This window comes from Chitinophaga sp. CCNWYY40, from assembly GCF_037483205.1.
GTDB classification, from domain to species: domain Bacteria; phylum Bacteroidota; class Bacteroidia; order Chitinophagales; family Chitinophagaceae; genus Chitinophaga; species Chitinophaga ginsengisegetis.
In genome coordinates, this window is sequence record NZ_JBBHLF010000001.1 from 1,153,429 (window position 1) to 1,268,771 (window position 115,343).

A 115,343-nucleotide genomic window follows, 5' to 3' on the forward strand; every position below is an offset into this window, starting at 1 on the left:
GTTCCCATACAGTCCCTATACACTCCCCATACTGTTCCCATACACTCACCATACACTCACAATACACTCCCCATACACTCCCCATACACTATGGCCGGTTCCGACCGGTACGGATTACGACATAATCCGGCAAAAAGCGGCAAAAACGGCATGTTTATTTTTATGCACTTCCACCGATGCGTAATTTCGAATGGATAATTTGTCCGGGTAGTTACAAAGTAGCCGCTATCCTGTTAACGGTTTCTTTCAATGCTGTTAAAGAAGTGGTACTGGTCACCTTATTTACTTTCATCCTGATAATTTTATCTTTCTTTCTTACCATGATCAGCTGGAAGTTGTTGCTGTCGCTTTGAAAGAAGCCTTCGTCGCCGGTATTGTTGAGCAGCTGGATGTTGCCGTTGCGGCGGTTATCATCGAGGATGCCGGTATAAGTTTTTTGCGCGGCAGCTACAGACCTGTACTGTTCGTAGTTGTAGTATACATGACCGGTTTCCCCGGAAACAGGGTCCGATTCCACAGCCGTAAAAGCACAGCGGTACTTCAGGGCGTCGCGCTCTTGTTTTTCCGACTTCAGGGTGAGCAGTGCGCTCTGGCCCAGTATTTTTGCGGCATCTGTGGGAGTGAGGTAGAAGTAGGGAACGGTATCTGCGGCAAAGCCTGATGAAATCAGGGGAAGCAGCAGGAACAGAAAGAGCAGTGTTTTCATAACGGTATCAGTTAAGTGGGAATTTACACGGTTGCTACTTTTCTTGTATCACAATGTCTTATTCAGACAAGTGCTGAGGCGTCTTATTATTCGTTAATGAAGTTACAACTTCCTGTTTGATAAGACTAAAAAGATTCACCAATAACGGACATTTTTCCAGTTTAAGAAGATGTAGGTTACTGGTCTTTTTAAACTGGAAAAATGAGCGACCCGGATCAACGTGGTGCAGTATGGAAATTTTTGACGCCTTCTTTTTTTATGGGACGCCTGGGTGTTGATTTCTTCTTTCTTCCCCACCAGATGAGGAAGCCGGTAACGGGCAAAGAAGCGGCTATCAGGGCGGCAAAGAACATCAGGATCCGCCCGGGGAGCCCGGCGATGCTGCCCACATGGATGTCGTAGTTCATGCGCACGGCTTTTTCTGCCACGGTTGCGTCTTTGTACTTACCAAGATAAGGAGGGGTGATTTCCCGGCCGGTATGCTGATCGAAATAGAGGTAGTCTGCGTTATAAAACTGGTGGCGGCTGGGATAGGCCCTGGCAATGATAACTGCAGAATCGTTGGCGGGCATGGAAATACTGTAGCCTGCGGCCTGCGGGTAACGGGCCATGAAGGTGGCAAACACCTGGTTGATGGCGGTGCTGTCTTTCACCGGCGCATGATTATCGGACTTCGCGGGTACTGCGCCCGGTCTTTTTTGGCCACCGCTGAATACCCAGAACTCTGCCTGCGCCATCCAGGTGAAGCTCCATACCAATCCCGTTAATGCGGCGAAAACAACGATCCAGCTGGCGTAAAAACCCAGCACATTATGGAGGTCATAGTTCAGCCGTTTTGGCGAAGCATCCAGCTTGATGCGGAAGCTGACTTTCCGGCGTCCTTTGTTGCGCGGCCACCACAGCACAATGCCTGTTACGAGCATCAGAAAGAAAACCAGTGTACTGTATCCGACTATCGCACCGCCGATGTCGTGAGGCAGCCACAGGTACATGTGGCCGTTCAGGATAAAATGAAAGAATTCATCGTCGCGGTTGAGCACCTTCTGCACCTGGGCCGTATAGGGGTTTACGTATACGTTGTAGTAGTGATACGGTTTCTTTTGGAAGAACTGGACTACGGCGGCTTTGTCTTTCCCCTGGTACAGGATGCGGAACGCCTTTTCTCCGCCCATACTGGCTTCTCCCGCTGCGCGGATGGCGGTTACTGACTGGAACGGGCGGTTCTGCGGGGTTACATGGTGATAGGGCGCTGTGTATGCAGACAATTCCGGTTCCCAGGAGTAGATGGCGCCGGTAATGGAAATGATGAATACAATGATCCCGGAAATGAGTCCCAGCCAAAGATGCAGCCAACCGAATATTTTTTTGATGCGCATGTGTTAAAATATAAAATGAAAGCACAGCGAACCGTGCTTTCATGGATGTATGAATGGTTGGAAGTCCTATAATTTGATCACGAGGTTTACCGCGTAATTGCGTGGCGGTTGCGGCTCGCCCCACGGGCCCCAATACATGGTATTTGAAACGTTATCCAGCTTTATGCCGATGCGGTAACCGGGCCGGTCGTAGAACACGGTGCTGTTTACCAGCGCATAGGCAGGGAAGAATAATGTATTGGCGTCATCAAAAGGAGTTTCGCTGTTGTAAAACACGCCGCCGCCGATGCCCAGGCCCTGTAGTTTCCCTTTCACCAGCCGGTAGCTGATCCAGGTGTTGGCCATGTGTTTACCGCCGGAGCGCGCAGGCCGTTTGCCCACGTTGGCACTGGCTTTGGTGATCTCGCTTTCATTGAAGCCGTAACCGGCTGTAATGTTGAGGCCAGGGAATGGGTTGGCGATCACTTCGGCTTCAAAGCCCTTGCTTTTCTGCGTTCCATCCTGAATAGAGAAGGCCGGGTCTTCAGGATTTGAGCGCAGCTTATCGGTTACGCTGATGTCGTAAGCGCTGAGGGTAACGTTTAATTTGCTCTGCAACAGCTCTGCTTTCATGCCGCCTTCCCATTGATTGGCCTGCTCCGGTTTGAAGAGGTTGCCTTGTTTATCCGTTTGGGCGCTGTAAGTAAAGCCGTTCTGGTAGTTGGCGAAAACAGACAGCTGGTCTTTGATCAATTGGTATACCGCACCGAACTTGGGAGAGAAAGATGATTTGCTGTAACGGCCGGTTACATTGCCGTTCAGCAGGTTGGTGGTACCCTGGTTATCCACCTTATCCCAGCGAAGACTTAGCATAAGCAGCAGGCGATCCGTAAAATTGATCACATCTGAAGCGTATACGCCGTAGCGGTCAAGATGACTTTTGTAGAAGTTATTCGCCTGGGCAGTGGGAGTAGGGAACAGCGGATAAATTTTTTCCATCATCAGGAAACTGGTGGGTGCAGCAGCGCTCACGGTATCGAGGATGAAGCGGGAAGTATAGGTTGGCTGGGTGATATCGGCCAGGTAATCCAGTCCTACCAGTACGCGGTGTTTGATTGAACCGGTATGGAAAGTACCATTTAGGTTCTGCTGGAGCTGGATGGTATTGTAGTTGTGGCTATACTTCTGAAGCTGACGGGTAATGCTGTCTGTGCCGGGCCGCCAGGTGCCGGTGAACTGGTATTGTTCGCGGGCATTCACGCCGCCGGTGGAGAATACGGTGGTAGTGTTCCAGTTGTTGTTGATTTTATAATTCATTTGTGCGAACACGTTATAACCGGGGAAAGTAGATATAAGGTCGTTCGTGTAATAGGTGCGTTTGTAGTACTTGCCCATCGCTTCCTTGTAATCAGTAACGCCGGCAGCGGGATTGAGGTAAGCGATCGATGGGGTTCCGCGGTTGCGGAATGTTTCAAGGTCTACCAGGAAGCTTAACCGGTCATTGGCCTGGTAAGAGAAGGCGGCCGACAGGAAATAATTTCTTTTGAAGCCTGCTTCCTGGAAGCTTTCCTGGGCATGCCTGCCGAAGTTCACCCGCAGCAGGGCTGTTTTTTCCTTGTTCAGCGGCGCATTCAGGTCGACAGTGATGCGATTCAGGTTATAACTTCCCGCGGTCAGGCTAACGTCTGTTTTAAAGGTGTCGAAAGGTTTCTTGGTCACGCGGTTCACCAGTCCGCCGTATGATACCGCGCCGGTGCCAAACAGAGTGCCGGAAGGGCCTTTAATCACTTCAATCCTTTCCAGGTTGGATACGTCTACCGTTACCAGCTGGTTGGCCGTCATGCCATTGCGTATGAAGTTCTGCGTACGGAAACCACGGATAATAGTGGAGGTACGGCCGTTGCCCACTGTTTCAGTGGAATTCACACCCGCAACGTTTTTGATGGCATCTTTATAATCCACGATCACCTGCTCCTGCATTAGTTCGGATCCTACGATGCTGTATACCTGCGGATTTTCCAGGTTCTTCAATGGCATGCGCGCTACGTAATCCGTTTCTTTCTTCGCAAATTTATTACGCCCGCTTGCCACGATTACTTCCTGCAGGTTTTGCCTGGAAGTACTGAGCTGGAAATCCACTTCCGCCGTTTGTCCTGCTGTTACGGTCACCGGCCGGCTGATCACATCACGACCGGTTATAAAGGCTTCCACAACATATGTTCCGGGAGTAATATTGCGGAGTGTATACGTTCCGCTTTCGTTGCTGGTAGTTTGTTTACGGGAATCTTTCAGACGAAGGCCCACACCGGGAACCGGTGTGCCGTCTTCCACCGTAACGCGGCCTTTGATGGCGCCGTGCGCCGGATTCTGCGCCTTAACAGCCGTGTTCAACAAGGCTGAGAACAGGCATGCCATTGCCAATGCAATAACTCTCATGGTCAGTTTTTAATATTTAGGAGATAGGGGAAATGCTACAATAGACGAACATCGTGTTGCAAAGGTAGCAGGCAGGGGCGGGGCACAGGAATCGAATCGGGAATTTGGTTTATGCAATCGGGAAAAATAACGGTAACAGGGGTACGGACTAAATAAAGATCCCTATAAAGAAGACCGTTTACTTCTTTATAAGGATCTTTTACTTTTACTCCAATCCTTCAAATATCTTTCCTGCGGCTACACTCAACGCATCTTGTGCAGTGCGGTCCGCTTCGTTCGTTAATATCACAATGCCGGTATTCTTTTCAGGATATACCACGCAGTAACTGGAAAATCCAAATGTACCACCGCTTTGCCAGATCCTTCTTATACCGTTGCCGGTTTTGTTCATCTGCCAGCTTAAACCCATGGCATAGCTGTTGATGTCGCCCCAGGCGGGTTGATGTGTTAATTTCACTACCGGGTTACTTTCATCGGTGTGTAAACGGATGTATTGCAGCATGTCGGCTACAGAAGAATAAATACCACCGGCAGCCAGCAACATCGGCGGATTGTAGGGCATGATACGGCCCTGCTGATTATAGCCTTTTGCGGCATCATCCGGAAGCGACGCCGTAGTGTATTTCATGTGCTGCGGGCGGGTAATATATTTTCTCACCAGTTCTGCGTACGACATTCCGTATATGCGTTCCAGTATGAATCCAAGTAGCTGCGCGCCTGCGTTGGAATATTTGAAATGATAACCGGGAACGGTATCCAGTTGTACCTGGTGAAGATCATTAAGAAATGCCCCCATAGAATAATCGTGCTGCAAACTATCGATGACACCCGGAATGGAATCATCGGGGCGCTGGAAAAGATCACGATGGTCGGGCAGCATGAAGGGCAGGCCGGAAACGTGTGCGATCAGGTGTTTCAGCTGGATTGCACGTCCTTTGTATTGCAGGTTGGGATAGTCTCCGTTCAGGTAAAAACGGATGTCATCATCCAGTTTCACTTTTTTAGCTGTTACCGCTTTTGCCAGTAAATAGCCGGTAAATGTTTTGGAAACAGAACCAATTTCATACGGTGTGTTAGGAGCGGGGAGTGTTGTTTTACTGTAACGGTAGATATAGGTTTGTCCGCCGGTATATACTCCTACTTCCGCACTCACGCGGGCATTGTTCTGCATAAACACGGAGAGCGCAGATTGTACCAGGCTGTCCACTTTTGTTTTATGAAGATTATCAGTTGTTACCTGCGCCTGCGTAAGAAGTGTTGATAAGCATAAAAGGAATGCCGGGATAAATTGTTTCATGGTTGTTTTTTGAAAACATCTTATCCTAAGAGAGTGCCATTTGGCACAGCATTCACTGTTATCTTCTTATGTATTTAAAAATAAAAATACTTGTATCAAAAATGAACACCCGGTGTACGCAGGCGTACTACACTATGGTTGCAGCGGACCTTTACTTACTTCTTCGCCTGCTTTGTATACTGCTGCTATTTTCCGCGTGTTCTTAATATCCTGTGCGGGGTTGGCATCCAGGATAATCAGGTCTGCGGTTTTACCTTTTTCGATGGTGCCATAGTGGCGATCTTTTTTCAGGGCAGCAGCAGCATTTTTAGTGGCAATGGTGATAGCCTGTAAGGGAGTGAGTCCGGCCTGTACGAGCAGCTCCATTTCAAGGTGTTCGGAGAATCCCTGTGTACGTACCGGTTGTGCGCCGGAGTCGGTGCCCAGCGCTACAATGATGCCGGCATCTGCTATTCTCTTTACATTTTTCATCGCTGTTTCAAACGCATGCAGGTTCCGTTGGTAGGAGGGGGAGTTCTTCAACTTATCCTGGTAGGCGGGCGAAGTAATCATTTCATACACGCCGGGTTCCAGCGATGCTTTGAAGAAAGGATCATTGATCCACTCCGGCTTACGGGCATAGATATACGCATATTCATCCAGTGAAAGGGTGGGGATGTAAATGATGCCTTTTGCTTTCATCTGTTGTAGTAGCGCTGCGTCAATTTCCTGGTCGCGGATGCTGTGTGCAATGATGTCCAGTCCGCTGGCAACGAGATTCTTCGCATCTGCGAGGTAGTAAAGATGTGACGCCACCGGGATATGATGTGTATGTGCACGGGTAATAAGCGCCTTGTAAATAGCAGGGTCCATTTTGGGAGTTGATCCGCCAAAATCATCTACCCACATTTTTATTACCGTTGGCTTTACCAGCGATACGCTATCCAGTTGTGCAGTAGCCTGTGTCACCGTAGCAGGATGATACACATACTTCATCGGCGGACCACCCTGCGCTGCCGCAAATCCATAACCGGCGGAAAACAGCCGGGCGCCCGGTAATAAACCATTTACAGAAGAGTCGCGTAATCCGGAAGTGAAAAGCATCGGCTGATCAGATCCCATCACCAGTATGTTAGTGATGCCATAGTCCGCGTACTTTTTCAGTTGTGATAATATGTTTTCGCGTGTGTATGGATTGCTGTTGTTATCGTTTCCTTTCATCATGCCAATATGCACGTGGCTGCTGGTGATAGCGGGCATAACGGTTTTGCCTTTGCCATCAATCACCGTAGCGCCGCCGGCTGGTAAATCCCTGCCGGTTGCGGCAATTTTGCCATCTTTGATGAGAATATCTGTATGCTCCGCAGGGGCGCCACCGTTGCCATCGATGAGGGTTACGTCCTTTAACAGGATGGCTTTAACAGGAGGTGTTGGCTGGAAGGCAGCCAGCGGGAAGAGGGCGAGGAGGAGTAACAGGTAGTTTTTCATAGCATTAATGTATATTAAAGACATGATAAAGATACTTATAAAAACAGGAGGGTTTTTTATAGTTACCTTGTTATTTGCATCCTGCTTTTCTAAGGATTGGCGATTACGAAAACAAAAAGAAACATGGAACAGGCGGGTGAAGGAGTACCACGAAAAAGACAGCCTGAACAAGCTGGCGCAAAGCAGGGATTCTGTTATTATGCATAATTAGTGACCAAGTTACCCCACTATCCTCATCATAAAATCAACCGCATCTTCCGAATGCAACGCTGCCGTCGACTCCATCGTTATTCTCGCTGTTTCACCAGCTCTTGCGCGCATTTGTTTCTCATACGCAGCAATAGCAGAATGAACATCCGGGAAATTTTCCCCGGTAAGGCAGCGGCCTAATTCAAGGGCATCCAGCATCGCCATATTCACGCCTTCGCCGGCGTAAGGAGGCATCAGGTGGGCGGCGTCGCCGAGCATAGTAAGATTGGGCAGTGCGTTCCATGTTTGATCAAAGGGCATGCAGTATTGCGGGCGTGGTATGAAACTGGCGTTGGCATTTTCAAACAGTTCCAGCCAGATATTATCCCAACCGGTAAAGGTTGCTTTAAACCAGGCTAATACCTGTGTTTTATCTGAGAAGTTGATGTTACTGGTTTTATACCAGTTTTCATCAGTATTTACGCCGGTATAAAACGCCAGGCTGCCGTCTCCTTTGGAACTTACGATTAATGATTGCGCATCACCGAGTGCAAATACTTTCCCTCCTTTCACGAGTGCGTTTATGTTTGGGCACATCGTTGATGCATCATACACCGCGCCTTCCACAACGGTAACGCCTGCATAAAAAGGCTGGATGGGCGTGATATACGGACGGATCTTTGAATTGGCGCCATCTGCTGCAATCACGATGTCTGCAATGGCAGTGCTACCGTTTTTAAAGGTGAGTTGCCAACCGTGCTGGTGTGGCAACATAGATACAAACTGGCTGTCCCATACAACGGTGTCGGGCTCCAGTGAATCCAGCAGTATTTCTTTGAGGGGGCCGCGGTCTATTTCCGGGCGCGACCTGTCTTCTCCGCCGTTTTCATGGTCATCGAGAATAATGGCCGCGTGTTTATCAACGATGCGCAGCCGGTCGGCGCCGGGGCGGTAGCTGGCCCTGAATGCGTCCATCAGTCCGGCTTCTTCCAGTGCTTTTAATCCTGATTCTTCGTGAAGGTCCAGTGTGGCGCCCTGTACGCGTGCTTCCCGGTTAACGTCCCTTTCGTATACTGTTACGGCTGCGTTGTTCATCTGCAGGATCCTGGCCAGTGTTAATCCACCGGGGCCTCCGCCTACGATGGCTATTTTTTTGTGTTGAATGATGCTCATGTTGATGTTTGTTTTATTTCAGCATTCCTTTGATTACTGCTTCGCAGCAGTCGAGTATCACTTTCTCTGTGATGATTTGTTTAGGTCTTTCTGTATAATCAAAATATTCATTGACCAGTTCCAGCAGGGGAGCGAATAATAAGGCCCGGTATATATCCTGGTGGAAGTTGCGGACTACGCCTTGTTTTACCTGTTGTTTAAAGAACTGGTGGATGGGTTTAAAATATTGTCCCTGTTCAATGTTTGCCTGTTGATATGCTTTGTTGAGCAGGGGAGAAGTTTTCCCGTTCTGAAGCAATGCAAAATGCGTCCTGTTACGGGTGAGGTAGCGGAAGCTGTTTTGCCACAGCTTTTTAACGCCTGTGGCAAAGTCCATGCTGGCGTGAAAGTTTTCCAGCACGGCTGTTTCATAGGGGCCCAGTACTTCTTCAATAAATAATTTTATCAGGAGATCTTCTTTGTCTTTGTACTTTATATAAATCGTTCTGGGCGATATGTTGGCTGCCTTCGCCAGCTTCTGCATGGTGAGGTTTTCCAGTCCCTCTTCGGCAATGATCTGCAATGCAATGGTGCGGATGGCTTCCTCTTTCTCCAGGTTTTTAGGTCTCATATGGTGATCTGTTACTGCAAAGTAAGTAAATGTTTGTTTATTTATGAAATATTTCTTCCGGGAGACAATAAAAAAAGCTGCCCCGGAACATCCCTGTTCCGGAACAGCCTCATCTTTCAGGTGCCACTATTAATTTTTTATTTCGCCGGGAATTACTTCCACTGTCTGTTTCCTGCCGCCCCGGAGTATGTCTACCGGGATCTTTCTGCCGATTTGTTTATCGGATAATAAAAGATGCAGGTCATCTACGGAAGTAACCGGTTTGCCATCAAAGGCAATAATGATATCGCCGATATGCAGTTCGCTGTTATAGAAGTTGCCATCCGGAACGGTTTCAAACACGTATACACCCGTGTGAGTATTGAGTTTGTTGGCGCCAATCATCCTGCTGCTGAGGTTTACCGGTTGTGCAGCGATGCCCAGCTGCGCCCGCCGGATCTTTCCGTGCAGGATCAGCTGACCGGCAATCTGTGCGGCCAGGTTGGAGGAAATGGCAAAGCAAAGTCCCTGTGCAGATGCGATAACGGCGGTATTCACGCCAATTACCTGTCCCATAGAGTTGACCAGCGGGCCGCCGCTGTTGCCCGGATTAAGCGCAGCATCGGTCTGGATCACGTTGTCGATCAGCCGCCCATTGCTGGCCCGGAGCGTACGTCCTAATGCGCTCACCACGCCTGCGGTAACGGTGTACTGCAATCCCATCGGGTTACCAATGGCAATCGCAATTTGTCCTACCTGCAGCATGGAGGAGTCTGCCAGCGGCATCGCTTTCAACCCCGTTTCGTCGATCTTCAATACGGCAATATCCGTGGAGGGGTCGGCCCCCTTGATCTCTGCGTTTACCCGCCTGCCGTCTACAAACGACACTTTAATACTGTCGGCGTTTTCCACTACGTGGTTATTGGTAATGATAAAACCATCAGAAGAAATAATGAAGCCGGAACCGGTGCCTCCCTGCGCACGCCTTTCCCGCGTTCGCTGGTCGCTTACCTTCTTCTTTACTTCTATATGTACCACCGATTCGGCTACAGTACCCACTACGCCGGTAACGGTTTGAGAATAGGCATCTAATAAACTCCTATCGTTCGACGCCTGATGCGTAAGAAATGAAATTGAGTTATCCATAATAACCCAGCGGCTCAAATTTATTTCCAGATTATTGCAGATGCCGTTTTGGCATCTGATGGGCCGGCTTTATGCCATCTTTACTTTTTGAGCACTTGAAAATTATAGTTATTGAGCTATTTTGACGGGGAATGTTTTTCGTCTAATAAGGAACTATGCCGGCAATTGATTTACAGGCACTGTGGGATGCGGTTTATAGGGCAGACGATCAGCAAAGACAACCTGGCCGTATTACCATCTGCCCTGGATACAAAAAACTATGTCTGGGAAGGCTACCACCGTCAAGACCTGGCTCGCTTTGGTAAACCAGGAATATAAATTATAAAAAAAGCAGGACCGGCTATTATAGCCGGTCCTGCTGGTTTTTACGGACGGGGTATTTCTGTTTTTACCTCACGTCCATGCTTGCACCACGGATCATTATTCCCATTATTCCACTGGCGTATAGCCATGCGGGTGAGTAGCACATTGGCCGCGATGAATAATACAATCACCAGTATAGAAGCTACTTTAGTGATAGTGCGAAGGGCCGGCTTTTTCGAAAAGCCGCCAAAAACATAACCGATAATAAATACCATGCTGGCAGCAAACAGCACACGCAGCAGGATAATAATCCCAAGTCCCATAATCATTCTTTTTAAAGGTTATTTAATTTTCGCCAGTAACTGCTGGTCGTCAGCCCGGCCCCAGTGCGGGTACACATCTGTTCCGGGAGTTCCCAGCTTTTGCAGGCTTTCTGTAGCCAGTTTCTTTGCCTGTTCCTTATCGCCACCCCACATTCTGGGAGTGTAGTATTTTACCCACGCCGATACATACAATGCCCGCGGATTGCCGGGTTCGAGCGCCAGCGCTTTTTGCAGCATCTGTCCGGACAGTACGCCGTATTTGCGGCCATACGTCATTGGATTGATGAATACTTTGGTGCGGTATACCATGCTCAGCACGGTGTATACTTCTGCCAGCTCCTTCTTTTGGGTAGTACTGTCGAGCAGTGAGAGCGCCTGCTTTGCCAGCGCTTCCCCACGGTCGGCAAAAGGCTCTATCTTTTCACCGTCATCCTGCAGGAGGAATCCGATCTTAGCATTACACAATGCTGCATAGTAAGGAGGCAGCCATGCAGGTTGATCGCTGATACCGGAAAATGTTTTCTCCAGCACCTGGTAGTCTTTTACGGTTTGTGCCTGATCCAGTTTGTTCACGGCCTGTTGTAATGCGCCGGATTGCGCCATCCCACTGTAATAGCCTACTGCCACGAGAAGTACACAGATAAATAACTTTTTCATGTTGATGTGTGTTTAGTGTTTTATAAATTATTATTAAGAAAGTCGTCGGTACGGTCTATACCAAAACTCATAAATACGCCGATGAAATAACCGCGTGTAGCCGGCAGCGTTACAGGCTCCCTCAATAGTCCGTTTGCGCTGTATTGATACCCGAACACCTGTTTGGTGCCAAAGAGGTTATTAACCCCCATCGCAAAGCCGGAGAAATCTTTCCACTTCCGGTTTTTAAAGAAGGAGCAGAGGTAAGCTATATGCAGGTTAGCGATGTTATACGCCTTAGTAGTACCCTGATCGGTAATGCCGTGTGTATTGATATGGTAGTAGGGGCGTCCTGCTGCCAGCGCCCAGGAAACATTCACATTGGTGCTGATCTCCCGGAAAAACTTTTTAACAGCCACGGTAGTAGTATGCGGCGCTGTAAAGGATGGCCGGAGGGCGTAAGGATAATCAAGATAATTGCGTTTGGTATCCAGGTAGGTATACGTTATCCAATAGTCGAGGTCCTTGACACTTTTTTTATCCCGCCAGAAAAGTTCCAGTCCCTGCGCATAGCCGTTCCCGTTATTACTCAGCGTGGGCGTTGTTTTTACCAGGTGGTGGTATTTTTTATAATACAGCTCTGCCCGGAAGAAGCGGTTATTAGCTTTTTTAGTATAGTTCAGCACATAATGGGTAGCGCTGGAAAAGTTGAGATCACGGTACCGGTACAGAAAATCGTTGGCCGGTTCCTGGTAAAAGATGCCATAGGCCAGGTTAAACTGGCTGGCATCGGGCAGGCGGTAAGCAATGCTGAGCCTGGGCGCCACCACCAGCTTACGCAATACAGAAGCGTATTCCATGCGTACACCGGCTTTGGCAGCGAGGTTGGGGGCGAGGTAAATATCGCCTTCCGCAAAAGCGGCCGACAGGTGATCCGTTAATGCAAGGGCGCTGTCGTTAGACATGCCTTTATCACGGGTATAGAAATGTTCGCCGCCAAAACGCAGTGCCTGTCCTTTGGAGAAGAAGCGGGTGAATACAACCCTGGCCTGTGCAAAATCGGTGCGGATCGTTCTGTTGCCTGTTTTATAAGGGAGAGATGAAACGGCGGTATTGCCTTTCGCATCCGTGAGACTGTTGGCCGTTGCTTCCCGGTTATAGCTGTACACCGCGCCGAGGTCCATTTTCCAGTTGTTGTTCAGGTAGCTGCGGAAGCTGAGGTTATTGTAACTGTTCCAGCCGCGCACCTGGTAACCGGCGTTAAGAGTGGCGCTGTCGATGTCTGGTTTACGCATGCCTACATCGCTGTAGCTCCAGTTGCTGTACAGTTTGAGCATACCTGTTTTGCCGGTACGTATCCTGAAGTTAAAGTTGCCGTCTGCATAAGCGGGCCCGGCGAAGTAGTCAGGTACCTGTGGCACTACGCTGTTGTACAACGATTGATTGCTGTAGTTCAGATTCACGCCATAACTGCTTTTATTATTCTGCGCCAGGTGCTGGAAACCTGCGCCCAGGTTGGCGGGGAACACGCTGAAGCTGGCGGAGGTTTTTTCCGGCAGGTCGGTGCTTTCCATGATAAGCGCGCTGCTCATAGCGGAGCCATATAAAGCAGAGTATCCGCCTGAGCTGAACAGGATGCCTTTGAACAGGAAGGGGTTGATCCGCGCATATTGCGGTACACCGGGAACAGCGGGGTAGTTGGGTGTTTTCAGCAGGGTGCCGTCGATGAACTGCCGGGTTTCATCGCCGGTACCGCCGCGTACAAAAAGCCCGGATTGTTCCCCGATCTGTTGCGCGCCTGGCAGGGAGCGCAGCGCCTGTGAGATATCGGCATTACTGCCTGCTACTGTTACGGCATCAATTGGTGTAAGCGAGGCGCCTTTGGCACGGTCGCTGGCTTCAAAGCTGCCGGCGCTTACCACTACTTCCTGCAGGGGGCGTTTGCTTTTTATAGTGGTGTCCTGTTTGCTTTGCGCAATGGCGGCAAAAGGAAGCAGTGCGATAAAAAATAACCCTGTTTTCATGACGGTTAGTATTATAACCGCAAAGCTACCGGGAAGTATTACTGGTATTTTGAAGAGTAGACGGGAGGGGGAAGTGTTGCGACAAAACGGGAACGGTTCAGGATTGCAGCATCCTGTTTACATTCTCTTTATAGAATTCACTCACGGGTATTTCGATGTTGCCGATGCATACCAGGTCGCGTTTAACGGTCGTAATTTTCTTCACCGCCACGAGGTAGGATTTATGTGTGCGGATAAACGCGCCGGCAGGAAGTTTCTCTTCCATGGCTTTCATGGTCATGCGGGTGAGGATAGGTTTAGCGGTACCGGAGAGGTGTATCTTGATATAATCTTTCAGTGCTTCTATATAGGCAATGTCTGCCGTGAGGATCTTTACCTGTGTGTATTCCACATTTACAAAGAAAGAATGTTCTTCTGCCGGCGCCGGTTTTTTCAGGCGGAACAACTCACTGGCACGGTTACACGCTTTCAGGAAACGTTCAAAGGAAAAAGGTTTAAGCAGGTAATCCACTACCTGCAGGTTAAATCCTTCCAGCGCGTATTCTTCATAGGCAGTAACAAGAATCACCATCGGCGGCTGTTGCAGCGATTGCAGTAGCTGCAGGCCATTCAACCGGGGCATTTGTATATCCAGGAAAATAAGATCAATGGGTTCCTGCTGTAATACCTCCAGCGCTTCCATGGCGTTGCGGCAGGTTTTTACCAGTTGCAGGAAAGGCACCTGCCGGATATTATCTTCCAGCAGCTCCCTTACCAGTTGTTCATCATCTACGGCTATACAACGTATCATGTGAGCTTCAGTGTTAAGGTGATATGAAACAGCGGCGGTTCATCCCTGATCTGCAGCTGATGCCGTTCCGGGTAAAGCAGTTGCAGTCTTGTTTTTACATTTGCCAAACCAATGCCTGAGTTCTCGTCCTTGCTGGCGTTGGGATCATTATCGTACTCATTCAGCACTTCAAAGATAAGTACATCGCCTTTCATCACCAGCTGTATATCAATAGCAGGATGCGGCGTATAGCCGGTACCGTGTTTGAAAGCGTTTTCTACAAATGGAATCAGCAGCATGGGTTCTATAGTATAGTTGCCGGCAGCCTCACTGGTAGACATCTTCACGTTAATGGCCACTTCGCTGCCGAAGCGCAGCTTTTGCAGGGCAATGTAACTGTTGAGATACAGTATCTCCTGGGAAAGCAGCACCTTTTTCCCGGTATCGTACAGCATGTAACGCATCAGGTCGGATAGCATGAGGAGCGCGGGTTCCAGCTGATCGGATTTTTTCCGGGCCAGCGATACCAGGTTGGTAAGTACATTAAACAGGAAATGCGGACTTACCTGCGAACGCAGGAACTTCAGCTCTGAGCTGAGCTGCTCCGCCTGTTGTTCTTTCTGCCGCCTTTCCGCGCGCAGCATATCTGTTACGCGGCAATATACCAGGCTGATAATATAGATACCCACCGACGGGCCAAACACAAATTTATAAGCCGCCAGATCCCGGACCACATCCGGGAACCAGTGTAGCATGATGGCATATTTTAACGGGAAAGATAAAAATACCAGGAGGAATACCGCCGGAAAATAAAGCCACCAGTATCGCCTGTTCCACAGCCTGGGATATAGCACCAGGGCATGAATATAAAAGATAGCCATATGGATAACGCCGGAAATAGTAAAGAACAAACCCGGCAAACTGCCTATCCGGTAGCCGTTGGCTGCGCTGGAAACGATATAGGGCAGCAACAGTATCACACTCCATATAACAATATGCAGCGTGATAGTAATTTTTTTCAGAGAGATATTTTTTTTCATCTGCTGTCCGGATAAAGCTACTGATTTTTATAAAGCTACCCGCATTAACGGCCCTCATAAAGATAGAATAGACGTCCCCGGTAAATGTGCCGGCAACATCCGTAAACAGCGCGACAGGGAAGTATTTATTATATTCAGAGAAAATACCATTATTATGGGTGAACGCAATGATTAATTTTGAGGACGATTAAGATTTAAATTTCTGTTATGATAAAACGCGGTATCGGGATGCTCATTTTGCTGATGAGCGCCTCCCTGGTTTTTGCCCAGCAATATGAAGCCAACTGGAACTCGCTCAACAAACGCGGTATCCCTGCCTGGTTCAGCAACGCCAAGTTCGGCATCTTTATTCACTGGGGTGTATATGCAGTGCCTTCTTATGCAGTAGTTGGCCCCGGTGGTTATTCCGAATGGTACTGGCACAACCTGAGAGGCACCAAAGAAGGCTCCCATCAGCAGGTACAGGCTTTTCATGATAAGAATTACGGGAAAGATACGCCGTATGAAAATTTTGAAAGCCAGTTTACCGCCTCACTGTATAACCCGCAGCAGTGGGCAGAAGTGTTTCGCCGTTCCGGCGCTAAGTATGTAGTGCTTACTTCCAAGCACCATGAAGGCTACTGCCTGTGGGATAATAAGCAGGCTAATGAATCCTGGGGCCATTCCTGGAACGCTGTTACGGGAACGCCTAAACGCGATCTGCTCGGTGATCTTACAGACGCCGTGCGTAAGGAAGGCCTGAAGATGGGCTACTACTATTCCCTGTACGAATGGTTTAATCCGCTTTGGTTAAAAGATAAGCAACGGTATGTAAAGGAAGTGATGACGCCGCAGTTCAAAGACCTGGTGACCCGTTACAAACCTTCCATTATATTTTCAGATGGGGAATGGGAGCTGACAGATACCGCCTGGCAAAGCCCTTCGTTACTGGCCTGGCTGTTTAATGAGTCGCCGGTAAAAAATGAAGTAGTGGTAGATGACCGCTGGGGCAGCAATACCCGTGGTAAAAACAATGGCGCCACCTATCTTACTTCTGAATATGGCAGCGGGATGCAACCCGGTGTTATCTGGGAGGAAAGCCAGGGCATCGGGCAATCGTACGGCTATAACCGTATGGAAACCGCCGACGACTACAAGAAAAGCGCTGACCTGGTGCTGATGCTGGTAGACATTGTATCCAGGGGCGGTAACCTCCTCCTGGACATAGGCCCCACAGCAGACGGTCGTATTCCTGTGATCATGCAGCAGAAGCTGCTGGACATCGGCAAATGGCTGGAGGTAAACGGCGAAGCGATCTACGACTCCAAACCCTGGACAGTAAGCCAGCAGTGGAGCGCCGGCAAACGCCCGGAAACAAAGGAAGCCAGCTTTATGTCGGGTTACAATATTTCCCAGCTGGTGAAAAAATCTGATCAGCATGCCAACGTGGAACTATTCTTCACCCAAAAGCCGGGCGCAGTGTATTGCTTTGTGCCTTCCTACCGTCAGCAGGTATGGATCCGTAACTATACGCCGGCCAAGGGCGTTGTAGCCAGCGTACTGGGCAGCAATAAAGCCATCAGGTGGCAGCAGAAGGGGAAGGATTGCCTGGTAGACCTCTCATCCCTGCACCCCGGGGATGTGCCGGAAGGCTTGCTGGTAGTGAAAATGAAAGGATAATATCTATTACATACCCAGTGCAAAGAGAAGGCAACCTGCCTTCTCTTTGCTATTTTTACCGTTGCCGTAGTTTTCTTAAAAAAGAATTTTAAAAAGTATATTTTTAAAGGTACAGAAATCATTTTCTTTCCGATGCGCTTGAATTTCACCTATGGGTTGATAGTTTCCACGTTATTACTATCCTGCACCTCAAAGAATACTGCTCACCGCACGTGGCAGGTGTATGGCGGCAGCAAGGAAAACATTCACTACAGCGCCTTAACGGAACTGGATACCGGTAATGTTTCACAATTGAAAGTAGCCTGGGAGTACCGCACCGGCGACACCGCAGAACGGACACAGATCCAGGTAAATCCAATAGTGGTGGGCGAAAGACTGTATGGCGTTTCGCCGCAGTTGAAATTGTTCGCCGTACATGCGGCTACCGGTAAGCCTTACTGGACATTTGATCCCGTAAAACCCGGTGAAAAGGCGGCTTTCCAGTTTAACCCCTGCAGGGGCATTACCTATTATGAAAACAAGGGCAAAGAACAACGCATTTTTTATACCGCCGGTGGCCGGCTGTATTGTATAGATGCCCTGAATGGCACGCCTGTAAATGCTTTCGGCGATAGCGGGTACGTGGACCTTCACCGCGATATGGGGCGCAATATGGATCAACTGGATATCACTTCCACCACACCGGGTGTTATTTATAAAGACCTGCTGATTGTAGGAACCCGCGTAGGAGAAGCCGCCGGAGCGGCTCCTGGCTATATCCGCGCTTACGACGTGCATAACGGCCGGCTGAAATGGATTTTTCATACCATCCCGCAGCCGGGTGAAGAAGGCTACGATTCCTGGAACGACAAAGATGCCTGGCAACATACCGGGGGCGCTAACTCCTGGGCAGGTTTCAGTCTTGATGAAGAAAAAGGCATCGTATATGCGCCGGTGGGATCCGCCACCGATGACTTCTACGGAGGCAAAAGACCCGGCAATAACCTGTTCGCCAATTGCGTACTGGCGCTGGATGCCGCCACCGGTAAAAGGATCTGGCATTTCCAGACCGTGCATCATGACTTGTGGGACAGGGACCTGCCCACCGCACCAATGCTGGTAACAGTGAAAAAGGACGGCAAACAGGTGGAAGCAGTGGTACAGGTCACCAAAACAGGATTCATTTTCCTGCTGGACCGCCGTACGGGCCAGCCTTTATACCCGGTAACGGAAACCCCTGTGCCGGCAGACACGGCATTGCCCGGGGAATGGGTGTCGCCCACACAGCCGGTGCCCACTTTTTTTAAACCATTTGTGCGGCAATCGTTGCTGGAGAAAGACCTGAACACACTGATACCGGATTCGTCCTACGCAGATATCAGGGCGCGGCTGGCGTCCTATAAAACCGGCCGGCTTTTCATGCAGGCATCCAAACAGGGCACGGTGATCTTTCCCGGCTTCGATGGAGGCGCTGAATGGGGCGGACCCGCAGCAGATCCGGAAACGGGTGTGATGTATGTAAACGCCAGCGAAATGCCCTGGGTGCTCACGATGGTGGAAACAAAAAACCAGCATGCTCCGGTTACGGAAACACAACTCCAGGCAGGGAAGCGGTTGTATACCGCCAATTGTATGTCGTGCCACGGACCGGAGCGAAAGGGGGGCGGTAATTTCCCATCTCTCTTAAATATCCATACAAAATATACGGAAACAACGTTAACACAACTGGTAAATACCGGCAGGAGAATGATGCCGGCCTTCAAACAACTGGACAGTACCGAACAGCAGGCGCTGGCCGTTTTTTTACTGGATGTAAAGTCGAAACAACAGCAACCGTTTACCGCGTCGCGGAAGAACGTGGATGCATATACGAATTTACCTTACCGCACTACCGGTTATAATAAATTTTTAACGAAAGAAGGATACCCGGCCGTAATGCCGCCCTGGGGCACGCTGAGCGCCATTGACCTTAACACGGGAAAAGTGCTGTGGAAAGACACCCTGGGCGATTATCCCGAACTGAAAGCGAAAGGTATTCACAGTGGTACGGAAAACTACGGAGGACCCGTGGTAACCGCCGGCGGCTTGCTGTTTATTGCAGCTACTGCCGATAGTAAGTTCCGGGCGTTTAATAAAAGAACAGGACAGCTGCTGTGGGAAGTTGATTTGCCCGCCTGTGGCTTTGCCACACCGGCAGTATATGAAGTGGAAGGAAAACAATTTGTGGTGATCGCCTGCGGTGGTGGTAAACTGGGAAAGAAGCCGGGAGATACATACCTGGCATTTGCCCTTTAATAGTAATCATTCAACAACCAAAATATCTTTTATTATGAGCATTTCAAGAAGAAATTTCCTGTTGAAAGGGAGCCTGGCTATCGCCGGCACCGCACTGTTGTCAAAGGATCTGCTGGCTGCCACTGTACGCAAGCCGGTGCTGGGCATACAGCTGTATTCTATCCGTGATGATATGAAAAAAGATCCGTCGGGTACGCTCAAACAGCTCGCCGCCATGGGCTACAAAAATGTAGAACATGCCGGATACAGCAAGCGGAAATTTTATGGTTACTCCGCCAAAGAATTTAAAAAACTCCTGGACGATCTCGGGTTGCTGATGCCAAGCGGACATACCGTAATGGGTAAACAACATTGGGACGCCGCAAAGAATGACTTCACCGACGAATGGAAATATACGGTGGAAGATGCTGCCATCGTAGGACAGCACTATGTGATCAGCCCATGGCTGGATGAAAGCCTGCGTAAAAACTACGACGACTTCAAAGCTTACATGGATGTATTCGATAAAAGCGGCGCCTTATGTAAAAAATCAGGGATGAAGTTCGGCTATCATAACCATGATTTTGAATTCAGCCAGCAACTGAACGGACAAAAGATCTTTGACCTCATCCTGCAGAACACGGATCCTTCCCTGGTAGCGCAGCAGCTGGATATTGGCAATATGTATCACGCCGGCGGTATTGCACTGGATATTATAAAGCAATACCCTGGCCGTTTTGAGCTGATGCATGTAAAAGATGAAATTAAAACAGACAAAGGTGAAATGGGCGGTAAATACGAAAGCACCGTATTGGGCAAAGGTATTATACCAGTGAAAGAAGTAATTGATCTTGGTAAAAAATCAGGTGGTACCAAACACTTTATTATTGAGCAGGAGTCCTACCAGGGACAGGCGCCGTTGGATGCCGTGCGCGATGACCTGGCAGTAATGAAAAAATGGGGCTATTAATTTATAGAAACAACGATTGTGTTATGAAGATGAAAATGATGCCCGCTATTGCGGCGCTGCTGTTATCCGCAGGTATGTGCTTTGCGCAAACACCCCGTGCTTTTAAAACATGGACACCAGCCACTACCGACAGCGTGTATGCGCTGGAAGGGCAGGGATGGAAAACAGGATTAAAAAACTATTACGACCGCCTGCCCGCTATATCAGAAAAAGAAGTACGGCCGCCGGTATGGAACTTGTCTAACAACAGCGCAGGGCTCAGTCTCCGCTTCAGAACAGACGCCGATGAAATAGTGATTAAGTATACCGTTTCCGGCCCTGCTGCTATGCCACACATGGCTGCCACGGGTGTAAGCGGGGTAGACCTCTACGCCAAAAGCATCGACGGACAATGGATGTGGTGCGCCGGGAAATATGACTTCCGTGATACCATCGTATACCGGTTTACACGCCTGAAAAAATACGATCAGCATGTAAAGAATATCGATTACACGCTTTATCTGCCGTTGTATAATTCCGTAAAGTGGTTGTCTGTTGATGTGCCGGCAGAAAGCATGTTGAAACCGCTGCCGGTGCGTAAATCTGCGCCCATTGTGGTATACGGCACCTCTATTGCCCAGGGCGCCTGTGCATCGCGGCCGGGTATGGCCTGGACTAATCTCCTTTCCCGGCAGCTGGAAACGCCCGTGATCAATCTCGCGTTCTCCGGCAACGGCCGCCTCGAGAAGGAAGTACTGGACCGGGTGGCTGAACTGGATGCCCGTCTCTTTGTACTGGATTGCCTGCCTAATCTTACCGGCGCCCAATACGCCGGCGCGGAACTGAAAAAACGTATCACCAACGCCGTTACATTTTTGCAGCAGCAACGCCCCGGCACGCCTATCCTGCTCACGGAACACGACGGGTACACCGACGGTGAAATGGACTCCACCCGCAAAGCCGCGTATACGCAGGTAAACATCACCCTGCGCGAAGTAAGGGACTCCCTGCTGAAAGCCGGCGTGAAAAATATCAGCCTGCTCACAAAGGATGAAATAGGCCAGGACATTGAAAGCATGGTAGATGGCACTCATCCCAACGACATTGGCATGATGCACTACGCTAACGCCTATGCGAAAAAGATCCGTGAAATTTTTCATCAGGAAAGTGGTAACACTGTTACCACTACGCCCATTACACAACGCCGCGATGCCGCTACCTACGACTGGGAAACCAGGCATGAGGAAGTATTGGCCTGGAACAAAGCACACCAGTCAAAAGTGGTGTTCATGGGCAACTCCATTACGCATTTCTGGGGAGGCAATCCCGTAGCGAAAGTGCGTACGGGAACCAGTTCGTGGGACAAATACTTTGAGCCCAAACAGGCCGTGAATATGGGCTTCGGCTGGGACCGGGTTGAGAACGTGTTATGGCGTGTACAACACGGCGAACTGGATGGTATTACGCCGGGCTATATTGTATTAATGATTGGTACCAACAACCTGCAGGCAAATACCGATGAGGAAATTGCGGATGGTATAAAGTACCTGTTGCAGCAAATACAGGCCAGGCAGGGTGCTGCTAAAATTATACTGATGGGCATTCTGCCCCGCCGAAATATGGAAAGCAGGGTAGTACGCATCAACCAGCTGATCGCAAAACGCGCTGCCGGTAAAAATATCCGGTATGTGGATGGAGGAAAACTGTTCCTGAAACCAGACGGAAAAATTGAAGAGCAATTGTTTACCGATGGGCTGCATCCCAATGAAACAGGGTATGAGAAATTAGGCGCCCTGATTAATGACCACCTGAAAATGTAACGCGGATTTTGTCGTTCCCGCTGATTACGCTGATTATACTGATTAGGAGGATTTTATTTTTTCTTTGGGAGATGAGATATTTAAAGATGGGGTGAACAGGAGATAGATAGTACATGCTTTACACATGCTTAGGAGATACATTAGACATGCCTTTGACATGGAGAGGAGGTGGTGTTGATGTGGAGGTGACGTGGACTTGATCGGTAATGCGTTGTTTATCAATGTGCTATGAGGGGTTTTGAGATACCCGTTAGAGGGGGTCTATCACAGAAAGAGACTGGATATCAATTCTTTATGCACATTGTAAAGATAAACGCTTTTCAGCTGAAATTCCAAAAGAAATCAGTAAAATCAGCGTAATCAGCGGGAAAGACAACCTCCGCGGCGATCACCCTGCGGCGCTTTCGCTTTTTCCTTCGAGCCAGTTTTTGAATTCAGAAACCCTTTCACGGCTAATAATAACATCAGTATCAACATCGGGTGCTAATTGAAGAATTAATCTGCTATTGTAATAAGTGGTGATCTTTTTAATGGCATCTATCTGGATAATGAACTGCCGGTTGATGCGGAAAAACTGGTGCTTGTCCAGCAGTTGTTCAATCTGATCGAGAGAATAATCCAGTGGTACCCGCTGATTGGTAATGGTGGTGGCCCAGGTGGTACCCCTCGCAAATTGCAGCCAGGCAATGTCTTTCGCTTTTACATAGATCAGCTGGTTGTTGATCCTGCCGATAAAGCGGGCACTGTCGCGGCGCAGAAACTCTTCCGCGATCCTGCTGATATCTATGGTGTAATTATTGGCCGGCCTGAACTGTTCGTATTTGTTTAAGGCATTCTTTAAATCGTCGGCGTCGATAGGTTTTAGCAAATAATCAATACTGTTTACCTTAAACGCCTGTAGTGCAAAGCCATCATACGCCGTGGTAAAAATGATGGGCGTACGTACTTTTGTTTTGCTGAATATTTCAAAACAGTTGCCGTCAGATAACTGGATATCCATCAGCATCAGATCCACCGGCTGCTGCTGTTCCAGCCACCGGATTCCTTCTTCCACGGAAGTAATAACCGCAACTACCTGTATCGCTGCATTACACTTATGCAGTAACTGAATGAGCCGCTCGGCATTATGCATCTCATCTTCAAAAATAACTATTCTCATGATCCACTGATGATGGGTAATTTTACAATAAACATTTCTGCTGTTTCGCTGATTTCAATATTGCTGTTGCTGATCAGCGCATATCTTTTCTGAATATTTTCAAGTCCTATACCGGAAGAAATTTCCGGGTGAACTTTGGGTCTTCTGTGATTGGATACTACCAGGAAATTGCCATCGCTTTTAATAGTGATCAGCAACGGGTCCTGTGCGGAAAACCGGTTATGTTTGATGGCGTTTTCAATGAGCATCTGCAGGGTTACCGGTGGAATCATCCCTTTGGTTTTTACCTTTTCCGGAATATCGGCGCTGAACTGTATGCTTTGCTGGTGGCGGATATGGATCAGGAAAAGATAAGCATCGAGGAAATCCAGTTCCGTTTGTACGGGTACCAGGTTCTCAAACTTTTTATCAAGAATGTACCGGTATGTTTTGGCCAGCTGCGTAATATAATCGGCGGAAAGGTCCGGGCTTTTATACACCAGGTTGGTCAGTACACTAAGCGAATTAAAAAAGAAGTGCGGATCTATCTGGTTGCGTAACGCATCATATCTTGCCTGGATATTTTCCCGCATCAGTCTTTCTGTTTGCAGCTGGTATTCTTTCCAGCCGGAATAGTAAAAGATGATCCCGTTAAATGTTAAGATCAGCAGGTAAAACATAAACGTGCCGAAGTTCAGGTCGTAGCTGAAGCGGATGAAGCTTTCCCATGCTTCATAGCGGTTAAACAACAGGATGTCGCTCAACGAATAGAAGAGGCCAAACAGGTACGCTACCAGCACACCATATATCAGCAGAACGGTGCAAAGGAACACCAGTTTACCGGATGTGTGTTTGTTCATTGTTTTCCTTTCCACCGTGCGGGCCAGCCAGGCGGCGCCTTCCCAGGCAATAAGACCAAACACCACATAGAACAGGCTGAACATCTGTCCCCTGAAATCCATCATCTGCAAACCTGTTACGAAAGTATGGTCAAAGGATTTGAAGATGATACTGAAGGTATACAGTATCAGTATCCTGGAAAGGTACAGGAACAGTTTGCTGGAGAATAATTTTTCATTTTCCTGGAAGTTCATCTGATGGCTTGTGTATTACTAAATGTAGTTATTTTCCTTAAACCACGTAAATGCGCCTGTAACAGCGGCTTCTACGGGGGTATAGCTGAGCTGCAGTTCCCGTTCCGATTTTTTGCCGGAGTAATAGTTATCGAGGCATAGCATGTAAGCAGTGGTATAATTTAATTTTCCGGAGATGCCCGGCAGGGAACCTATGATACCGGCGGCTTTCAGGATAAATCCCGGGATAGGGACGAGCAGCTGCCGTTTGCCGGAGATCTTTTTCAGCAACCGGAAGAACTCTGCATAGCTGAGGTTCTGACCGGCCAGCAGGTAGCAGTCGCCTGTTTTACCTTTTTCAATGGCATTGATGATACCCCGGCATACGTCTTTGATATGCACAAAGTTTTTACCGCCGGGCGGATAAAAAAGTAACCGGTGTTTCAGTCCGTACAGGATCAGTTTACCGGAGCTGGGTTTCACATCATGCGGCCCTATCATAAAGGTGGGGTTTACCACGATGCCCGGCAGCTGCCTGCTGGCCACCTGTTCCAGCACATATTGTTGTGCAAGGTATTTAGTATTGATATAACCGGAGTTGGCATTGAACAGGGTAAAGCCGTTTAGTTCGTTACCCGGACTGTTTTTATCACCTGGCCCGATGGTATTGGCAGTGCTTACGTAAATAAATTTTTGCACCTTGTGTTCGAGGCAGGCCGCGGTAATATACTTAGTGGCGGTGAAGTTGGTATGTTCATATTCGGCAAATGAAATGCCCCACTGTGCGGTAATACAGGCTGCATGGATCACGATGTCGCAGCCCTTCACAGCTTCATGTACATCATCGTTGTTATTGATGCTCCCATAAAAGATTTCACAGGGGATGTCCTCAATGCCTTTCACATCGGCCGAAGGCCGGATTATAATTTTTATATCAAACCCCATGCGGTATAACTCCCGTGTTAAATTAGAACCGAGAAAGCCATTGGCGCCGGTGATCAGTACTTTTTTCATGAATTTTTTTTAGACAGATAAGCTATATGGGATTTCTTTTTTTACTTCCCTGGATACGATCCTCATCCGGAATGATAGTGGGAGCAACTGCATCAGCACATGATTGATCTTATTCATCAACCCGGGTATGATCACCGGATGCCCGGCCATCGTGCCTTTCAGCGCAATGTGCGCAATATCGGGGGTAGACAGCAGCCCCATTTTTCCTTTGAGTCCCTGGCTGATGATGCGCCGGGAGGTATGGGAGTTGGTCATAATAGGACCTGGGTATATAACGCTTACGGATAAACCGGTACCGGCCAGTTCTTCTTTTAATCCCAGGAAGAAAGACGAGATAAATGCTTTGGATGCAGGGTACACCGTTTTATAGGCAATAGGCGTGAAAGCAGCCATGCTGGCTATATTCATGATATAACTCTGCGGGTGTTTCAGCAGGTGCGGGATCAGCAGGTGGGTAAGTAGTACGGTGCCTCTTACATTGAGCATAATAATATCGTCTATCCGTTCCAGTGAGGTGTGGGTGATGGAAGATGTACCGCCGATGCCGGCATTGTTGATCAGGAAATTGATATCATGGTCGCGGGTAATGATCTGCAGTTGCTGTTTCAGTACGTCGCTGTCGGACAAATCAAATTCAAACACTTTTACGTGGATGTGATATTCCAGTTCCAGGCTCTCCGCTACAGATTGGAGGCGGCTTCCCGGCAGGGCAATGAGGATAATATTCATGCCTTTCCTGGCGCATTGAATAGCGAATTCTTTGCCCAAACCGGAGCTGGCGCCGGTGATGAGCGTATATTTATTGTCTGGCATACGTTTTATTTTCAAGCAGGCTTTTGAATTTTGTCATGGTCCTGAACAGGTTATCATGAATAATAGGATCGGATACCCAGCGGGGAATTTTCTTACTACGGTCGGTGGTGACCATATAAGTGATCTGCAGCTGCCCGTTCCCCAAGGGCGCCATGATCCATTTTCCCCGCGTGCCGGTGATCCGTGTTGTTTTATTGTATAAAGGGAAGCGGTGATCGGTGATGCTTTCAAACGCCACTTCCGCCGCATCGCCGGTCATTTCCTGGTAGCGGTATAGCAGGCAGCAGTCCTGGTCGTCTACCGGCCAGGGGATATCATACTTAATATAAGTGATCCAGTGATGAGGATCGGGAGCTGTGGCTATCCGGTAATCGCTGGCATTGGTATTCCACTCGCGGCCGCGCGCCTGGTCTTTGAAAAGCCCGATCACCGCCGGTATAGCGCATTTCACCTGGAAGATGGTTTTGATCTCCCTTACATTTTCACCACCGGCGCCGGGAATCCATCTTTCATACAACGCGATGGCGTTATCCTGTTTCACCAGTTTGAATTCGCTGGTATCAACGAATAATGACCGGACGAACATCATACTGCTGATCACTAAAACGGAGAGGTGTTGCATACATCATCATTTATTGCAAATATGCCACTGGTATACCGGCCGGCCATTGATTAAGTGTTGAACTGTAGGATTAAGCCGTTGACCTGTAACTAAACCGGGGATATAATAATGGAGAAATATTTATATATTATTTTATAGAGAAGTACTGGCGATATTTTATTATTTTGTTCGCCGGTGCACCGTTTGCTCCTGAAAATCAGCTTTGAACATGAAAAAATGCCTGCTGGCCATCGCCATTGTATTTACTGCTATTCCCGTTGCCGCACAACAAATATGCCCGGTGATCCCGCTGCCCGTAAAAGCAGGGAAGGCGCGCGGCTCTTTTGACATCAGCGCACAATCCACTATCAGCTGGGAAGACACGTCCATGGTTCCGCTGGCTACCTGGCTGCAGCAGGAACTGCTTCGCCGTTATCATATTAATGTTCCGCTGCAACGGAAATCCGGCAGCACCGTTATCTTACTGGAAAAAAAATCCGCTACTAACATAGATGCCTATACGCTTATCATGAATAAGCAAACCACTACCATTTCAGGGGGCGCACGGGAAGGCGTGTTTAACGGTATCATCAGCCTGTTGCAGCTCGCTGCGGTGGCGCCGGTATCCGGAAAAGCTTTGCAGGTACCCTGCTGGAATATCACCGATGCGCCGCTATATGCGTGGCGCGGCGTAATGCTGGATGAATCGCGGTATTTTTTTGGTAAAGAGAAAGTGAAGTCTGTCCTCGACTGGATGGCTTTTTATAAACTGAACCGTTTTCACTGGCATTTAACAGACATGCCCGGATGGCGGCTGGAGATCAAAAAATATCCTTTGCTCACCACCGTTGGCGGCATCGGCAATATCAGTGATCCAAAAGCACCTGCAGCCTATTATACCCAGAACGATATCCGCGAAATAGTTGCCTATGCAAAAGCACGGTGCATCGACATTATTCCTGAAATAGATATGCCGGGTCATGCCGGGGCCGCCAACAGGGCCTACCCTGCATTCGACGGCGGCGGTACCGCAAAATATCCGCAGTTCACCTTTAACCCCGGCAGGGAAGGAACTTACTCCTACCTGGCGGATATACTAACGGAAACGGCTCAACTGTTTCCCGCGCAGCTCATTCACCTCGGCGGCGACGAAGTAACCTTTGGCAACGCCGGCTGGGACCAGGATACCGGCATCATCCGGTTAAAAGAAGCCCACGGCCTGAAAGACCGCAAACAGGTAGAGGACTATTTTATTCAACGGATGGCCGACACCGTTTTGAAGCTGCATAATAAAGTAATGGCCTGGGATGAAATTGCCACGGCCTCCCTGCCTGCCGACAGCACCATTGTATGCTGGTGGCGTCACGAAAAACCGGAGAACCTGGCGATGGCATTTCAGAAAGGATATTCCGTAGTGCTATGCCCGCGGCTACCGTTTTATTTTGATTTTGTCCAGGACAGCAGCCATAAAATCGGGCGCAGGTGGAAAGATGGTGAATTCAATCCTTTACAATCTGTATACGATTTCTCCGCTGCCGCTGTTCCTGCCACACGGGGGCATGAATCCCTGATATTAGGTGTACAGGCGTGCCTGTGGTCAGAAACCATTCATAGCAACAACCGGCTGGATTTCCTGCTTTTCCCCCGCATAGCTGCGCTGGCGGAAACCGCCTGGACCCAATCCCCGGCAAAGGACTTTAACGGCTTTAAAACCCGTTTAAAAGCGCAGCTGCCCCTATATGCAAAGGAGCATCTCTATTACTTCGATATTTTCCAGCCGGCCAAACACCAGGAGTCGGGCAAAGCGGCTGCCGGCTATATAGATTGATGTGTCGGTTTTGTTCTATTTCCGGAAATGGGGGGGAAGTAATATTGCAATGGGATTAAAAATACCCGGTTAACGTAATGAAGACTTTTATACTGGCGCTTGCCACTATCACCACCGCCCTGGTAGCGGGTTTATTTTATGCGTTTGCTGTTTCTGTGAATATAGCATTTGCGCAGTTGCCGGATGCCGCCTATATAACAGCTAACCAGGCGATCAATGTGGCCATTGTGAACCCTGCCTTTATAGTAAGTTTTTTAGGCGCGCCGGTATTGCTGCCACTGGCTACCTGGCTCAATGCCCGGCCCGCCTTTACCCGCCGCAGCGGGTACCTCCTGGCAGCTACGCTGATATTTGTGATTGGCTCTTTCGGGGTAACGGTGCTCGCCAATATTCCCCTCAACGATAAGCTGGCGGCCTTTCATACTGAAGGGGCTTCGGCGGCGCAACTGCATGATATGCGCGTAGCATTTGCCACGCCGTGGAATAACTGGCATCTTGTACGCACACTGGCAGGGATTGCCGCATTGGTATTGCTGGTGATGGCCTGTTTACAACGCGATGCCAAAAGCTGAAATGCTTTTTGTAAATTTAGGGTAATGCAGTACCAAACCATTCCACCACCGCCCCATCTTGCGCACGTCATCCGGTTCTTCTGGGTGCTGGAGGGAGACACGGGTTATACGCATTACAATATGGCCGATGCCTGCGTGGAGCTGGTGTTCCATTACCGCGGACTGTTCGATGAACTGGCGGATAACGGTGATACCAGTAAATCGTTTACCTCCGGTGTGCAGGGCGCCACACACATTCTGCGGAAGTATACCATTGATGCAGGCTTCAGTATTTTTGGTGTGTACTTTTACCCGCAGGCTGTACCCCTGTTGTTTAATATTTCCGCCGCAGATCTCACGAATACTACTGCTGAATTAAAATACCTGCTGAAAGGCGAAGGCAGCATCCTTGAAGAAAAGATCATGCTGGCGAAGAATAACCGGGAGCGTTGTGATATCCTTTGCCGGTTTACAGAGCAGCGGCTGGCAGCCAGCCGTGTGGCGGACCTGCCGGTTTTTGCGGCTATCAGGGATATCATCCATCACCGGCCTTCCATGAACATACAATCTCTTTCACAGGCATACTATTTGTCGGAGCGGCAGTTTGAGCGCCAGTTCAAACAGTACGCAGGACTATCCCCCAAATTGTTTTCAAGGATTGTCCGTTTCCAGTCGGCCACCGCCTTTTACAACCGGCAGGTGATGAGCCTGGGACGCCTTGCGCTCGAATGCGGGTATTATGATCAGTCGCATTTTATCAGCGACTTCCGCGCGTTTTCAGGTATGCATCCCAAACAGTATTTCTCCGGCCGCTCCGGGGCCACCGACTGGCGCGACTAACAAGAATGTCGGTTTCTTCCAATTTTATCAGGGGATACTATTGCAATTTTGTGCAAGAGACGTTTAACCTTAAAATAAATGTTATGAAATTACCAGAAAAACATCAACAGGTAATGCCCTATCTGATCCTGCAAGATGCAGAAGGCTTTTTTGATTTTACCGGTAAGGTATTTGGCGCAAAGGAGAATCACCGCAGCTACAGGGAGGGTACCAAAGAACTCATGCATGGCGAAATCAGTATCGGTGGCAGTGTTATTATGTTTGGCCAGTCGAACCCCAATTGGGGTACTGACAATGCAGGATTGTTCATTTACGTGGAAGATGCAGATGCTACTTTTAAAAAGGCCCTGGCAGAAGGCGCTACAGAAGTAATGCCGGTAACAAAGCAGTCGTACGGCAAATCCGGCGGTGTAAAAGATCCGTTTGGAAACACCTGGTGGATTACCACGCCATAAAGGATAATTTTTTACATGGAAAGGACTGGCGTTATGCCGGTCCTTTTTATATTTGGTATCAGAACCCAAATCATTTCAATCATGTTATCTGCTGTTATTACAGAAATAAAAAAAGTAGAACATGGCTTTAAGCATATCCTGGAAGCAGGTGATAGCTTACTAAAAGACACCAGCCAGGATCACCTGAAAACAGCCGCCACACTGATAGCCGGGGAAAGCTACCAGGAACGTATGCTGGGCACCTGGTTGCTCGGACTCCTCTCTCCGGCAAACAATAAGGCATTAACATGGCTGAAAACAAAAGTAGTGGCAGATGATAACTGGCGTGTACAGGAAATGCTGGCCAAAGCCTTTGATCACTATTGCAGCAGCATCGGCTATGAAAAAGCACTCCCGGAAATCAGGCTTTGGCTGAATGATCCGCATCCCAACCTGAACAGGGCCGTAGTGGAAGGGCTCCGTATCTGGACGGCACGTCCTTATTTTAAGGAACATCCGGAAACGGCTATCCGCATGATCAGTAAACTGAAGTCAAAGGAAAGTGAATACCTGCGTAAATCTGTGGGAAATGCTTTAAGGGATATCAGCAAAAAGCACCGGGAGCTGGTGCTGGAAGAAGTGGGAGGGTGGAACCTGGAGCAACCGCGCATCGCATTTGTTTATAAACTTGTTATGAAATGATTGACGCGGATGTTGTCTTTTCCAGGATTAACCGTGATCATACTGATTTCTTTGATTTTACTTTTTGGATTTTATAAAAGATTTGGGGAGATATAAGCGAATTTCCGCTCATATCTCCCCAAATCTTTTTAAATCAAAAGTGATCAAATTCCTAAATCAGTGTGATCACGGTTAATCCTGGAAAAGACAAAATCCACACTATTCCCAATATTTTTCACCCTTCTTCATTTTCTCCAGGGTAGTTTCGTAGTTTTTCTTTTCGTCGCCGCTGGCTTTGTTCAGGGCTTTTTCTTCCCATGCAAGGGCGTCTTCTTTTTTACCGGCTTTATACAGCAGGTTGGCGTAAGTGTCCATGAATGCAGGCACTTCGTTGTCTTTGAAAGAGCGTTTGCTCCATTCCAGGGCCTGTTCAATGCATTGCATGTCGTTGCATTTTTCGAAGATGGTCCATGCATATTCGTTTAATGACTGGGGATCAGCTTTGTGGCCATATTTTTTCATATAGGCAACAATGTTAGCCACAGCATTATCAGCATCTTTTACATAGCTGAAGTATTGTACTTTGGTTTTCAGGAGCAGTTCTTCCGCGAAGGCAGGATATTTTTTGGTCAGGCTGCTTTCAAGGGTAGCCCAGTCGGGTTTGCTGCCGTCTTTCTTCATCAGCTGCGGATACACTTCTTCCTGCGCTACGATGCCCATTACTTTTTCTTCTGCCTTACCGGGTCCCAGTACTTTATTTACTTTATCGGCATGATGCAGGAACATATCAAATCCTACATCTTTGCTGCTGTTGGTAAATTTAGCGATGAAGTTGAGGTTTACAGGAGTGTAAAGATCTTTCTGCTGGGCAAGATATTCTTTGGAAATGATGGACGCATTTTCCTGGTCATATTTATTCAATGCCAGCAGTGCCATCTGGCGAAGGAAGGCGGTATCTTTCTTTCCTTTTTTATAAAGGTCCAGCTGTGTGTAATATTGTGTGGCCGGATTCAGGGAAGCAGCGCATCTTTCAATGAACTGATCTGCTTCGGCGCCGCCTACCTGGCGGTCAACAATACGTCCGTCGGGTGCAAACACCAGGAAGGTGGGATATGCACGGATGGCGTAGTCTTTCTCAATTTGTTTGGCGGCAGCGTACCAGCTTTTTACTTCTTCATTGTCTTTGTCTGTTTGATCCATCTGTACCTTTACGCTGATGTATTTATCATTCATAAAGCTGCCTACTTTTTCCTGCGGGAAAATATTGGCCGACATAAACTTGCAGGGACCACACCAGGTAGTGAAACAGTCCATGAAAATGTATTTGTTTTCAGCTTTGGCTTTGGCCTGCACATCGGCCCAGCTGCTGCCATGCTCGAAATGAATGCCTTTGTCCTGCGCTGCTGCCAGTAATGGCAACAGGAAGGCGAGGAGGAGTAGTTTTTTCATAATGCTGTTTGTTGGTTTTGATTTGTAGGCCACTAATTTAACGTAGTTCAGGAAGAAAACCGGGAGGGAAGCCAATTAATTTGACAGGATAAGTTGGCGTACGGTTGTTAACCGGCGGCGTTTGCACCAAAAAGTCATCCGGCAGGACGACTTTTTGGTGCAAACCAATATTACCCCCGGTGGATGTTATTTGAGGAGAAAAAGATGGTTTCCGTCCATGTACGCTCAATATGAGGAAGATTTGACATTCAATTGCAAAATTTCGTACTTATCTTTAGCACATTCGTACCCTTTTTCTGAGTTCGGTTAAATTAAACTAACTTGTTGTAGCTAAAAACATTAGCCATGCCGGTAAAACATTTTGTGCAGCCGATAGACCTGACACATCCCAAGCAACTGCAACGCCTGGTCGAGAACAGGCGGGTCTATAATCTGAATAATTGTGAACTGAATATATTTGAAAGTTATCAGCAGGATTACCGGGTGCCGCTTACTTTTGGAGATTTCGTCATTACAAGCATGGTGCAGGGCAAAAAGATCATGCATCTTTTCGATCAGCCTTCATTTGAATATCAGCCGGGAGAAACCGTGATTGTACCGGCCAACGAAACAATGGTGATTGATTTCCCGGAAGCCTCGGCAGAAAATCCTACGCAGTGTATTGCCCTTTCGGTGGATGAAGCCTATATCCGCAGCACCCTGCAATATCTCAACGAATATTATAACGGCGAGTATGCCGACAAAAACGACTGGCGCCTGCAATTCAACCAGTATCACTTTAATAATGATGTGGACCTTACAGACCTGATCAATAAATTAGTCCGTATCTGCCGCAGCTCCGACCTGTCCAGGGATATTTACGCCGATCTCAATATGAAAGAACTGCTGATCCGTATCCTGCAGAGCCAGCACCTGCAGCTGATTTCAGATGAAAGGGATACCAGCAGCAACAACAGCAGGCTCCATTTTGTGCTGCATTATATCAATGAACATCTTACAGAAAACATCTCTGTAGATACGCTTTGCCGGAAGGCTTACCTGAGCCGCAATGTCTTTTTCAAATGGTTTAAAGACCAGTTCGGAATTACTCCCCTTCAGTACATCAACAGGGAAAGACTAAAGCTGGCAAAACAACTGCTGGCCGACCGCAACAACAGCGTGGGCCAGGTAAGTATGCTGTGCGGTTTTAATGATACCAACTACTTCATCCGCCTCTTCAGAAGTGCAGAAGGCATTACGCCCGGCACCTATCAGCTGATCTGCACCCGCTGATATTTCCCCTTTTTATGTAAAGGATTCTCTCTGCGTATTAAATGCGGAGGGAAACATTCCCTCCGCTGAAAAATATTAGTAGAAAACCGGCGGCGGATTCAGTGTAAGGTTTTGCCGCTGATGCCAGTAAGGATAAATGGTAGGTACTTCACTGGCCGCATCCAGTTTTTTAAGCTGGTCAGTAGTCAGGTTCCAGCCGGTGGAGCCGAGGTTTTGGATCAGTTGCTCTTCATTACGCGCGCCAATAATAATGCTGGATACAGTAGGGCGCTGCAGCAACCAGTTCAGCGAGATCTGCGCTACCGTTTTGCCTGTTTCCGCAGCTATTTCATCGAGTGCATCAATGATGTTGTAAAAAACTTCGTCATTTACCACGGCCTCCGGTACAGGGCTGCCTCCCTGTGCTATGCGGCCGTTCTGTGGCGGCGGACTGTTACGGCGGTATTTACCTCCCAGTCTGCCTGCAGCCAGCGGCGACCATACAATGGCGCCCACCTGCTGGTCGAGACCCAGCGGCATCAGCTCCCATTCGTATTCGCGGTTGGCAAGTGAGTAATACACCTGGTGTGCCACATAACGGTTCCATCCATACTTTTCTGCGATGGCCTGCGATTTCATCAGGTGCCACCCGGAGAAGTTGGAAGCAGCAATGTAACGTACCTTGCCGCTCTGCACGAGGTCGTCCAATGTGCGCATGGTTTCCTCCACAGGCGTGTTGCCGTCAAATCCATGCATGTGGTAAATATCGATATAGTCGGTTTGCAGCCGCTTCAAACTTCCTTCTATCTGCCGCAGCAAATGAAACCGCGATGAACCCTGATTATTGGGCCCCTTTCCGAAAGTGAAGGTGGCCTTGGTGGAGATCAGCAGCTGATCCCTTTTGCCGGCAATGGCTTTGCCCAGGATCTCTTCCGAAAGCCCATGGGAGTAGATGTCGGCGGTGTCGAAGAGGTTTACACCTGCATCAAGACAAAGATTCACCATGCGGGTCGCTTCATCCGCCAGCGTGCTGCCCCAGGCTTTGAAGAAATCATTACCGCCGCCAAAAGTGGCAGTGCCGAAACTCAGCACCGGTACCTGTAAACCGGATGCGCCTAATTGTCTGTATTCCATCAGATACGTTTTATTATAGGTGTTATGAAAGTGTAAATATCGGGGAAAAGCAGCAGGACTGATTTGTATATTCAGAGTATAAAATTGTATTTTTGTGAGATGAGGAAGTTGAAACAGTTTGACACACTGGTTATTCATGAATTTGAAGAAAAGGTGTTTCACCTGCCGGTGCATAGTCACACTTATTACGAGATCATCTACATCTTTAAAGGTGCCGGTATTCATCACCTGAATAATAATCAGCTGTCTTATAAGGCGGGCGACCTGTTTCTGATTTGCCCGGAAGATGAGCACTATTTTGAAATTAAGAAGACCACCCGCTTTGTCTTCATCAAGTTCACCGACAGCTATTTCACCAACAAAAGCCACCTGGCGCCCGATGCTTTCCTGATGAGCAAACCGGAAACCATGATGCGCCATAAACTACTGAAAGAAGTAAAGCTGGTGCTGGATGAACCCTGCAAAACAATCCTGCGCAATACGATGGAAAACATTGTTGCCTACAATTGCCGCAAGGATGCCGCTACTTCCCCGCTGGTGTATTACCAGGTGTTGTCTGTATTCGGACTGGTCAAAGAAGCCGTAGCCAAACTGGATATCCGGATCGACAATGGCGCTCCCGATAAAGAAGCGCTGATCTCCTTTATTCATCAGCATATTTATGAACCTGAAAAGATCCAGGTAAAACAGATTGCCGAACATTTCAATATCGCCGCCAATTATTTCAGCGCCTACTTTAAAAGGAATTTCAACATCAGCTACCGCGAGTATGTAAACAGTTATCGCACCAAGCTCATCGAAAAAAGGATCACCACCGGGCAGCTGACCCTCAAACAGATCTCCGCGGAGTTTGGCTTCACCGACGAAAGCCACCTGTCGCACTTTTTCAGGAAACGTCACCAGGTAAGTCCTACTTCTTTCCGTAACCGCCCGACGGAATAACTGTGGGCTGTGGCCTAATCCATCGCCACCTCCCTCTAGCCCTGCCCAAATAAAAAATTTGCTGCTTTTAAACTACTTCCTATATTTGCGTAACTGATTACGTAATTTATTACAATATGGAATTCTTCAACAAAACAGGCAAGGTAGCGCTCGGAAGCAGGCTACGCATGCTCACAGAAAAGATCACAGAAGACGCCGCACAGATTTACCAGTTGTATAACATTGAAATGCAGCCGAAATGGTTCCCGGTATTTTATGTACTATCGGTAGGAGAAGAAAAAACAATCACCGCTATCGCAAAAGAAATTGGCCATTCCCACCCGTCGGTAAGCAAAATTATCGGCGAAATGGGGAAGAAGGGACTGGTAGTGGAAAAGAAAGATAAAACAGATGGCCGGCGTAATATGGTAAGTCTTACCAAAAAAGGACTGGAAATCACCATCAAAATACAGGACCAGCTCACAGATGTAAACACCGCGATAGAAGCCATTTCCGCCCAAACCACGCACGACCTGTGGAAGGCAATGGAAGAATGGGAATACCTGCTGGAGCAGCAATCGCTACTCAGCCGCGTAGTGGAAGCACACAAAAAAAGAGAAGCGGGTAAAGTAACGATAGTAGACTATCAACCTAAATACAAAGCAGCCTTCAAAGCACTGAATGAAGAATGGATTGCCAGGTGGTTTAAGCTGGAAGCGGCAGACCATAAATCACTCGATCACCCCGAAGAAAATATCCTTAAGAAAGGCGGACATATTTTTGTAGCGCTTTATAACGACGAACCGGTAGGGGTTTGTGCATTAGTAAAAATGGACGACCCGGACTACGATTACGAACTGGCTAAAATGGCAGTATCTCCCAAAGCCCAGGGAAAAAGCATTGGATTCTTACTGGGACAGGCGATCATCGCAAAAGCAACAGCACTCGGGGCCAGGAATATTTACCTCGAAAGTAATACCATCCTGAAACCGGCTATCAGCCTGTATAATAAGCTGGGCTTTAAAAAGATAGCCGGCAGAGCTACGCCATATGAGCGTTGTAATATCCAGATGGAACTGATATTGCCGGTTTGATTTTACCGGCAGATGATTGGAGTTTATAAAAATGGAAATGTATATTAGAGCTTCGGATGCATGCTCAAACCATCATTCCACGTTATAAAAAAAATTTAAAAACTCTGATCATGATATCACCCGACTCCCTGGAACAGGAAGCCTTAGAAACCGCTAAAAATTCCAAATCATCTGCCGCGTCCTTACCCGCAAAATTTACGGAGAATAAATATGTCATCACTCTCATATTCGTTACCTCCCTGTTCATGTGCTGGGGAATCGCATTAACAATGGGAGATGTACTGAATAAACATTTCCAGAATGTGCTCGGATTATCCAAATCCCAGTCCGGCCTCGTGCAGTTTTCTATCTTCGGCGCCTACGCGCTGATGGGCATCCCGGCAGGATTGTTTATTAAAAAGATGGGATATAAAAACGGCGTGCTACTCGGGCTCACACTTTATGCCCTGGGCGCCTTCCTGTTTGTGCCCGCAGCCAATGCAGCCTCGTTTGGTATTTTCCGCGTAGCCCTCTTTGTGCTGGCCTGTGGAATGGCCACACTGGAAACCGTGGCGCATCCCTTTATGGCTGCTTTGGGCGATCAGCGCACCAGCGATCAGCGTATCAACTTTGCACAATCGTTTAACGCAGTAGGCGCTATAGTAGGACCAACGCTCGGTTCCTATTTTCTCCTCAGCGCAGGACACAATGCCGGTGAGGAATTGCTGTCTGTAAAACAATTATACATCTATATCGGGGCAGTTATTGCAATCATTGCCATTGCGTTTGCAATGGTGAAAGTACCGGCACTTACAGATCCGCACGACGGCCCTTCAGATGCAGGCGGCGTAACAGGCGTGCGCAAAAAATTATTCCAGCAGAAACATTTTGTATTTGCAGTCATCGCACAGTTCTTTAATGTGGCCGCACAGGCAGGCACCTGGGCCTTCTTCATCAACTACGGACATGAAGTGATGCGGTTTTCTGATCAGAAAGCCGGTTACTTTATGACGGTATTTATGGGCATGATGCTGGCCGGAAGATTTGTAGGCACCGCACTGATGCGTTACATCGCACCTAATAAACTGCTCGCCGCTTTTGCACTTGGCAACATCCTCATGTGCATCCTTGTGGCGCAGGGCTGGGGCTGGACTTCCTTCATCGCTTTGCTGATGATCAACTTCTTCTTCAGTATTATGTATCCCACAATTTTCAGTCTTGGTTTAAAAGACCTGGGGCCGCAAACACAACAGGCTTCTTCTTTCATCGTAATGGGAATGTTTGGCGGCGCCATTTTCCCATTCATCATGGGACGTATTGCAGATACCAATATCGCTACTGCCTATTATCTGCCCATTGTATGCTACATCGTTATTTTCCTGTTTGGTTATAAATTATATAAACTCAGATAATGGATATCCGTTACCGTTATACATTACTCGGGCTGCTGTTGTTCAGCAGCCCTCTTTTTTCGCAGCAGGTCAACCATAATCCGTTAATCCCGGATATGGTGGCAGATCCGTCTATCGTGAAAGCAGGGGATACCTATTATTGCTACGCTACCACCGATGGTTATGCTAAGGGCCTCGCTACTTCTGGTCCGCCGGTTGTATGGACTTCGAAAGACTTCCTTCACTGGAGCTTTAAAGGCACTTGCTTTCCATCTGCAGCCAACCAGCTGTACTGGGCGCCCAGCAAGGCGGTGTTTGTAAACAATAAATACTACCTCTATCCAACCATCAATACCAACATTTACGCAGCGGTGGCCGACCGGCCGGAAGGTCCTTTCAAACTGCTGAATGGTGCCGACACCCTGCACGGACCTGCTGCACCAAAGCCAATGGTAAAAATGGATGGTCCAAATGGTACCAAAGGTATTGATGCAGATATACTCCTGGATGATAACGGGCAGGCATATATGTTTTGGGCGATGCGTGGCGCCGCCCATCTGCATCCCGATATGTATACTTTGGATACAGCCGTTACCGTTATACCTACCAAACGCAAAGGTTATTCCGAAGGACCGGTAGCGTTTAAACGTAAAGGCGTGTATTATTATCTCTATACCTTATCCGGTCATGAGCATTATGAATACGCCTATGGCTACAGCCGTCAATCGCCGCTGGGGCCGTACACCTGGCCGGAGCAGGATATTATCCTCACCACCGATAAGGAGGCAAAAATTTATGGTCCAGGGCACGGTAATGTGTTCCATGAACCGGATACAGATAATTATTATTTCATCTACCTCGAATTTGGTAACGGAGGCACCACCCGGCAGATATGGGCGGATAAAATGGAGTTTAATGAAGATGGAACCATCCGGCCGGTAAAGCTTACGCATAGTGGTATTGGTCCGCTCGGACATGTTAAGCAGCCACGCAACCTCGCAATAGGCGCTACTGCTACAGCTTCCAGCACCATGCCGGATTACAAGGTGATCCCCGTAACTGAACCAACCCTGCAACGCACGGAAAGCTATGCTCCGCAACTGGCGCTCGATGAGTCCAACGGTACCCGCTGGATGGCAGATAGTGCCGACACGTCGCCTGTATTTACCATTGATCTCGGAAAGCTAACAGCGGTAAAACGCACAGCAGCCTATTTCGTAAAGCCTACGGCCGGTCATGCTTACCGCCTGGAGTCTTCTGCAGATGGCAGGCAGTGGACGCCATGCGGAGGTCACGAAAACAGCATCATGCAATCACCACATACAGATCATCTCTCCGGAAAAATAAGATACCTGAGGGTAACAATACTAAGCGGTACCCCCGGACTATGGGAGTTTAAAGTATACTGATAAACGCGGGTGGCTCCATATAAGAGCCACCTTTTTTATGTTATTACCGGACCGGGAATCTGCTAAACAATGGCATGCCATTGGGTGTTAAATCTCTGGACCAAAACCGGTTGCGATGTTCCGTAAACCTGAATATATGGTCACCCGTTTGCTGGCAGCCGCAGGTGTTGCAGTAAACGGCCCTCATTCGTGGGATATAACGGTTTATGATCCTTCCTTTTACGCAGATGTATTGGGCCGCGGCTCATTAGGACTGGGAGAATCATACATGCAGGGATGCTGGGACAGCCCGCAGCTGGATGAGTTTTTCTACCGTGTATTGCGCGCGGGCATCGACCACCAGCTCCCTGAAAGCATTGGTTTTAAAACAGATGTCCTGCTGGCACGCCTGCTCAATTTCCAGTCGCGGAAAAAAGCGTATCACAACAGCCATAGTCATTATGATACCGGCAACGACCTGTTTGAGGCCATGCTCGACAAAAGAATGACATACACCTGCGCCTTCTGGGAAAATGCCACTACACTTGATCAGGCGCAGGAAGATAAACTGGACCTTACCTGCCGCAAATTAAACCTGCAACCAGGCATGCAGGTGCTCGACATTGGCTGTGGCTGGGGAAGCTTTGCAAAATTTGCCGCAGAAAAATACGGGGTGCAGGTAACGGGTATCACTATTTCCACCGAACAGGCGGAGCTGGCGCGGGAACGCTGTAAGGGGTGGCCAATAGAAATCAGGCTGGCAGATTACCGCACACTGAATGAACAGTATGATGCCATCGTTTCACTGGGTATGTTTGAACACGTAGGGTATAAAAACTACCGGTGCTATATGCAGGTGGTGCATCGCTGCCTGAAAGAAAAAGGGCTGTTTCTCCTGCATACCATTGGTGGCAACAGCGCTCACGCCTTTACCGACCGGTGGCTGAATAAATATATCTTCCCCGGCGCCATGATCCCAACCATACAGTTGATAGGGAAGTATATAGAAAGATTGTTTGTGATGGAACACTGGCAGAATTTCAGCGTTGATTACGACAAAACGCTAATGGCCTGGTACAGTAATATCTCCAAAAATTATGATCAGCTGAAAGCAAAATATGACAACACCTTTTTCCGCATGTGGAAATATTACCTGTTGTCCTGCGCCGGTTCTTTCCGTGCAAGACAAAGCCAGTTGTGGCAGGTAGTGTTGTCTAAAAATGGTGTGCCGGACGGTTATCACATTGCTAAACCCGCCTGATTATTATTCCGCTTTCATATAATCAAACGCTCCCTTTCTCAGGTTAATATTATACTCGAGGTAAGCCTTCAAACAGGCAAGAAAATTAGCCCAGCCTTCGGTATTTCCCTTCAGCCACTTAATTCCTTCTTCATTATTTTCCATACTACCTTCGGTAACCTTTACCAGGGTGGCGTTTCCGAACCTTTCGGAAAACAGGATGTCTACCTGCAGCTGACGATCTTTAGCTCCTTCCCACTGAAAGGAGATGAGTGCATCCTTCTTCACCTGCAATACCTGCACCGGAACAATCACATCAAATTCGGGAAATTTCCAGATCACCTGCTTTCCTTCTTCCATTGGTCCCGATCCGTTGGCAATAAAATAGTTGGACATCTTTTTAGGATCTATAACAGCATCAAAAACTTCGGAGATGGGTTTGGCAATCTGTATCGTTGCAGTCGTTTGTAATGGTGCCATAAAATACAGTTTTTGAGTGAACGGAATGAACGATAAATATACAAAAAAAGAGGCCACCAGGGGCCTCTTCTCTCATGATCTGTAACTTGTACCTGTTAATAATTCAATTGCTGGAATACGGCAATATCTTCAATGCTCAGGCGGCCATTCAGAATATCCACGCCATTGGTAGTACCTAAGCCGAGCTTGCAAACACGGAAGCGTACCGGCCCTTTGATATCCATTAAAAAAGTAGCGGTTTTTGCCGATGGCCCTGCATCTTTAATGTTATTACCAATCACAGTCCAGCTTGCTCCCTGGTTAGTGGAATACTGTAAATTCCAGGTGCTGCTGGCATCTGTATAATACGAGCCATATGACAACGTTACTTTGGAAGCGCCATTGGGTAAATCATAATTCATCTGCACATACGCGGGCTTAGCCAGGTTTTGCTGCATACGGATACATTGTTTGCCGGTGGGATTAAAACGGTCACGGTCTTTGGTAGTGGCCAGTATGGCCTGGTCCAGCAGCCATAAACCTGTTTTCAGGTTCACGGTGGCGGCGGCATAACTGCCCTTCGCTGATGCATCCGGTGATTCAAAATCTTCCGGGTAACCATTGTATAACGGACCGCTGGCATTGCTTACATCACTGCTGTTGCGCAGGTATAACTGTTTAACAACGGCCGCACCGTTGCCGCTGTTGTATAACGGTATGCCGGTAAAGGTAGCGCTGGCGGGCATTTTATCGTTCGCAAAGGTGGCGCTGGTTTCGGTATGCAATACAATGGAAGAATCCAGTCCGTCGTACAACAACTTATCGCCGGCATACACATCAGTAGGGGCAGGCAATTGTTTAAAGTCGGCGTTTACCTTTACCAGCGTGCCTTCATAGCTGGCAAAGTTAGCCGAGAGATCGGAGAGGGAAGTAGATTTTACTACTATCTTAACGCCTTTCTTTAACAGCGTAATTTTATCAGTTCCAATGCCTGTAAGCTGAAGCGAACCTTTATTGCTCAACAGCGTACTACCGATAACGTTAACCGCCACAGAATCGCCTGCACTCACCGGTACCGCCGCATTCCCGCTCAGCGCAATGGTAATACCCCGCATATTTCCCCTGCCAATATCCTGTATCACAAAATTGCCCGCCGGCAGGTTATGGGAACTGGTATCGGAAATCACTACACCGGTGATCCGTTCTGCCCCCATCAGCTCACTGGTAGTAAGCTGTAAAGCTGCTCCGCGGTAGGTGCTGCGCAATACTTCCACGGAAGCTACCGGACTAGGAGTGCCATGCGCATAGTCAATATCTTTTTTTAAACAACCACCCAGGGCCAGGCATGCTAACAATGCCACCACCGGAAAATGTATATGTTTCATTCGTTGTTATATTTATCTGCTTAAAAAATCAGTTCTTGTTCCACCACACTTTTATATTCAGATCATCACCCCCCATCGCTTCTACCGCTTTCTGGTAGTTGGTGCGGTTCAGCGACTGCACATATACCGGGTATTTGAAGCGGGAAGGCATCTCCCCGTTATTCTGCAGGCCCGGGCCTTTGGGCAGCACAGGATGGCCGGTACGGCGGTATTCATGCCACTGCTGGAAATCTGTAAAGAACAGGGCATAATATTTCTGCAGCATAATCATCTCCATCTTGTTGTCTGCTGTGAGCGCATTATTCCATTTGATACCGTCTTTATCAAGATAGCCTGCCGGCATAGCCACGCCCCATAGTGTGATACCAGCTTCCACACCTTTGTCGTAATAGGTTTTAGGATCTGTGGAGATATAACCCTTCATCGCTGCTTCTGCCAGTATAAACTGTATTTCTGCGTAGTTGATGATGTTACCCAGCAACGGTTCATTTTTCAAAGCGGCCAGGTAAAAGGACTGGCGTACCGGGATATCGCCGGGCGCATAGCCGCTGGGGATGCCTTCATAGGTACCGTTAACGGTGGAGGCCCATTTGGCAATACGTGGATCACCCCATTCTTTCAGGTTGTTGATGAAAAAAGTAGACAGGCCATTGTCGCCGTTAAAGTCAAAGTCGCGGTAAGAATTGAAAGCCGAAGTATACGGCGGCACCGTTGTAAACCGCAGTATCGCCGACTCCTCATTGTTGCTGAAGATGGGATAGTTGGCGGCGTTGGTTTCTACGATCTCTTTGATTTTGGCGGCTGCATTCATTTCCGTTTTACCGGATACGCGCATTAACAAACGCAGGTAGAGCGAGTTGCCAAATTTTCTCCATTTAGCCGGATCGCCATTGTACAGCGGGTCCATCGGCTTGTCGTCGGCATTCACTGCCTGGCCGGCAGCCAGCAGTGTATTGGCATCTTCCAGTTTACGGAACAGGTCTGTATAGATATCTTTTTGCGGATCAAATTTAGGCTGATAGATAGTGTCGCGTCCACGGTTGGCTTCCGAGTAAGGCACATCGCCAAACATATCGGTGAGCAGAGAGATGGTCCATACATCCAGTATCTCACCAATACCCATATACGTAGATGACTTTATTACCTGTCCGCCTTTATACATATCCAGGAAGTTGGTGCGCTCCTGGTACCAGTTGTTCCACATGTTATCGGATTCACCCGGACGGATCACATAGCGGTGAATTTCATCCGAGTTGGTAGTGGTAACATGGTCCTGCATCAGCTCATTGGTGAGGCGCAGGGCACGTGTCTGGTTATTGTTCACTACATTATACAAGGCGGGCGCCAGCAAGGTTTCAGGTGTTGCCACCGGCGCTGTATTGGGATTGTCGTTGATTTTTATGAAATCTTTTTTACAGGCAACAGTGCTCATACTGATGGCTGCAAGAAGAGAAAAAGTATTGATCCGGATATTTTTCATGATACATCTTTTTGCGGTGAAATATTAGAACGAAGCAGTGAGGTTAATCCCAAAGCTCCGGGTGGAGGGAAACTGACCGATTTCAAAACCGGCGCTGATATCTCCATCTCCCAGGGTACCAAATTCCGGATCAAACGATGGCCAGTTGGTAATTACCAGCAGGTCGCGTCCATAAATACCGATGGTGCCTTTGGTGAATCCTATCTTCCGCAGGAAGGCAGGCGTCAGCGAGTAGTCGAACCGCGCTTCCCGCAATTTGATAAAGTCGGTGCTGAAAAGATTGGACTCAATATTATCACGCTTGAAATGCTCTGAATAATAGGTTTGAATATTGGCTGCTACCACATCGTTCGGGCGATAGGTGCCATCTTTGTTCACCTGTACGCCATCACCGATAATGCCGTTGTAACGGCCGGGGATGGTCTTTTTCAGCTTGCCTTCTTCTGCCAGCACGGAGTGCGTGAGGGAATAGGCTTTACCACCTGTTTGACCGTCAAACAAAAAGCTGAAGCGGAATTGCTTGTACTGGAAAGCATTGTTGATGCTGGCCTTCCAGTCGGGGTTGGTATTTCCCAGGTATTGGGCTGTTTCTGTCAGCAATGGGTATCCCTGCGAATTGTAGATGATCTGACCATCCGGGGAGCGCTGGTAGCCAAGTCCGTAGATATCGCCCATGCGGCCGCCGGGACGTGCTTCAATAGAGCCACGGCCCGCAGGACCGGTAGACATCACAAATGTTTCAATACCATCCGGCAGGGAACTGATCCGGCTGCGGTTAGCTGCAAACGTACCGGTGGCAATCCAGGTAAGCCCGTTGGCCTTTTTCACCGGAGTACCGTTGGCTTCAATTTCAATACCCTTGTTAATAACCGTACCCGCGTTCACGATAGTGCCCTTAAAGCCGGTAGCTTTATCTAATGGCGCCTGGATGATCTGGTTATTGGTATTGTTCTGATACAGGGTAACGCCAAAGCCTATACGGTTTCTGAAGAAGCTTGCATCCACACCGGCTTCTACGCTGACGGTTTTCATTGGCTTCAGATCCGGGTTGGCAATATAGTCCGGGTTGGAAAGACCGCTCAGGAACAATTCTTTCAGGTAACCAAAACGGGTAAAATATGGCGTGGTACCGCCACTGCCTACACCGGAAACGGATGTACGAAGTTTAAGCAGGGAAACTTCTGCGGGCAGCTTCAATATATCCGACAGGATGGCGGAAGCATTCACAGAAGGATAGAAGAAAGAGGTATTATCGGTAGATGTTTCTGAGGCCAATGTACTGCTCCAGTCGTTACGCGCCGTGATATCCAGGAACAGGTAGTTATTGTAGCTGAACTGTGCCAGGCCATAGAAGCTGTTCACGGCATATTGAGAACTGTAGGGAAGTGTGATCAGCGTGTTCTTACTGTTGGCAAAATTATATACGCCAGGGTATCTCAGCTTATCCGCGCGCACTTCATCACGGTTGTAAAAGTTGCGCATCTGGCTGCCACCTACGGATACGGTAGCATTAAATTTACTACCCAGTGTACGGTTGTAGCGTAACAGGAAATCACTGTTCAGCTCACGGGAATAAATGTTCTGCGTTCTGTACATCCCATCTATAAATTTCTGTGTATTTTTCGGACGTTGCTGTGAACGGCTTTCAGTGCTGTAATCAAGGGAGGTACGCACCATCAGGCTGAGATCTTTTGTGAAATTATAAGTAGCGGAAACATTACCTATCACGCCATTGCGGTTCACTTTATTCAGCATTTCATACGCCTGCAGGTAAGGGTTGTCGAGCAAGCTGCTGAAGGGCCGGTTCTGCGCCAGCTGCTCCTGTCCGGGCAGCCAGTATTCCTTGAACCAGTCGAGGTTGGCGTTAGGCACCATTCCCCGGATAAAATACATGATGGTTTGGTTATTATAACCGGAAGAAGGCAGGTTATCGCTTTTTTTGTTGGTGTAGTTCACCTTTGTGGAAATCTGCAGCTTATCAGATACTTTATGATTTACGGATAGCGCTACGGTGTTCCTGTTATAACCGGTATTGGGTACAATCCAGTTGTTATTAAGATTGGTATAAGATAACCGGATATTGGTTTTATCATTGCCGCCTTCCAGCGTTACGCTGTTGGTAAATGTTTTGGCGGTTTCAAAGAAGTCTTTACGGTTGTTTTTATAGGGAACCCATGGTGTTCTTTCCGTGCCGCCGGTATGTGTAACCGGGTCGTATTGATAGTACATTTGCCCGTTAAACTTTGGTCCCCAGGCGGAGCTGGTGCTCCGGGTGCTGCTGCCGTCGGCGGTGGCGCCATAGGAATACCAGGTATCCTGACCGGAAGCGCCCTGGCCGTATTCATACTGGTAATCGGGCCAGCGGTTAATGGTTTCAAAGGTAGCATTGGAGTTAACGGTAACGCCTAAACCCTTTTTAATTTTACCGGTTTTGGTGGTAATGATGATAGCGCCATTAGCGCCGCGGGCGCCGTACAATGCTGCTGCACCCGGGCCTTTCAGTACCGACACACTTTCAATATCATCGGGGTTAATATCATTCAGGCTGGTACCGAAGTCGGTAGGGGAGTCGCTGTCCAGGTACGAACCGCTGCCGTTGCCCGTTTGCTTACCGCTGCTGCCGTTGATGATTACACCATCCACTACAATCAGCGCTTCGCTGCTACCGGTGATTGTGTTTTCACCACGCAGGATAATTTTGGTAGAACCTGCCGGTCCGCCATTGGATTTCAGCATATTCAAACCGGCTACTTTACCGGTGAGGGCATTGGTCCAGTTATTACTCATAGCATCTGTGAGCTGTTCATTGCTCACTTTGCTCACAGCATAACCCAGTGCTTTTTCATCGCGTTTAATGCCCAGCGCTGTTACCACTACGCCTTCCAGCTGGGTAACATTCTGCTGCATATTAACTTTCAGGTTAGTGGCGTTGCCGGCTACCGGGAGTGTATAAGGATCAAGACCGATGGCGCGGAAAACCACTTTACTGCCGGTGGGTACTTTCAGGTCAAAAAGACCGTCTTCCGCCGTCACTGCTACCATCCTGCCATTTACGCTGATGCTCACACCGGGTAAGGCGCCGTCGTTACCGGCGCCCATTACCACGCCTTTTACAGTGACTGTTTCTGCTGCGGTGGTATTTTTATTTCTTATGTAGATGTTATTATTCTGCCACTTTACTTCCAGGCCGGTTTGCGCTGCGATGAGCGACAGCAGCTTTTCGAGCGGTACATTTTCTTCCGGCAACTGTAACGGGTGTGGTTCCCCGAGGATATTGTCGTCGTACATCACAGCGATCTTTTCTTTTTGCTGTAGTGTGGTGATCAGTTCTTTCAGGGAAATGTTTTTCCTGTTTAACCGGATCATGCGGGTGGCCGTTTGTGCCCAGAGAGAACCGGTTAGTAACAGGCAGCAAAGTCCGCCAATAATTTTTTTCATATTGGTTGTTTATTTTTTGTGATTGCGTTTTAAAGAGAGAATGATAGTATCTGCCGTAATTTTATATTCCACGCCAGCCAGGAAACTTAAACCTTCCAGTACAGGCTGGATGCCGTTATCCTGTACACTACCGGTAAAGGATACACGATGCGGTGTTCCGTGGATAATCACGTCGCGGTTGTACCATTGTGATAGTTTGCGGGCGATGCTGGGCAGGTCATCGTTTTCAAATACCAGCAGGTTATCTCTCACCGCAGTTATACGATCCAGTGAGGTGCTGTCGCTCAGCAACGCATGCGTTACCGGGTCATATTTAATCCGCTGCATCGGCAGCAGGTTGATGTTGAGTTGTGCTGCCTGCACATTGATTTTCCCGGACGCCACGGCTATTTCCTGCATTTCATGTTCCCGCGCATGGATACTGAAAGAGGTGCCAAGTACGGTTACTGTGGTTTGATGGGTGCTGACCCGGAAAGGCTTATCCGGACTGCCGTTTACATTAAAGAAGGCCGCCCCGTTCAGGATCACCTGCCTGTTGGAATTATTAAAAGCGCGTGCATCATACTCCAGGGAAGAGTTGTATTGCAGCCACACCCGGGTGCCGTCGGGCAGCGTGATTACCTGTTTGTTTTTGCCGGTGGTAGATAACTTTACCGGTTGCGCGGCAGGCGTATGTTGGTGTTGCCACAGCCAGCCTATACCCATGGACACTGTTACCAATGCTGCGGCAGCACTGTACAGCCACCACGGGCGGATATTTTTTACAGCAGGCGCTTCTTCATTCATCGCTGCCTGTACCCGTTCCCAATGGGTATCTGCCGCCTGCTGATCAGCAGCGCCTTCCAGTTGTTGCTTTCTTTTTACCAAAGCCACCAGGATGTCCCGGTTCCTTTCCGATTGCTGCAGCCAGGCAGCTACCATCTCCCGCTCTGCGGCGTTTGATAACTCATAGATGTAGCGGAATAATATTTTTTCGTTCAATGTGGGCCGTTTATTACAGAGGAGGCGGCCGCCCGGGGAAATTCCTGTGAATGTGTGTTAAGGAATTATTAACAAGGAGAAATGCAGGCTGGGTATGTTTTTCAGGGGAGACGTGATTATGCAGGCAGCATCAGTACCAGGGTGCCTATTATCAAACCCGCTTCGCAGTCGTGTACCGTTAACCGCCGGGTTTTAATTTCTTCCTGTAATAAGCGGATCGCGGTGTTCAGCTGGTATTCCACTTTTTTGGGTGTGATGTGTAAGATATGGGCTATCTCTTTATTGGTGAGTCCCAGCAGTTTCAGGTCTATAATTTCCTTCTTTACCGGGTCCAGCAGGGATAAGAGCTGATGCAGCTTTTCCCTGGATTCCTTCCCTGCCAGGGCGGCATCGGGCGTATGGGTGGAGAGCGCCTGGTCCAGGTGGTCGTCGCTGATAGTGAAGGTACGTTGTAGTTTATCGGCGTGTTTTTTACAGCTTCGCCGGGCGGCAACCAACAGGTAGTTCTTCATACTGGTATTAACCCGGATGCCTGCACGCTGCCGCCACAGGTTGGCAAACAGTTCAGCCGCGATGTCCCGTGCGGCTTCATAATCTCCCGTAAATGAATAACAATAGCGGCTCACCAATACAAAATACTCATCATACAGCACCTTAAAGGTTTGCTGATCCCATGCCGCGCCATTTATTACAGATACCGGTTCCATATAAGGCCGCAAAACTAGAGAAGCTCCTTTTGAATTACGAAGGAACAGCAGGAAATTAATGTAAACTTCACATAGCACCCCGCCCGTTTTCCCACTTCTTCCCGGCACATGTCCCGCTGCGCCGGACTACCCCCATTTGTGCTATTCCTCCCGTCCCAAAATCCAATCTGCCAAATGGGTGCTTTTTTCGTAATATTAGTTTGTCCAATTTAGCTTTTTTGGATAATCTTCAATATCAGATAACATTATTATTCTATATAATACAGTTCTGAGCTTTGTCTGTAGGATCAGGTGCACAGGAATATCAGCAAATAGATCGTTGCATCCGCACTGAATAACCATTACTACATCTATACATTAGTTATCAATCTTTTATTCACTTTAAAAATTAACATTTATGTCAAATGCTTTAACTTCCTGCGTCACTATCCCGGGAAAGTCTAAGATTAATTCCTGTTATCAGGATACTCAGAATGATACCTTGAAGTGGGTACAAAAATTTGATATTGCCCCAAAATTCAAACCTCTCAGTTGGTACTCCAAAGCCCGTTTCGGGTTCCAGGCAGCCAGGGAATACCCTGATGCCACCTATGCACAGGTAAGCCTCGCCGGAGATTTGCTATCCTGGCTATTTACAGTAGATGACAGCTGCGACCGCGGTTCCTCCGACGCAGTAACCGCATTGGAAATGAGACGTCAGCTGGAAATATTTATTTCCATTCTCGATGATAAATATATCGAGGACGATCATAGCCTCAGTATCGCCCTGAAAGATATCCTGCGTCGTTTCAGCGCCATCAGCAGTCCCTTTTTATACCGCAAATACTGCATGCATATGACCGACTATCTCAACGAGTGTTTCTTTGAGATCGACATGCAGATCGATGGCCTCATGCCCTCTATCGACCGGTATTACAAGGAAAGGCCCTACACCGGGTTTTATATTATGTTCCCGCTGGTGGCCATTTTTGAAAAACTGAACCTGCCGGATGAAGTGTATGACCACAGCAGCATCCAGGAAATAGAACTTATCTTAAACCTGCTCGGCTGCCTTTCCAATGATTTGCATTCGATTGTCCGCGAAGCAAAACTGGAGAAGCCAGGTTTTAACCTGATCTTTATCGCGCAAAAAGAACTGGATCTGGCCAGGGATGAGGCGGTGCAATATGTGATCAATGAGCACAGGGCACACCTGCGTCGGTTTAAACAACTCCGTAAGGAACTTCCTTATTGGGGCAAGGCTGTTAATATGCAGGTAGACCGCTACATACAGGGCTTATATACCATTGTGAGAGGGTATGATGACTGGGCGGTAATTGATACCGGTCGTTACGAAAATATATGATGAGGTAAATACTTTGCTAATTCAAGGTGTAAGTCGCTGATGAAAACCGGTTTCGTTATGAAACCGCAGGCGCCTGTCGCCAATAGCTCATCTTTCAAAAAGGCATCTCCTGAAATGATCAGTACGGGGGTGCCTTTTAATTCAGGATCATTTTTTACGTACTGCAATAAATCCCTGCCGTTAAAGCCGGGCATATTCAGATCTGAAATGATCAGGTTGGGTTTTTCTGTATGGATCACATCAATTACCGATGCATGGTCCTTGCATAATACCGGGTCTATCCCCATTTCTTTCAGGAACTTTATCAGTAACTCAGCACTCAGCAGGTCATCTTCTATGATCACTACTTTTCCGCCCATAAAGCAACCCTTCATAAATTTAGGCGGTAACTGCTGCCTGGTTTTTCCTACGCCCGCTTCATAAGGAATATTAAAGGTAATGGTAGTGGTAAAAGGAGAGGAGGGATCCACCGGGTCCAGTGCAATTTGCCCGCCGAAAAGGCCGATCAGGTGTTTGGTAATAGATAATCCCAACCCCGTTCCTTCAAACTGCTCACGCTTTGATACAAACCGGTCGAACATCTTGGTGGCAATATCCGGATCTACCACTCCCTGGTTCTTTACCTTAAAAATGATCTGGTCTGCTTCTTTTATGCAGCTGAGAGAGATCATGGAATTACCACTGGCAAACTTCACCGCATTGGAGAGGATATTATTCAGGATCTTGGTTAACAGTAAACTGTCGCTGTTGATGGGTTCACCCAGCTGCCTGTCGAACTGCAGGTCAATTTTTATACCCCTGGATGCCGCCAGGTAACTGTTAACCGCTATGCAATGGGATACGCAATCCTTTAAACTGATGGACTCCTTCATCACGGGATAAAAATTCCCGGACTCAATCCTCGACATTTCCAGCACATGATTAATGATGTTGCGGGCCAGGTAACAGGAGGCAAACAACTGGTTAATTTCCTTTCTTTCTGCCACCGAATATTTGGACTTCCGCAATTCAAACAACTGGCCAATAGAAAAAATAGCATTCATCGGCGTCCGGATCTCGTGAAATACTTCCCGCAAAAAAATACTTTTCTTTTCAGATGCCTCCCGGAGTTTCTGGGCGGAAGCAAGCAAACTTCTGATCTGCGCCACATAAGACATCATCACGCATAATATAAATACCAGCAGCGCAATAGTAGTAGACCATTTCATGGTTAACGATATATCAGGCGAAAGCTCTATCGGCTGGATAAAATTATAATGGGCGTTGGCTACCATCCACGCGGCAAATGCCACTGTTGCCCCTATGCAGGCCAGCAGGGCTCCGCTTCTTTTGTACAGGAAAAAAGCAGAACTTAAATGGAATATGATGATGGTATTGAATGCCAGCAGTAACTCCAGGGAAATACTTGATCCCAGTACGGTGGACCAGTAAGCAATAAAAATAGCATTGGTACTCAGCATGAGTAAGTTTGCATTAAAATATTGCCTCACCTGGTTTAACCGGATAACAGTAAAAAAACTAAGCGTTTCCAGTGGAATACCGATTAAAAAAAATACCGAATTCTTAAGAAAATAAAAATAGCTGCCAACCCCAATCACCAGGGCGCTTAACACAATGGCCATCGCATTGATAATAATAACAGGACGTTTTTCTTCCGCTTTTTCAAAATGCTGGGTTCCGGCAAAAATAGGTTTGATGAGTGTGGTTGTAATGGCCGCAGTTGTAGGATAGTTACCAGTTCTCATGTAATAATTATTTAGAGGGTTAGGCAAGTTCGGGCTGTAAAAAGATCATAGTTAATTTGCTTTACCGTCATCCGATCCGCCACCCGCAGAAATACTGTTATGGAATCCGGATATGTATTCGGGCATGGTCTGCAGGTTCTTCGAATCATATCAGGCATGTAGATTTTCTTTGGGCTCGGGTAAATCTAACCAGATATGCATCGGCATGAGTTAATTGAATGTTAATATAAGCATATTTTTTTTTGAAAAAAAGAATATTACATGATTTAAAATGAAAATATGTTAGGTGTGCACCCTAACTTTTACAGCTTCCCTGTTAAGATATATCCGCACACCTTCATCCCCGCTTTTAGCAATGTAGCCTTCGATGCAGCATTGTCGATATTACACCTCGCGCCCGGCACCCGCCCCATCAGGTAACAAGCTTTTTTTAATTCCTGGATCATAAAACTTCCCAACCCCTGTTTCCGGAAACCATCTTTTACTTCCATATACAAATCAGCAAAGGGCTCATTGTAATTTAGCATTAACCCGCCAGTTGCTACCACTACTTCCTCTTCTTCATCTTCATCCTCCTGTTTCAGGTAATATTTAAACTCATCGCGGCGGTCATTTTCTTTTGCTTCCTGTTGATGGAAAGAGATGCCTGGTAAAATGATTTGGGTTTGAAAGTGATCGTCGAAAAGCAGGTTCTCCGCATTAATGTTTTTGGAATACTGGTACAGCATGGCCGTTAATAACACATCGTTGCTCTGGCACTCCACGCAAACAGCCCCCGATGCCTCCCATAGTTTTAAAAAACATTCACCGGCAAATTTCCGGTAAGGCTTCACTACATAAAACTCAAAAATAGCATCCCGGTCGCTGCGGTTATTTTGCCCCCATACCGCCCCATAGCCCACAGCCGTCCCATCCAGCATGAAGAGGTAGGTATCTGCCCAGCCATAGGCATGACACTTGTTGTAAACAAACTGAAAGTTGCTTTCCTGGAGAAACAGGGAACGGAAAGCCCGGATCTTCCTTAACGTCGTTTTTATTGCCTGCACTTTCATAGCCTTATTTGAATACCCGGTATGAAGGTATATAAAATGTAAAGCCCCATAAACTCTTCCCGGCTAAAACATTTTTATAGACTTTTGTTGAAGTGTATTTCGCTCATCCTTGCCGGCTGACCCGCGTATTATGCTCAATGTCTGAATGTCAACCATTTATCCATTTTGATGCCCTTTATCCCGGTAAAACCCGGCTGATCCCTTATGCAGATTCTTTTCACTTAATAAACACTAAAAAACATGGAAACACAAACCCTTCACATTCCAGCCCTGGAATTTCCGACCCCTTCTGCCATAAGCCCGCTTGCGGAAGAGGTACAGGTACACACTTTTAAATGGGCCCATGAGTTCCGTCTGGAGTCGCCCGAAAAACTCAAACGGTTTAACAAAGGCAAATTTGGCTGGTACGCCGCCCGGGAATATCCCGCCGCAAACTATGAAGAACTATGCCTGGTGGGCGACCTGATCACCTGGCTGTTTACCATCGACGACAAATGCGACCGTTTTTCCTCCGGTACCCTGGAAGGCGCCTGGCTGCGCAATATGCTGAACGGCTTTATCGCCATCATGGAACACCGGGAAAGCGCCGTGGAAACACCCCTGAATGATGCGCTGATCAACATCCGCTCCCGCTTTCAACGCCTCAGCCCCCCGTTCCTGTATTCCCTGTTCTGTAAAGAAATGGTGTCCTATTTTGAAGAATGCCTCTGGGAAACAGAAATGCAGGAAGGAGAGTATAGCCCCAGCATCCGGGAATATCTCCAATGGCGGCCCAAAACCGGCTTCTATATTATGTTTCCACTGGTAAGCATCTTCGGGAAAATTGACCTGCCGGAAGAAGTATACGAACACTGGCTGGTGAAGAAAATAGAACTGTTGCTGAACCTGACGGCCAACCTGGCCAACGACCTCCACTCCCTGGAGCGGGAAAGGGAACTGAAAACGAAAGGACTGAACCTGGTACTGATCTATGAACAGGAACTGGGCATTTCCCTGGAAGAAGCCATTCAGCAGATCTCGGACGAATACCACCGCAATTTGCTCACGCTGGAAGAACACCGCGCCAGCCTTCCCTTCTGGAGCCCGGACATCAATGCACAGCTGGATGTGTATATCGACGGACTGTACATCGCTATCAAGGCTTATTTCGACTGGGCGCTCATCGATACCGAGCGATACAAAAGTAAAGTTTAGGCTTTTATAGATTTAGACGGGAGATGCTTTATCATTTCAGTATACAGATCCTCAAAAGAAAAAGGCTTATTAAAGAAAGCGTTCGCACCTGCCTTTAAAAGCTCCTCGGATTCATTACTGTATTTGTTGAAAGCATCTCCCGATATAACGATAAACGGGGTATCGGAAAACGCAGGAATAGCCCGCAACTGCAGCAGAAATTCCCGGCCATTCATCACCGGCATCTGCGAATCAGTAATAATGATATCCGGCTTCTCCGCCAGCACGGCTTCCATTGCCTCCTGACCGTTACTGCACAACAGGGCCGTTGCACCACCTTTGGTCACAAATTTTTCGATCACATACCGGTTCATCTGGTTATCATCCACAATCAATACCTTCATCCCCTCAAACTCATCTTTCCTGATCTCAAATTTCTTTTCGGCTGTAGTTTCCGGATGCGCGGACCGGTAGGGAATAAAAAACTCAAAAATGGTATGATGATCTTCATTGATCACCCGGATCCTGCCCTCCAGCAACGTAACCAACTGCTGCGTCAGATGCAGGCCGATGCCCGTGCCGGATGTAATATGGTTCCGTTCCGATTCATAGGGAAGAAATAGTTTCTCCTGCCGCTCGGGCGCTATTTCACCTTCATTTTTAACACGGAAATAAATGTAGCTGTCCTCCCGGTAAACACTGATCACCACCTGGCCGCCCGCAGGAGAAAATTTAACGGCATTGGATGTCAGGTTATTGATGATTTTAATGAGAACGATTTCATCACTTTCTATAAATTGCTGGGGCAACTGGTAGTTCAATACGATGCTAACGTTCTGCAAAGCGCCGGTATACTGGTTCATCGCCATACACTGCTCAATACAGTTCCGCAGGTGAACAGTACCCATCCTGATTTCGAAGAACTTGCCGGCCTCAATCCGTTTCAGATCCAGTACGTTGTTTACAATTTCCCGCGATAGCTGGGCGGCGCCCGATAAGTTCTTCAGGTCTGCGCTTATTTCCTGCATGAGAGGCGCCTGCTTATTTTCCTTCCGCACCATATCCAGCAGCTGTGCGATGCCGTAAATACTGTTCAAAGGCGTTTTCAACTCGTGAAATGTTTCCCGCAGGAAAGCCGCATTGGTAGATAATACCTTGTTCGATTTGCTAAGATCATCCATCAGCCGGGTGATCTCCTTTATAAACTCGAAGATGACGAACAATATAAAAGTAAGCATACCACCGGTGGTGCAAAGCCGCATAATATAAGCAGAAGTAGGGTGGATGTCTATCGGTTTGATAAAACCAAAAAAGGTATTCAGCTGTGTTGCCACCAGCAATAAGGCAATGGCCAGCAATAATCCTATTCTTGCCTTGTGCCGTTTATATACCAGGAAAGAGCCGCAAATGAGGAAGATCAGTAAAAAAACAATAACCACTTCAATAGGGATGGCATTGCCCAATAAAATTGTCCAGTAACCCGCGGCTACATAGTGTATGGCAAACATGCTGAAATTGGCGCTGTCCTTCTTTCCCAAACCATTTAAAACAATCACGCCAAGCATCCCGATACCCTCCAGTAATAACGGTAACAGGATCAGTAAACTGTGTACCAGCAGGTAAAAAACTCCTCCAAGGATGAAAACGAGCATACTGGTCAGAAATGCCAGGGAATTGATAATAATGATGGTACGTTTCTCTGACTCCGTGGAATATTGGGTGCCAGCGTTTTTAATAATATTCAAAATATGCATGCGTCATTTTTGAGGGCTGTAGGCGTAGAAAACGTATACATTCTGGTGTGTCTTTCCTGATAAATTAAAACCAATATACGAATTCCTGATAACATACGGGAAAGCGGGGTGTATCCTGTGGCGCACCCGGGTCAGATTGGGGAGGAAACACCGTTTTATCCCCCCGGAAAGCGCTGGTGTAAAAGTTGTATGAGAGAAAGTAAAAAACCAAACAGCCCGATGTTATGAAAGCGCTAACCGACAGTAAACCCAAAAGCAACTTCTTTGAATTAATGGCCACAAAAGTTATCGCCGCCACCGGCAGTCCCTGGGCTTTTTTTGTAGCCCTGGCGGCGATCATTATATGGGCTGTCACCGGCCCGGTTTTCGGCTACTCCGATACCTGGCAGCTCGTTATCAATACCGGTACTACTATCATCACTTTCCTCATGGTGTTCATTATCCAGAAGTCGCAGAACAAGGACGCCAAATCAGTTCAACTGAAACTCAATGAACTCATTGCCGCCAACAAAGCGGCCAGCAACCGGCTGATAGACGTGGAAAATCTATCGGAAGAAGAACTGGATGTGCTGCATAAATATTATGCGGTGATGGTGGAAGAAACAAAGAAAAGAATGAGCATGACAGAATCCCACTCCGTGGAAGAAGCCATAGGAGATGCGATGAGTAAACATGAGGAAGACCTGCTGACCCGTAAAACGCCAAAAGAGAAAGGCCAGCGGAAATAACCGCTGTTTTGGTGTTATTCTTGATGCCTTTCCTAAAAACCTTCTGTTATGATACAGCACCTGAATGCCAATGTGAATGGTCAGTCGTACTCCCTGGATATCCAGCCGGATACCTACAACGGCCGTTCTGTGTATTACTTACTGAACAATAACATAGGAGAACTGTTCCATCATGCAGTACCTGATAACCTCATGCTGATGGAGAACGGTGATGGATTTACCAGCTCCCCGCGGCTTACGGAAATGGAAGGCGGCTACATTGTGCAACAGATCTGGGAGGCCATTCAACACAGTAAGAAACCGTAGTTCAACGGTAAAGAAAATGGATGCATCAACATGTATCCATTTTTTATGAACGTAAAGTATTGTAGAGATTAATACTTGTTGTGTGAATTTTATTCTATGAATATACTTTGGAACGATTGCAGGAAAATACTTTGTGTCCGCCTGGATAATATGGGCGATCTGCTGATGAGTACACCGGCTTTCCGGGCATTGAAAGAATCCTTTCAATGCCACCTTACCCTCCTGACCTCTGCCGCTGCCGCACCGGTAGCAGCGGATATTCCGGAAATAGATGAGGTGATTATATTTAATGCGCCCTGGGTAAAGCATGATCATGTAGTGATGCCGGAAACCTACCAGCAACTGGTGGAAACCCTGCGTAAAGAACACTTCGATGCGGCTATTATATTCACCGTATACAGCCAGAACCCGTTGCCCACTGCCATGCTGGCTTTCGAGGCGGGCATTCCCCTGCGGCTTGCCTATTGCCGGGAAAATCCTTACCAGCTACTTACCCACTGGATTCCGGATGAAGAGCCGCTGCATGCCACGCATCACCAGGTGGAAAGGGATATCAACCTGGTGGCGTACACCGGCGCCAAAGCAGGGAGTACAAAGCTTTCGCTGCAAACGCATGAAACGCATTGGCCGGGTATCATAAAAAAAATGAGACTGTACGGCGCCGATCACCAGCGTCCCTGGATCGTTATGCATCCGATGGTGCAGGACGTTAAACGGCAGTACAACTTTCATAAATGGGTCGAAATCGGTCAGCAGGTGATTGCACATCACCGCTGCCAGTTGCTGATCACCGGCAACACCGGCGAAGAAGCCGCCGCAGAAACCCTGAAAGAAGCGATCGGCCCCGGCGCTATCAATCTTGCGGGGGCTTTATCTGTTGCGGAGTTCGCCCTGCTGATCCGCAAAAGCCCGCTGGTGATTTCAGTGAATACCGGCACCATTCATATTGCCGCTGCTACGGCTACACCGGTAGTGGTGTTATACGCGCTAACAAATATACAGCACACCCCGTGGCGGGTAAGGAGCGAAGTATTATATTTCGATATTCCCCCTGCACTCCAGAGCAAAAATGTATTGTTGCAATATTCCTATCACCAGATCCCTAAAAATCAACTGAAGAAAGCCACCGTGGAAAACGTACTGAAAGCGGTGGACAAACTGATGCAGCCTGTATAGTGATTATTTTTTTGCGGGAGAATAGGGAAGATGTAATGCTTCTTTAAAAAGTAATAACAACTCATGGGTATAATACTGGCGCACTGCCACGGGATCTCCGTTGTTGTCTGCTCTTAAAATACCCTGCCCCACCGGCTGCCCTTTAAAGCTGAAGGCATAGTAAGCAAACAGCTCCGTGATCCCCAGCTCGGGCACAGGCGAGGCATAGCCTGTAATCGCAATGCCCCAGTCTGCCGAAAATAAAGGCCCCACCGCCGCCGACATCTCCAGCGCTACTTTCTCCGACACACAATCGCAGGTTTGTGCATGAATAGGATCAATATTTAAATGTTTTGTTTTCTGCCCGATATTATAAGTGGTAATACCTCCCTGGAAAAAATCCATCGCTTTTTCGGCGAGAGAAAGCATTACCTGCAAATGGCCGGCAGTAACGCTTTCGGCTACGGCCACGGTTTGCTGGTTACCGGTAAGTAGTTGCCTGATCTGGCGCAGTAATTCAATATCAGTGGCTAACGGGTCCATATTTTTAGTCGTTTCTTTACCAATACTAAATCCTGTGCCATACAATACACGCCACAATATAACCGGCGCTAAAACAAAAATGCATGTGTGGATGAGCGAAGCGGCAAACGCCCGGAAACAAAATGAACCAGGCACAAAGGCCACCTTATCTTATAACAAATGCTGCAGTTTGTTCAGCACCGTTTTCATGTTAATACCTTTTCCCAGCAAACCTTTCAGCAGGTCGCCTTCTTCAGCGATCCGTTGCGGCATGTTGTAAATATTGAAGTCAGTTACCTTTAATCCCTTCTTCACTTCTTCCCATCGCAAGGGTGCGGACACGGTTGCTCCCGGCTTTGGCCGCAGGGAGTAAGCCACCGCCATCGTTTGTATTTGCCGGTTCTGCATAAAATCGAGATAGATCCGGCCTTTCCTTTTGGCCGGTGTTCTCAGCACGCTGGTGCTGTCCGGTAATTGTTTATTGGCAATGTTTACAATCAGCTCGGCCAGCATTCTCGATTGCGCAAAGCTGTATTTCGCTCCCAGCGGAATGAGTATATGCATGCCCGTAGCTCCGGAGGTTTTTACAAAAGAGGACGCGCCAATCTCATCTAAAATATCTTTGATCACCAATGCGGTTTCAATCACTTCATTAAAAGAGTTGGTGTCGGGATCAAGGTCTATCAGGCAATAGTCCGGTTCATCAGGATGCTGTATCCTGCTGTGCCAGGGATTTAATTCAATACATCCCAGGTTGGCCATGTACAACAGGGTAGCCCTGTCTTTACAAACAAGAAATGATTTTGTTTCTCCATCCGATTCGCTGGTATAAGGAAAGGTCGGGATCCACGGAGCCACCTTGTCTTCCACATTCTTCTGATAAAAATTAAAACCCCTGATGCCTTCCGGGAACCTGTTGAGCGACTGTGGCCGGTCTTTCAGATAAGGCAGTATATAATCGGCAATGGCCGCGTAGTAGTTGATCATATCCCGTTTGGTAATGCCTTCATCCGGCCAGTATAATTTATCAAGATTGGTAAATTTCAGCAGCTTCCCGTCTACCTTTATTTCTACCTGTTTCTCTTCTTCCGGTAAAAATATGCCCGGCTCTTTTTTCCGGGAGGATGCTTTTTTACCGGCGGGAGGGGGAACAACTTTTACACCCTTTTCATCTGCTGCTTTTTTATCTTCCCGTAATCCCATAAATACCGGCTGACGAAGAATTCCTTCCCGCGTTACCTCCGCAAACTTCACTTCGCACACCAGTACCGGCTTTAGCCAGGTAGCCGGCATGTTTGTCTGCGGCTTTGTTTTAAACGGATGCTCTGGCGCGAGGAGCGACTGGAACTTTGCAAAAAGTTCTTTTAGCAGTTTATCATTAAACCCGCCACCGGTATGACCAATATATTTCAGTTCTTTCCCTTCATATTTTCCCAGTATAATTGCCCCGAAATGCTTGCGGCTGTTCCTGCCGGCGGTATATCCGCAGATGATGGCTTCCATCCGGTGGCTGTTTTTTATTTTCAGCCAGCTCTCTGTTCTGCGGCCCATAATATAGTGGCTGCCGGCTGCTTTGGCCATTATACCTTCCAGTCCTTTATCAATGGCGGCGTTATAAAATGCGGTGCCTTGTCCGCTGATATGATTGCTGTACCGGATGATATCATGATCCGTAGGTATGATCTCCGCCAGGATAGCCTTTCGTTCTTCCAGTGGTAAATGCGTAAGGTCTTTACCATTGTACCAGGGTAAATCAAAAAGGTAGTAAACAAGATGCGCACTTTTGCCGTGTTTGAAATAGTTTTGCAAAGCCTGGAAGTCGGGGTTGCCTTTTTCATCTATTGCCGCAATTTCACCGTCTGTTACGGCCTTTACTTTCCATTGCTGCAACGCTGCTGTGATCACACTGAATTTTTCATTGAAGGAAAGCTGGTTGCGGGAAAGCAGGTCTGCTTTACCGTTGTTGAGATACCCGATGGCGCGGTAACCATCCCACTTTATTTCATAGAGCCAGTCTTCTTTATCAAATGGCCTGGAAGTAACCGTTGCCAGCATAGGTTTTATGCCTTTAGGTATTGGAGCAGTTTTGCCCTTTTTCAACAGCGCGGTATGATTATCTGCTGGTGCAGCTGCTTTTTTTGCAATGGTTTTAGTAAGGGTTTGTTTCCGGTTGCTTTTCCAAACCTTCTCCGGATTTTTTGCTATCTGTTCAATGGTTTTTCCTGAAATGACGGATTTATTTTTGGTGGTGATATCCGTTTTCAATGCGTAACGGTCTTTTACTTTCATCAGCAGCCAGGCATTGTCGCCTCTGCCGGCAGCCTTTACCAATGCAAAAGCGCCTTTGAGTTTTTTTCCTTTGAGTATCAGTTTCAACTTGCCGCTGTGCAGCTGGTGCAGCAGGTCTTTTGTTTGCTGTTTTTTATCGGCGCCATCAGCATCAGCCATTTCATAGGCGCCTTCATCCCATACGATTACAGTGCCGGCGCCATAGTTGCCTTCCGGAATAATACCTTCAAAATCCTTGTAGTTATACGGATGATCTTCTACCATCATGGCCAGCCGTTTTACTTCGGGGTCCATAGAAGGCCCTTTGGGCACTGCCCAGCTTTTCAGTACCCCCCGCATTTCCAGGCGGAAATCGTAGTGCAGGTGGGAAGCATCGTGCTTTTGTACAACAAAGTGTAGCAGCTGATCCTCACCTTTCCCGCCGGTGGGTTCAGGTGTTTTACTAAAGGTTCTTTTCTGCCGGTATTTTTCCAGGCTCATAGCCAGCATATTTTAGATACTGTATATACGCTTTCAGGAGATATCCAGTTGTTCCAGTCCCTGATCTGCGGGGGTATTCAGCACCCGGCCTTCGATATCATAACGGGCGCCGTGACAGGGGCAGTCCCACGACCGCTCCGCATTATTCCAACTCACATCACATTTCAGATGGGTGCAGGTGGGTTTCAACGCATATAACTTACCCGCTTCATCTTTATACAAAGCTATTTTCTGATCTTCATATTCCACTACTTTACCTTCACCGGGAGCTATACCTGCCAGCACTTCCAGCTGTTCGCCGGAAAAGAACTTCCCCATAAATTGTTTCACTACATCCGCATTATGGGAAACAAACTGGCTGAATCCTGCCACAGGTTTAATCCGGTTGGGATCAAACAGCGCTTCATTTCTGGGCTTCTGACCCAACAGGATCCGCTTTAGTAATAAAGCCGCCACACTGCTGTATACCATGCCGTTTCCACCATAGCCCGCTGCCACAAAAATATTTTCTTCCACACCGGGAAGATGCCCGATATATGGCAGTCCGTCTACCGGTTCATAATACTGCGACGACCACTGGTATTTTATTGCTTTCACTTTAAAGTGCTGTCTGATATAGCTTTCCAGCCGGAGAAAACACTGTGCAGTATTTTCTTCCTGCCCGGTTTTATGATCTTCCCCGCCTGCAATCAGGTATTTTTGTCCGTCTACTTCCTGTGTCCGGTAATAGTGATAGGGATCATACATATCATAGATCAGTTCTTCGGGGTACTTATCATCTTCGAGGACAACGGCCATTGCATAGCTGCGGTAAGGAGTGCATCGCAGGTGCAACAGGTTGATGCCGGGCGGAATATGTGTGGCATAGATCACCGACCTGGCCTTAAAGGTGCCGGCATTGGTGGTAACCGTAACGATATCGTTATTATCTACACCCGTTACGCGGCATTGCTGCCGGATGGTACCGCCTGCTGTTTCAAAGGCACGGGCCAGGCCCTGTATATATTGCAGGGGATTGAACTTTGCCTGTTCGCCGGCTTTCATGGCTTTGGTAAAAGGAATGGATACCGGGATGGTATCAATGGGCGTCATTTCCAGCCCGGCTTCGGCAGAGGCGTCTGCAATCTGCTGCAGTTCTTTTTCCTGTTCCTCATTTTGTGCAAACAGGATAGCATTTGCGTCATTGAATCCACATTCAATTTCCCATCTGCTGATATTATGTTTTATCAGCGCAATGGCTTCTGTAACGCTGGCATATACCTGTTGGGCGGCTTCCCTGCCAAAGTTTTTCCGGATCACATAATAGGGTACATCCAGTAACGTGTTCAGATGCGCGGTAGTACCGCCGGAGGTGCCATAGCCGATATTCTCTGCCTCCAGCAACAGGCAGTTTTTTCCTTCATCCTGTAAGAGAAAGGCCGTGCTGACGCCGGTAATGCCTCCACCGATAATGATTACATCATATAATGCTGCGGGTTCAGCGGTGTTAGTTCCTGCAAAGGGCGTTATGTGGTCCTGCCAGAGGCTGATGGAATAAGTATCTCGTGCTATCATAGCTATTGGTTTAATATTGCATACACATGTAAATACTATGCCACGGAAGAGAAGATGGCTTGTTTACGGTTCATGTTGCTGTTCATACTGGCATGATTTTGCCGAAATTTTCAGGGGAAGCATTTCTTTTTTATTGTTTTAAAAAGATGTGTTATGGAACAGCATGATCAAAATATAGCCGCTAAGTAATTAATTTTCTAAACCTTTAAAACGGAATGTTATGCCACTAAAAGATAAAACGATCGGTGGACACACTGAAAAATGTAATACCCGATAAAGACAAAAAAAAGGAAGAAAAGTCGAAGGAAGAAGAAAAGCATACAAAAGACACGGATAACGTATCAGAGTAGTTACATGGTAAAGAAAAGCCCTGGTACGTCGATGCGTACCAGGGCTTTTCTTGGTATAAGCGCGAAAATTATTTCCCCAACGGTAAAATCGATTTCTTCACATCAACTACATACGTATCTGTCCACCGGTCATGCCACGGATGACACCAGGCGCCAAATGCACTGAAGGCATTGAACGGAACCGCACGGCTCAATCCCCGCAGGAAAGCAGTTTTAGCCGATATCTCCGTACCGTCTTCGTTTACTGCACGGGTGCCTGTGATAAGTTTGCCGAGCGACTTTCCCTTGAATACCGCTTCCACCACACCCATATAGATACCATATGCCAGCATGGCGAACAACCGGTCCAGTAAGTTTCCGCCAGGTGAATCTGCATAGTCCAGCAGGTCCGGGTATACAATAGTAATAGGTACCGTTACAGCTATCAGGACAATATAAAAGCTAATCAGGTCTATGACATAATTAGCAAGACGCCGGCCATGACCAGCCATTTCAAGCGATGTTTCATCGGTGAATATGGATTCTTGTGTTTGTAATTCCATAGGTTAAAAGGATTTGACAGTAAAATATGAAATAATAATCTGATTTTATTTCTCAGGAAGACGTTTTTATTTAAAAAAGTCCCTTTATCTAAATGATTGTCCCGTTCATTTTCAGGCAAACATTTATGAAAGAAATAACTTTGCCCCGGAATTTAACCCACGTAAGGAATGCGGAAACAAATGATAACGGTACTTCTAATGCTGATCTGGCTTTGCCAGCTATCAGGCCGTTATGTGGTAATGCTTGGGTTTTATGCAAACCAGGAGTACATCGCAAAAAATTTATGTGTTAACCGCAATCAACCACAACTGCATTGTAACGGTAAATGCCACCTTACCAAACAACTCCGCGAAGAAGACAGGAAAGAACACGAAAGCCCCTGGAGTAAAACTGATAACAGGAGCGAAATATTCTATGCCCATCTCTCTGATAATAATATTTTAAAACCCGCATTCACTGCTGTGCGTACAAACTATCCGCTGTGTTTTAATATAGGCGTTCCCGTTGACCAGCCATCAGCCGTTTTCCGCCCACCCATCGCGGGACTTCCGCATATGCTTTAAAAGCCTGCATCCCTTGCAGGCAGGGCCATCTATTGCCCACACCATTCATAATTATTTCTTCCTAACACCATTTAACATGTATCGTATCCCGCAAATTATACTCACTATCCTGGTGATCAGCAGCGGCATATCCGCCTGCAAAAAAGACGACACCACCCCGGTAGCAGATGAAACCGTGAAAGCCACGTTATCCATTCAGTTTGATAATATCGCCGGCGATAAAAACCTCCAGCTCAATACCGGCACTTATGTCAACGCGGCAGGAGAGGCTTTTAAAGTAGACCGCCTGAAATATTTTATCACCAATATTAAAGTGAGAAATGCAGGCGGACAGGAATATATTGTTCCCAAAGACAGCAGCTATTTCCTCGTATCAGAATCAGAAGCAGCGTCACAGTTTGTAAAGGTGCGTGTACCGGAAGGAGAATATACTTCCCTTAGCTTCATCCTGGGGGTAGACAGCCTGAGCAGCGTAATGGACGTGAGTAAGCGCACCGGCGTACTGGACCCTTCGGCCGGAATGGACGACGGCATGTACTGGGGCTGGAATATGGGATACATCTTCTTTAAAATGGAAGGCATCTCGGATGCCGCGCCAACAGACCCCAGCGGTCAACATAAATTCCGCTACCACATCGGCGGCTTCGGCGGATACAGCGCGCCTACCTTAAACAATAACAGGACCATTACCATCAACCTCAGCGCCGGCGGCGCAGCAAAAGTGCGGCGGGACAGGGAAGCAAACATCCATCTCATGGTAGACATCCTGAAAATGTTCAACGGCGCTACTACCGTCAGCATTTTAACCAATCCCACGGTGATGTTTGGCGACTTCAGCGCAAAGATTGCGGACAACTATACCCACATGTTCCACCACGATCATACGGAGAACTAAAACTAACGGTCATGACTAAACTAAGATGGAGTATCTTTCTGATACTCCTTTTACCGGCATGCAGTAAAAGCAATGAATTAAAAGATGAGATGGATGCCTTTACCGGTTTTCAACAGCCCGCAGGGTTCCCGGCGCCGGTGTATAAACTGGTCAGCAACCCCGTCACCAAAGAAGGTTTTGAGCTGGGGCGTAAACTGTTCTACGAACCACGGCTTTCCCGTAATAACACCATCTCATGCGGCAGCTGTCATATCCAAACCGCGGCCTTCACCCATCACGGACATGATGTAAGTCATGGTATCGACGACCGGCTGGGCAGCCGCAATTCCCCGCCCATCATGAACCTGGCATGGAATACCACCTTCATGTGGGATGGCGGTGTTTTTGATCTCGACCTGCAACCGGTAGCGCCCATCACCAACTTCGTGGAAATGGATGAAACGGTGGGTAACGTGCTGAATAAACTGCGTCAAACATCGCCTTACCCGGCGCTGTTTAAAAAAGTATTCGGCACAGAAGAAATCACCACTGCCCGGATGATGAAAGCACTCTCGCAATTTATGGTAATGGTGGTGAGCGATCAGTCGAAATACGACAGCGTAACCCGTAAACAGGCCACCTTCACACCGGCGGAAAATCAAGGCTATGCCTTGTTTCAACAGAAATGCAGCAGCTGCCACCAGGAGCCGCTGTTCACCGATCATTCCTTCCGGAATAATGGTATCGGCGCCGGTCCCAACAACGATGAAGGCCGGTACCCGATCACGCTGAACCCTGCCGACCGGTATAAGTTCAAAGTGCCCGGTTTGCGCAACCTCGCTTACACCGCCCCTTATATGCACGATGGCCGCTTTTATACGCTGCAGGGCGTATTAAATCACTACGCATCAGAAGTACAGGACGGTCCAACGCTTGATCCGTTGCTGAAAATAAACACGAAGCCGGGCATCCCGCTCAGTGCAACGGAACAACAGTCACTACTGGTATTCCTCAACACACTGAACGACCGGGTTTTTGTTAAAGACAAACGCTTCTCAGAAGAATCACAATAAAACATGCAACGAATGAAAAAAATACTACTGTTGCTGATGGGTATCATCACCGGCATCTATGAAGCCAGGGCCTGTGATATCTGCGGCTGTGGCGTAGGAAGCTACTACATCGGCCTGCTGCCGGATTTTAAAAAGAAGTTCATTGGTGTGCGGTACCAGTATAAAACACTGCGTTCCCACCTAGGTCCTGGCGGCACAACTTCCTATCTTACTACCAACGAAACCTACCAAACAGCGGAATTCTGGGGAGGGTGGAACATCGGCAAACGCTTCCGCGTGCTGGGCTTCATACCGGTTAATTTCAACAGCCGTGAAAACCAGGGCGCCACCCTGCGTAAATCCGGTATCGGCGATATCGCGCTGGTGGGCTACTACCAGTTGCTGGATAAACAACACACCACCGGCAACGGTAAACTGTTGGTACAATCGCTATGGATAGGAGGGGGCATAAAAGTACCCACCGGGAAATATGAGCCCACAGAGCACAAGGAAAATGAAGACACACCCAATAATTTCCAGCTGGGCACCGCCAGCACCGACTTCACTTTAAATGCCATGTACGATGTGCGGCTAATGGATTTCGGCGTAAATGCCAACGTAAGCTACAAGATCAACACCGCTAATAAATACGACTACCAGTATGGGAATAAATTCACGGCAAACATACTGGCTTATTATAAAATAAGAGCAGCGGAAAAAGTAACGCTGGCACCCAATGCAGGCATATTGTACGAAACAGCGGAGATGGATACGGAAGCAAAAAAGTATGAAGTGGATATTTCCGGCGGGCACTCGCTATTGGCCACCGTGGGGCTGGAAGCCACGATGGGCGTCGTTTCCGTGGGAGGTAATTTTCAACCCGTTATTTCACAGCAGCTGGCCGATAGCAGGATTAAAGCCGGAAATCGTGTAATGGTACACGTTACTTATCTGTTTTAGTCCGCATATTGTTATGCCCATGCAATGCTAAACAGGTGAAAGCCATTTTCAAAACGATAGCTTTCCTGCCAGCCATGCAACTGGCAAATCTGGCGCACAATAGCCAGCCCCAAACCGGTGCCGGTTGTATTGGGGGAGGAAGTGCCGAAACGCCGGAAAAGCATTTTCTCCTCCAGCGGCATGGCGCCTGTATTGGATATCTCCAGCAGGTGTGTCTTTAGCGTAATGGTAACCGTATCTTTCGGCTGACTGTGCCGCACCGCATTCATGATCAGGTTGGTGAGCAGGATCTCTGTCAGTGTTTTATTGCCTGATAACACCACGTCCGGTGCAATATGTTTTATTACCTGCAGTTGCTTGTCTTCCAGGAAATCATCCAGCAATGAAATATGTTTTTCCAGCAACGCAGATAAATTGATGGCTTCTTTCCCGGAAAACTGGCTGTTCTCAATTTTAGCCAGCAGCAGCAGGTTTTTATTGATCCGCGTTACTTTCGACAACGACTGATGTGCTTCATCAATGAGCGCAGATTGTTCGTCGGTGATGGGTTTGCTCTGGTGCAGCAGGTCCAGCTTGAACTTCACAATGGATAGCGGTGTTTGCAATTCATGTGAGGCGTTTTGGGTAAACTCCTTTTGTTGTTTATACACTGCAATATTACCTGCAATGAGTTTTTCAAGATGATGATTGAGCGTCTCAAATTCTTCAATCCCGTTTTTTTCAAATTCAATGGCGTATTGCCTGTGCAGGTCAAACGACTGGATCTTTTGCAGGCTGCTGTAAAAAGGACGCCACAGTTTTTCCGATGTTCGTTTGTTGATAAAAATAAGACCACCCAGCAGGATCAGGAAGAAAAGGAATGCCACGCCTGCAATGGCAATGATGGTTTCATGCGATTCTTCCATATTAACTTCCTGCGTAAGCCGGAATACTTTTCCGTTGATCGTAAAGTAGGTAACCAGCCCCTGGAACCTGTCCCAACCCTTGGCGGGGATGTATTTATTTTTCCGGTAGATGTTATACGTGGAGTCTGGCCGTAGCGCAGCAACGGGTTGTAATTGTGTTTCCGGCTGCAGTTTATTCCAGAGTGCCACAGTTTCGGAAAGTTCTTTATCAGTAAGAGAAAGGGCCTGTAAGTTTTGCCGCGTGGTAGCGCTTACAATGCGGTTATGTTCTTTTAATTCATGTGCCCATATGAAATCTATAATGGCGTAATAGGCGGGAATGCTGCATGCCAGCACAATTCCGGTGTATAGCACAAATGCCCTCATCGATTTATTAAGCAACTTATTCATAGCCTTACAGGATGCTTTAAGGCTGCTAAGATAAACTATACTTCCCACCTGTAACCGGTGCCGTAAATAGTTTTCAGGTAATGACCGCACCCGGCCTCACCCAGTTTCTTTTTCAGGTTTTTGATGTGGGCGTAAATGAAGTTGTGATCATCGAGCATCCCGGCAATATCGCCCGACAGGTGTTCTGCCAGTGCATTTTTAGAGATGACCTTATTTTTATTGCCGATGAAATAGAGTAAGAGATCAAATTCTTTTTTGGTGAGAATTACCGGCGCATTATTGATGAGCACTGTTTTCGACAACAGGTTAATGGTAAGTTCATTTTGCCGGATAATATTGCTGTTATTGAATTTTCTTCTTCTGATAATAGAAAAAATCCTGGCCGATAGTTCCGGTAAATGAAAGGGTTTGGCCAGGTAATCATCTGCCCCGGTTTGTAATCCCTGTATTTTATCTTCATAGGAGTCTTTCGCGGAAATGATAATAATGCCTTCTTCTTTATCCCTTTTTTTAATTTCTTCCAGCAACCTGATACCATCGCCGCCGGGCAACATCAGGTCCAGCAGGATACATTCGTATTCAAACATTTCTATTTTTGCCAATGCCTGTTGGTAGGTACCGGCATATTCACATACATAATTTTCGCCTGACAAATAAGAGATAATGCTTTGTGCCAGCTGTATCTCGTCTTCTATAATCAGTAATTTCATGGCACTAAATTATACTTCAATTCTGAATAAATTCTGAATTTATCTGCTGCCAGCAAGGGTTTAATGTGGGGTAGTCATCTCGTTTGTCTTTCTTTATAATTCTTAATTGACTGTGTAATAGTTGTTTATGAATTATGTTGTGTTTTCATTTAGCTTTCAGGAGATGAATAACGGCTGGATCACCGCGGTTATAGGAACAAATCACGGTACACAATGGGGAATGGAACTTTTCCCGATCCGTCTGAGCTAATCGATAGGATTGATTTTTCTTTGCACAAAATTAATCTCGTTGAAACATTTATACCTTATTCTCGGCTTCATTTTAATCAACCTTACTGTACTGGCACAAACCGGTGTCATTAAAGGAAAGATCAGCTCCGCCGACGGGCAGCCTGCAGCATTTGTAACAATTGGATTGAAAGATACTAAAAAGGGCACCCTGACAGATGAAGCGGGTCAGTTTACATTGAAAAATGTAAAGCCTGGTAACTACACACTGGTTATCTCTTACACCGGTGCTAAAACACTGCACCAATCTGTAACCATTGGCGCAGATGAAGTAACCGCCGTAAACATAGCACTGGAAGCTACCGCCAGCCAGTTGAACGAGGTAGTGGTAGATGGTACTAAAACAAGAACGATTAATAAAAGACCGGTAAGCATCGGGAAATTACCGGTGCCGGTAATGGACCTGCCGCAAAGCGTGGCGATTATCGGTCATGAAGTATTGGAAAACCAGCAGGCGCAACGCCTCAGCGATGTGGTGAAAAACATCAACGGCGTATACATGGCCTCCATGAGAGCCGGTACACAGGAAACATTTAACGCCCGTGGCTACGGATTTTCCAGCACCAATACCTTCAAGAACGGTGCCCGCGTTAACTCCGGCGCTATGCCCGAAATGAGCTCCCTGGAAAGGGTAGAAGTACTGAAAGGCAGCGCTGCCATCTTGTATGGCAACGTATCTCCCGGCGCTGTTATGAACATGGTGACGAAACAACCCAAGTTCAATTTCGGTGGGGAAGTAAATCTCCGTGCCGGCAGCTACGGACTGCTGAAACCCGCCTTTGACATTTACGGTCCACTTTCATCTAAAGTAGCCTACCGCGTAAACGGTACCTTCGAAACCGCCGACAGCTACCGCGACCAGGTACACTCCAAACGCTACTATGTAAATCCCTCCCTGTTGTTCAAACTGAGCGACCGCACGGAATTAGTGGTGCAGGCAGATTACCTGAAACACGACTTCACACCGGACTTCGGTACCGGTTCCATTGGCGATACAGCATTGATCAAAACATCACGCAATACTTTCTATGGCGCACCGTGGCAGTATGCACATACACAACAAACCACCGCATCTGCCAACATCAAACATAAACTGAACGATAACTGGGCAATCACCGGCAACATTGCCTACTCTAAATATTACAGGGACTATTATTCCATAGAAAGGATCCAGGCAAAAGGCGACAGCACCTGGGCCCGCCCGCTGGGAAGAAATGGCACCAATGAAGACTACTATGCCGCACAGGTGGATTTAACCGGTAAAGTAAGAACCGGCGCTATAGAGCATACAGTCCTCGCCGGTGTGGATGCCGACAGGTACCTCACAGGCACTTATGGATACACCGTACCATCTATCAACAAAACCACCGGTATCTATGATATCATCAATGTATACGAACCCAATAAGTTCCCACGCCGTACCGATATGCCGGTAGATACGCTGAAAACGATTCTCAACGCACCGGTTAACAGGTTAGGCGCTTATGTACAGGATCTGATCAGCATCTCTGAAAAGATCAAAGTACTGGCGGGTGTGCGTTTCTCTTACCTGCAAACAGAAGCTCCGGTTACCTACGACTTCAAAGGCGGTAAAACCTCCGGTAAATCTAAATACGATCACGCATTTTCACCCCGCTTCGGCCTGGTGTATAAGCCTATCGCTTCCACAGCTGTATTTGCAAGCTACTCCACTTCGTTTACCCCTAACAGTGGTCAGGATATCTATGGTGCAAACCTGGAACCATCCATCATTGAACAGTACGAGCTGGGCGTGAAAAATGATATCCTGAAAGGTCGTTTGTCCGTTAACGTTACAGGATACCGCATCCGGAATAATAACTACGCACAAATGGCGGCGTTTAAGAGCGATGGAACAGTTAACAGCAACACCAACGTAAAAACCCTGATCGGTGAAACCCTCAGCCAGGGCGTGGAACTGGATATCGCAGGTCATCCTGTAGCAGGTCTGGATCTCGTGGCAGGTTATAGCTATAACAGCATGACGATCGAAAAAACACCTGGTCTTACCGGCAGCTCCATAGCAGGAGAACGCCTGGTAGGTAACCCAAACCATACCGCCAATGCAAGCGCATTCTATACTTTACAGGAAACAAAACTAAAGGGACTGAAAGTGGGCGTTGGTTATTACTACCTCGGTCAGCGCTACGCAGGCTGGAACAACACCGTCAATCAAACACAAAAATACAACCGCCTGATTTCTGTTCCCGGCTTCTCTACCCTCGACCTGAGCGCGGGATATGCTTTCAAACGTTTCGCAGTAATGGGTAAAGTATCCAACGTTACCAATACTTACAGCTACTACGTACACGAAAACTATAGCATCAACCCAATACCGCCTACCCAGTTTACCGGAACGGTATCTTACAAATTCTAGTGTAATAAATTATATATACTAAAAAGGGGCTTTCTCGTTAAGAGAGAGCCCCTTTTTTATGAAGAAAAACCACCCCTAAACAATTTCTCCCTTTAATTGTTCAGTAAAATATCTTTTGTAGCTCAACCTAAGTCAAACCGTCTTATTCACCCATTAAGTGTAACATGATGATCAGAGTAATACTCACGTCTATTCTTTTTTTATGCATAAGCCAATTGTTGTTTGCCCAGGATGCCAATTATTGGTCCGGTAACTATGGTCCCGGTGGCTTTTTTACACCCGGTGCCGTTATTGCCAACAACAAGGACAGTGGCGTCCTTTTTTATAATCCCGCATTGCAGGCGCTTACCAAAAAGAAGACTGCCTCTATTTCAGGAACAGTGTACCAGGTAGAATCCATCAAGATTAAGAATGGCGCCGGTACCGGGAAAAACCTGCATTCACGTATTACCTCCAGTGTACCGCAGATGTTATCCGGCATTGTATCGGTGGGTCGCAGGAAACCCATTTATGTCGGCTATGCGCTTACCCACACTTCTGTGCTGAATTATAATGTATCCCAGCAACAGGATACAAAGCTCAATGTGGTTGGCGGCAATGGCAACCCTGCGTTGGAATATTATATCGGCCAGTATAATTTTCAGAACGTTACCAGGGAAACATCTGCCCTTATCAGCTCGGGATTTAAACTTTCCAACCGCTGGGCAATTGGTTTTATGGCAGAAGGACAATCCCGCTCCCAGCACTACAGCGAAAGTTTCACCGCACGTGCCCTGGTGGGCGACAATACCTCCAGCACCATGCCGCTGGCCAGTAACGAAGGCGCCTACCAGGTGGATTATCATCACATTGGCTTGAAATTAAAAATGGGTTTCAGCTATGAAGTAACGAAACATCATTTCGGACTATTACTATCTTCCCCCCTTATTCACCTGCGCGGAAGAGGAACTTTACTGAGCAATAACGCTATCGCAAATGTCCGTTTCCTGGATCAGGAAGCCATTAACCTGCTGGCAAATACCCGGCAAACAGGCCTGAAAACAAACTATAAAACGCCCGCCAGCGTGGCGTTGGGCTATGCATACGACTATCATAAGGGCCAGGTGTATATGGCAGCAGAATACTTCCTCAAAATAAAAGATTATAATATCCTTACCCCGCGCCCTGAAATTTTTGAAAGACCCGATACCGGGAGTAACAATTCATCTACCATCGCATTACTGGAAATGCGGGAAGGCAGAAAAGCTATTTTTAATATGTCCGTTGGCGTTAGTTACCAGCTGAAACCGCAATTAACGGGCTATTGCTCCATTAGAACCGATTTCAATTATGCGGATAGAAAAGATACCGATGGATTTTTACCCAATACATCTACCTGGGATAACTACTATTGCCAGCTGGGCGTAAACATCAAAAGACGCCAATACAATCTCCGCACAGGCATCTTATTAGGCTATGGCCATACCGGCAACTACCAGCAGCCTATTAACTTCGACGATCCGAAAGAGTCTAACCTGCTGACTGGTACCATTGGTACGGTGCCGGCTACACGAATGACCGCCGCTTTGATGATCGCCTTTATTCATAACCTGTAAAAAAGCTGCGCTAAAACTGGACTACCTATTTTATTTAAACTGGACTACAAGTGTAATCCAATTTAAAAGTAATTTCGACGCCAAAATGAACAGGTAATATGGGAGATGTAGTAATCAAAAAAGTAACGCTGAACGACATTGAAGCATTACAGGAAATAGGCCGGCGAACTTTTTACGAAACATTTTCGGCAGGAAACACCGAAGAAAATATGACTAAATATTTGGAAGAAGGTTTTACTTTAGAAAAACTGACAGCCGAATTGAATAATGAAGGTTCCTCCTTTTATTTTGCCATATTTGATAATAAGGTAATCGGGTATTTGAAACTGAATGCAGGACAATCACAAACAGAACTACAGGACGAGAAAGCGCTTGAAATTGAACGGATTTATGTGTTACAGGCGTTTCATGGTAAAAAAGTCGGACAATTACTTTATGAAAAGGCGATGCAAATTGCCACGCAGATAAATGCGCACTATGTTTGGTTAGGTGTTTGGGAAGAAAATCAAAGAGCAATAAATTTCTACACGAAAAATGGCTTCGTGGAGTTTGATAAGCATATTTTCAAACTGGGAGATGATGAGCAGACAGATATCATGATGAAAAAAATTCTAAATTCTGACAAATGATTTTCAATACACAGCCCATACTTGAAAACGACAAAGTAATCCTTTACCCGTTGGAAGAAAAAGATTTTGAAGCTTTATATACTGTAGCATCGGACCCGGAAATATGGCGACAGCACCCTAATCAGGATCGTTGGAAAAGAGAAGTATTCCAGGTATTCTTCGATGGGGCAATGCAAAGTAAAGGAGCATTTAAAATAGTGGACAAAGCCACCAGGAACATTATAGGAAGTACACGGATTTATAACTATGATGAACAGGATAACAGCTTATTTATAGGGTATACGTTTTACGCTACCTCATGTTGGGGAAAGGGGATTAACCAATCAGTAAAAGCGATCATGCTGGATTATGTTTTTCAGTTCGTATCAAAGGTTTATTTCCATATCGGCGCAAACAATATCCGTTCACAAATAGCCATTGGCCGTATTGGGGCAGAAAAAATTGCCGAGGAAGAGGTGACTTATTTTGGAGAAGCACCCAGGTTAAACTTTGTCTATGAAATCAGTAAAGAGAATTGGAGATGAAGTGAATTAAGAAAATACCCGATAGAAGGAAACAGTAAGTCATATATTGTTAATGTTAATCATATAGCTTCATCCGATAATAATACCGTATATACCGGCAAACACGAAATCCCTATTGGCAACGCCTTCAGAGACCACTTCTTCAAAGAATTTGTAAACAAAAAACGCTTCGGGCAACAGCCGCTTCATCCGTAAAAACCGCCTGTGAATAGCGGATTCTGCAAATTGGCATTCCATTTGGACCTACACTGTTATAAATAACAAGGTCATGAAAAAGATATTAATAGTCACTTGTTTGGCCATAGCTGGTTTGTTCTTCGGAAATAACAGCTATGCGCAGGTAAGGGTAAATGTAAACGTTAACATCGGCAACCAGCCTTTGTGGGGCCCTGTAGGTTACGATTATGCAGAATACTACTATCTGCCTGATGTGGATGCCTATTATTATGTGCCTGAACGACGCTTTATATACCTCAACGGCGGACGATGGATCTTTGCGCCATCATTACCCGCCAGCTACCATTACGATTTAAACAGGGGGTATAAAGTGGTAGTCAATGAACCTAAGCCATACCTTCATCCGGATGTGTACCGCAGCAAATACGGAAAGTATAAAGGTAACTATGGCAAGCAGGAGATCATCCGTTACAGCAACGATGAAAAATATTATGTGGTAAAAGGACACCCAAAGAATGGTAAATACAAAGAAGGAAAAGATGACAAGGGCTATAAAGACAAAGGCAACAAGGGCAATAACGGGAAAGGACATGGCAGGAAAGACTAATTTTTCTGCATTCCTCCCGCATCCATTGTTGTTGTTTATTTCATCATTTTAAAAACAAAAGTTAACCCCTATGGCAAAACAAATCGGGTTGCTCCGCTTTACCGGTAAGCTGGGCAATATCATCGGATACCGGAGGAACGGAAATTATTTCGTTCGCACCATGCCGGAAGCAGTAAGGCAAACCGCCGCTACCCGGCAGGCTTCAAGGAATTTTGGCGTCGCCAGCAGGAAAGGAAAACTTATCCGGCGGGCCATCGTCCCGGAGTTGCATATTCACCACGACGGTTCGCTCGTTAACCGCCTGAACAAAGCGCTGATCCAAACAAACAGCGAATCGCTCCGCGGCATAGAAGGGTTCCGCATAAACCGCTATACCGGTACAGAGCAGTTCTTCAGTCAGCAGCCGGTGGTGTCACAACGGGGAGTGGTATGCATACCGGCGCAAACGTTGCCGTCGCAGGAAAATTTCTCCCACCTGGAAATCACGGTTACGGCAGTACGCATTAGTTTCAAAGAGCGCCGGATCACAGGCCGCAGCAGCACAACAGCCACTATCAACTTAAACCAGCCTTTCAGCGGCATGGAGTTGAACACCGCCACCCCGGGAAAAGGAACGCTGCTCATCATCTTACAGGTAAGAAGCTTTAAAGGAACAGATGCAACAGCAAACCGCCGTTTCTTCGCTGCGGATATAATGGCAGTGTTGCCGCCGGCTTCCACCAAACAGAAACGTTTCAAGGCCAATGGCGTTCCGGATGTAAGAAAGCTGTTGTCTCTTCAGCCGGAAACACATAACGGTATTCCCCGCCCCAAACACCCGGAGGGTCAACGGCAGCGGGAGTGAGGCAGCTTTTTCTCCTGATTGAAAATGATTTTTTTTGATAACGAAGTATCTTTCTTCGTGAACCGTTATGCGCATAAGCGCCCAATCACCCGGTTCTCCATAATTGGATGCACTATATCTGCATAAATTCTCCCCGGAAACTACATTTTAAGTCTTCTTTTTACCGGTTTATTGAAAGCATCTTATCTAAAACACAACTCCTGATCAAGTCCACCTTGAAGGCACGTTAAAGCTATGCCTACTGCCATTGTACCGCCATCTCCCGGTATATCCCCGGTTATTCCAATAAAGAGTTATCCTCAATTGGCAGGATTTTGTATATTTATTTACCAGTGGAAATCCCGCTGAATATTCTCTGACCTGATGAACAAACAAGCATCCTTTTCTAATAAGAAAACCGCAAGAATAGCCGGCTTACTGTATTTGGTCGTTGTATTGACCGGGATCTTCAGTTTAGCCTATGTTCCCTCCAAACTCATTGTATGGGATAATGCGCCTGCTACGGTCCTGAATATAAAGACCGCTGAATTTTTATTCCGGCTTGGTATAGTGAGCAGCCTGGTTTGCTACACCTTCTTCCTGTTTTTACCACTGGCCCTGTACCGGTTACTCAAAACGGTTAACGGCAACTGCGCAAAACTGATGGTTATCCTGGCAGTGATAAGTGTACCGGTTTCTTTTGTCAATGTCCTGAACAAATTTGCGGTCCTCAACCTGATAGGGGACGACAGCTACCTGAAGGTGTTTCCCAATGATCAGTTGCAGGCACAGGTCATGTTTTACCTCAACCTGTACAACTCCGGAATTCTGATTCTGAAGATCTTCTGGGGGCTTTGGCTGTTTCCTTTTGGTTACCTGGTATTTAAATCGGGTTTTCTGCCTAAAATACTGGGAATACTGCTGATGGCCGGTTGCGTGGGTTACCTGCTGGATTTTTCCGGAGCGATGCTTTTGCCTCATTATGACGCAATGGGTATCTCCTCTTTTATAAGATTACCCGCCAGTATTGCTGAAATAGGAACTTGTCTCTGGCTGCTGATAATGGGTGCAAAGGAAAGTCCCGCCGGAAAGATCAGCGCATAAAAAAGAGCTATAAAGCTAATGGTTCGTTAGCTTTATAGCTCATACAAACAGCTCAATTATTTGCTGGTAATATTTGTATTAATAGCACTGTGTACCTTCGCCAGTAATTCAGACCCTGAGAATGGTTTCCTGATAAAGTCATCGCCCGGACATGCTTCCATAAGAGAGTCAATATCCTCTGATGCGGAAATGATCAGTATCGGTATTTCTTTGGTGTTAATATCTGATTTCAGGCGTCTGCATACTTCCAGTATATTATGGTCCGGTAGCTGACTGTTTAAAATAAACAGGTCTGGTTTTTCAAATGCTCCTTCCAATAATAGCTTTGCATCATTCACAAAGGATATCTGGTAATGCTTTTTAAGCAATGATGATAAAAGCAGTTTTATATCAACTTCGCTTTCTGTGATGAGGATTTTCCTGGTCATAGTAATACGATTTGATGTGCAGGTGTGGAAACCAATACCGCACCAAAAAAAGCGGCCTGTTCCCTTGGCGCTTGAATATCAATTATTTAAGGAGGATGATAAAGGTATGTCTTTAAGTGTTTTATGGAGATGATACGCTACACACCGGGGTGTTATACGTACATCGATACCAGTTCACTGATACTCACGGCATGGGTATTAATAACGGTATCCATTTCGTTCGATGCCAGGTGACATATATAGCCGGGCATGATGGTTACCGGCTTTAGTTGCCAGGTGCGCTGATGATAGGAAACGGTATCCTCTATGGTATTCAGCTCATGCAGCGCTTCATTCAAACCGGTGCCGGCAGCTTTTAATACCGCCTCTTTCCGGGTCCAGTACCGGTAAAAAATTTCAGGCGCCGCCGGATCATTACGGATGGCGTCCCATTCTTCCGGGGCAAACTGCTGGCGGAAATCTTCAACATGCAGTGGAACGGGCTTTTCAATATCAATACCTACGTATCCTTTGCCGGCAATGGCACATACTGCAATATTACCGGAATGGGAAATATTGAAATCGGGCGCCCCTTTAATATACGGGCGTTTGTAAGGAGTGTATCGGATATCAGCAAGTGTATAGTCAAGGTGCAGGCGCCGGAATGCGTATAGCAACAAATGTTTTCCCAGCAAAGCGGCATGTGCATCTTCCCAACGTCTGTACCTGTATATACCGGGCCTTGCATCTTCAGGCAGCACGGACACCAGCCGGCTGAAAGTGTCTGCGGGCAAGGGGGTATCATAACAACTGTAATAAACAGAGATGTGGGTCTTCGGCATTTTTTTATCAGGTTTAAAAAGAAGGCCTGCAGGTGCAGCACCCGCAATCTACCCCGGAATTTTCACATTTTTTTTGCAATTGCATTTAAGATTTCTTGTTAAATTGGCCGCCGTTTAGAAACATCGGATCATTATTCTCCACAGCTGTATGGGGAAGTAAATAGCTATTATTTCATCAGAATATAATTATTATTTATTAATCTAATGTTAGCAATGTCAGCACGGAACAACCACCATCGCAGGCGGATTAAGCTGAATCCGCATTCTCTCTTTTGTTTTCTTCTTGTATCCATGTTATGCAGTAAACAGGGATCTGCCCAGGTAAACAATCATTCGTCGCCACCTTTTACGGCAAGGCTCATCAACATGGAAGCTGCCACCAACACCACGTTTACCTACAACACCAGGCTTCATAACGGAGCTGCTACATCCCGTGTCTATCAACTTTCTGCAAGCCTGCCCCCGGGATGGAGTTCCTCCTTCAAAGTGGAAGGCGTACAGGTAACATCACTGAATATCGATTCAGAAAAGACCCAGGACATCTCCCTGGAAATTAATCCTGCTATAGAAACAAAACCCGGTAAATACAATATCCCGGTGCTGGCTGTTACCGGAACAGATTCTGCCCGGTTAAACCTCGAGGCAGTAGTGAAGGGCACCTATACCGTTACACTCACCACACCATCCGGGCGGCTCAGCGATGAAGTAACGGAAGGAAACCGGAAAGAGATTCACCTGCTGGTGAAGAATACGGGTACTATTACGCTCGACAATCTCGACCTCTCCGGGCAGGCGCCCCCGCAATGGGAAGCCGCTTTTGTTCCTTCTACTATTACCCGCCTGGAACCCGGAAAAGATGCAGAGGTGGTCGCCACACTGAGCGTACCCGATAAAACGCTGGCAGGCGATTATGTTACAAACTTCTCTGTTAAAAACCCTAATGCCTCTTCTACGGCAGCTTTCCGCATGACGGTAAAAACATCTGCACTCACAGGATGGCTGGGTATACTGGTGATAGTAGCTGCGCTTGGCGCCGTTTATTACCTTATCCGTAAATATGGCAGGAGATAGCAGCTTATGGAACATCCAATTATTGAAATGAATGGGCTGACCAAATACTACGGCTCTTTAAAAGCCGTGGACAACCTGCATCTGTCCATCGGGAAAGGCGAAATATTCGGGCTGCTCGGACCTAATGGTGCGGGCAAGTCAACCACCATCTTAATGCTCCTCGGCCTCACAGAACCCTCGGCCGGAGAGGCGCGTATCTGCGGCATCAATGCCTCCCGGAATCCGATCCCGGTAAAACGCAAAGTTGGCTATATGCCGGACAGCGTCGGTTTTTACAATGAATTAACCGCATTGGAAAACCTTACCTACATAGGGCGGCTTAATGGTATTCCTGAAACAACAGTGGCAGACGTTGCGCGGAATATGCTGGAGGAAGTGGGCCTCGGCGCAGCTATACATAAAAAAACAGGCGTCTTCTCCCGCGGTATGAAACAGCGGCTCGGCCTGGCGGAAGTACTGATCAAACAACCCGAAGTGATTATCCTCGACGAACCCACACTTGGTATTGATCCTACCGGCGTGAGGGATTTCCTGGAACTCATCAGGCAATTAAACGAACGTCAGGGCCTCACCATATTGCTGTCGTCCCACCATCTCCACCAGGTGCAACAGGTGTGTAATCGTGTAGGCATCTTCGTTGGTGGACGGCTACTGGCAGAAGGCAATATTGAAACGCTGGCGGCCAACTTATTCCAGGCAGCGCCCTACGTGGTGCAGGTAACCGTAAAAACACCGGTGGGCGATACCGGCGCATTGGAAAAGGATCTCCTGCAAATGCAGGCGGTGAGTAAAGTAACCGTCGATGGGGCAGTAGTGGAGATCTCCGGCCAGGAAGATATTACGCCCGGCATTGTACGTTTCTTTGTAGGCAAAGGCTTTGATGTTACCGGTGTACAGCAGAAAAGCTATGGCCTCGATGAAATCTATCAACAATATTTTGAAAATAATTTAAAGGAAAATACATCCAATGAAAAGTCAGGTGGCTTATTTCAACGGTCTTTTTTCGGCAGGTTCAAAAAGCGTTGAGAAAAAACAAAGCAGCGCACCCAATCCATTTTCTGTGATGGTGCGCAAGGAAGTAGCCGACCAGGTACGCAGCTGGCGGTTTATCATTTTAGCTTTGCTGATACTGCTTACTTTCCTGGGCTCCATGTATGTGTCTATGACCAATATCAGCAAGGCGGTGGCCAATGCAGGCGATCCCGACAGGTTGTTTTTATACCTGAAGCTACTCACCACAACGGATGGCACACTTCCTCCTTTCCACGTATTTATTGGTTTCCTGGGACCGCTGCTGGGTATTAGTCTTGGCTTCGATGCCATTAACTCCGAGCAATCCAACGGCACCCTCATCCGGCTGATGGCGCAACCGGTTTACCGCGATTCGGTGATCAATGCAAAATTTGTGGCCTCGCTGATTGTTGTCAGCACCCTTTTCCTGTCACTGAACTTACTGATGATCGGCGGTGGCCTCATTATTACCGGGGTAAGGATAGAGCCTTCTGAGGTGATGCGTATTTTATGTTTTGTGGTGTTAAGTGTTATCTATGTATCGTTCTGGCTTAACCTTTCCATCCTGTTGTCTGTAAAGTTCCGGCAAACGGCTACTTCCGCGTTAACGGCCATCGCCATCTGGCTGTTCTTTACGGTCTTTTACCAGGTGTTGCTGAATATCATTGTAAAAGCATTCCTGCCCGATCCTGATGTGCTGAGCCAGGATCAGTTGCTGGCCTACAACAGGATTATTTTAACCTTCCTGCGCTTTATACCAAGCCAGCTTTATACCGATGCCACCACCACGTTGCTGATGCCTTCCGTCCGCAGCCTGGGGCCTCTCACGATGGAGCAGATGGCCGGCGCCATTCCTTCGCCGCTTTCCGTGCGGGAAAGCCTGTTGGTGGTATGGCCGCAGGTAAGCGGTTTGATTGCCGCCACCGTGGTGTGCTTTGCGCTTTCCTACTATCTTTTTATGCGAAGGGAAATACGTACCTGAGTACAGTAAAGGGCTACCGCTCTATTTTTGAGAGGTAGCCCTTTACTTATTTTTTTTTAGACAGCAACTTTTTTTGGAGAATCAGAAAGTAATCGTAATATTGCGATGTGCTAATGAGATAATATTATGGGAGCTACCAAATCGGATTTATTCACCAAACAGCAGAATGACGTTGCCAACATGGCGAAAGCACTGGCGCATCCCGCCAGGATAGCCATTTTGCAATACCTCGTGAAAAAGAATGCCTGCGTGTGCGGCGACCTGGTAGAGGAACTTGGCCTCGCACAGGCTACCACCTCCCAGCATCTGAAGGAGCTGAAAACTGCAGGATTGATCCAGGGAACCATTGAAGGAGCCAGCGTATGCTATTGTATCAATCCAAAAGTATGGAACCAGTATCGTGAAATATTTGGCGCCTTTTTCAAAGAAGTAGCGGAACTGAAATCCTGCTGCTAAAAAAATTTGCTTATATATATCGCAATATTGCAATGATACAATGAGTTGCCTGCAAACAACCGTTTCGTAAAAATCAATGCGCAAATAGCTATGACTATTTACCCGATGACAGCCGATCATGCAGCAAGTGTACTCGCTATATACCAGGAAGGAATATCCACTGGTAACGCCACCTTCCAGACTGCTGCCCCCACCTGGGAAGAGTGGGATAAATCCCATCTTTCCGGTTGCCGCCTCGTTGCAATGGAAAACGACCAGGTGATCGGATGGGCGGCGCTTACACCGGTTTCAGGCAGGTGCGTTTACGCAGGCGTAGCCGAAGTAAGTGTATACGTTGCTTTAAACGCAGGAGGCAAAGGTGTTGGGAAAGCCCTCCTGAAAAAGCTGGTGGAAGTAAGTGAAGAGAATGGCATCTGGACATTGCAGGCAGGCATCTTCCCGGAAAATACCGCCAGCATACAGATCCACGAAGCAAATGGTTTCCGCCTGGTAGGCCGGCGGGAAAAGATCGGCAAAATGGGCGACCGGTGGCGCGATACCCTGCTGCTGGAAAAACGAAGCACCAAAACCGGTATTTAACAAACGAACTTATTTCTTATTGATATGCAAAACTGTAATCCGGCACAACGCAAAAAACTGGGCTTTTTAGACAGGTATCTTACCTTATGGATCTTCCTGGCAATGGCCATCGGCGTGGGCATAGGATATTTCTTTCCTTCTTCATCCGGCTTCATCAACTCCTTTTCAACCGGCACCACCAACATTCCGCTGGCAATAGGATTAATACTGATGATGTACCCGCCCCTGGCAAAAGTGAAGTACGATAAAATGAACGAAGTGTTCCGCAATACAAAGGTACTATCCCTGTCGCTGTTGCTCAACTGGGTGATTGGCCCGGTGTTGATGTTTGGCCTCGCGGTTTTGTTCCTGCACGGATACCCGGAATATATGACCGGACTTATCCTGATCGGTCTTGCCCGGTGTATCGCCATGGTGATCGTTTGGAACGAACTGGCAGACGGGAGCCGTGAGTATGCAGCCGGACTGGTAGCACTCAACAGTATTTTCCAGGTGCTGCTCTACAGCGTTTATGCATATGTATTTATTACCTGGCTGCCAACGGTTTTTGGTATGAAAGGCATAACAGTAGCCGTTTCCATCGGTGAAATTGCAAAAAGCGTTGGCATCTATCTCGGCATTCCATTCGCCGCAGGTGTTATCAGCAGATATGGCCTGATCGCGTTAAAAGGCGAAGCATGGTTCCGGGAAAAATTCATTCCGTTCATATCGCCCATTACCCTGATTGCATTGCTGTTTACCATTGTGGTTATGTTCAGCCTGAAAGGAGAACTCATCGTACAAATCCCGATGGACGTGGTACGAATAGCCATCCCGCTGATGATCTATTTTGCCATCATGTTCCTGGTGAGCTTTGCATTAGGAAAAGCCGCCGGTGCCGATTATGCAAAAAATGCTTCTATTGCCTTCACCGCTGCCGGCAACAATTTTGAACTGGCCATCGCGGTAGCCATCGGCGTATTTGGCATTAACTCCGGACAAGCCTTTGTAGGCGTAATCGGACCGCTGGTGGAAGTACCTGCGCTCATTGCCCTCGTAAATGTTGCCTTCTGGCTCCGTAAACGCTGGTATGGCGGCGGAGTAGAAGCGCCTGTTAATACAATATCAACAATTACTTAAATTTTTATACCATGAGTAATTCAAAAATGACCTGGCAAAGTTTTAAGGACCAGTTGCAACAACATCCTGAACAAATCCTGCAGTTTCAATATGCAGCCAACAAACTGGTAGCTCCTTCTTACCATATTACCGAAATTAAACAGGCGCCCATTACTTCTGTTGATTGCGGCGGTAAGGTAAATGCCTGGACAGAGATCATCGTGCAGTTATGGGAACCGGAAGAAGCACAAACAGACCGCGCAATGGCAGTTAACAAAGCCATGAAAATAGTGGATCTCGTGGAACGTAACCTCGATCTGAATCCTAAAGCCATCGTAAAGATTGAATTTGGCAACGCTGCATTTGATACCCGCCAGATGTATCCGAAAGAATTGCTGCTGGAAGGAGAGAACCTGGTCGTAAACCTGCAACCGGATGCCACCCAATGCAAAGCAACGGATCGTGGCGCCACCTGCGGATCGCCAAAAACAAAAACGCTGGAAATACCGGTAACAATGGAAGCTGGCCAGTCCTGCACACCAGGAAGCGGTTGCTGCTAATTTATAAAATGTACCCATGAAAAAAGTATTAGTGCTTTGTACCGGCAACAGTTGCCGCAGCCAGATAGCAGAAGGCTACCTGAGACATTTTGCAGGAGATAAAGCGGAGATCTACAGCGCAGGCGTGGAAACGCATGGCGTAAATCCCCGCGCAATAGCCACTATGGCGGAAGATGGAATTGATATCTCCACACATACTTCCAATAACATCAATGAATACAAGGGCATCGATTTCGATTACGTGATCACCGTATGCGATAATGCAAAAGAAAGATGCCCGTTCTTCCCGTCCTCTGCCATCAAGTTGCATGAAAACTTTCCTGATCCGGCCAAAGCTACCGGCAGCGAAGACCAGATCATGTCTGAGTTCAGAAGCGTGCGCCAAATAATCAAGGATTATACAAAAGGTTTTGTAGAGCAGTACCTGTAATATCTCTTCTTCAATTCCCCCGGCTGTTAAATAAGTTGGGGGACTTTGATTTTTAATTTATATTTATCATCAGTAGCAAGTGAACAGCCGCCATCCGGACAATTAGACAAGCATCACGCTGATGATCGTAAAACAATTCTTACAGCAATATAAATATGAAGTGTTGCTCATTGCCCTGATGCAGCATTTGTTTATCGGGATCTTTTTAAAAGATCTGCCTTTTTACACAGAAGTAATCTGGCCAATCAATATGCTTATCCTGGGCCTGGCAAGCGTGGGTGTTTTTATTGGAAAAGGCGAATGGAAAAACGTCACCCGGAACGCCCTGTTCCTGCTTGTACTGGCCTTACCCATCGGCCTGCGTTTTTGGGGGCGCTATCCCGGCTATTTCCTTTTTCTGAATGTGGCCTATGTGGTATTCTTTATTTTTATCTTCTGGCAGATAGTAGGATTTCTGATCAGGCCGGGCTATATCAATGCTGATATCATTTCTGCTTCCGCCTGTGGTTACCTGTTGCTGATTGAAATATCTACTTTCCTGTTGCAATATTTCCTGTATCAGAACCCGGCTTCGTTCAAGGGCATTGATATGTCAAACCCCGCTGCCACCTATGTGGACCTGGTATATTTCAGCAGTATTACATTAACCAGTATAGGTTTTGGCGACATCACACCCAGTGCGCATTACACAAAGCTGATCACCTCCGTTTTTGGTATTGCCGGACAGTTTTATACCGTGGTACTGGTAGGAATAATCATCAGTAAATTTTCTTCAAAAAACAGCACAGATGAACACAGCAAGCCGTTATAGATTACAACACTTCATTCCGTGGACGCAAACGAAGATTTACACCATGCTGGTTTTAAGCATGGTTCCTACGCTGTTGTTTTATTTTTTTAACTGGAAATGGCTCGCTATTCCCTGGGTGCCGGTGGCATTGCTGGGTACCGCCGCAGCCTTCATCTCCGGATTCAGAAACACACAAACCTATAACCGTACCTGGGAAGCCCGGCAAATCTACGGCGCTATCATAAACAGCAGCCGCGCGTTTGGCATTATGGTCAGGGATTTTATAAGAGTAACAGATAAAAACCAGGAGGCCGCATTACATCAGCAAATCATCTATCGCCATTTTGCATGGCTTACAGGGCTCCGTTTCCAGTTACGGGAAATAAAAAGCTGGGAGAATGTAAAAACAAGAAGTTACAATCGTGCATACCTGAAATACTATAAAGTACCCGAATGGGAAAGTAGTTTGGAAGAAGAACTGAAAGCGTTTTTACCGGAAGAAGAGCGGCAGCAGATACTATCTGCCAAAAACAGGGCCACCCAGCTCATTGCCCTTCAATCCGCACAATTAAGAAGTTTGAATGAAGCCGCCAATATATCGGATTATAATTATGTAGCGCTGGAAAATCAGTTGAAAGACTTATACGACAACCAGGGTAAAGCAGAACGCATCAAAAACTTCCCCTATCCACGGCAGTTTTCCAGCATCAACCTCTACTTTACGTTTGCCTTTTGTGCCCTGTTGCCTTTAGGTTTTATCGGTGAGTTTTCCAAGCTGGGAGAGAAGTTTGGAGATGGTATCATCTGGCTCACCATCCCCTTCAGTATATTGATTGGCTGGGTATTCCTGGTATTGGAACAGATAGGAGAAAGCACAGAAAATCCTTTTGAAGGAAATGCCAACGACGTCCCCATTACACAGATCAGCCGGAATATTGAAATAGATGTAAGAGAGATATTAGGCCAGAAAGATTTACCCGCCCCCATCACTGCTATTAACAACATCTTAATGTAATAAACATGAGTAACGAGCATCTTACTACCGTGAGAAAATGGTATCCCCGGGCGCTGACTTCCATTGATACAGTTAACCGTTTACTGGATACCATTGAAAAACACCTGGACTTAAAACCGCATCAGCTGATGCATGCCGATAGTATGTGTTGCGATGATGTGAATGCGATACAATATCCCCCACGGGCATACGAAATGCTTGGGCCCTTTCACCTTGGCGGATTGAATGGCTTTCCTTTTGCAGGCATCACAGGAATGAACGCATTTGCCCACCATGTACCGGAAAACGGCGCCGTCATCATCTTCTACGCGCCGCACATCGGCATCACCAAAGATGGCACCATTGGTGAAATCAGCCGTATCGGCCAATCCGGCAACTCCGCCTGCTGTGGCGCGGCCAAAGGAGCGCTGAACAAACTGTTAAACAACGAAATCATCGATGGTAATATCAGTTCCCTGGATTTCCAGATGAACACCATTGAACAGATTTTTCTGCATAACAAATACCGCATCACAGCTGCAAAGAACCAGATATTTGAGGCCACGGAAGTAATGTACGAAGCCATCGACCGGCGCATGGAAGTGCTGGTGAAAGAAACGAGCTATCCATGTAAATACGTGATACTCGCAGGCGCTATCTTTATTAATGGCGACAAGGAGATGGGCTCCTTCTGTCAATACAAAAGATTTGATTACATCAACCTTGAAACAAAAGAAAGAAAAAGCCTGCTGAAAGAATACTACGAATAATCCCCGCCCTTACTCATCCGTTCTGAAGGGTGATGCGGGCAGCAACTCCCGGTTATACAAATTAGGGTTCACCGGGTTGTCGGACCACGCATAACGAACGTACCTGGGTACACTGATTTCATCGCTCCACACTATCACTTTGTTCCCTTCTACTTTCGCACTGGCGCATACAAATTTCTTATCAGCGCCCGCAATCTCAAAGGTGGCGGGCATCCCGTCATCATTGGTGATCAATCCACTGCCGGCATCGGTGAAGCTGACAACGATTTTATTCCCTTCCACTACAGATGATTGATAAAGCGGACCGCTGGAAGTAATATTTTCTTTATAAGCTACTTTCATAGCAGCAAGGGCCAGGCGTTCGCCTGCTTCTTTTTTATTATCCGGATGAATGTCGTTCCACTCGCCCAGGTCAATCGCTACCGCCATTCCCGTATTGGGAACAGACAACGCTTTGAATTGCGATTCTCTGAACATGGCCCAGCTGCTTTCAGTTGGCAAATAGGTATAATCCATAAACCCCGGCAGCTGTACATAGAGAAAGGGGAGCGGCCCCTGGTTCCATTTAGCTCTCCAGTCGCTGATCAGGGCCGGTAGCAGCTTAGCATACTGTTTGGGTTCACCGGCATTGCTCTCGCCCTGGTACCAGCAAAATCCTTTTATGGTATAATTGAGTTCCGGAAACACCATCGCGTTATACAACGCCGCCGGTTGATTTTGCAGGTTGATGCCCGCGGTAAAGCTTTCGCGGGGCAATGGCGGGAAAGCCGCGCCCACTTTATAGTGCCAGTCGCCTTTTAAATCAATGGTATCTGTGCCTGAAAAAATACAGTAAGGTTTATCCGGTACAAAACCGCCTTTGCCGCTGTTATTGGTAACCCTTACCACAAACAGGTTTTTACCCGCTTTCAGCAGCTCCGCAGGCACCTGGTACCTGCGTTGCGGATACAGGTAAGTAGTGCGCCCTACCTGTTGACCGTTGATGTAAAGTTCATCTGCATCTACGATCCGTCCGAGGAACACTTTGGCGGGTTTGCCGGCCATCGCAGCGGGGATCTCTATTTCCCTGCGGTACCACACCACACCATTCAGGTCTTTGATGCCCTGGTCTTCCCAGTAACCGGGAATATTGATCCTGCGCCATCCTTTGGGGATATAGGCGGCATCGTACCATTTGTAGCTTCCCGTCAATCCTGCGTCTGCCGGAGGTTTGATGGTGTTTGCCGGGGCTCGTTTGAAGCTATTGAGATAAGCGGTGTCTTTATTTTTTTGGATCGTTGCAGTTGGCGCCGGAAAGGCTTTCAAACCTTCTTCACTCATCCATGCTTCAATTGGCGTGCCGCCCACGCTGGCATTAATGATGCCTATAGGTACTTTATATTTTTCGTAGAGTTTTTTTGCAAAGAAATAAGCTACCGCTGAAAACGGCCTGACATCTTCCCCGATAGCAGGTTTCCAGGAACCGCCAGGCAGGTCGGACTGAGGACCCGATAAGCTGGTACCTCCGGGTACCAGGAACTGCCGGATCTCCGGGTAATTCGCGGCGGCAATTTCGCCGGCATAGGTGACGTCGTGAATATTCAACTGATGCACCATGTTCGACTGCCCGCTGCAAAACCATACATCTCCAAACAAAATGTCATGCAGGGTAATTTTGTTACCCGCAGTAATCTCCATGTTGTACGGGCCGCCGGCTTTGGTAGGTGGTAAATGCACCGCCCAGTTACCGTCTGCATCCGCTTTGGTCTGGTATGTTTTACCATTGAAACGGATCTGCACCTTTTCATTGCCGGTGGCCCATCCCCACAATTTTATTTTTTCATCCCTTTGAAGGATCATACTGTCGCGGATAAGCCGGGGTAACTTCAACTGTGCGGACCCGCTGAATACAGCGAGAAGGAATAACTGGAGGAGTATTAATTTTTTCATATCAGGAACGTTATAAAAAAAAAGGGAGATGCTGATCATTTGCGGCGCTTCATCGTCAACGGATATCGCATACTGCAAGCCGTTTTCCAGGCCGTGGAAATTCAATGTTGGAGAGCAATAAGTATGGATGGTGAAATCTCCTTTTCATCGGTGAAGGGTTGCTAAAAACCAATACTGTTTCCGCCATCTACAGGCAATACTACGCCCGTAACAAATTTGGCCGCATCACTGGCAAGGAACCAGGCCGCCTCGCCGATGTCGGCAGGTTGCCCCATTGTTCCCATCGGTGTTCTGCCAAATACTTTTGCTTTTCTTTCCGGGTCACTGTCCAATGCCTTTGCGGTCATATCGGAATAAATAAACCCCGGGGCAATGGCATTTACGCGTATACCTTTGGGCGACAGCTCCACGGCCATCGCCCGGGTCATCCCATCAATAGCGGTTTTGCTGGCGGAATACGCAATCACTTTTGGGATGCCATACTGCGCAGCCATAGAGCTGATATGGATGATGCAACCCGCCTGTTGCTGCAGCATGTTTTTTACCACTTCACGGCTCATCGCAAAAACGGCCGTAAGGTTGGTAAGGATTATCTGCTGAAAATCTTCGTCCGTTACTTCCGTGAAATCCTTTTTCATATTGGCGCCGGCGTTGTTCACCAGTATATCTACAGGACCGTAGCGGTCAATTACTCCCTGTACAAAACCGGGGATGGCGGCAAGATCAGTTACGTCACACGCCATCGCATGACACAGCGCTCCCAGCTTTTGTTGGGCCGCATCCAGTCTTTCCTGGTTTCTTCCGGCAATCACCACCTCAATTCCCTGCTCCACAAACTTTTCAGCGATGGCCAGGCCAATGCCTGAACCGCCGCCTGTTACAATAGCTAATTTTCTTTTTGTTGCTGTCATTGTCCTTCGTTGGTTTAATATGCTGTGGTTAAATACCCGGTGCAAACGGGAACCGCAGACTTTTATAGTACTCCAATGTTTTGCCTGGTTGTTCGTATGATGCCGGAATAGGCATTCTGCTGAAAGTCTGGAAATACAAGATACATGCATTTCTCCACCAGATGGCTTCTGTATGCTGAATTTTCAGCAGCATGTTTACCTGTTCAAATCTTTGTTTATCTACAAAGGGCTGTAAGCTTTTCCAGGTATCCTGCATCTTTCCTGCGCGTTCAGCGCCTGTGTAATATTGATAACATAATTCTTCCCATAAGCTCTTCCCGCTTTTCATCCGGAAATTCCAGGGCACATGATGAAACCACAACAGGTATTTCTCGTCGCAGGTCTGCATGTTTTCCCATTGTTCCCTTGCAGCCGGCTGGTATTGCGCAAGTGCATTGCTGCCGGTTGCGGTGCGGTTAAAGCCGATGCCGGCGCTGTCGGCTTTGTGATAATAAACCGGATTCCATTCGGGGCGTTGCTGGTTATTTACCCAGGGCGCGGGGCCGTAGTGGTGACTGGTACCCATGATATGATGCAACCCTATTGGGTTGGAATATTGTACAATGATATCGCGGCTTTCCAGCATTAGCCGGGAGGCAGCTTTCAGAAACCGGGGGTTGTTGGAATACGTCATCCGCAGCCATTCATCCGCGATTTGTTCGCTGGAAATAGTATGGTCCCACGCCAAACGGCCAAGCGCATACCAGTTTGCCTGCGCAAATGGATGGCCGCACCAGTTGATGTCGTTACCAATATTAGCCACGCCGGCCATACCGGTTAAAGGATGATGCTCCAAACTCCCATCGATTACTTTTGCTACGGTGCTGCCTTTGCCTTTATAATACGTATCACTTTCCAGCGTTTCTTTAAACAACGGCGCGAGGAATACAAGGCTGGTACCCTGACCGAGGTATTCCTGCGTTACCTGGAACTCCATCATCAGCGGCGTTTTAGGCATGGCGCCAAACAACGGGTGAAAGGGTTCTCTTGGCATAAAGTCAATGGCCCCGTTTTTCACCTGTACCAATACGTTCGGTCTGAATGTACCATCAAGGGGAACAAAGTCGTCGTAGGCTTGCTTATGGCGGTCCAGCGGGTTCTCGTTGCTGTAAACAAATGCCCGCCATATCACTATGCCTTTAAAAGGAGCAATAGCATCTGCGAGCATATTGGCGCCATCGGCATGTGTGCGTTTATAGTCCTGCGGGCCGGGCTGTCCTTCGCTATTGGCTTTCACCAGGAAGCCGCCGAAGTCAGGCACATAGGTATATATTTCTTTTATTTTTTCCTGCCACCAGTGCTGTACGGAGGCATCCTGCGGGTCAGCGGTTTTTAGTCCGCCTATTTCCATAGGAGCGCTGAACCTTGCGGTGAGATAGATTTTGATCCCGTAGGGCCGCAGCACATCCGCCAGTGCTTTTACTTTTTCCAGGTAGGGTGGGGTGAGCACAACAGCCTTTGCATTTACATTGGTTACTACGGTGCCGTTGATGCCTATAGATGCATTCGCCCTTGCATAGTCGATATAGCGCTGATCAATATAACCGGGCAGCGTATGCCAGTTCCAGATAGAAAGGCCGGCGTAGCCTCTTTCTACGGTTCTGTCGGGGTTATCCCAGTGATCCAGCATCCGGAGGCGGATCTTTGGCGCTGAAATAATATTTAACTCTTGAATGGATTGCTCCGTTTGCAGGAGCCGCAGAAAATGAAAGGCACCATACAGCACACCCTTTTCTGTGTTACCGCTGATGAGGATACACCGTTTGCCGTTGAGTATTTTAGAAAGAATAACAAACCCTTCTTCACCGGCTTGTTGCAGTGGTATGGCTATCCCGGCGTTGCTGATCAGTGGGGAGGAGCGGGGAGTGCCTGCAATGATGGCGCCGTGGCGGTTAACAGCGGTGCCGTGATCTATGGTTGTTTGCAATAAACCCTGTAAGCCTGCTGATAGTTCATTCTTTATAATATCCATCGTTGCAGATGATCCGCTTGTAATGATCGTGGTAATATTTTCGCGGTAGGATTGCAGAAGTGTTTTATTTCCTACGGGTTTATATCTCAGCCAGAGATCATAACCGTTTTCTCCTTTTGCTATCAGGATGCAGCAGAGGCATAAAATCAATAACGTGTGTTTTTTCATACAGACGACAAGCTATTTTATGGAATTAGTGTCTTTCTGACAATGATGCCGGAACAAGGTATCATAATCGTGGAATAATTCTTTAGTGCCGGGTTCCGAAAGGTGGTAAAATGCCTCATTTTACGTATTATTTTCGCAATCGGTTGCGTAAATATCACAAAAAAAACCTATTCCGGTAACTTTTTCAGGGAAGAAGCCCTGATCACCATTTCCGCACGGAGCGTAATGGCATCGGTGGTATACAGGTTGCTGATCCCTTTAAGATGATTGATTAAATAGGTAGCGGCGGTATCGCCTATACTGTTGCCGGAATAGTCCATCGTAGTAAGATTGGGCTCAATCACCCTGCTGATGGGGTCATTGTTAAAACCGGCAAAGGCAATATCCTCCGGAATGCGCAGGCCTGCCGCTTTAAGCGCCAGCATGCAATACACGGCGGCCGTGTCGTTGGCAGAAAATACGGCATCCGGGCGCTCACCGGGAGCTAAGTCCAGGATATACCTGGCGGCATCTGTGCCGGCCTGCTCGGAAAGCGTACTGGATAAATAAAGCTTTTTGGAAAAGGACAGGTGATGGTCCTGCAGCGCTTTCTTGTAGCCGTTAAGTCTTTCCTGGTATACATTCCGCAGTAAATTTCCTCCCAGGTGCATGATCCGTTTGCAGCCTTGCCCTATCAGGTGTTTGGTAATATTATAGGCCGCCTCGTGGTTATTGATGCCAACAGAAGTGCTTTCCTCATGGGGAAACACGCGGTCGAAGAATACTACGGGTATTTTCCGTTTAAAGAAAGGTTCCAGGTGGTTAATGTCCTGCGCGTTGGACGACAGGGAGATGAGGAGTCCGTCTACTCTTTTATTAAACATGGTGGCCGCGTTGCGTTTTTCCTTCTCCACATCTTCGAGCGATTGCGCAATAATCAGGTTGTAACCATGCCGGTTGGCGGCATTTTCCATGCCGGCCAGGGCGGACGACATAAAGTGACTGTTCAGCCGCGGCACCAGCACGCCCAGTGCGTGGGTATGCCTGCTCCTTAAACTGCTGGCAAATGTATTGGATTGATAACCAAGCGTTTTTGCAGCCTCCACAATCTTTTTCCGGGTGTTTTTGCTGATCATAGGGTTGTTTTTCAACCCCCTGCTCACCGTGGCGGCGGAAACATTCAGGTATTTGGCTATGTCGTATATCGTTGCTTCCCGGTCTTCTGGCATTTTAGTAAAGCTGTTTCTCAAAGGAAATGAACTTTTTCTGTATAAAAAAATGCAATCGGTTACGTAAATCTGATTTTTTCTTATATTCGTTTTACAGGACGAGCCCTGACACATCAGCCAGCAATCAAATTTTTCACGTAAAAAGCCCGTTATGAAACAACTTAGTGATCAACCAAAATCCGGTAGCGCTCATCTTTTTACGGCGTCTCTGACCCGGGCATTGTCAGGCTGTCCATCAGCCGGATATTAACCATGGCTTTTTACAGCCTTCTTTTCCTGGCGCAGATCGTATTAAAGATGCCATAGTATTCAAAGCATCTTCAGAAAAAAAAAAATTTATGTTAATGCATGAAACCATGCGCTGGTTTGGGCCGCATGATATTGTTAGTTTGAAGGACATCCGCCAATCCGGTTGCGCAGGTGTGGTTACTGCGCTGCATCATATCCCGGTGGGAGACGTTTGGCCGGTAACGGAAATTCAACAACGGAAGTCCCTCATTGAAGCTGAAGGCATGAGCTGGACAGTAGTAGAGAGCCTGCCCGTAAGCGAGGATATAAAACGGCGCAGTGGTAATTACCCCGCGCATATAGAAAATTATAAGAAGAGTTTGCAACACCTCGCCGCCTGCGGCATAAAGGTGATTACGTATAATTTCATGCCGGTGCTGGATTGGGTCCGCACGGATATTAGTCACACCATGCCCGACGGCAGTAAGGCGCTCTATTATGAACGCGCCGCCTTTGTAGCGTTTGATCTCTTCATGCTAAAAAGACCGCATGCAGAGAAGGACTATAGTACAGCTGAAATTGAAGCAGCAGAAAAATGGCTGCATACACATACGGACGAACAAAAAAACGAAGTATTCCGGAACGCGCTGCTGGGGCTACCGGGCAGCACTGGTCGCTTTACGCCGGAAGAAATTCTGGCGGCACTGGAAACATATAAAAATATTGACGCGCTAACATTAAGGGAGCACTTATTTTATTTTTTGAAAGAAGTGGTGCCGGTGGCGGAACAACTGGGCCTGAAAATGGCCATACACCCTGATGATCCGCCTTATGCGGTGTTGGGATTGCCCCGTGTTGTCAGTTCAGAATCCGACTTGTTTGCAATCATGAACGCCGTTCCTTCGCCGGCAAACGGACTGTGTTACTGTACCGGTTCACTGGGCGTACGGCCTGGTAACGATCTTACCGGCATCATTCGGCGATTGGGTGCGCACATTCATTTTCTTCACCTGCGCAACACCCGGCGCGATGCATCCGGGAACTTTTTTGAGGCCGGTCATTTAGATGGAGATGCAGATATGGTGGCTATCGTACGTGCGTTACTGTTACTGATGAAACAACGGAATGTTTCCCTGCCGGTGCGGCCGGATCATGGTCACCAGCTGCTGGATGATTTGGCTAAAACCACTTACCCGGGCTATTCCTGCATAGGGCGGCTGAAGGGACTTGCTGAACTCCGCGGGCTGCAAATTGGTCTTGCCAGCGTGCTATAGGATAAAGCTGCAGTGCATTTCCTGTAATGCTATGCCACGGCGTTCCGGCAACGATTGCGTAAAAAAATACTTTTTTGCATGTATATTTCTGTAGCTTGATTCTGCTAACGGAGACCAGAATTCCATATCAGCATCAACATGAAGCAACTATTTTACCTGTTACTCGTTATATTTTCTGCCACAGGCGTAATGGCACAGCAAACATATCCCTCGCGCTTAACAGTGGCTAAAGATGGCAGCGGGGATTATACCACTATCCAGGAAGCAGTGAATGCCGTAAGGGCCTATTCTCCCGTACCACTTACCATTACTGTTAAGAATGGGGTATATCCCGAAAAACTGGTGATCCCTTCATGGGTAACGAATATCACCTTCATTGGCGAAAGTCGTGATAGTACTATTATTACCAACGATGATTATTCCGGTAAGCTGGTGGGTGATAAGAAGCTCAGCACTTTTAATTCCTACACCGTATGGGTACAAGGCAACGACGTGAAAATAGAAAACCTGACTATACGGAATACGGCAGGACGTGTAGGCCAGGCCGTTGCCCTGCATGTAGACGGCGATCATTTCGTGATCCGCAACTGTAACCTGCTCGGCAACCAGGATACGCTGCTAACGGCCAACAGCAACAGCTGCCAGTATTATGAGAACTGCCTCATTGAAGGGACTACCGATTTTATTTTTGGTCCGGCTACAGCCTTGTTCCATCATTGCACTATCCGGAGCCTTTCGGATTCCTATATCACTGCTGCTGCTACCACAAAAGAGCAGGCATATGGATATGTGTTCCTGGAATGTAACATCACTGCAAACAAAGAAGCGGGTAAGGTGTACCTCGGCAGACCGTGGCGCGCCTATGCCCGTACCGTTTTTATCCGTTGCGAATTGGGAAAGCATATCCTGCCGGTTGGCTGGCACAACTGGGATAAAACAGAGAATGAACAAACTGCTTTTTACGCAGAATACGATAACAGGGGAGAAGGAGCTGTTGTTACAGGAAGAGTACCATGGAGCAAACAGTTGAGCGGTAAACAGGCAAAAGAATATACGCCGGTAAAAATATTAGGTGGATGGAATCCCGTTTACAACGAAAAATAACTGGTATGAATATACGAAAGATAGGCATTGTATTGACTGTAGGCATGGGAGTGGCTGTACAGGCCTTTTCGCAGTATTCCTGGAAGCGGTTACCTGAAATAGCATCGCCTGTTTTTAAGAAAGATACCTTTAACATCACCAGCTATGGCGCCGTGCCGGATGGTATTACATTAAACACAGCGGCCATCAACAATGCGATAACTGCATGCAGCCGGAAAGGCGGCGGCGTAGTGCTGGTGCCCGAAGGGCTCTGGCTTACTGGTCCGCTGGTGATGAAGAGTAATGTGAACCTGCATTTGAAAAGCGCTGCCACGCTGTTATTTACGCCGGATAAAAGTCAGTATGCCTTGGTGGAAGGGCTCTATGAAGGCCGCTCCGCTGCACGTAACCAATCACCGGTAATCGGCAATGATTTACATGATATCGCTATTACCGGAAAGGGGGTGATTGATGGCAACGGCGATGTATGGCGCGCAGTAGGTAAAGGGCAACTTACTGAAAGTGAATGGAAAAAGAAAGTAGCATCTGGCGGCGTACTCGGGAAAAACGGGAATGAATGGTACCCGAGTGTGCAATACAAAACGGCAAAGGAAGAGGGCATGAGTATGCTGCTGCAGCCAGGTAAGCCATTGCAGGAATATGCAGTAATGAAAGATTTCCTGCGTCCTAATCTCGTGGCGTTAAACAATTGCAAAAGAGTATTGCTGGAAGGAGTTACATTCCAGAACTCCGCCGCCTGGTGCCTGCATCCTTCACTTTGCGAAGATCTTACCCTGCGTGACCTATTGATTAAGAATCCGGCTTATGCGCAAAACGGGGATGGCGCTGATATTGAATCGTGCCGCAATTTCCTGGTAGAGGACTGCGTCTTTGATGTAGGCGACGATGCTATCTGTATTAAATCCGGCAAAGATGAAGAAGGACGCCGGAGGGGCAAGCCTACCGAGAATGGCATTGTGCGGAATAGTATTGTATATAAAGCACACGGCGGCTTTGTGATAGGAAGTGAAATGAGCGGCGGTGCGAGGAATATTTTTGTGTACAACTGCACCTTTGTAGGAACAGACAAAGGACTGCGTTTCAAATCCACCCGTGGCCGGGGCGGCGTAGTGGAGAAGATCTATGCGAAGAATATATTCATGAAAGATATTGTGGAAGAAGCGGTGTTTTTTGACTTGTATTACTTTGTGAAATTTGCTACAGACAGTCAGCGGGATGAACGCCCGCAGGTGAATGAAGGCACGCCGGTATTCAGGGACATGGAATTTGAGAATATTGTTTGCAATGGAGCGAAGAAAGCAATTTTTATCCGTGGATTACCGGAGATGCCGGTGAAGAATATCCGTATCCGTAACAGTGTTTTCAAAACAACCATCGGCAAAGAATTAACAGATGCAGATAGTATTGTGCTCGACAATGTGCGGCTGGATGCACAGGTGCCACGGGATACTTCGTTTGCCATATGGAGTACTTTCCAGAAGCAACGGCTGAAGTTTCCATTTATAAAGATCGCGTCACCGGTTGCACCCGGCAACCTGAAACAGGCAATGGATGTTCCCTACCGGGAAGCAGGCGGGCGCAGTTTATTGCTGGATGTATTCTATAGCAAAGAAAAGCAACGTAAACCTGCTGTATTGCTGATTTTCGGCGGTGGCTGGCATTCCGGCGATAAAACCCATAACCATGCGATGGCAGTGGAACTGGTGAAGAGAGGGTACGTGGCAGTATCTGCTGAATACCGTTTATCATTATTCTACCTCCTTCCTGCAAAAAGCTTTCAAAACAGTAAAGTAAATATATACCCTGCATATGAAGAAGCCCTGCCTGCAAGTCTGCAAACAGGGCTGATGGTTTTTGACAGGGATAGGGAATTAGAATTTTCTTTGGTAGAAGATGCATCTTAACTTGTACTTGGGTGCAGCCATAAATTCCTGGGGATAATACACGCCCCAAACAGGGTCGGCAACATAATCATAGTATTCATCCAGCAGTAGCTTTGCGTTACCGGTTGTTACTTCTACGCCTCCGGCGATGCCTACCTGCGTTGAATTAATGAACCTGCATTCATAGGAGCCGCCGGGTGTAATTCCATAAAGTGGCCTGCCATTAATTTCAAGGTACTCCTCCGGTCTGAATAAAAAGTTGCTGCCGTCAGATGATAACGGCAGGGTTGTCTCCCGTTGGAAAACTTCCTGTACCTGGATAAAAGAAAAACCAAAGGTCAGCTGTCCCATTTTGAAGAGAGGGTTATTGATAGTGGGGTAAATCCGTTCTCCTGAAACACCGGCTACATTTTCCTCGCCTCCAAAGTTTCTGGGAAACCAGTTAGAATAAGGACCGGTGGCTGTTTCATACATCAGTGTATCATTGAGGAACAGCTCCAGGAAATCATAGTAGAAATTGAACCCTGCATTTTTGATAGTGATCTTTTTTGTTGTGTCGGCGATGCTATAAATCTTCATACTATCAATTACCCCGGCAATGCTGTGATTAACAGGATTGAAATTTTCTACTCTCATACTTATACTGAAGCTGAACTTATCTTTATCGGTACTGAAAGCCGCATCCGGAAAGATATTTGTAAACGTACCTTTGGTGTAAATGACATCCATTTGTCCGCCTGCTGTTACCTGGTTATTTTCTATACTGTAACGGCCCTTCACCACATGCCCGCTATCATCTAATGGCAGCTTGATCTGTAGCTGCTGAATGCCAATTTCCTCTGAATTATTGTCCAGCCGGATAGCCAGCTCAAATCCATTGGAATACAGTCCTGATGTTTGTTTAGTATCACTAAAAGTTTTCCGGCCAATCATACTTGTTTTAAGTGTTGAATCATTATACACGAGTTCAATATTTTTGAACGCTTCTGACAACGGTGGTGGTGGCGGCGGAGGAGGAGGTGGTGGTGGCGGTGGGGGTTGCACTTTGTCTTTGAACTCAAAGAGGGCCTCTTGTTTTTGACAGGAGCTGAATGCTATGGCAGTCATCAGCAGTAAGGAAATATATGTTCTTATCGTAAATTGGTTCATAAATAATTGTTTAAAGAAGTATTTATAATTTCAGACCCACACCCAGGGAAACCGTTGCCCCGGTATAATTGGATTGATAAATATTATCCCCCTGAATGGTGTTGTCTGTTTTGTCGGCTATTTTTTTGATATCTTCTGCTGTCTGGATTTGCCGGTAGCGGGTATTCAGGATATTTTGAACACCTCCTTTTACCTCAAACATTTTTCCGATCTGTTTTGAGAAGCTGAAATCAAGCGCATGACGCGGCATTTCATAGATGTTAGGGCTCACTAAGTTTCCTACAGCCGTAAGCCTTTTGCCGATAACATTGTAGTTGGCATTCAGCTTCAGTCCCCTGGTATCATCTGTGTAATTCAGTGCTGCGTTTACAAGAAAGGGCGATTGACCATACAATGCCCGGTCCTTGTCCTGGATACCGGCGCGGTTGCCGAGGTCTACGCGGCTATGGATATAAGCCGTATTGAAAAGCACCGACATCTTTTGAAGGATGGTACTTAATGTACTACCTCCGTTAAAGTAGCGCGCCATGCCCAGCATAAGCTCAATTTCTGCCCCATAGCTGGTGGCAGATACGGCGTTATTCCACTGGAAGTTGTTGTAGCCACTGGTACCTGCATAGTAATAGAACTCAACGGGGTTCTTAAAATGCTTATAAAAAATTCCTGCTGTAAGCATTTCACCTGTGCCGGGATAATGCTCGAAACGGAGATCATAATTGTCAATGTCGGTCTGGATTTTCAGGTTCTCGTTGCCATAGGCCAGGCGATAGGTCATCATATCCATGTAATAGAATGTGGATATTTCCCGGAACTCGGGGCGGTTCAGTGTTTTGGAATAAGCTGCCCGTACCAGGTTTTTGTCATTGAAGGTATAATTGATGTTAAGGGAAGGCAGCCGGCTGGTATTTTTCCGTAACAGATCAATGCGACCATCATTTACTGTTCCTGTTGTTTGCCAGGTGTAAGTATGCAGCTCCTGCGTATTGTCTTCGATCCGCAATCCGCCATATACCTTCAGATGCGGGGTAACGGGAATTTCAATAGCCAGGTAGCCTGCCTTCAACGTATTCCGGGCATTATAACTGTTGTTCTTGCCATAAGTTTCCGTGATATGCATGCCTATCGCCGTGTCTGGCATGTAACCCAGCTGACGGTATTCAAAATTCCTTTTTTTGTCTTCTATGAAAAGTCCGCCTTTGAGAGTGAAATGAGTGTTGGCAATGCTGAGCGGTTGTACCAGGTCCAGCCCTGCTGTTTTGATTTCTTCAGGAAGTGAAAAATAGCGCCTGCCGCGATAAATACCCGATATGGTGCCGGGCAACGGTTCCACTAAAGAAGAATCGTTGTAATAGTGCGCCGTGTCTGCCTTCAATGTACGGTACCGCTGATCGGGATCATCATACCGGCTTTTCGTATAGCCGGCCACCCAATTCACCTGCGTGTTTTCGAACAGCTTGTGGGCGCCGGACAATTGCGTGCTATAGATGCCCCTGTATGCATTGCTTAATATAAACTGGCGTACATACTGACCGGAATAAAGACCGGAACCATCCGAGGCGGCATCGCCGGTGGCGCCATTACGGATGATCGCATTGGTACTGCCCATATGGGTGTAGAGTTGTTTAATGCCGATGCGGTGGTTTTTATTAATTTCAAAAGAGAGATTCAGCAACGCATTCAGGCGTATGTTATGGTCGTACGACTGATCAGCCAGCCGGTATCCGCTGGAGAATATGCCTCCCATTATCCCGGCCGTATTTTGTGCCATAACGCTGTACTGGTAAGTATTGGAATAGCTGAAGGCGCCGATAATCCCTAATGCAGCGTTGGAGCCCAGGGAAATACGCCGGCCCGCATCCAGGCTAAACCGTTGATCCGGTGAAGCTGTTTTCCGGTGCGCATCCCAGTTACTGTTGAATGCAGATGTGAGCTGCCGTTGCTCCGCAGGGCTTAATTCATCAATCCTGCCTGGTGCGTTTTTGGGCATCGCATAGGTGCCATCATCATATCCAAGCCATGCTTTTTTCCCTTGCCTTTGTTCATAGAAATCCCTGAACGTGGTATTTGCGTTGTAAGAAGAGGAATAAGATACGTTAAAGCTGTTACGTACAGGCATTTCTGTAGTATATACTTTGATTACTCCGCCAGCGAAATCACCGGGTAATTCCGGTACGGCTGTCTTATAAATCAGTACCCGGTCAATCAGCCCGGAAGGGAGGATATCAAAGCTGAATGCCCGGCTGTCCGGTTCAAAACTCGGGGCAATTACATTGTTGAGCATAACGGTGTTGTAGCGTTGGGGTAATCCACGGATAACGACCAGGCGGTTTTGGATAATGCTTACCCCTGAAATGCGGCGTACTACTTCAGCGGCATCTCTATCCTGGCTGCGGCCTATCTGCTCTTTGGAAATGCCGCTCACTACGGCATCAGCTTCCCGTATTTCATTGACGATGGCGGCATTGGTACCGGTTTCTTTCACGCGCCGGGCAGATACCGTTACAATGCCCAGCTGTCCTTTTTCCCTGTTCAGCGGGATGTTAAGTGTAAAAGTATCGCCATCTTTGATGAGGATGTCTGTTACTTTTTTAACGCCATAGCCTACAGAACGTACTTCCGCTTCGTACCTGCCTTTCGGCAGGGGGATGGTAAATGCGCCGTTTTCATCGGTGGTAATACCTTTGTTGCCAATGCGGATAGTGGCCCCGGCTACCGGCTGCCCGTTTTCTTCGTCGATGATTTTACCGGTGAAGTTGCCGGGAGCTTTTTTGGGGACGGCTGGTTTAAAGATCACATAATTATTGTTGATGGTATATTCCAGTCCTGCGGAAGTACAGATCCTGCTCAGCACCTCTTTTACGGTTAATTTACGCGTAGAGAAGGACACGCTTTTCTCCAGGTGATTACCGGTGGTTTCATCAAAGGAAGACTGAACCCCCGCCTGATTTTCAATAATAACAAGCAATGCTTTGCCTGTTTGCGGTGTGGCAGGTAGTGCTATTATTTTGTCTAAGGTTTGTGCCTGTATTTTCAGCGCGGATAGTTGCAGCCCGAATAGCAACAGTATTGCCAGTATACTTTTTTTACATAAACAGCCGGTAAGCAGTTGACCTGATCCTGGTTCTTTTTGCATAAATTTGTGCATTGAATGAGTATGGGATAATATCCCTTTCGTTTATTGATGAATTGTTTTTGGCGCCGCCAGCGCCGGAACTTTCTGAAGCCGTTCTGTTAGTAGCAGAACGGTTTTTTGTGACTAGCCGCTGCGGATAGTGATGTGCATATTGTTTTAGTTAGATAATTTTTATGTGGTTGTCCTTCATTTCGTATTTAAAGCGGGAGGTGGCCGAAAGGATCTGCAACACCGTGGAGAGCGGCAGCTGTTTGAATTTCACAGATATTTTTTTATGCCGCCACTGATCAGCGTTGAGCTGTATCGTTACCCCATACCATTGTTCCAGCGTTTGGCATACTTCTGTAAGAGGGGTACGGTCAAACATCAGCTCACCGGTGATCCAGCTGCAAAGCCCGGCGGCATCGGCGGAATTTACTGTAAAAGCGCCGCTGGTGGTTTGATAAAGCATTTGCTGATTGGGGGTAAGCCGGGCCAGTTCATTATTATTATACACACTCACCATGCCCGTGCGCACTGTTATAGCTACCTGTTGATCATGGTTGCTGTTTACTTCAAACGAGGTGCCCAGTACGCTGGTAACAAGCGCCCCTGTTTGTACCAGGAAAGGCTGCTGCGGATTTTTAATAACATCAAAAAATGCGCGGCCGTTCAATTGAACGGTACGGCCTTTTTTATTAAACACATCAGGTACCAACAGCTCTGAGCCGGGGAACAGGTATACCGTGCTGCCGTCGGTAAGCGTTACCCGTTTTGTTACTCCTTTGATAGCCTGTATCCGTTGCGGGGCCGCATCCGCCAGTGCGCCAGCCACCTGTTGATGTGGCCTGATAGTTTTCCATCCGGCCGTACTGATCGCCGTAATCAATACAGCTGCAGCGGCGTACCTGAGCCACGTTGACAAGCGGATCTGTTTGGCCGGGGGGGAAACAGCAGCAGGTTGCCAGCCACTTTTTTGCCGGAACTGCTGCCACGCATTACTGTAATCCAGTTCTGAAAGGGGGAACAATTGATCGGGCGACTGCATTTCAAACGCATCCTGCATACAGGTTGCCACCAGTGCAGGATCTGTTTCGGCGGCTATAAAAGCCTGTACGGCCTCATTTTCTTCCTGGCCGCACTGGCCTTTAAAATAGCGGATCAGTAATTGTCTGGTAATAGCAGGCATAAATAGTATTGACGTATATAAGTAGTACGTCTTTTACTATCTGCAAGGGCTATCTGTTTACATTAAGATAACATTGGAGGATAGCGCTTATAATCGATTCAGGGAGTCTAAAAGGAAAGTGCCGTATAAAACCGATACCACTCCTGTATGGGGTAATTCAGTTTTCAGGAACTGGAGTGCGGCCTTGATGTGATTTTTTACCGTAAATACTGACAGGCCGAGTTGCCTCGCAATATCGGCATGGGATAATCCTTCTTCCCGGCTTAACAGGAAAACCTCCCTTCGTTTGGGAGAGAGGCGGGAAAGACAGTGCTGATATTGTTCCAGCACCCGCCGGGTTTCCCAGATGTATTCAGGGTTTTCGGCCTGCCACTGGTTTTCAAAACCATCTATTGGCACCATATGTGGTTTCTTTTTGCGGCTCACACTTACCAGCTCATTGCGGAGAATAACAAAAATATAGGATTGAAAGGAGCCGGCGCCTGTGATGATCTCCCTGTTTTGCCACACTTTGAGGAGCGTGTCCATCGTAATTTCTTCTGCCTGCGCCCTGTCTTTCAAAAAACGGATGGCAAATGAAAGCAGGCGTTGGTAGTAATGCCTGAAAACCGGCTGATAAGCGGATTCATCGCCGCTTAACCATTTTTCAAGATAGCTTTGTATTGCTTTGTCCATTACGCAGTTGAAACATTCCCGGTAAAGGTAATCAAGCAATATTATGATAAGGTTAAGGATAGAAGGGGCCCTGAAAATGCGAAACCGGTCACTCTTTCAGGAGATGACCGGTGCCGCTTATAAAAACTCTTCTGCTTTATCAATCATATCCCGGGTTCTGCGGGAAGGTAGCTTTGTTATTCATGATATCTATTTCCTGCTGTGGTATGGGGTAAATGAGACGGAAGGCCGGCAGACTCACCTTTTTATTAGCCAGTATTTCGGAAACGGCGCGGTTGGTACGTAGCAGGTCAAACCAGCGGTCGCATTCAAATGACAGCTCCAGGCGGCGTTGCCGGTATATTTCATTCCGGAAGCTGGCCTGGTCCGGCAGGTTGGTAGCCGTTAGCTGCGGAAGACCAGCGCGGGTACGTATCATATTCAGGTAAGTAAACGCATTGCCCGCGGCGCTGTATCCCTGCTCATTGAGGATCTCTGCCTGCATCAGCAGCACATCTGCAAAGCGTAATACCGGGAAGTCGTTGCCAGCGTTTCCGTTAATGGGTTCGTCCACGAACTTACGCGGCATCATGTTGGCATTGCCGGTTGGCTTAACGGATTCCGACAGCGGTTTGCGCAGATCTGCATTGTCATAGGCTTTCAGCAGTGTGGTATCTACTGTGATCGTTTGTGAATTGGCGTACCAGAAGCCATGATCCTGGCCGGCTACACCTTTTGCATAGCGTACAGCGAACAGTATTTCCGCATTGTACTTATTGGTAGTGCTGAATACATCCGCTACTTTAGGCAGCAGTGTAAATACGTTACTGTTTATTACATCCTGCAGCACGGTTTGAGCAGCGGCATATTTTTTCTGGTAGAGATATACCTTGCCCAGCAATCCTTTTGCTGCGCCGCTTGTAACACGCCCTGACTCTGTAGCAGCGTATGTTGCAGGTAAGTTGGCGGCAGCGAAAGTAAGATCTTCTTCTACCTGTTTGTAGATGGAGGCTACATCATCGCGTTTAAGGTTTACAGCATTAACCGGATCTGTGGTAGTAGTCAGCAACGGTACTGCTCCCCACAACCTTACCAGGTTAAAATAATCCAGCGCCCTGATAAAACGCGCTTCTCCCTTAATACGGTTTTTCAATGTTTCATCCATGCTGATGCCATCAATAGCAGCCAGCAGCGTGTTGCACCGGAAGATGCCGTTATATACGCCTACCCATGCATTGTAAAAGTTGGTATTGCCGGGATTATCCGAATAGCGGTTGATCTGGTAGTTTTGACCGGCATTGGCAGAAGGATCCTGGTCTGTAAAGTTGTCCGCGCGTGCCTCCATCAGTATTTCAAAGGTGGAGCCGTATTGACTGCTCTGCGCAAGTGAAGCATAACAGCCATTTACCGCAGTTACCGCATCGCCGGCGGTTTTAAAGAATTGGCCGGGTGCTATGGTAGACACGGGGTTGAGATCCAGGAACTCTTTATTACAGGAGGCAAAAATTAATACCAGTACCGGAAGATAAAGTTTATATTTTTTCATGGTTTGCTGCATTAAAAAGTGACGTTAAGACCAATCATGTAAGTACGTGCCAGCGGGTAGGAACCATAGTCCTCTCCGGCTGTAAGCGCGTTTTCCGTACGGTTGCTGATCTCTGGATTAAATAAAGAATATTTGGAGAAGGTGAACGGATTTTGAACGGCGCCATAGATCCTTGCAGATGAAATGCCTGCCCTGCCCAGCATAGCGGTGGGGAAGTTATAGCCAAGCGCAATGTTCCTGATCCGTACATACGATCCGTCTTCCACATGCCAGGATGAAGTGATACCGTTACCGCCTGTAGCCAGCCTGTTGGCGCGGTTTACTTTACCATTCCCCGGATCTTCCGGAGAAACATAATGATCCTTTACCTCGCTGAGGTTATTGAAATTACCCTCTACATTGGCGATGTAACGTCTGAAGAGATTAAGGATCTTGTTACCCTGGCTGCCCTGGATAGAAATACTCAGATCTACATTCTTATAACGCACCGTATTGCTGAATCCAAAAATGTATTTCGGCTGGAAGCTGCCCACAATAGCCCTGTCGTTGGCATCAATCTTACCATCGCCGTTGATATCCTTAAATTTCAGATCGCCTACGTGTGTAGGATTGCTGGTTTTAGCGGAAGTATCGAGGTCGCGCTGATCCCTGTAGATACCATCTGCCACGTAGAGATAGTAAGAGCCGATGGTTTCACCAATTTTAGTAATGAAGTAAGTATTGCCGGTGCCGCCTGTGGCAATGATAGGAGCGCCTGAAGAACCTAACCTGGTTACCTTATTGGTGTTAAAGGCAATGTTGGCATTTCCTTCCAGTTGCCAGTCTTTCCCGATTTTTTTGTTATAAGACAGTGATATTTCCAGCCCTTTATTGTTTACTGCTCCGATATTCTGCAGATAGGTACTAAACCCGGATGCGCCGGGAACAGGCAGGTTGAGTAGCAGCTTGGTGGTTTTCGCATTATAGTAGTCAACCGTAAAGTTCAACATCTCGTTAAACAAACCTATTTCCAACCCGAGGTCAAAGCTGGCCATACTTTCCCAGGTGAGGTTGGGGTTAGCCGGACTGGTAACAGACACGCCGTTTACCAGCGTCTGGTTCCCCAGGATGTAGTTACTGTTGGCATTACTCATCTGTGCCAGCGATCCATAGTTCGGGATCTGGAAGTTACCGGTAAGACCATAGCTGCTCCTGATCTTTAAAGAACTGATTTGTTTTACGCTGCGAAAAAATGGTTCGTTGGAAACCTGCCATGCGCCTGATACCGCGGGGAAGGATGCCCACTTGCGGTTGATACCGAAACGGGAAGATCCGTCGCGCCTGATAGAGGCAGTCAGGTAATATTTGTTGGCGTAGCTGTATTGCGCCCTGCCCAGCCAGGAGTTAAGGCTCCATTGTTCCAGGCTGGAACCGCCTGCATTTACCTGTCCCGCGTTCAGGGTAGTAACGATGTCCGTGGGAAAGTTGTTGGCAGTAAGGGTATTGTGTTCCTGGTTTTCTTTCTGCACCGTAAACCCGGTCAGTACATCTAATTTATGTTTACCAAAAGTTTTATTGTAGGTAAGCGTATGCTCGGTAAGCCAGTTGGTGTACATATCCGTGTTGGAGAAACCTGTGGCTACAGACGGCAGCGTACCGGAAGGAAGCGGTAAGTTGGACGGCCGGTAATAATCCCTGCGGAAACTGTTCAGGTCTGTGCCTGCAACAATGCGGTATTTCAGATTTTTAATGAATTCATATTCCATATAGGCATTCGCCGTTAAACGGAAGTTCTTGATCCGGTCTTTCACCAGGGAAGCTACTGCTACGGGATTCAGCTGATTGGTTTGTCCGTATCCCCATACATTCACCGAGTCCGCAAAGGTACCATCGGGGTTGCGCACCGGGAAAATAGGAGCATAGCCCAGTGCCAGTGCAATTACGCCGGAATTAGGCGCAAACCAGGGGCCTTCCGCATTCACCAAACGGTTATCGGTATAGGAAGGCGTCATGTTCACACCAAAGTGGAATTTACCGGAGCCGCCATCAACACGGAAGCGGCTGGAATAGCGCTTGTAGTTGTTGTTGATCACGATACCATCCTGGTTAAAGTAGTTGGCGGAGAAATAGTAGGAAAGATCTTCGTTGCCACCGGATACGCTAACCGTATGACTTTGCATGGGTGCCTGCCGGAAAATTTCTTTTTGCCAGTCGGTATTGGTGAGCCCGGGTTTACCTTCCAGGTAAGGAAGTATCTGTGGCGGAATCCGGGTAGAAGGATTTTGTGGTCTTACACTGTTTGGATCCGTTGGTTTGCCGGTAGGCACAGCATCCAGGTAAGCGTTGTTATGGCCTTCATACACGAGCTTTGCATAATCATATGCGTCCAGTACATCTACATGCTTGTTTACTTCCTGCAGGCCATAACTGCCGTCGTAGTTGACAGTCATTTTACCGGCTTCTCCTTTTTTGGTACGGATCAGCACCACGCCGTTGGATCCCCTGGAACCGTAAATGGCGGCAGATGCGGCATCTTTCAGCACATCGATGGACGCAATATCATTCACATTGATAGATGCCAGCGGGTTAAAAGGCTGCTGATAATTATTTACACCGGGAGAAGCGCTGCGGGTATCGTTGGTAATAGGCAGGCCATCTATAACAAACAACGGATTATTGCCGGCACTGATAGAACCTACGCCACGCACGCGGATAGAAACATTCCCGCCGGGTGCGCCATTGGTTTGCATCACCTGGATACCGGCCATTTTACCGGCCAGCGCCTGGTCAAAAGAGGTAACTGCCTGCTGTTTCAGGTCAGACGAACGGAGCGAAGACACGGAGCCTGTCAGCTCTTTTTTTGTACGTGTACCATAACCCACTACCACCAGTTCATTCAGTCCTTTGCTGGCCTCTTTCATACGGATCAGCAACAGGTTGCTGTTCCCGTCTTTTACCTGGAACCCGTTTAACAGGTTGTTTTCATAACCAATAAAACTAAACGTAAAATCATACAGGGCGCCGGTTTTCATTCCCTGTAACCTGAAAACCCCTTTTTCATCTGTGGTGGTGTTTATCTTATCGCTGCCATTACGCTGTTTAACCATTACAGACACGCCAGGCAGTGGTTCGCCACCTTCACTCATAACACTACCTTTAATAGTTACGGCGATGTCTGTGTCCTGCGCATGGGCATGCAGTACACAGCTGAACACTAAAAGCACACAGAGGTACCTTTTTAAAAGTCTGATCATTTTTTGACAGGTGTTAGTTAAAGTTTAAAAATAGATAGCCTGGCACGTGCACATGCTGCAGGTGTTAATGCATGATATAACTGTAGATGAATGATGTTATCTGATCTTCCTGATTGACATATTTCCCTCTCCTGGTGTAAGTTCCAGGTTGTTTAGCTGACAAATAACTTCCAGGATATTCTGTAATGAATCTGTTTTTAATATCTGGCCGGTGAAATAGGCGCCGTCAACATCGCTTTGCTCATAACGGATGTTGATGCCAAAAGCAGTTTCAAGTTTACCGAGTACACTGTCCAGTGGCGCATTATTGAATGCCATCAGTACCGCATGTTTTGTGTCAGCATTTCCTTTGGCAGAACGTGCTGCACCGGCCGCCGCTTTCGCTACTGAATACTGATGCAGGGCGCTGTCGAAATGAAATTCCTCGCCAGGTTGCAAATAAATATCTTCTTTAATAGTGCCATCTTTTGTACGTACCAGTACTTTACCCGTTTCCAGTTTTACAGTTACCATCTGCGGATGCTGCGCATCTACCGTAAACAAGGTTCCCAATGCCATCGTAACAGTATTGCCGGCAGATACTGTAAACGGATTATTCCGGTTTGCTTTCACATTAAAAACTGCCTTACCCTGCAGCGTGATATTGCGTACAGCGCTATCTGCATACAACAAAGCGGCGCCCGGTTCCATTGTTACCAGGGAACCCTCCGGCAAAGTAATGGTCACTGTTTTGAGGGTAGTATTGCGGATGAACTTCACATGCTGCTGCACCACAGCAATATTGCCCGGTCCTTTTTTCTGCAGGTTGCTGTAATACATGGCAACGAGGCCCGCCAGCAATATCAATCCGGCAACAGCTGCGGCATATGGCAGTAACCTGCTGTGCCAGCTCCGTGTTGGCAAACGCTGTATTTGTGCCTCCTGCGCTTCCATCCTGTTATGGAGCTGCATTAATATAGAAGCAGTTTTTTCAGGTGTCAGTGTTTGCTCGCCGGTGATCACTGCGCGGTCAAAGGCTTCCCGCAGCGACTGCCGCAGCACTGCGTCTTCTTCCTGCTCCAGCATTGTTTCCAGGAGCACCACGTCGGACGCGGTAGCCTTTCCGTCTTTTATTTTCTGTATCAGCGCAATAATCTGTTTCATATCTTTCAGGTATAAAAAGTAAGAAGAGGGGAAAAAGAGGGGATAGGTATAGGTTACGGAATTGTTAACAAAAAAACAGGCGTTCCTGTTACAGGTAAATAGTAAGGAAGATAGCCCCCAAAACCGGTACGGTAGGCTGGTTGGAGGCAATGTAAGAGCGGATGGACTCAGAAGAGGACTGGAGATATTCTTTTACGGTATGATGTGAAATGCCGAGAATACGGGCGGCCTCATTGGCAGTTTTACCTTCCAGACGGCATAGCTGGAACACTTTCTTTTTACGGGGAGAAAGATTTTCGATCGCCTCGTCGATCAGCGTCAGCCGGCTTTCCCGGAGGCCCGGACTATCCTCTTCCATTGTATCCCGGATAGCAGGATATACAGACAGTTTTGATTTTTCAAGAGCCAGCTTCTTTAAATACTGTAACGATTTATTATAGCTAACTGCAAACAGCCAGTTGCCGGCTCCCTGTGTAAGGTCCAGCTGGTGGCGACTGTCCCAGAAGCTGAGAAATACTTCCTGCAGGATGTCTTCCGCAATATCATGCCGGTCAACCAACCGGCAGATGTTCTTAAAAACTGCATGGTGATACTGATGATAGATGCTATCAAATGCCATCACGTCTACTGGATTCAAAAAGGAAGTCAAAGCGGTGATTATTTATTTTATCGAAAGTAGCAGGACAATGTTACTCCAACGTTAAATCCGTGAAAGCAGCAGTTTCTATAATAACATTAACATCGCCCACACTTTTATTGTCAGTGGATGTGGCGGTACAACGCAGCTTAAACCGGTTATTGGTATAAGCTTCCTGTTTAACATGCAACACTACTATTTCTCCCGAAAACCCCAGGTTATCTGCCAGTAAAGTCATTTCCCTGACATACATTTTTAATGACTTATCACCGGTGATGTGATGAATATAGGCAGCAGCAAGGTCCAGCAGTGTATTCATCAGGATGGCTACCGGCATCGCGGGGAAGTGAGGAAAGTGTCCTGCGCAATAATCATCCTGTATTTTGCCTAACGAAGCAGACGCTGAGAGGGCGGAAAACTGTACATCAAAAAGCTGCTTCTTTTGACGATACGGATTCTTTAATCCGAAATCCGGTATTTCTTTATGAAAATTGTAATACAGCCGTTCGAATATTGCATGAGGAACTACATGGAAACTGTTTTCTATTCCACAAATAAGTTGATTGTTTTCATCAAGCAAACAGGCTTTTATATTTGCCATTCTTTTACTGAAAAAAGTACAGGTTGCTGTTGCCACTAATTTCTTTCCCGTGTAATGTGTTTTCTCAATGGCCCTTTTGTATGTTCCGCGATGGGCAAGATAGTAGTGCTTTTGTTTTACGGGGTTGCTCAATGCACAGCATACCGATCCCAGGATAGCAAGATGCCTGCATGCCTCTGCCGCACCAATGGGGAAGATCTCATCTCCCAAAGGTTGTTCTACTTCTATACTGGCAGTCGCAAAATTGCCGGCATAAACAATTACATCCTTCAGGGCATAATAAGGTTCATGAACATCTATCAGTTTAAAGATCTCTTCCTTTGATAATATTTTGATTGAATTTCCGGTACGGTTTAACGTGATAGCTTGGGATTGAATCTCCACCATCTCGTCACTTTGGATTGTTTGCAGGCTTTCCATAGTTTGTGTATTTCGGTTTTAAATGGTTATTTGAGGACATAAAAATATACTGCGACCACAGGGTGCGGGCGGTTTGCAAGCGGCAAAAATATGCATGGTAGTTTACCTGCATAGCAGGAACTATTCACTTGTGCGGTAATACCGCCTGTAAGATAATCTGTGGAAACCGGTTAGGCGTCCGTGGTTATTGATTGAGTAAATGAATGCAAACAACTGACCTTCGGGTAACGGTAAATATTATATGGTGTTGATATTTTTACAGTGTGGTAAGCATACTGTATAATGCAGCCGGTGAAGGATGCAGGGTTCTTAGGAATTGTTATTTACTATCGTTACGCACGAATCAGCTGTTCTTTAAAATTAATTAGTTTTGCCAATAATACAAAATGTAATATTCCTTTATGCAGAACTTCCCGGATGCTATTGCCTGAATAACCGGTACCATTTATTTTTGTCGAAATGACAATAATTTGTGAAATTGGCTGGTAAAATAGTATTTTACGGCTTATCCCGGAACAGTGGCAGTATAAAGCAGATGGATAGTTTATAGCGGCAACCATTATAACATAATAAAGGGAATCCATTTTTAAGCGTCAACCAACAATGCCGGTTATGATCCGGTTGTTCCTTTCATGATGAATAATCCTAATTAAAAGCAGGTACGGATTGATTGCCGGCTTCATGATTATTCACTTTTTAAAGTATATCATATAAGCGGGGATGGAGCTGATTAAATCGTTTGAACGTAGCCAACCATACGGAGATGCTGAACTGCTGCAACGGCTTGCTGTTGCTGATGAAGCGGCGTTTTCTGTTGTTTTCAGAGAGTACTATGCCGTTTTGTGTGCTTTCGCACAAAAGATTATCCGGGAAGCTGCTGATCCGGAAGATCTGGTAAATGAAGTGTTTTTAAAATTATGGAACAGGCGCCAGGTATTTGAAGATATCAGGCACCTCAAGGATTTTTTGTATAAATCTACCCGCAATGCCTGCTTTGATACCATCAAGGGTTCTATCCACAGTAAAGAGCGGCAGGCCGTATTTCTTGGAACCCAGGCGGAGTGGGAAACCGCGGCAGATCTTGAAATGATTCGCCTGGAAGTATTCAATGAACTCCATCATGAAATCAACCAGCTACCGGAACAATGCGGTAAAATTATACGCATGGGTTATATCGATGGCCTGAAAAACGATGAAATTGCCCGTGAGCTGGGACTGTCTGTACAAACCGTAAAAAACCAGAAATCGAGAGGCGTGATGTTGTTAAAACGCAGGCTCCCGCCGGAAGCTTTTGTTCTTCTCCTGCTGATATCTGCCCATTCATAATTTTTTTCAGATTGCTTTGGTACTACCAGGTTATCACGTCGTATTAATGGAAAGCGCAGTGCCAACATGGATGAACCAAAATCAAATGCCCTTTTTATAGCGGGCCTTCTCAGCAAGCATCTAAAGGGAAACCTGACCCCGGAAGAGGCGTCGGAGTTACAGGCGTGGATCGCTGATAATGAGCAGCGCCGGCAGTTATGGGATGATATTAATGACGCAGGCGTTCAACAGGTGGCGCTAAAGCTGATTGCACAGTATAATGAAAACGAAGCACTGGAACATTTTCTGGCCAGGCATTCGCCGCATACACAACCAGCACCGGAGCAACGGATTCCTTTCCTGCAACGATGGAAATGGGCAGCAGCAGCTGCGGCTATTATATTTATGGCCGGCGCCTTATACTGGTTCCAGTCCCAACGGCAGGCTCCCGCCGGTTTTGCAAATAATGCACCGGTAACGGATATCTCACCCGGTAAAAATGGCGCTATACTGAAATTAGCAGACGGTTCCAGCATTGCACTGGACAGCCTCGCTAATGGGGTGGTAGCCACGCAGAATGGCACTCCCATCGTACTCGATAATGGCGCGCTGGTATACGGCCGGAGCGGAAACAAAAACAATGAAATTGCCTATAATATAATTACGACCCCAAATGGTCGCCAGTTCCGGGTAGCCTTACCGGATGGTACGCAGGTGTGGTTGAATGCCGCCAGCTCTATCCGCTATCCTACGGTATTTGACGGTAAGCACCGGAATGTGGAGATCACCGGAGAAGTATATTTTGAAGTGGCGCCGGATGCCCGCACACCATTCCAGGTAACCGTGTTGAACAACGCCCGTATTGAAGTACTGGGCACCCATTTCAACGTAAATGCCTACGCAAATGAAGAAAGTCAGCATACCACCCTGCTGGAAGGCGCGGTGAAAGTGATATCGCTGAAAGAACACGCATCAGATCTCTCCCGCAAGGGCATAGTACTCCGTCCCGGACAACAACTGCAATTGTCGGAAACACCCAGGGTTATCGATAATGCAGACATCGATAAAATCATGGCCTGGAAAAACGGTCTTTTCGATTTCGACGGAATGGACCTGAAGTATGCCATGAAACAGATTGCACGGTGGTACGATGTAGAAATCGTATACAGGGGCACTGTACCCGATATTAAATTTTATGGAAAAATCAGCAGGAATATAAGCCTGGCGGGCCTCATCAAAGGCCTGAACAGCACAGGAGTACATTTAAATATTGAAGAGGGCAAACGACTGGTAGTCACACAATAATCATCATCATAAAAAAGATTGTCAAACAGGATTAGCCGGAAAAACAAAAAGCCGGAAGCAGTAGGAGCGCTTCCGGCAGGTAGCCGGCTAAACTAAAATTTCGGTGTAACGAATTTTTTATCAACCAAACCACAACAAATTTATGCAAAAAATCGCTCATGTAGATCGAAAGGGATTCCTATTGCCGGTCCCCATACAAATATTGCGGATTATGAGAATTACTACCTTCTTCCTCTTCGCGTCCTTACTGCATGTTTCCGCAAAAAGTTCATCACAGGCGGTCACTATTTCCGGGAAGGATATTCCTTTGAAAAAGATCTTTGCAGCCGTTTATAAACAAACCGGCT

The 115,343-nt window shown here is 47.3% G+C and carries 98 protein-coding genes and 1 pseudogene (1 of these 99 running past the window's edge); 48 read left to right on the forward strand and 51 right to left on the reverse strand.

The window, feature by feature from the left end; genetic code table 11:
- Positions 1-211: 211 nt before the first annotated feature.
- The 13 genes from V7S65_RS04665 to V7S65_RS04725 form a co-directional block, all read right to left on the reverse strand.
- On the reverse strand, positions 212-706 hold the full coding sequence (locus tag V7S65_RS04665; RefSeq protein WP_079467987.1) for a hypothetical protein: 495 nt from the start codon (positions 704-706) through the stop codon (positions 212-214).
- Positions 707-921: 215 nt separating this feature from the next.
- Positions 922-2,082 carry a PepSY-associated TM helix domain-containing protein gene (locus tag V7S65_RS04670; protein ID WP_336386059.1) on the reverse strand — a complete coding sequence of 387 codons (1,161 nt, stop codon included), beginning with the start codon at positions 2,080-2,082 and terminating at the stop codon, positions 922-924.
- Between the two features lie 66 nt (positions 2,083-2,148).
- Positions 2,149-4,497, reverse strand: coding sequence for a TonB-dependent receptor (locus V7S65_RS04675; protein WP_336386058.1), 2,349 nt, complete (start codon positions 4,495-4,497; stop codon positions 2,149-2,151).
- A gap of 205 nt (positions 4,498-4,702) precedes the next feature.
- A complete protein-coding gene (locus tag V7S65_RS04680) occupies positions 4,703-5,794 on the reverse strand; it encodes a serine hydrolase domain-containing protein (protein ID WP_079467984.1) in 1,092 nt (363 codons plus the stop codon).
- A gap of 132 nt (positions 5,795-5,926) precedes the next feature.
- Positions 5,927-7,285, reverse strand: a complete 1,359-nt coding sequence (locus tag V7S65_RS04685; protein WP_336386057.1) for an amidohydrolase family protein — start codon at positions 7,283-7,285, stop codon at positions 5,927-5,929.
- Positions 7,286-7,480: 195 nt separating this feature from the next.
- On the reverse strand, positions 7,481-8,623 hold the full coding sequence (locus V7S65_RS04690; RefSeq protein WP_336386056.1) for an FAD-dependent oxidoreductase: 1,143 nt from the start codon (positions 8,621-8,623) through the stop codon (positions 7,481-7,483).
- Between the two features lie 13 nt (positions 8,624-8,636).
- Complete coding sequence (locus tag V7S65_RS04695) at positions 8,637-9,233, reverse strand: TetR/AcrR family transcriptional regulator (protein ID WP_079467981.1); 597 nt, start codon at positions 9,231-9,233, stop codon at positions 8,637-8,639.
- A 129-nt stretch (positions 9,234-9,362) separates the two neighbouring features.
- Positions 9,363-10,358, reverse strand: a complete 996-nt coding sequence (locus V7S65_RS04700) for a S1C family serine protease (protein ID WP_336386055.1) — start codon at positions 10,356-10,358, stop codon at positions 9,363-9,365.
- Positions 10,359-10,723: 365 nt separating this feature from the next.
- Entirely contained in the window at positions 10,724-10,984 is a 261-nt protein-coding gene (locus V7S65_RS04705; protein WP_079467979.1) for a hypothetical protein, read from the reverse strand.
- A gap of 18 nt (positions 10,985-11,002) precedes the next feature.
- Positions 11,003-11,641: a hypothetical protein gene (locus V7S65_RS04710; RefSeq protein WP_336386054.1), complete on the reverse strand. Its 639-nt coding sequence runs from the start codon at positions 11,639-11,641 to the stop codon at positions 11,003-11,005.
- A gap of 20 nt (positions 11,642-11,661) precedes the next feature.
- Positions 11,662-13,644, reverse strand: coding sequence for a TonB-dependent receptor plug domain-containing protein (locus V7S65_RS04715; RefSeq protein ID WP_336386053.1), 1,983 nt, complete (start codon positions 13,642-13,644; stop codon positions 11,662-11,664).
- 97 nt (positions 13,645-13,741) lie between these two features.
- Entirely contained in the window at positions 13,742-14,434 is a 693-nt protein-coding gene (locus V7S65_RS04720) for a LytR/AlgR family response regulator transcription factor (RefSeq protein WP_336386052.1), read from the reverse strand.
- Entirely contained in the window at positions 14,431-15,453 is a 1,023-nt protein-coding gene (locus V7S65_RS04725; RefSeq protein WP_336386051.1) for a sensor histidine kinase, read from the reverse strand. Before V7S65_RS04725 ends, V7S65_RS04720 begins: the two co-directional genes overlap by 4 nt.
- A 207-nt stretch (positions 15,454-15,660) precedes the next feature.
- Here V7S65_RS04725 and V7S65_RS04730 point away from each other — a divergent pair, with 207 nt between their 5' ends.
- The 4 genes from V7S65_RS04730 to V7S65_RS04745 all read left to right on the forward strand — a co-directional run bounded on the left by V7S65_RS04730 (position 15,661) and on the right by V7S65_RS04745 (position 22,134).
- Positions 15,661-17,112, forward strand: a complete 1,452-nt coding sequence (locus V7S65_RS04730; RefSeq protein ID WP_336386050.1) for an alpha-L-fucosidase — start codon at positions 15,661-15,663, stop codon at positions 17,110-17,112.
- Positions 17,113-17,244: 132 nt separating this feature from the next.
- Positions 17,245-19,386: an outer membrane protein assembly factor BamB family protein gene (locus V7S65_RS04735; RefSeq protein WP_336386049.1), complete on the forward strand. Its 2,142-nt coding sequence runs from the start codon at positions 17,245-17,247 to the stop codon at positions 19,384-19,386.
- A gap of 34 nt (positions 19,387-19,420) precedes the next feature.
- Positions 19,421-20,335 carry a sugar phosphate isomerase/epimerase family protein gene (locus V7S65_RS04740; RefSeq protein WP_336386048.1) on the forward strand — a complete coding sequence of 305 codons (915 nt, stop codon included), beginning with the start codon at positions 19,421-19,423 and terminating at the stop codon, positions 20,333-20,335.
- A gap of 23 nt (positions 20,336-20,358) precedes the next feature.
- On the forward strand, positions 20,359-22,134 hold the full coding sequence (locus V7S65_RS04745) for an SGNH/GDSL hydrolase family protein (protein ID WP_336386047.1): 1,776 nt from the start codon (positions 20,359-20,361) through the stop codon (positions 22,132-22,134).
- Positions 22,135-22,522: 388 nt separating this feature from the next.
- Here the strand turns inward: V7S65_RS04745 and V7S65_RS04750 are convergent, their stop codons facing one another.
- From V7S65_RS04750 to V7S65_RS04770, 5 genes are read right to left on the reverse strand one after another with little or no spacing between them, the layout of a single operon-like run.
- A complete protein-coding gene (locus V7S65_RS04750; RefSeq protein WP_111578681.1) occupies positions 22,523-23,293 on the reverse strand; it encodes a LytR/AlgR family response regulator transcription factor in 771 nt (256 codons plus the stop codon).
- Positions 23,290-24,366: a sensor histidine kinase gene (locus V7S65_RS04755; RefSeq protein ID WP_336386046.1), complete on the reverse strand. Its 1,077-nt coding sequence runs from the start codon at positions 24,364-24,366 to the stop codon at positions 23,290-23,292. Before V7S65_RS04755 ends, V7S65_RS04750 begins: the two co-directional genes overlap by 4 nt.
- Positions 24,367-24,384: 18 nt before the next feature.
- The gene (locus tag V7S65_RS04760; RefSeq protein ID WP_111578679.1) at positions 24,385-25,359 is read right to left on the reverse strand and encodes an NAD-dependent epimerase/dehydratase family protein; all 975 of its coding nucleotides are present in this window, start codon (positions 25,357-25,359) and stop codon (positions 24,385-24,387) included.
- A 9-nt stretch (positions 25,360-25,368) separates the two neighbouring features.
- Positions 25,369-26,172: an SDR family NAD(P)-dependent oxidoreductase gene (locus V7S65_RS04765; RefSeq protein ID WP_336386045.1), complete on the reverse strand. Its 804-nt coding sequence runs from the start codon at positions 26,170-26,172 to the stop codon at positions 25,369-25,371.
- Positions 26,159-26,794 (reverse strand): START domain-containing protein, encoded by a 636-nt coding sequence (locus tag V7S65_RS04770; protein ID WP_079467963.1) that lies wholly within the window; start codon positions 26,792-26,794, stop codon positions 26,159-26,161. Before V7S65_RS04770 ends, V7S65_RS04765 begins: the two co-directional genes overlap by 14 nt.
- 208 nt (positions 26,795-27,002) lie before the next feature.
- On the opposite strand from V7S65_RS04770, the gene V7S65_RS04775 reads away from it, so the two are divergent.
- The 5 genes from V7S65_RS04775 (at position 27,003) to V7S65_RS04795 (ending at position 31,128) form a co-directional block, all read left to right on the forward strand.
- Positions 27,003-28,601 carry a beta-N-acetylhexosaminidase gene (locus tag V7S65_RS04775; protein WP_336386044.1) on the forward strand — a complete coding sequence of 533 codons (1,599 nt, stop codon included), beginning with the start codon at positions 27,003-27,005 and terminating at the stop codon, positions 28,599-28,601.
- 77 nt (positions 28,602-28,678) lie between these two features.
- Positions 28,679-29,173, forward strand: coding sequence for an anthrone oxygenase family protein (locus V7S65_RS04780; RefSeq protein WP_336386043.1), 495 nt, complete (start codon positions 28,679-28,681; stop codon positions 29,171-29,173).
- A 24-nt stretch (positions 29,174-29,197) separates the two neighbouring features.
- Complete coding sequence (locus V7S65_RS04785) at positions 29,198-29,992, forward strand: helix-turn-helix transcriptional regulator (RefSeq protein WP_336386042.1); 795 nt, start codon at positions 29,198-29,200, stop codon at positions 29,990-29,992.
- An 83-nt stretch (positions 29,993-30,075) separates the two neighbouring features.
- On the forward strand, positions 30,076-30,447 hold the full coding sequence (locus V7S65_RS04790) for a VOC family protein (RefSeq protein WP_111578673.1): 372 nt from the start codon (positions 30,076-30,078) through the stop codon (positions 30,445-30,447).
- Between the two features lie 81 nt (positions 30,448-30,528).
- Positions 30,529-31,128 carry a DNA alkylation repair protein gene (locus V7S65_RS04795; RefSeq protein ID WP_336386041.1) on the forward strand — a complete coding sequence of 200 codons (600 nt, stop codon included), beginning with the start codon at positions 30,529-30,531 and terminating at the stop codon, positions 31,126-31,128.
- Between the two features lie 198 nt (positions 31,129-31,326).
- Here V7S65_RS04795 and V7S65_RS04800 read toward each other — a convergent pair whose 3' ends face one another.
- A complete protein-coding gene (locus V7S65_RS04800; RefSeq protein ID WP_336386040.1) occupies positions 31,327-32,556 on the reverse strand; it encodes a thioredoxin family protein in 1,230 nt (409 codons plus the stop codon).
- Positions 32,557-32,901: 345 nt separating this feature from the next.
- Between V7S65_RS04800 and V7S65_RS04805 the strand changes: the two genes are divergently transcribed.
- Positions 32,902-33,828 (forward strand): AraC family transcriptional regulator, encoded by a 927-nt coding sequence (locus tag V7S65_RS04805; RefSeq protein WP_336386039.1) that lies wholly within the window; start codon positions 32,902-32,904, stop codon positions 33,826-33,828.
- Between the two features lie 75 nt (positions 33,829-33,903).
- Here V7S65_RS04805 and V7S65_RS04810 read toward each other — a convergent pair whose 3' ends face one another.
- On the reverse strand, positions 33,904-34,941 hold the full coding sequence (locus tag V7S65_RS04810; protein WP_336386038.1) for an aldo/keto reductase: 1,038 nt from the start codon (positions 34,939-34,941) through the stop codon (positions 33,904-33,906).
- Between the two features lie 99 nt (positions 34,942-35,040).
- Here V7S65_RS04810 and V7S65_RS04815 point away from each other — a divergent pair, with 99 nt between their 5' ends.
- The 5 genes from V7S65_RS04815 (at position 35,041) to cfa (ending at position 40,975) form a co-directional block, all read left to right on the forward strand.
- A complete protein-coding gene (locus V7S65_RS04815) occupies positions 35,041-35,883 on the forward strand; it encodes an AraC family transcriptional regulator (RefSeq protein ID WP_111578670.1) in 843 nt (280 codons plus the stop codon).
- Positions 35,884-35,999: 116 nt separating this feature from the next.
- Complete coding sequence (locus V7S65_RS04820; RefSeq protein WP_336386037.1) at positions 36,000-36,956, forward strand: bifunctional helix-turn-helix transcriptional regulator/GNAT family N-acetyltransferase; 957 nt, start codon at positions 36,000-36,002, stop codon at positions 36,954-36,956.
- A gap of 110 nt (positions 36,957-37,066) precedes the next feature.
- Complete coding sequence (gene fucP / locus V7S65_RS04825) at positions 37,067-38,347, forward strand: L-fucose:H+ symporter permease (RefSeq protein ID WP_336386036.1); 1,281 nt, start codon at positions 37,067-37,069, stop codon at positions 38,345-38,347.
- Positions 38,347-39,735 (forward strand): family 43 glycosylhydrolase, encoded by a 1,389-nt coding sequence (locus V7S65_RS04830; protein WP_336386035.1) that lies wholly within the window; start codon positions 38,347-38,349, stop codon positions 39,733-39,735. Before fucP ends, V7S65_RS04830 begins: the two co-directional genes overlap by 1 nt.
- Positions 39,736-39,850: 115 nt before the next feature.
- Complete coding sequence (gene cfa / locus V7S65_RS04835) at positions 39,851-40,975, forward strand: cyclopropane fatty acyl phospholipid synthase (protein ID WP_336386034.1); 1,125 nt, start codon at positions 39,851-39,853, stop codon at positions 40,973-40,975.
- A 3-nt stretch (positions 40,976-40,978) separates the two neighbouring features.
- Here the strand turns inward: cfa and V7S65_RS04840 are convergent, their stop codons facing one another.
- From V7S65_RS04840 to V7S65_RS04865, 6 genes are all read right to left on the reverse strand, one after another.
- Positions 40,979-41,434 carry an SRPBCC domain-containing protein gene (locus V7S65_RS04840; protein WP_336386033.1) on the reverse strand — a complete coding sequence of 152 codons (456 nt, stop codon included), beginning with the start codon at positions 41,432-41,434 and terminating at the stop codon, positions 40,979-40,981.
- A 95-nt stretch (positions 41,435-41,529) separates the two neighbouring features.
- Positions 41,530-42,798 carry a DUF5689 domain-containing protein gene (locus V7S65_RS04845; protein WP_336386032.1) on the reverse strand — a complete coding sequence of 423 codons (1,269 nt, stop codon included), beginning with the start codon at positions 42,796-42,798 and terminating at the stop codon, positions 41,530-41,532.
- A 28-nt stretch (positions 42,799-42,826) separates the two neighbouring features.
- Positions 42,827-44,278: a SusD/RagB family nutrient-binding outer membrane lipoprotein gene (locus tag V7S65_RS04850; RefSeq protein WP_111578665.1), complete on the reverse strand. Its 1,452-nt coding sequence runs from the start codon at positions 44,276-44,278 to the stop codon at positions 42,827-42,829.
- A 24-nt stretch (positions 44,279-44,302) separates the two neighbouring features.
- Entirely contained in the window at positions 44,303-47,716 is a 3,414-nt protein-coding gene (locus tag V7S65_RS04855; protein ID WP_336386031.1) for a SusC/RagA family TonB-linked outer membrane protein, read from the reverse strand.
- Positions 47,717-47,725: 9 nt separating this feature from the next.
- Positions 47,726-48,697 carry a FecR domain-containing protein gene (locus tag V7S65_RS04860; RefSeq protein ID WP_336386030.1) on the reverse strand — a complete coding sequence of 324 codons (972 nt, stop codon included), beginning with the start codon at positions 48,695-48,697 and terminating at the stop codon, positions 47,726-47,728.
- A gap of 116 nt (positions 48,698-48,813) precedes the next feature.
- Positions 48,814-49,404 (reverse strand): RNA polymerase sigma factor, encoded by a 591-nt coding sequence (locus V7S65_RS04865; protein WP_336386029.1) that lies wholly within the window; start codon positions 49,402-49,404, stop codon positions 48,814-48,816.
- Between the two features lie 397 nt (positions 49,405-49,801).
- Between V7S65_RS04865 and V7S65_RS04870 the strand changes: the two genes are divergently transcribed.
- On the forward strand, positions 49,802-50,749 hold the full coding sequence (locus V7S65_RS04870; RefSeq protein ID WP_111578662.1) for a terpene synthase family protein: 948 nt from the start codon (positions 49,802-49,804) through the stop codon (positions 50,747-50,749).
- On the opposite strand, the gene V7S65_RS04875 is transcribed toward V7S65_RS04870, so the two are convergent.
- Both V7S65_RS04875 and V7S65_RS04880 read right to left on the reverse strand, forming a co-directional pair.
- Complete coding sequence (locus tag V7S65_RS04875; protein ID WP_336386028.1) at positions 50,734-52,494, reverse strand: hybrid sensor histidine kinase/response regulator; 1,761 nt, start codon at positions 52,492-52,494, stop codon at positions 50,734-50,736. The genes V7S65_RS04870 and V7S65_RS04875 overlap by 16 nt on opposite strands.
- A gap of 302 nt (positions 52,495-52,796) precedes the next feature.
- Entirely contained in the window at positions 52,797-53,546 is a 750-nt protein-coding gene (locus V7S65_RS04880) for a GNAT family N-acetyltransferase (protein WP_079467943.1), read from the reverse strand.
- Between the two features lie 240 nt (positions 53,547-53,786).
- Here V7S65_RS04880 and V7S65_RS04885 point away from each other — a divergent pair, with 240 nt between their 5' ends.
- Complete coding sequence (locus V7S65_RS04885) at positions 53,787-54,740, forward strand: terpene synthase family protein (protein ID WP_079467942.1); 954 nt, start codon at positions 53,787-53,789, stop codon at positions 54,738-54,740.
- On the opposite strand, the gene V7S65_RS04890 is transcribed toward V7S65_RS04885, so the two are convergent.
- Complete coding sequence (locus V7S65_RS04890) at positions 54,737-56,473, reverse strand: hybrid sensor histidine kinase/response regulator (RefSeq protein WP_336386027.1); 1,737 nt, start codon at positions 56,471-56,473, stop codon at positions 54,737-54,739. The genes V7S65_RS04885 and V7S65_RS04890 overlap by 4 nt on opposite strands.
- Before the next feature lie 224 nt (positions 56,474-56,697).
- Between V7S65_RS04890 and V7S65_RS04895 the strand changes: the two genes are divergently transcribed.
- The 3 genes from V7S65_RS04895 to V7S65_RS04905 all read left to right on the forward strand — a co-directional run bounded on the left by V7S65_RS04895 (position 56,698) and on the right by V7S65_RS04905 (position 58,683).
- Complete coding sequence (locus tag V7S65_RS04895) at positions 56,698-57,201, forward strand: low affinity iron permease family protein (RefSeq protein WP_336386026.1); 504 nt, start codon at positions 56,698-56,700, stop codon at positions 57,199-57,201.
- A 48-nt stretch (positions 57,202-57,249) separates the two neighbouring features.
- A complete protein-coding gene (locus V7S65_RS04900) occupies positions 57,250-57,507 on the forward strand; it encodes a hypothetical protein (RefSeq protein WP_336386025.1) in 258 nt (85 codons plus the stop codon).
- Positions 57,508-57,603: 96 nt separating this feature from the next.
- Positions 57,604-58,683 (forward strand): glycosyltransferase family 9 protein, encoded by a 1,080-nt coding sequence (locus V7S65_RS04905; RefSeq protein ID WP_336386024.1) that lies wholly within the window; start codon positions 57,604-57,606, stop codon positions 58,681-58,683.
- A 3-nt stretch (positions 58,684-58,686) separates the two neighbouring features.
- On the opposite strand, the gene V7S65_RS04910 is transcribed toward V7S65_RS04905, so the two are convergent.
- The 4 genes from V7S65_RS04910 to V7S65_RS04925 all read right to left on the reverse strand — a co-directional run bounded on the left by V7S65_RS04910 (position 58,687) and on the right by V7S65_RS04925 (position 64,399).
- Positions 58,687-59,205 (reverse strand): CinA family protein, encoded by a 519-nt coding sequence (locus tag V7S65_RS04910; protein WP_336386023.1) that lies wholly within the window; start codon positions 59,203-59,205, stop codon positions 58,687-58,689.
- A 150-nt stretch (positions 59,206-59,355) separates the two neighbouring features.
- A complete protein-coding gene (ligD, locus tag V7S65_RS04915; RefSeq protein ID WP_336386022.1) occupies positions 59,356-61,953 on the reverse strand; it encodes a DNA ligase D in 2,598 nt (865 codons plus the stop codon).
- Between the two features lie 33 nt (positions 61,954-61,986).
- The gene (locus V7S65_RS04920) at positions 61,987-63,507 is read right to left on the reverse strand and encodes an FAD-dependent oxidoreductase (protein ID WP_336386021.1); all 1,521 of its coding nucleotides are present in this window, start codon (positions 63,505-63,507) and stop codon (positions 61,987-61,989) included.
- A gap of 418 nt (positions 63,508-63,925) precedes the next feature.
- Positions 63,926-64,399 (reverse strand): RDD family protein, encoded by a 474-nt coding sequence (locus V7S65_RS04925; RefSeq protein ID WP_079467934.1) that lies wholly within the window; start codon positions 64,397-64,399, stop codon positions 63,926-63,928.
- A 168-nt stretch (positions 64,400-64,567) separates the two neighbouring features.
- Between V7S65_RS04925 and V7S65_RS04930 the strand changes: the two genes are divergently transcribed.
- The 4 genes from V7S65_RS04930 to V7S65_RS04945 all read left to right on the forward strand — a co-directional run bounded on the left by V7S65_RS04930 (position 64,568) and on the right by V7S65_RS04945 (position 67,849).
- Positions 64,568-64,963, forward strand: a complete 396-nt coding sequence (locus tag V7S65_RS04930; RefSeq protein WP_339545261.1) for a hypothetical protein — start codon at positions 64,568-64,570, stop codon at positions 64,961-64,963.
- Between the two features lie 76 nt (positions 64,964-65,039).
- On the forward strand, positions 65,040-65,858 hold the full coding sequence (locus V7S65_RS04935; RefSeq protein WP_336386019.1) for an MbnP family protein: 819 nt from the start codon (positions 65,040-65,042) through the stop codon (positions 65,856-65,858).
- Positions 65,859-65,869: 11 nt separating this feature from the next.
- Positions 65,870-66,910 carry a cytochrome-c peroxidase gene (locus V7S65_RS04940; RefSeq protein WP_336386018.1) on the forward strand — a complete coding sequence of 347 codons (1,041 nt, stop codon included), beginning with the start codon at positions 65,870-65,872 and terminating at the stop codon, positions 66,908-66,910.
- 12 nt (positions 66,911-66,922) lie between these two features.
- Entirely contained in the window at positions 66,923-67,849 is a 927-nt protein-coding gene (locus tag V7S65_RS04945; protein ID WP_336386017.1) for a transporter, read from the forward strand.
- Between the two features lie 11 nt (positions 67,850-67,860).
- Here the strand turns inward: V7S65_RS04945 and V7S65_RS04950 are convergent, their stop codons facing one another.
- Entirely contained in the window at positions 67,861-69,144 is a 1,284-nt protein-coding gene (locus tag V7S65_RS04950) for a sensor histidine kinase (protein WP_336386016.1), read from the reverse strand.
- A 35-nt stretch (positions 69,145-69,179) separates the two neighbouring features.
- The gene (locus V7S65_RS04955; RefSeq protein ID WP_111578649.1) at positions 69,180-69,854 is read right to left on the reverse strand and encodes a response regulator transcription factor; all 675 of its coding nucleotides are present in this window, start codon (positions 69,852-69,854) and stop codon (positions 69,180-69,182) included.
- Between the two features lie 289 nt (positions 69,855-70,143).
- Between V7S65_RS04955 and V7S65_RS04960 the strand changes: the two genes are divergently transcribed.
- The 7 genes from V7S65_RS04960 (at position 70,144) to V7S65_RS04990 (ending at position 77,996) form a co-directional block, all read left to right on the forward strand.
- Positions 70,144-72,537 carry a TonB-dependent receptor gene (locus V7S65_RS04960; protein ID WP_336386015.1) on the forward strand — a complete coding sequence of 798 codons (2,394 nt, stop codon included), beginning with the start codon at positions 70,144-70,146 and terminating at the stop codon, positions 72,535-72,537.
- 167 nt (positions 72,538-72,704) lie between these two features.
- A complete protein-coding gene (locus V7S65_RS04965) occupies positions 72,705-74,132 on the forward strand; it encodes a hypothetical protein (RefSeq protein ID WP_336386014.1) in 1,428 nt (475 codons plus the stop codon).
- A 98-nt stretch (positions 74,133-74,230) separates the two neighbouring features.
- A complete protein-coding gene (locus tag V7S65_RS04970; protein WP_336386013.1) occupies positions 74,231-74,761 on the forward strand; it encodes a GNAT family N-acetyltransferase in 531 nt (176 codons plus the stop codon).
- Complete coding sequence (locus V7S65_RS04975; protein WP_336386012.1) at positions 74,758-75,285, forward strand: GNAT family N-acetyltransferase; 528 nt, start codon at positions 74,758-74,760, stop codon at positions 75,283-75,285. The genes V7S65_RS04970 and V7S65_RS04975 overlap by 4 nt, the downstream gene beginning before the upstream one ends.
- Before the next feature lie 268 nt (positions 75,286-75,553).
- On the forward strand, positions 75,554-76,069 hold the full coding sequence (locus V7S65_RS04980) for a hypothetical protein (protein ID WP_111578645.1): 516 nt from the start codon (positions 75,554-75,556) through the stop codon (positions 76,067-76,069).
- A 70-nt stretch (positions 76,070-76,139) separates the two neighbouring features.
- A complete protein-coding gene (locus V7S65_RS04985; RefSeq protein ID WP_336386011.1) occupies positions 76,140-76,913 on the forward strand; it encodes a hypothetical protein in 774 nt (257 codons plus the stop codon).
- Positions 76,914-77,276: 363 nt separating this feature from the next.
- A complete protein-coding gene (locus V7S65_RS04990) occupies positions 77,277-77,996 on the forward strand; it encodes a DUF4386 domain-containing protein (RefSeq protein ID WP_336386010.1) in 720 nt (239 codons plus the stop codon).
- Between the two features lie 56 nt (positions 77,997-78,052).
- Here V7S65_RS04990 and V7S65_RS04995 read toward each other — a convergent pair whose 3' ends face one another.
- Entirely contained in the window at positions 78,053-78,424 is a 372-nt protein-coding gene (locus tag V7S65_RS04995) for a response regulator (RefSeq protein ID WP_079467920.1), read from the reverse strand.
- A gap of 152 nt (positions 78,425-78,576) precedes the next feature.
- Positions 78,577-79,245 carry a 4'-phosphopantetheinyl transferase family protein gene (locus tag V7S65_RS05000; protein WP_336386009.1) on the reverse strand — a complete coding sequence of 223 codons (669 nt, stop codon included), beginning with the start codon at positions 79,243-79,245 and terminating at the stop codon, positions 78,577-78,579.
- Positions 79,246-79,458: 213 nt separating this feature from the next.
- Between V7S65_RS05000 and V7S65_RS05005 the strand changes: the two genes are divergently transcribed.
- From V7S65_RS05005 to V7S65_RS05055, 11 genes are all read left to right on the forward strand, one after another.
- Positions 79,459-80,316: a COG1470 family protein gene (locus V7S65_RS05005; protein ID WP_336386008.1), complete on the forward strand. Its 858-nt coding sequence runs from the start codon at positions 79,459-79,461 to the stop codon at positions 80,314-80,316.
- 6 nt (positions 80,317-80,322) lie between these two features.
- The gene (locus V7S65_RS05010) at positions 80,323-81,342 is read left to right on the forward strand and encodes an ABC transporter ATP-binding protein (protein ID WP_079467917.1); all 1,020 of its coding nucleotides are present in this window, start codon (positions 80,323-80,325) and stop codon (positions 81,340-81,342) included.
- Complete coding sequence (locus V7S65_RS05015; RefSeq protein WP_111578639.1) at positions 81,284-82,309, forward strand: ABC transporter permease subunit; 1,026 nt, start codon at positions 81,284-81,286, stop codon at positions 82,307-82,309. Before V7S65_RS05010 ends, V7S65_RS05015 begins: the two co-directional genes overlap by 59 nt.
- A gap of 126 nt (positions 82,310-82,435) precedes the next feature.
- Positions 82,436-82,765, forward strand: coding sequence for an ArsR/SmtB family transcription factor (locus V7S65_RS05020; protein ID WP_079467915.1), 330 nt, complete (start codon positions 82,436-82,438; stop codon positions 82,763-82,765).
- 45 nt (positions 82,766-82,810) lie between these two features.
- A complete protein-coding gene (locus V7S65_RS05025; RefSeq protein WP_339545269.1) occupies positions 82,811-83,344 on the forward strand; it encodes a GNAT family N-acetyltransferase in 534 nt (177 codons plus the stop codon).
- A gap of 24 nt (positions 83,345-83,368) precedes the next feature.
- Positions 83,369-84,463 (forward strand): ACR3 family arsenite efflux transporter, encoded by a 1,095-nt coding sequence (arsB, locus tag V7S65_RS05030; protein WP_346805442.1) that lies wholly within the window; start codon positions 83,369-83,371, stop codon positions 84,461-84,463.
- An 11-nt stretch (positions 84,464-84,474) separates the two neighbouring features.
- Positions 84,475-85,002, forward strand: a complete 528-nt coding sequence (locus tag V7S65_RS05035) for a DUF6428 family protein (protein WP_079467912.1) — start codon at positions 84,475-84,477, stop codon at positions 85,000-85,002.
- A 16-nt stretch (positions 85,003-85,018) separates the two neighbouring features.
- Positions 85,019-85,432 (forward strand): arsenate reductase ArsC, encoded by a 414-nt coding sequence (locus tag V7S65_RS05040; RefSeq protein ID WP_079467911.1) that lies wholly within the window; start codon positions 85,019-85,021, stop codon positions 85,430-85,432.
- 121 nt (positions 85,433-85,553) lie between these two features.
- Positions 85,554-86,243, forward strand: a complete 690-nt coding sequence (locus V7S65_RS05045; RefSeq protein WP_336386006.1) for a potassium channel family protein — start codon at positions 85,554-85,556, stop codon at positions 86,241-86,243.
- Complete coding sequence (locus V7S65_RS05050; protein WP_336386005.1) at positions 86,221-87,237, forward strand: bestrophin family protein; 1,017 nt, start codon at positions 86,221-86,223, stop codon at positions 87,235-87,237. Before V7S65_RS05045 ends, V7S65_RS05050 begins: the two co-directional genes overlap by 23 nt.
- Positions 87,238-87,242: 5 nt before the next feature.
- Positions 87,243-87,986 carry a hypothetical protein gene (locus V7S65_RS05055; RefSeq protein WP_079467908.1) on the forward strand — a complete coding sequence of 248 codons (744 nt, stop codon included), beginning with the start codon at positions 87,243-87,245 and terminating at the stop codon, positions 87,984-87,986.
- Between the two features lie 9 nt (positions 87,987-87,995).
- Here the strand turns inward: V7S65_RS05055 and V7S65_RS05060 are convergent, their stop codons facing one another.
- The 5 genes and pseudogenes from V7S65_RS05060 to V7S65_RS05075 form a co-directional block, all read right to left on the reverse strand.
- Entirely contained in the window at positions 87,996-89,915 is a 1,920-nt protein-coding gene (locus V7S65_RS05060) for a sialate O-acetylesterase (protein WP_336386004.1), read from the reverse strand.
- Positions 89,916-89,954: 39 nt separating this feature from the next.
- Positions 89,955-90,044, reverse strand: a pseudogene (locus V7S65_RS32220) (hypothetical protein); the annotation flags it as partial.
- A gap of 32 nt (positions 90,045-90,076) precedes the next feature.
- Positions 90,077-90,826: an SDR family NAD(P)-dependent oxidoreductase gene (locus V7S65_RS05065; protein WP_336386003.1), complete on the reverse strand. Its 750-nt coding sequence runs from the start codon at positions 90,824-90,826 to the stop codon at positions 90,077-90,079.
- A gap of 28 nt (positions 90,827-90,854) precedes the next feature.
- Entirely contained in the window at positions 90,855-93,005 is a 2,151-nt protein-coding gene (locus V7S65_RS05070; protein WP_336386002.1) for an alpha-glucuronidase family glycosyl hydrolase, read from the reverse strand.
- A gap of 167 nt (positions 93,006-93,172) precedes the next feature.
- The gene (locus V7S65_RS05075) at positions 93,173-94,234 is read right to left on the reverse strand and encodes a LacI family DNA-binding transcriptional regulator (protein ID WP_339545274.1); all 1,062 of its coding nucleotides are present in this window, start codon (positions 94,232-94,234) and stop codon (positions 93,173-93,175) included.
- Between the two features lie 317 nt (positions 94,235-94,551).
- Between V7S65_RS05075 and uxuA the strand changes: the two genes are divergently transcribed.
- The 3 genes from uxuA (at position 94,552) to V7S65_RS05090 (ending at position 98,723) form a co-directional block, all read left to right on the forward strand.
- A complete protein-coding gene (gene uxuA / locus V7S65_RS05080; RefSeq protein WP_336386000.1) occupies positions 94,552-95,715 on the forward strand; it encodes a mannonate dehydratase in 1,164 nt (387 codons plus the stop codon).
- A 138-nt stretch (positions 95,716-95,853) separates the two neighbouring features.
- A complete protein-coding gene (locus V7S65_RS05085) occupies positions 95,854-96,819 on the forward strand; it encodes a pectinesterase family protein (protein WP_336385999.1) in 966 nt (321 codons plus the stop codon).
- A 5-nt stretch (positions 96,820-96,824) separates the two neighbouring features.
- Positions 96,825-98,723: a glycosyl hydrolase family 28 protein gene (locus V7S65_RS05090; protein ID WP_336385998.1), complete on the forward strand. Its 1,899-nt coding sequence runs from the start codon at positions 96,825-96,827 to the stop codon at positions 98,721-98,723.
- Here V7S65_RS05090 and V7S65_RS05095 read toward each other — a convergent pair.
- The 9 genes from V7S65_RS05095 to V7S65_RS05135 all read right to left on the reverse strand — a co-directional run bounded on the left by V7S65_RS05095 (position 98,691) and on the right by V7S65_RS05135 (position 112,386).
- On the reverse strand, positions 98,691-99,851 hold the full coding sequence (locus tag V7S65_RS05095) for a hypothetical protein (protein ID WP_111578629.1): 1,161 nt from the start codon (positions 99,849-99,851) through the stop codon (positions 98,691-98,693). The two genes, V7S65_RS05090 and V7S65_RS05095, sit on opposite strands and share 33 nt — an antisense overlap.
- 22 nt (positions 99,852-99,873) lie before the next feature.
- Complete coding sequence (locus V7S65_RS05100; RefSeq protein ID WP_336385997.1) at positions 99,874-102,984, reverse strand: TonB-dependent receptor; 3,111 nt, start codon at positions 102,982-102,984, stop codon at positions 99,874-99,876.
- A 160-nt stretch (positions 102,985-103,144) separates the two neighbouring features.
- Positions 103,145-104,152, reverse strand: coding sequence for a FecR family protein (locus tag V7S65_RS05105; protein WP_336385996.1), 1,008 nt, complete (start codon positions 104,150-104,152; stop codon positions 103,145-103,147).
- Between the two features lie 87 nt (positions 104,153-104,239).
- Entirely contained in the window at positions 104,240-104,827 is a 588-nt protein-coding gene (locus tag V7S65_RS05110; RefSeq protein WP_336385995.1) for an RNA polymerase sigma factor, read from the reverse strand.
- 139 nt (positions 104,828-104,966) lie between these two features.
- On the reverse strand, positions 104,967-106,352 hold the full coding sequence (locus V7S65_RS05115) for a RagB/SusD family nutrient uptake outer membrane protein (RefSeq protein ID WP_336385994.1): 1,386 nt from the start codon (positions 106,350-106,352) through the stop codon (positions 104,967-104,969).
- 11 nt (positions 106,353-106,363) lie between these two features.
- Positions 106,364-109,555, reverse strand: a complete 3,192-nt coding sequence (locus V7S65_RS05120) for a SusC/RagA family TonB-linked outer membrane protein (protein WP_339545279.1) — start codon at positions 109,553-109,555, stop codon at positions 106,364-106,366.
- Positions 109,556-109,681: 126 nt separating this feature from the next.
- Positions 109,682-110,728, reverse strand: coding sequence for a FecR family protein (locus V7S65_RS05125; RefSeq protein WP_336385992.1), 1,047 nt, complete (start codon positions 110,726-110,728; stop codon positions 109,682-109,684).
- Between the two features lie 88 nt (positions 110,729-110,816).
- On the reverse strand, positions 110,817-111,377 hold the full coding sequence (locus V7S65_RS05130) for an RNA polymerase sigma factor (protein ID WP_079467900.1): 561 nt from the start codon (positions 111,375-111,377) through the stop codon (positions 110,817-110,819).
- 40 nt (positions 111,378-111,417) lie between these two features.
- Positions 111,418-112,386: a hypothetical protein gene (locus V7S65_RS05135; RefSeq protein WP_336385991.1), complete on the reverse strand. Its 969-nt coding sequence runs from the start codon at positions 112,384-112,386 to the stop codon at positions 111,418-111,420.
- Positions 112,387-113,106: 720 nt separating this feature from the next.
- Between V7S65_RS05135 and V7S65_RS05140 the strand changes: the two genes are divergently transcribed.
- The 3 genes from V7S65_RS05140 to V7S65_RS05150 form a co-directional block, all read left to right on the forward strand.
- Positions 113,107-113,712 (forward strand): RNA polymerase sigma factor, encoded by a 606-nt coding sequence (locus V7S65_RS05140; protein WP_336385990.1) that lies wholly within the window; start codon positions 113,107-113,109, stop codon positions 113,710-113,712.
- A gap of 66 nt (positions 113,713-113,778) precedes the next feature.
- Positions 113,779-114,996 carry a FecR domain-containing protein gene (locus V7S65_RS05145; RefSeq protein WP_336385989.1) on the forward strand — a complete coding sequence of 406 codons (1,218 nt, stop codon included), beginning with the start codon at positions 113,779-113,781 and terminating at the stop codon, positions 114,994-114,996.
- 211 nt (positions 114,997-115,207) lie between these two features.
- Positions 115,208-115,343 carry the 5' portion of a SusC/RagA family TonB-linked outer membrane protein gene (locus V7S65_RS05150; protein WP_336385988.1) on the forward strand. The gene runs 3,401 nt beyond the window's last position, so only the first 136 of its 3,537 coding nucleotides appear in the window; its start codon is at positions 115,208-115,210; its stop codon lies off the right edge, out of view.

Excerpts from the sequence above, each read along its gene's own strand:
- V7S65_RS04665 (WP_079467987.1), bottom strand. The coding sequence starts at position 706 with ATGAAAACACTGCTCTTTCTGTTCCTGCTGCTTCCCCTGATTTCATCA.
- V7S65_RS04670 (WP_336386059.1), bottom strand. The coding sequence starts at position 2,082 with ATGCGCATCAAAAAAATATTCGGTTGGCTGCATCTTTGGCTGGGACTC.
- V7S65_RS04675 (WP_336386058.1), bottom strand. The coding sequence starts at position 4,497 with ATGAGAGTTATTGCATTGGCAATGGCATGCCTGTTCTCAGCCTTGTTG.
- V7S65_RS04680 (WP_079467984.1), bottom strand. The coding sequence starts at position 5,794 with ATGAAACAATTTATCCCGGCATTCCTTTTATGCTTATCAACACTTCTT.
- V7S65_RS04685 (WP_336386057.1), bottom strand. The coding sequence starts at position 7,285 with ATGTCTTTAATATACATTAATGCTATGAAAAACTACCTGTTACTCCTC.
- V7S65_RS04690 (WP_336386056.1), bottom strand. The coding sequence starts at position 8,623 with ATGAGCATCATTCAACACAAAAAAATAGCCATCGTAGGCGGAGGCCCC.
- V7S65_RS04695 (WP_079467981.1), bottom strand. The coding sequence starts at position 9,233 with ATGAGACCTAAAAACCTGGAGAAAGAGGAAGCCATCCGCACCATTGCA.
- V7S65_RS04700 (WP_336386055.1), bottom strand. The coding sequence starts at position 10,358 with ATGGATAACTCAATTTCATTTCTTACGCATCAGGCGTCGAACGATAGG.
- V7S65_RS04705 (WP_079467979.1), bottom strand. The coding sequence starts at position 10,984 with ATGGGACTTGGGATTATTATCCTGCTGCGTGTGCTGTTTGCTGCCAGC.
- V7S65_RS04710 (WP_336386054.1), bottom strand. The coding sequence starts at position 11,641 with ATGAAAAAGTTATTTATCTGTGTACTTCTCGTGGCAGTAGGCTATTAC.
- V7S65_RS04715 (WP_336386053.1), bottom strand. The coding sequence starts at position 13,644 with ATGAAAACAGGGTTATTTTTTATCGCACTGCTTCCTTTTGCCGCCATT.
- V7S65_RS04720 (WP_336386052.1), bottom strand. The coding sequence starts at position 14,434 with ATGATACGTTGTATAGCCGTAGATGATGAACAACTGGTAAGGGAGCTG.
- V7S65_RS04725 (WP_336386051.1), bottom strand. The coding sequence starts at position 15,453 with ATGAAAAAAAATATCTCTCTGAAAAAAATTACTATCACGCTGCATATT.
- V7S65_RS04730 (WP_336386050.1), top strand. The coding sequence starts at position 15,661 with ATGATAAAACGCGGTATCGGGATGCTCATTTTGCTGATGAGCGCCTCC.
- V7S65_RS04735 (WP_336386049.1), top strand. The coding sequence starts at position 17,245 with ATGCGCTTGAATTTCACCTATGGGTTGATAGTTTCCACGTTATTACTA.
- V7S65_RS04740 (WP_336386048.1), top strand. The coding sequence starts at position 19,421 with ATGAGCATTTCAAGAAGAAATTTCCTGTTGAAAGGGAGCCTGGCTATC.
- V7S65_RS04745 (WP_336386047.1), top strand. The coding sequence starts at position 20,359 with ATGAAGATGAAAATGATGCCCGCTATTGCGGCGCTGCTGTTATCCGCA.
- V7S65_RS04750 (WP_111578681.1), bottom strand. The coding sequence starts at position 23,293 with ATGAGAATAGTTATTTTTGAAGATGAGATGCATAATGCCGAGCGGCTC.
- V7S65_RS04755 (WP_336386046.1), bottom strand. The coding sequence starts at position 24,366 with ATGAACTTCCAGGAAAATGAAAAATTATTCTCCAGCAAACTGTTCCTG.
- V7S65_RS04760 (WP_111578679.1), bottom strand. The coding sequence starts at position 25,359 with ATGAAAAAAGTACTGATCACCGGCGCCAATGGCTTTCTCGGTTCTAAT.
- V7S65_RS04765 (WP_336386045.1), bottom strand. The coding sequence starts at position 26,172 with ATGCCAGACAATAAATATACGCTCATCACCGGCGCCAGCTCCGGTTTG.
- V7S65_RS04770 (WP_079467963.1), bottom strand. The coding sequence starts at position 26,794 with ATGCAACACCTCTCCGTTTTAGTGATCAGCAGTATGATGTTCGTCCGG.
- V7S65_RS04775 (WP_336386044.1), top strand. The coding sequence starts at position 27,003 with ATGAAAAAATGCCTGCTGGCCATCGCCATTGTATTTACTGCTATTCCC.
- V7S65_RS04780 (WP_336386043.1), top strand. The coding sequence starts at position 28,679 with ATGAAGACTTTTATACTGGCGCTTGCCACTATCACCACCGCCCTGGTA.
- V7S65_RS04785 (WP_336386042.1), top strand. The coding sequence starts at position 29,198 with ATGCAGTACCAAACCATTCCACCACCGCCCCATCTTGCGCACGTCATC.
- V7S65_RS04790 (WP_111578673.1), top strand. The coding sequence starts at position 30,076 with ATGAAATTACCAGAAAAACATCAACAGGTAATGCCCTATCTGATCCTG.
- V7S65_RS04795 (WP_336386041.1), top strand. The coding sequence starts at position 30,529 with ATGTTATCTGCTGTTATTACAGAAATAAAAAAAGTAGAACATGGCTTT.
- V7S65_RS04800 (WP_336386040.1), bottom strand. The coding sequence starts at position 32,556 with ATGAAAAAACTACTCCTCCTCGCCTTCCTGTTGCCATTACTGGCAGCA.
- V7S65_RS04805 (WP_336386039.1), top strand. The coding sequence starts at position 32,902 with ATGCCGGTAAAACATTTTGTGCAGCCGATAGACCTGACACATCCCAAG.
- V7S65_RS04810 (WP_336386038.1), bottom strand. The coding sequence starts at position 34,941 with ATGGAATACAGACAATTAGGCGCATCCGGTTTACAGGTACCGGTGCTG.
- V7S65_RS04815 (WP_111578670.1), top strand. The coding sequence starts at position 35,041 with ATGAGGAAGTTGAAACAGTTTGACACACTGGTTATTCATGAATTTGAA.
- V7S65_RS04820 (WP_336386037.1), top strand. The coding sequence starts at position 36,000 with ATGGAATTCTTCAACAAAACAGGCAAGGTAGCGCTCGGAAGCAGGCTA.
- fucP (WP_336386036.1), top strand. The coding sequence starts at position 37,067 with ATGATATCACCCGACTCCCTGGAACAGGAAGCCTTAGAAACCGCTAAA.
- V7S65_RS04830 (WP_336386035.1), top strand. The coding sequence starts at position 38,347 with ATGGATATCCGTTACCGTTATACATTACTCGGGCTGCTGTTGTTCAGC.
- cfa (WP_336386034.1), top strand. The coding sequence starts at position 39,851 with ATGTTCCGTAAACCTGAATATATGGTCACCCGTTTGCTGGCAGCCGCA.
- V7S65_RS04840 (WP_336386033.1), bottom strand. The coding sequence starts at position 41,434 with ATGGCACCATTACAAACGACTGCAACGATACAGATTGCCAAACCCATC.
- V7S65_RS04845 (WP_336386032.1), bottom strand. The coding sequence starts at position 42,798 with ATGAAACATATACATTTTCCGGTGGTGGCATTGTTAGCATGCCTGGCC.
- V7S65_RS04850 (WP_111578665.1), bottom strand. The coding sequence starts at position 44,278 with ATGAAAAATATCCGGATCAATACTTTTTCTCTTCTTGCAGCCATCAGT.
- V7S65_RS04855 (WP_336386031.1), bottom strand. The coding sequence starts at position 47,716 with ATGAAAAAAATTATTGGCGGACTTTGCTGCCTGTTACTAACCGGTTCT.
- V7S65_RS04865 (WP_336386029.1), bottom strand. The coding sequence starts at position 49,404 with ATGGAACCGGTATCTGTAATAAATGGCGCGGCATGGGATCAGCAAACC.
- V7S65_RS04870 (WP_111578662.1), top strand. The coding sequence starts at position 49,802 with ATGTCAAATGCTTTAACTTCCTGCGTCACTATCCCGGGAAAGTCTAAG.
- V7S65_RS04875 (WP_336386028.1), bottom strand. The coding sequence starts at position 52,494 with ATGAGAACTGGTAACTATCCTACAACTGCGGCCATTACAACCACACTC.
- V7S65_RS04880 (WP_079467943.1), bottom strand. The coding sequence starts at position 53,546 with ATGAAAGTGCAGGCAATAAAAACGACGTTAAGGAAGATCCGGGCTTTC.
- V7S65_RS04885 (WP_079467942.1), top strand. The coding sequence starts at position 53,787 with ATGGAAACACAAACCCTTCACATTCCAGCCCTGGAATTTCCGACCCCT.
- V7S65_RS04890 (WP_336386027.1), bottom strand. The coding sequence starts at position 56,473 with ATGCATATTTTGAATATTATTAAAAACGCTGGCACCCAATATTCCACG.
- V7S65_RS04895 (WP_336386026.1), top strand. The coding sequence starts at position 56,698 with ATGAAAGCGCTAACCGACAGTAAACCCAAAAGCAACTTCTTTGAATTA.
- V7S65_RS04900 (WP_336386025.1), top strand. The coding sequence starts at position 57,250 with ATGATACAGCACCTGAATGCCAATGTGAATGGTCAGTCGTACTCCCTG.
- V7S65_RS04905 (WP_336386024.1), top strand. The coding sequence starts at position 57,604 with ATGAATATACTTTGGAACGATTGCAGGAAAATACTTTGTGTCCGCCTG.
- V7S65_RS04910 (WP_336386023.1), bottom strand. The coding sequence starts at position 59,205 with ATGGACCCGTTAGCCACTGATATTGAATTACTGCGCCAGATCAGGCAA.
- ligD (WP_336386022.1), bottom strand. The coding sequence starts at position 61,953 with ATGAGCCTGGAAAAATACCGGCAGAAAAGAACCTTTAGTAAAACACCT.
- V7S65_RS04920 (WP_336386021.1), bottom strand. The coding sequence starts at position 63,507 with ATGATAGCACGAGATACTTATTCCATCAGCCTCTGGCAGGACCACATA.
- V7S65_RS04925 (WP_079467934.1), bottom strand. The coding sequence starts at position 64,399 with ATGGAATTACAAACACAAGAATCCATATTCACCGATGAAACATCGCTT.
- V7S65_RS04930 (WP_339545261.1), top strand. The coding sequence starts at position 64,568 with ATGCGGAAACAAATGATAACGGTACTTCTAATGCTGATCTGGCTTTGC.
- V7S65_RS04935 (WP_336386019.1), top strand. The coding sequence starts at position 65,040 with ATGTATCGTATCCCGCAAATTATACTCACTATCCTGGTGATCAGCAGC.
- V7S65_RS04940 (WP_336386018.1), top strand. The coding sequence starts at position 65,870 with ATGACTAAACTAAGATGGAGTATCTTTCTGATACTCCTTTTACCGGCA.
- V7S65_RS04945 (WP_336386017.1), top strand. The coding sequence starts at position 66,923 with ATGAAAAAAATACTACTGTTGCTGATGGGTATCATCACCGGCATCTAT.
- V7S65_RS04950 (WP_336386016.1), bottom strand. The coding sequence starts at position 69,144 with ATGAATAAGTTGCTTAATAAATCGATGAGGGCATTTGTGCTATACACC.
- V7S65_RS04955 (WP_111578649.1), bottom strand. The coding sequence starts at position 69,854 with ATGAAATTACTGATTATAGAAGACGAGATACAGCTGGCACAAAGCATT.
- V7S65_RS04965 (WP_336386014.1), top strand. The coding sequence starts at position 72,705 with ATGATCAGAGTAATACTCACGTCTATTCTTTTTTTATGCATAAGCCAA.
- V7S65_RS04970 (WP_336386013.1), top strand. The coding sequence starts at position 74,231 with ATGGGAGATGTAGTAATCAAAAAAGTAACGCTGAACGACATTGAAGCA.
- V7S65_RS04975 (WP_336386012.1), top strand. The coding sequence starts at position 74,758 with ATGATTTTCAATACACAGCCCATACTTGAAAACGACAAAGTAATCCTT.
- V7S65_RS04980 (WP_111578645.1), top strand. The coding sequence starts at position 75,554 with ATGAAAAAGATATTAATAGTCACTTGTTTGGCCATAGCTGGTTTGTTC.
- V7S65_RS04985 (WP_336386011.1), top strand. The coding sequence starts at position 76,140 with ATGGCAAAACAAATCGGGTTGCTCCGCTTTACCGGTAAGCTGGGCAAT.
- V7S65_RS04990 (WP_336386010.1), top strand. The coding sequence starts at position 77,277 with ATGAACAAACAAGCATCCTTTTCTAATAAGAAAACCGCAAGAATAGCC.
- V7S65_RS04995 (WP_079467920.1), bottom strand. The coding sequence starts at position 78,424 with ATGACCAGGAAAATCCTCATCACAGAAAGCGAAGTTGATATAAAACTG.
- V7S65_RS05000 (WP_336386009.1), bottom strand. The coding sequence starts at position 79,245 with ATGCCGAAGACCCACATCTCTGTTTATTACAGTTGTTATGATACCCCC.
- V7S65_RS05005 (WP_336386008.1), top strand. The coding sequence starts at position 79,459 with ATGTCAGCACGGAACAACCACCATCGCAGGCGGATTAAGCTGAATCCG.
- V7S65_RS05010 (WP_079467917.1), top strand. The coding sequence starts at position 80,323 with ATGGAACATCCAATTATTGAAATGAATGGGCTGACCAAATACTACGGC.
- V7S65_RS05015 (WP_111578639.1), top strand. The coding sequence starts at position 81,284 with ATGAAAAGTCAGGTGGCTTATTTCAACGGTCTTTTTTCGGCAGGTTCA.
- V7S65_RS05020 (WP_079467915.1), top strand. The coding sequence starts at position 82,436 with ATGGGAGCTACCAAATCGGATTTATTCACCAAACAGCAGAATGACGTT.
- arsB (WP_346805442.1), top strand. The coding sequence starts at position 83,369 with ATGCAAAACTGTAATCCGGCACAACGCAAAAAACTGGGCTTTTTAGAC.
- V7S65_RS05035 (WP_079467912.1), top strand. The coding sequence starts at position 84,475 with ATGAGTAATTCAAAAATGACCTGGCAAAGTTTTAAGGACCAGTTGCAA.
- V7S65_RS05040 (WP_079467911.1), top strand. The coding sequence starts at position 85,019 with ATGAAAAAAGTATTAGTGCTTTGTACCGGCAACAGTTGCCGCAGCCAG.
- V7S65_RS05045 (WP_336386006.1), top strand. The coding sequence starts at position 85,554 with ATGATCGTAAAACAATTCTTACAGCAATATAAATATGAAGTGTTGCTC.
- V7S65_RS05050 (WP_336386005.1), top strand. The coding sequence starts at position 86,221 with ATGAACACAGCAAGCCGTTATAGATTACAACACTTCATTCCGTGGACG.
- V7S65_RS05055 (WP_079467908.1), top strand. The coding sequence starts at position 87,243 with ATGAGTAACGAGCATCTTACTACCGTGAGAAAATGGTATCCCCGGGCG.
- V7S65_RS05060 (WP_336386004.1), bottom strand. The coding sequence starts at position 89,915 with ATGAAAAAATTAATACTCCTCCAGTTATTCCTTCTCGCTGTATTCAGC.
- V7S65_RS05065 (WP_336386003.1), bottom strand. The coding sequence starts at position 90,826 with ATGACAGCAACAAAAAGAAAATTAGCTATTGTAACAGGCGGCGGTTCA.
- V7S65_RS05070 (WP_336386002.1), bottom strand. The coding sequence starts at position 93,005 with ATGAAAAAACACACGTTATTGATTTTATGCCTCTGCTGCATCCTGATA.
- uxuA (WP_336386000.1), top strand. The coding sequence starts at position 94,552 with ATGTTAATGCATGAAACCATGCGCTGGTTTGGGCCGCATGATATTGTT.
- V7S65_RS05085 (WP_336385999.1), top strand. The coding sequence starts at position 95,854 with ATGAAGCAACTATTTTACCTGTTACTCGTTATATTTTCTGCCACAGGC.
- V7S65_RS05090 (WP_336385998.1), top strand. The coding sequence starts at position 96,825 with ATGAATATACGAAAGATAGGCATTGTATTGACTGTAGGCATGGGAGTG.
- V7S65_RS05095 (WP_111578629.1), bottom strand. The coding sequence starts at position 99,851 with ATGAACCAATTTACGATAAGAACATATATTTCCTTACTGCTGATGACT.
- V7S65_RS05100 (WP_336385997.1), bottom strand. The coding sequence starts at position 102,984 with ATGCAAAAAGAACCAGGATCAGGTCAACTGCTTACCGGCTGTTTATGT.
- V7S65_RS05105 (WP_336385996.1), bottom strand. The coding sequence starts at position 104,152 with ATGCCTGCTATTACCAGACAATTACTGATCCGCTATTTTAAAGGCCAG.
- V7S65_RS05110 (WP_336385995.1), bottom strand. The coding sequence starts at position 104,827 with ATGGACAAAGCAATACAAAGCTATCTTGAAAAATGGTTAAGCGGCGAT.
- V7S65_RS05115 (WP_336385994.1), bottom strand. The coding sequence starts at position 106,352 with ATGAAAAAATATAAACTTTATCTTCCGGTACTGGTATTAATTTTTGCC.
- V7S65_RS05125 (WP_336385992.1), bottom strand. The coding sequence starts at position 110,728 with ATGAAACAGATTATTGCGCTGATACAGAAAATAAAAGACGGAAAGGCT.
- V7S65_RS05135 (WP_336385991.1), bottom strand. The coding sequence starts at position 112,386 with ATGGAAAGCCTGCAAACAATCCAAAGTGACGAGATGGTGGAGATTCAA.
- V7S65_RS05140 (WP_336385990.1), top strand. The coding sequence starts at position 113,107 with ATGGAGCTGATTAAATCGTTTGAACGTAGCCAACCATACGGAGATGCT.
- V7S65_RS05145 (WP_336385989.1), top strand. The coding sequence starts at position 113,779 with ATGGATGAACCAAAATCAAATGCCCTTTTTATAGCGGGCCTTCTCAGC.